General features: G+C 71.1%; 103 protein-coding genes and 2 pseudogenes (2 of these 105 cut by a window edge). 39 read left to right on the top strand and 66 right to left on the bottom strand.

Translation table 11 applies throughout. From position 1 onward, the window contains the following. Nucleotides 1-327 carry the 3' portion of a cytochrome c oxidase assembly protein gene (locus tag Q0840_RS07930; RefSeq protein ID WP_298458394.1) on the top strand. Its footprint begins 1,725 nt before the window's first position, so 327 of the gene's 2,052 nt are visible here — the last part of the coding sequence; the start codon falls outside the window, past its left edge; the stop codon is at nt 325-327. 71 nt (nt 328-398) lie between these two features. Here the strand turns inward: Q0840_RS07930 and Q0840_RS07925 are convergent, their stop codons facing one another. The 4 genes and pseudogenes from Q0840_RS07925 to merA form a co-directional block, all read right to left on the bottom strand. Then, nucleotides 399-650 carry a hypothetical protein gene (locus Q0840_RS07925; RefSeq protein WP_298458391.1) on the bottom strand — a complete coding sequence of 84 codons (252 nt, stop codon included), beginning with the start codon at nt 648-650 and terminating at the stop codon, nt 399-401. A 599-nt stretch (nt 651-1,249) separates the two neighbouring features. Further along, nucleotides 1,250-1,450: a hypothetical protein gene (locus Q0840_RS07920; RefSeq protein WP_298458388.1), complete on the bottom strand. Its 201-nt coding sequence runs from the start codon at nt 1,448-1,450 to the stop codon at nt 1,250-1,252. Between the two features lie 34 nt (nt 1,451-1,484). Beyond that, a pseudogene (locus Q0840_RS19065) lies at nt 1,485-1,805 on the bottom strand (hypothetical protein); the annotation flags it as partial. Between the two features lie 653 nt (nt 1,806-2,458). Next, nucleotides 2,459-3,826, bottom strand: a complete 1,368-nt coding sequence (merA, locus tag Q0840_RS07915; RefSeq protein WP_298458386.1) for a mercury(II) reductase — start codon at nt 3,824-3,826, stop codon at nt 2,459-2,461. Nucleotides 3,827-3,921: 95 nt separating this feature from the next. On the opposite strand from merA, the gene Q0840_RS07910 reads away from it, so the two are divergent. Then, nucleotides 3,922-4,347, top strand: coding sequence for a heavy metal-responsive transcriptional regulator (locus Q0840_RS07910; protein WP_298458384.1), 426 nt, complete (start codon nt 3,922-3,924; stop codon nt 4,345-4,347). A 511-nt stretch (nt 4,348-4,858) separates the two neighbouring features. Here the strand turns inward: Q0840_RS07910 and lnt are convergent. The 7 genes from lnt to Q0840_RS07875 all read right to left on the bottom strand — a co-directional run bounded on the left by lnt (nt 4,859) and on the right by Q0840_RS07875 (nt 11,242). Next, entirely contained in the window at nt 4,859-6,514 is a 1,656-nt protein-coding gene (lnt, locus tag Q0840_RS07905) for an apolipoprotein N-acyltransferase (protein ID WP_298458381.1), read from the bottom strand. Nucleotides 6,515-6,628: 114 nt separating this feature from the next. Then, nucleotides 6,629-7,633: a copper resistance D family protein gene (locus tag Q0840_RS07900; RefSeq protein ID WP_298458378.1), complete on the bottom strand. Its 1,005-nt coding sequence runs from the start codon at nt 7,631-7,633 to the stop codon at nt 6,629-6,631. Further along, on the bottom strand, nt 7,630-8,328 hold the full coding sequence (locus Q0840_RS07895) for a copper resistance CopC family protein (protein WP_298458377.1): 699 nt from the start codon (nt 8,326-8,328) through the stop codon (nt 7,630-7,632). The genes Q0840_RS07900 and Q0840_RS07895 overlap by 4 nt, the downstream gene beginning before the upstream one ends. 199 nt (nt 8,329-8,527) lie before the next feature. Further along, nucleotides 8,528-8,941 (bottom strand): hypothetical protein, encoded by a 414-nt coding sequence (locus tag Q0840_RS07890; RefSeq protein WP_298458375.1) that lies wholly within the window; start codon nt 8,939-8,941, stop codon nt 8,528-8,530. Nucleotides 8,942-9,074: 133 nt separating this feature from the next. Then, a complete protein-coding gene (locus tag Q0840_RS07885) occupies nt 9,075-9,284 on the bottom strand; it encodes a hypothetical protein (protein WP_298458370.1) in 210 nt (69 codons plus the stop codon). Nucleotides 9,285-9,462: 178 nt separating this feature from the next. Next, nucleotides 9,463-10,119 (bottom strand): DUF3105 domain-containing protein, encoded by a 657-nt coding sequence (locus Q0840_RS07880; RefSeq protein ID WP_298458367.1) that lies wholly within the window; start codon nt 10,117-10,119, stop codon nt 9,463-9,465. A 139-nt stretch (nt 10,120-10,258) separates the two neighbouring features. Continuing rightward, nucleotides 10,259-11,242, bottom strand: a complete 984-nt coding sequence (locus tag Q0840_RS07875) for a cytochrome c oxidase assembly protein (protein WP_298458365.1) — start codon at nt 11,240-11,242, stop codon at nt 10,259-10,261. 260 nt (nt 11,243-11,502) lie between these two features. Between Q0840_RS07875 and Q0840_RS07870 the strand changes: the two genes are divergently transcribed. From Q0840_RS07870 to Q0840_RS07845, 6 genes are all read left to right on the top strand, one after another. Further along, complete coding sequence (locus Q0840_RS07870) at nt 11,503-12,912, top strand: M23 family metallopeptidase (protein ID WP_298458362.1); 1,410 nt, start codon at nt 11,503-11,505, stop codon at nt 12,910-12,912. 55 nt (nt 12,913-12,967) lie between these two features. Beyond that, nucleotides 12,968-13,225 (top strand): hypothetical protein, encoded by a 258-nt coding sequence (locus Q0840_RS07865; protein ID WP_298458360.1) that lies wholly within the window; start codon nt 12,968-12,970, stop codon nt 13,223-13,225. 253 nt (nt 13,226-13,478) lie between these two features. Next, nucleotides 13,479-14,216, top strand: coding sequence for a ZIP family metal transporter (locus Q0840_RS07860; RefSeq protein WP_298458358.1), 738 nt, complete (start codon nt 13,479-13,481; stop codon nt 14,214-14,216). Between the two features lie 84 nt (nt 14,217-14,300). Continuing rightward, complete coding sequence (locus Q0840_RS07855; RefSeq protein ID WP_298458355.1) at nt 14,301-15,551, top strand: heparan-alpha-glucosaminide N-acetyltransferase domain-containing protein; 1,251 nt, start codon at nt 14,301-14,303, stop codon at nt 15,549-15,551. Between the two features lie 179 nt (nt 15,552-15,730). After that, entirely contained in the window at nt 15,731-16,225 is a 495-nt protein-coding gene (gene fliL, locus Q0840_RS07850) for a flagellar basal body-associated protein FliL (RefSeq protein ID WP_298458352.1), read from the top strand. Between the two features lie 185 nt (nt 16,226-16,410). Then, nucleotides 16,411-17,718 (top strand): alkaline phosphatase, encoded by a 1,308-nt coding sequence (locus Q0840_RS07845; RefSeq protein WP_298458349.1) that lies wholly within the window; start codon nt 16,411-16,413, stop codon nt 17,716-17,718. A 107-nt stretch (nt 17,719-17,825) separates the two neighbouring features. Here the strand turns inward: Q0840_RS07845 and Q0840_RS07840 are convergent. From Q0840_RS07840 to Q0840_RS07770, 15 genes and pseudogenes are all read right to left on the bottom strand, one after another. After that, nucleotides 17,826-18,157: pseudogene (locus Q0840_RS07840) on the bottom strand (YnfA family protein). Nucleotides 18,158-18,605: 448 nt separating this feature from the next. After that, the gene (locus Q0840_RS07835) at nt 18,606-19,523 is read right to left on the bottom strand and encodes a cation diffusion facilitator family transporter (protein WP_298458347.1); all 918 of its coding nucleotides are present in this window, start codon (nt 19,521-19,523) and stop codon (nt 18,606-18,608) included. Beyond that, a complete protein-coding gene (locus Q0840_RS07830; RefSeq protein ID WP_298458345.1) occupies nt 19,523-20,164 on the bottom strand; it encodes an isoprenylcysteine carboxylmethyltransferase family protein in 642 nt (213 codons plus the stop codon). Before Q0840_RS07830 ends, Q0840_RS07835 begins: the two co-directional genes overlap by 1 nt. Next, entirely contained in the window at nt 20,154-20,300 is a 147-nt protein-coding gene (locus Q0840_RS07825) for a hypothetical protein (RefSeq protein ID WP_298458342.1), read from the bottom strand. Before Q0840_RS07825 ends, Q0840_RS07830 begins: the two co-directional genes overlap by 11 nt. Beyond that, nucleotides 20,282-20,704 carry a helix-turn-helix transcriptional regulator gene (locus Q0840_RS07820; protein ID WP_298458340.1) on the bottom strand — a complete coding sequence of 141 codons (423 nt, stop codon included), beginning with the start codon at nt 20,702-20,704 and terminating at the stop codon, nt 20,282-20,284. Before Q0840_RS07820 ends, Q0840_RS07825 begins: the two co-directional genes overlap by 19 nt. Before the next feature lie 167 nt (nt 20,705-20,871). Further along, entirely contained in the window at nt 20,872-21,843 is a 972-nt protein-coding gene (ccsB, locus tag Q0840_RS07815) for a c-type cytochrome biogenesis protein CcsB (RefSeq protein ID WP_298458339.1), read from the bottom strand. A gap of 2 nt (nt 21,844-21,845) precedes the next feature. Next, the gene (locus Q0840_RS07810) at nt 21,846-23,351 is read right to left on the bottom strand and encodes a cytochrome c biogenesis protein ResB (RefSeq protein ID WP_298458337.1); all 1,506 of its coding nucleotides are present in this window, start codon (nt 23,349-23,351) and stop codon (nt 21,846-21,848) included. A gap of 215 nt (nt 23,352-23,566) precedes the next feature. Then, the gene (locus Q0840_RS07805; RefSeq protein WP_298458335.1) at nt 23,567-24,250 is read right to left on the bottom strand and encodes a DUF305 domain-containing protein; all 684 of its coding nucleotides are present in this window, start codon (nt 24,248-24,250) and stop codon (nt 23,567-23,569) included. Further along, nucleotides 24,250-24,885 (bottom strand): DUF3105 domain-containing protein, encoded by a 636-nt coding sequence (locus tag Q0840_RS07800; RefSeq protein WP_298458332.1) that lies wholly within the window; start codon nt 24,883-24,885, stop codon nt 24,250-24,252. Before Q0840_RS07800 ends, Q0840_RS07805 begins: the two co-directional genes overlap by 1 nt. 31 nt (nt 24,886-24,916) lie before the next feature. Continuing rightward, nucleotides 24,917-25,663: a cytochrome c biogenesis CcdA family protein gene (locus tag Q0840_RS07795; protein WP_298458330.1), complete on the bottom strand. Its 747-nt coding sequence runs from the start codon at nt 25,661-25,663 to the stop codon at nt 24,917-24,919. Beyond that, nucleotides 25,660-26,232 carry a TlpA disulfide reductase family protein gene (locus tag Q0840_RS07790; RefSeq protein ID WP_298458327.1) on the bottom strand — a complete coding sequence of 191 codons (573 nt, stop codon included), beginning with the start codon at nt 26,230-26,232 and terminating at the stop codon, nt 25,660-25,662. Before Q0840_RS07790 ends, Q0840_RS07795 begins: the two co-directional genes overlap by 4 nt. Before the next feature lie 100 nt (nt 26,233-26,332). Next, complete coding sequence (locus Q0840_RS07785; RefSeq protein ID WP_298458324.1) at nt 26,333-26,737, bottom strand: helix-turn-helix transcriptional regulator; 405 nt, start codon at nt 26,735-26,737, stop codon at nt 26,333-26,335. An 89-nt stretch (nt 26,738-26,826) separates the two neighbouring features. Beyond that, nucleotides 26,827-27,354 carry a signal peptidase II gene (locus Q0840_RS07780; protein WP_298458321.1) on the bottom strand — a complete coding sequence of 176 codons (528 nt, stop codon included), beginning with the start codon at nt 27,352-27,354 and terminating at the stop codon, nt 26,827-26,829. Between the two features lie 2 nt (nt 27,355-27,356). After that, nucleotides 27,357-29,324: a cation-translocating P-type ATPase gene (locus tag Q0840_RS07775; RefSeq protein ID WP_298458318.1), complete on the bottom strand. Its 1,968-nt coding sequence runs from the start codon at nt 29,322-29,324 to the stop codon at nt 27,357-27,359. Further along, nucleotides 29,321-29,719 carry a metalloregulator ArsR/SmtB family transcription factor gene (locus Q0840_RS07770; RefSeq protein WP_298458316.1) on the bottom strand — a complete coding sequence of 133 codons (399 nt, stop codon included), beginning with the start codon at nt 29,717-29,719 and terminating at the stop codon, nt 29,321-29,323. The genes Q0840_RS07775 and Q0840_RS07770 overlap by 4 nt, the downstream gene beginning before the upstream one ends. A gap of 25 nt (nt 29,720-29,744) precedes the next feature. Here Q0840_RS07770 and Q0840_RS07765 point away from each other — a divergent pair, with 25 nt between their 5' ends. Further along, nucleotides 29,745-30,413 carry a class I SAM-dependent methyltransferase gene (locus Q0840_RS07765; protein ID WP_298458313.1) on the top strand — a complete coding sequence of 223 codons (669 nt, stop codon included), beginning with the start codon at nt 29,745-29,747 and terminating at the stop codon, nt 30,411-30,413. 242 nt (nt 30,414-30,655) lie between these two features. Here the strand turns inward: Q0840_RS07765 and Q0840_RS07760 are convergent, their stop codons facing one another. Next, nucleotides 30,656-31,009 carry a hypothetical protein gene (locus tag Q0840_RS07760; RefSeq protein WP_298458311.1) on the bottom strand — a complete coding sequence of 118 codons (354 nt, stop codon included), beginning with the start codon at nt 31,007-31,009 and terminating at the stop codon, nt 30,656-30,658. 62 nt (nt 31,010-31,071) lie between these two features. On the opposite strand from Q0840_RS07760, the gene Q0840_RS07755 reads away from it, so the two are divergent. After that, on the top strand, nt 31,072-31,668 hold the full coding sequence (locus Q0840_RS07755; RefSeq protein ID WP_298458309.1) for a cadmium resistance transporter: 597 nt from the start codon (nt 31,072-31,074) through the stop codon (nt 31,666-31,668). A gap of 93 nt (nt 31,669-31,761) precedes the next feature. On the opposite strand, the gene Q0840_RS07750 is transcribed toward Q0840_RS07755, so the two are convergent. After that, on the bottom strand, nt 31,762-32,913 hold the full coding sequence (locus tag Q0840_RS07750; protein ID WP_298458306.1) for an ATP-binding protein: 1,152 nt from the start codon (nt 32,911-32,913) through the stop codon (nt 31,762-31,764). Continuing rightward, entirely contained in the window at nt 32,910-33,641 is a 732-nt protein-coding gene (locus Q0840_RS07745; protein ID WP_298458303.1) for a response regulator transcription factor, read from the bottom strand. The genes Q0840_RS07750 and Q0840_RS07745 overlap by 4 nt, the downstream gene beginning before the upstream one ends. A 397-nt stretch (nt 33,642-34,038) precedes the next feature. Between Q0840_RS07745 and Q0840_RS07740 the strand changes: the two genes are divergently transcribed. Next, nucleotides 34,039-34,668 (top strand): DUF305 domain-containing protein, encoded by a 630-nt coding sequence (locus tag Q0840_RS07740; RefSeq protein WP_298458300.1) that lies wholly within the window; start codon nt 34,039-34,041, stop codon nt 34,666-34,668. Nucleotides 34,669-35,033: 365 nt separating this feature from the next. Here Q0840_RS07740 and Q0840_RS07735 read toward each other — a convergent pair whose 3' ends face one another. Together Q0840_RS07735 and Q0840_RS07730 are read right to left on the bottom strand one after the other, a co-directional pair. Beyond that, a complete protein-coding gene (locus tag Q0840_RS07735; RefSeq protein ID WP_298458297.1) occupies nt 35,034-35,951 on the bottom strand; it encodes a F510_1955 family glycosylhydrolase in 918 nt (305 codons plus the stop codon). Nucleotides 35,952-36,004: 53 nt separating this feature from the next. Then, nucleotides 36,005-38,092: a heavy metal translocating P-type ATPase gene (locus Q0840_RS07730; RefSeq protein ID WP_298458295.1), complete on the bottom strand. Its 2,088-nt coding sequence runs from the start codon at nt 38,090-38,092 to the stop codon at nt 36,005-36,007. A 335-nt stretch (nt 38,093-38,427) separates the two neighbouring features. On the opposite strand from Q0840_RS07730, the gene Q0840_RS07725 reads away from it, so the two are divergent. Together Q0840_RS07725 and Q0840_RS07720 are read left to right on the top strand one after the other, a co-directional pair. Next, nucleotides 38,428-38,829: a four-helix bundle copper-binding protein gene (locus Q0840_RS07725; RefSeq protein WP_298458293.1), complete on the top strand. Its 402-nt coding sequence runs from the start codon at nt 38,428-38,430 to the stop codon at nt 38,827-38,829. 299 nt (nt 38,830-39,128) lie between these two features. Continuing rightward, nucleotides 39,129-39,341 (top strand): DUF2188 domain-containing protein, encoded by a 213-nt coding sequence (locus Q0840_RS07720; RefSeq protein ID WP_298458290.1) that lies wholly within the window; start codon nt 39,129-39,131, stop codon nt 39,339-39,341. 156 nt (nt 39,342-39,497) lie between these two features. On the opposite strand, the gene Q0840_RS07715 is transcribed toward Q0840_RS07720, so the two are convergent. After that, complete coding sequence (locus Q0840_RS07715) at nt 39,498-40,097, bottom strand: recombinase family protein (protein ID WP_298458288.1); 600 nt, start codon at nt 40,095-40,097, stop codon at nt 39,498-39,500. Nucleotides 40,098-40,819: 722 nt separating this feature from the next. Between Q0840_RS07715 and Q0840_RS07710 the strand changes: the two genes are divergently transcribed. From Q0840_RS07710 to Q0840_RS07665, 10 genes are all read left to right on the top strand, one after another. Beyond that, nucleotides 40,820-40,984, top strand: a complete 165-nt coding sequence (locus Q0840_RS07710; RefSeq protein WP_298458285.1) for a hypothetical protein — start codon at nt 40,820-40,822, stop codon at nt 40,982-40,984. Then, a complete protein-coding gene (locus Q0840_RS07705; RefSeq protein WP_298458282.1) occupies nt 40,981-43,527 on the top strand; it encodes an ATP-binding protein in 2,547 nt (848 codons plus the stop codon). Before Q0840_RS07710 ends, Q0840_RS07705 begins: the two co-directional genes overlap by 4 nt. Nucleotides 43,528-43,871: 344 nt before the next feature. Next, nucleotides 43,872-44,183 (top strand): DUF6112 family protein, encoded by a 312-nt coding sequence (locus Q0840_RS07700; protein WP_298458279.1) that lies wholly within the window; start codon nt 43,872-43,874, stop codon nt 44,181-44,183. A gap of 1 nt (nt 44,184) precedes the next feature. Further along, the gene (locus tag Q0840_RS07695; protein ID WP_298458276.1) at nt 44,185-45,303 is read left to right on the top strand and encodes a type IV secretion system protein; all 1,119 of its coding nucleotides are present in this window, start codon (nt 44,185-44,187) and stop codon (nt 45,301-45,303) included. Beyond that, entirely contained in the window at nt 45,300-46,751 is a 1,452-nt protein-coding gene (locus tag Q0840_RS07690; RefSeq protein WP_298458273.1) for an SCO6880 family protein, read from the top strand. The genes Q0840_RS07695 and Q0840_RS07690 overlap by 4 nt, the downstream gene beginning before the upstream one ends. Beyond that, complete coding sequence (locus Q0840_RS07685; RefSeq protein WP_298458270.1) at nt 46,748-48,022, top strand: ATP-binding protein; 1,275 nt, start codon at nt 46,748-46,750, stop codon at nt 48,020-48,022. Before Q0840_RS07690 ends, Q0840_RS07685 begins: the two co-directional genes overlap by 4 nt. Beyond that, on the top strand, nt 48,019-49,125 hold the full coding sequence (locus tag Q0840_RS07680) for a DnaB-like helicase N-terminal domain-containing protein (protein ID WP_298458267.1): 1,107 nt from the start codon (nt 48,019-48,021) through the stop codon (nt 49,123-49,125). Before Q0840_RS07685 ends, Q0840_RS07680 begins: the two co-directional genes overlap by 4 nt. A gap of 50 nt (nt 49,126-49,175) precedes the next feature. Further along, the gene (locus Q0840_RS07675; RefSeq protein WP_298458265.1) at nt 49,176-50,945 is read left to right on the top strand and encodes a type IV secretory system conjugative DNA transfer family protein; all 1,770 of its coding nucleotides are present in this window, start codon (nt 49,176-49,178) and stop codon (nt 50,943-50,945) included. Next, nucleotides 50,942-52,183 carry a transglycosylase SLT domain-containing protein gene (locus tag Q0840_RS07670; RefSeq protein ID WP_298458263.1) on the top strand — a complete coding sequence of 414 codons (1,242 nt, stop codon included), beginning with the start codon at nt 50,942-50,944 and terminating at the stop codon, nt 52,181-52,183. Before Q0840_RS07675 ends, Q0840_RS07670 begins: the two co-directional genes overlap by 4 nt. A gap of 7 nt (nt 52,184-52,190) precedes the next feature. Continuing rightward, nucleotides 52,191-53,171 (top strand): ArdC-like ssDNA-binding domain-containing protein, encoded by a 981-nt coding sequence (locus Q0840_RS07665; protein ID WP_298458261.1) that lies wholly within the window; start codon nt 52,191-52,193, stop codon nt 53,169-53,171. A 112-nt stretch (nt 53,172-53,283) separates the two neighbouring features. On the opposite strand, the gene Q0840_RS07660 is transcribed toward Q0840_RS07665, so the two are convergent. From Q0840_RS07660 to Q0840_RS07605, 12 genes are all read right to left on the bottom strand, one after another. Beyond that, the gene (locus Q0840_RS07660) at nt 53,284-53,676 is read right to left on the bottom strand and encodes a hypothetical protein (RefSeq protein ID WP_298458259.1); all 393 of its coding nucleotides are present in this window, start codon (nt 53,674-53,676) and stop codon (nt 53,284-53,286) included. Then, nucleotides 53,673-57,254 carry a MobF family relaxase gene (gene mobF, locus Q0840_RS07655; RefSeq protein WP_298458258.1) on the bottom strand — a complete coding sequence of 1,194 codons (3,582 nt, stop codon included), beginning with the start codon at nt 57,252-57,254 and terminating at the stop codon, nt 53,673-53,675. The genes Q0840_RS07660 and mobF overlap by 4 nt, the downstream gene beginning before the upstream one ends. Before the next feature lie 440 nt (nt 57,255-57,694). After that, entirely contained in the window at nt 57,695-58,009 is a 315-nt protein-coding gene (locus Q0840_RS07650) for an Lsr2 family protein (RefSeq protein ID WP_298458256.1), read from the bottom strand. Nucleotides 58,010-58,522: 513 nt separating this feature from the next. Continuing rightward, the gene (locus tag Q0840_RS07645) at nt 58,523-59,593 is read right to left on the bottom strand and encodes a DUF4432 family protein (RefSeq protein ID WP_298458254.1); all 1,071 of its coding nucleotides are present in this window, start codon (nt 59,591-59,593) and stop codon (nt 58,523-58,525) included. Further along, a complete protein-coding gene (locus tag Q0840_RS07640; protein ID WP_298458252.1) occupies nt 59,577-60,581 on the bottom strand; it encodes a carbohydrate kinase in 1,005 nt (334 codons plus the stop codon). The genes Q0840_RS07645 and Q0840_RS07640 overlap by 17 nt, the downstream gene beginning before the upstream one ends. Then, a complete protein-coding gene (locus tag Q0840_RS07635) occupies nt 60,578-61,816 on the bottom strand; it encodes an AGE family epimerase/isomerase (protein ID WP_298458250.1) in 1,239 nt (412 codons plus the stop codon). Before Q0840_RS07635 ends, Q0840_RS07640 begins: the two co-directional genes overlap by 4 nt. Beyond that, entirely contained in the window at nt 61,803-62,810 is a 1,008-nt protein-coding gene (locus Q0840_RS07630; protein WP_298458247.1) for an acetylxylan esterase, read from the bottom strand. Before Q0840_RS07630 ends, Q0840_RS07635 begins: the two co-directional genes overlap by 14 nt. Nucleotides 62,811-62,820: 10 nt before the next feature. Then, complete coding sequence (locus tag Q0840_RS07625; RefSeq protein WP_298458245.1) at nt 62,821-65,367, bottom strand: glycoside hydrolase family 2 protein; 2,547 nt, start codon at nt 65,365-65,367, stop codon at nt 62,821-62,823. A gap of 56 nt (nt 65,368-65,423) precedes the next feature. Next, complete coding sequence (locus tag Q0840_RS07620; protein WP_298458243.1) at nt 65,424-66,245, bottom strand: carbohydrate ABC transporter permease; 822 nt, start codon at nt 66,243-66,245, stop codon at nt 65,424-65,426. Further along, a complete protein-coding gene (locus Q0840_RS07615) occupies nt 66,242-67,144 on the bottom strand; it encodes a carbohydrate ABC transporter permease (protein ID WP_298458539.1) in 903 nt (300 codons plus the stop codon). The genes Q0840_RS07620 and Q0840_RS07615 overlap by 4 nt, the downstream gene beginning before the upstream one ends. A 151-nt stretch (nt 67,145-67,295) precedes the next feature. Next, nucleotides 67,296-68,588: an ABC transporter substrate-binding protein gene (locus Q0840_RS07610; protein ID WP_298458241.1), complete on the bottom strand. Its 1,293-nt coding sequence runs from the start codon at nt 68,586-68,588 to the stop codon at nt 67,296-67,298. Between the two features lie 123 nt (nt 68,589-68,711). Continuing rightward, complete coding sequence (locus Q0840_RS07605) at nt 68,712-69,788, bottom strand: LacI family DNA-binding transcriptional regulator (RefSeq protein WP_298458238.1); 1,077 nt, start codon at nt 69,786-69,788, stop codon at nt 68,712-68,714. Nucleotides 69,789-69,967: 179 nt separating this feature from the next. Between Q0840_RS07605 and Q0840_RS07600 the strand changes: the two genes are divergently transcribed. Beyond that, a complete protein-coding gene (locus tag Q0840_RS07600) occupies nt 69,968-70,903 on the top strand; it encodes a glycoside hydrolase family 113 (protein WP_298458236.1) in 936 nt (311 codons plus the stop codon). Nucleotides 70,904-70,996: 93 nt separating this feature from the next. Here the strand turns inward: Q0840_RS07600 and Q0840_RS07595 are convergent, their stop codons facing one another. Continuing rightward, nucleotides 70,997-72,775, bottom strand: coding sequence for an ABC transporter ATP-binding protein (locus Q0840_RS07595; RefSeq protein WP_298458233.1), 1,779 nt, complete (start codon nt 72,773-72,775; stop codon nt 70,997-70,999). A gap of 82 nt (nt 72,776-72,857) precedes the next feature. On the opposite strand from Q0840_RS07595, the gene Q0840_RS07590 reads away from it, so the two are divergent. The 3 genes from Q0840_RS07590 (at nt 72,858) to Q0840_RS07580 (ending at nt 77,182) form a co-directional block, all read left to right on the top strand. Continuing rightward, a complete protein-coding gene (locus tag Q0840_RS07590; RefSeq protein ID WP_298458231.1) occupies nt 72,858-74,861 on the top strand; it encodes a cellulase family glycosylhydrolase in 2,004 nt (667 codons plus the stop codon). A 152-nt stretch (nt 74,862-75,013) separates the two neighbouring features. Then, nucleotides 75,014-76,051: an aldo/keto reductase gene (locus tag Q0840_RS07585; RefSeq protein WP_298458228.1), complete on the top strand. Its 1,038-nt coding sequence runs from the start codon at nt 75,014-75,016 to the stop codon at nt 76,049-76,051. A gap of 174 nt (nt 76,052-76,225) precedes the next feature. Further along, nucleotides 76,226-77,182: a glycoside hydrolase family 88 protein gene (locus Q0840_RS07580; protein ID WP_298458226.1), complete on the top strand. Its 957-nt coding sequence runs from the start codon at nt 76,226-76,228 to the stop codon at nt 77,180-77,182. Between the two features lie 336 nt (nt 77,183-77,518). On the opposite strand, the gene Q0840_RS07575 is transcribed toward Q0840_RS07580, so the two are convergent. From Q0840_RS07575 to Q0840_RS19055, 4 genes are all read right to left on the bottom strand, one after another. Further along, entirely contained in the window at nt 77,519-77,857 is a 339-nt protein-coding gene (locus Q0840_RS07575; protein WP_298458223.1) for a DUF4913 domain-containing protein, read from the bottom strand. Nucleotides 77,858-77,989: 132 nt separating this feature from the next. Further along, a complete protein-coding gene (locus Q0840_RS07570) occupies nt 77,990-78,625 on the bottom strand; it encodes a TraG/TraD/VirD4 family protein (RefSeq protein ID WP_298458220.1) in 636 nt (211 codons plus the stop codon). Between the two features lie 1,058 nt (nt 78,626-79,683). Continuing rightward, nucleotides 79,684-79,863, bottom strand: a complete 180-nt coding sequence (locus Q0840_RS19060) for a hypothetical protein (protein WP_367183086.1) — start codon at nt 79,861-79,863, stop codon at nt 79,684-79,686. Nucleotides 79,864-79,878: 15 nt separating this feature from the next. Further along, on the bottom strand, nt 79,879-80,283 hold the full coding sequence (locus Q0840_RS19055) for a hypothetical protein (RefSeq protein ID WP_367183085.1): 405 nt from the start codon (nt 80,281-80,283) through the stop codon (nt 79,879-79,881). Nucleotides 80,284-80,747: 464 nt separating this feature from the next. Here Q0840_RS19055 and Q0840_RS07560 point away from each other — a divergent pair, with 464 nt between their 5' ends. The 4 genes from Q0840_RS07560 to Q0840_RS07545 all read left to right on the top strand — a co-directional run bounded on the left by Q0840_RS07560 (nt 80,748) and on the right by Q0840_RS07545 (nt 83,235). Further along, nucleotides 80,748-81,116, top strand: a complete 369-nt coding sequence (locus tag Q0840_RS07560) for a hypothetical protein (protein ID WP_298458218.1) — start codon at nt 80,748-80,750, stop codon at nt 81,114-81,116. 103 nt (nt 81,117-81,219) lie between these two features. Continuing rightward, nucleotides 81,220-81,648, top strand: a complete 429-nt coding sequence (locus Q0840_RS07555) for a hypothetical protein (protein ID WP_298458217.1) — start codon at nt 81,220-81,222, stop codon at nt 81,646-81,648. Then, nucleotides 81,641-82,990: a hypothetical protein gene (locus Q0840_RS07550; protein ID WP_298458214.1), complete on the top strand. Its 1,350-nt coding sequence runs from the start codon at nt 81,641-81,643 to the stop codon at nt 82,988-82,990. Before Q0840_RS07555 ends, Q0840_RS07550 begins: the two co-directional genes overlap by 8 nt. After that, the gene (locus Q0840_RS07545; RefSeq protein ID WP_298458212.1) at nt 82,987-83,235 is read left to right on the top strand and encodes a hypothetical protein; all 249 of its coding nucleotides are present in this window, start codon (nt 82,987-82,989) and stop codon (nt 83,233-83,235) included. The genes Q0840_RS07550 and Q0840_RS07545 overlap by 4 nt, the downstream gene beginning before the upstream one ends. A 436-nt stretch (nt 83,236-83,671) precedes the next feature. On the opposite strand, the gene Q0840_RS07540 is transcribed toward Q0840_RS07545, so the two are convergent. The 10 genes from Q0840_RS07540 to Q0840_RS07495 all read right to left on the bottom strand — a co-directional run bounded on the left by Q0840_RS07540 (nt 83,672) and on the right by Q0840_RS07495 (nt 97,522). After that, on the bottom strand, nt 83,672-84,085 hold the full coding sequence (locus tag Q0840_RS07540) for a DUF2249 domain-containing protein (protein ID WP_298458210.1): 414 nt from the start codon (nt 84,083-84,085) through the stop codon (nt 83,672-83,674). Between the two features lie 59 nt (nt 84,086-84,144). Continuing rightward, nucleotides 84,145-86,850, bottom strand: a complete 2,706-nt coding sequence (locus tag Q0840_RS07535) for a multicopper oxidase domain-containing protein (RefSeq protein ID WP_298458206.1) — start codon at nt 86,848-86,850, stop codon at nt 84,145-84,147. Then, nucleotides 86,847-87,974: a hypothetical protein gene (locus Q0840_RS07530; protein WP_298458203.1), complete on the bottom strand. Its 1,128-nt coding sequence runs from the start codon at nt 87,972-87,974 to the stop codon at nt 86,847-86,849. The genes Q0840_RS07535 and Q0840_RS07530 overlap by 4 nt, the downstream gene beginning before the upstream one ends. A gap of 58 nt (nt 87,975-88,032) precedes the next feature. Beyond that, nucleotides 88,033-89,349 carry a uroporphyrinogen-III C-methyltransferase gene (cobA, locus tag Q0840_RS07525; protein ID WP_298458201.1) on the bottom strand — a complete coding sequence of 439 codons (1,317 nt, stop codon included), beginning with the start codon at nt 89,347-89,349 and terminating at the stop codon, nt 88,033-88,035. Next, a complete protein-coding gene (nirD, locus tag Q0840_RS07520; RefSeq protein WP_298458198.1) occupies nt 89,346-89,681 on the bottom strand; it encodes a nitrite reductase small subunit NirD in 336 nt (111 codons plus the stop codon). Before nirD ends, cobA begins: the two co-directional genes overlap by 4 nt. Next, the gene (gene nirB, locus Q0840_RS07515) at nt 89,678-92,206 is read right to left on the bottom strand and encodes a nitrite reductase large subunit NirB (RefSeq protein ID WP_298458537.1); all 2,529 of its coding nucleotides are present in this window, start codon (nt 92,204-92,206) and stop codon (nt 89,678-89,680) included. The genes nirD and nirB overlap by 4 nt, the downstream gene beginning before the upstream one ends. A gap of 199 nt (nt 92,207-92,405) precedes the next feature. Then, complete coding sequence (locus tag Q0840_RS07510) at nt 92,406-93,560, bottom strand: cytochrome P450 (RefSeq protein WP_298458196.1); 1,155 nt, start codon at nt 93,558-93,560, stop codon at nt 92,406-92,408. 301 nt (nt 93,561-93,861) lie between these two features. Then, nucleotides 93,862-94,866 carry a GTP 3',8-cyclase MoaA gene (gene moaA, locus Q0840_RS07505; RefSeq protein ID WP_298458193.1) on the bottom strand — a complete coding sequence of 335 codons (1,005 nt, stop codon included), beginning with the start codon at nt 94,864-94,866 and terminating at the stop codon, nt 93,862-93,864. 436 nt (nt 94,867-95,302) lie between these two features. Beyond that, nucleotides 95,303-96,640 carry an NADP-specific glutamate dehydrogenase gene (gdhA, locus tag Q0840_RS07500; protein WP_298458190.1) on the bottom strand — a complete coding sequence of 446 codons (1,338 nt, stop codon included), beginning with the start codon at nt 96,638-96,640 and terminating at the stop codon, nt 95,303-95,305. Between the two features lie 390 nt (nt 96,641-97,030). Then, nucleotides 97,031-97,522 (bottom strand): hemerythrin domain-containing protein, encoded by a 492-nt coding sequence (locus tag Q0840_RS07495; protein WP_298458187.1) that lies wholly within the window; start codon nt 97,520-97,522, stop codon nt 97,031-97,033. Between the two features lie 188 nt (nt 97,523-97,710). On the opposite strand from Q0840_RS07495, the gene fdxA reads away from it, so the two are divergent. Continuing rightward, nucleotides 97,711-98,064, top strand: a complete 354-nt coding sequence (gene fdxA, locus Q0840_RS07490; RefSeq protein ID WP_298458184.1) for a ferredoxin — start codon at nt 97,711-97,713, stop codon at nt 98,062-98,064. A 50-nt stretch (nt 98,065-98,114) separates the two neighbouring features. Here fdxA and Q0840_RS07485 read toward each other — a convergent pair whose 3' ends face one another. Both Q0840_RS07485 and Q0840_RS07480 read right to left on the bottom strand, forming a co-directional pair. Continuing rightward, nucleotides 98,115-98,744 carry a metalloregulator ArsR/SmtB family transcription factor gene (locus tag Q0840_RS07485; protein WP_298458181.1) on the bottom strand — a complete coding sequence of 210 codons (630 nt, stop codon included), beginning with the start codon at nt 98,742-98,744 and terminating at the stop codon, nt 98,115-98,117. Between the two features lie 120 nt (nt 98,745-98,864). Next, nucleotides 98,865-99,284, bottom strand: coding sequence for a hypothetical protein (locus Q0840_RS07480; RefSeq protein WP_298458178.1), 420 nt, complete (start codon nt 99,282-99,284; stop codon nt 98,865-98,867). A gap of 421 nt (nt 99,285-99,705) precedes the next feature. Here Q0840_RS07480 and Q0840_RS07475 point away from each other — a divergent pair, with 421 nt between their 5' ends. The 7 genes from Q0840_RS07475 (at nt 99,706) to Q0840_RS07445 (ending at nt 107,687) form a co-directional block, all read left to right on the top strand. Then, nucleotides 99,706-100,332 carry a Crp/Fnr family transcriptional regulator gene (locus Q0840_RS07475; RefSeq protein WP_298458175.1) on the top strand — a complete coding sequence of 209 codons (627 nt, stop codon included), beginning with the start codon at nt 99,706-99,708 and terminating at the stop codon, nt 100,330-100,332. A gap of 176 nt (nt 100,333-100,508) precedes the next feature. Beyond that, nucleotides 100,509-100,751: a heavy-metal-associated domain-containing protein gene (locus Q0840_RS07470; protein ID WP_298458171.1), complete on the top strand. Its 243-nt coding sequence runs from the start codon at nt 100,509-100,511 to the stop codon at nt 100,749-100,751. Between the two features lie 232 nt (nt 100,752-100,983). Continuing rightward, nucleotides 100,984-102,924, top strand: coding sequence for a cation-translocating P-type ATPase (locus Q0840_RS07465; protein WP_298458168.1), 1,941 nt, complete (start codon nt 100,984-100,986; stop codon nt 102,922-102,924). 77 nt (nt 102,925-103,001) lie between these two features. Continuing rightward, nucleotides 103,002-103,439 (top strand): cupin domain-containing protein, encoded by a 438-nt coding sequence (locus tag Q0840_RS07460; protein WP_298458166.1) that lies wholly within the window; start codon nt 103,002-103,004, stop codon nt 103,437-103,439. Nucleotides 103,440-103,516: 77 nt separating this feature from the next. Beyond that, nucleotides 103,517-104,440: an NADP-dependent oxidoreductase gene (locus Q0840_RS07455; protein WP_298458164.1), complete on the top strand. Its 924-nt coding sequence runs from the start codon at nt 103,517-103,519 to the stop codon at nt 104,438-104,440. A 23-nt stretch (nt 104,441-104,463) separates the two neighbouring features. Next, complete coding sequence (locus tag Q0840_RS07450) at nt 104,464-104,793, top strand: cupin domain-containing protein (protein ID WP_298458534.1); 330 nt, start codon at nt 104,464-104,466, stop codon at nt 104,791-104,793. 143 nt (nt 104,794-104,936) lie between these two features. Continuing rightward, nucleotides 104,937-107,687: an HAD-IC family P-type ATPase gene (locus tag Q0840_RS07445; RefSeq protein ID WP_298458162.1), complete on the top strand. Its 2,751-nt coding sequence runs from the start codon at nt 104,937-104,939 to the stop codon at nt 107,685-107,687. Nucleotides 107,688-107,804: 117 nt separating this feature from the next. Here Q0840_RS07445 and narI read toward each other — a convergent pair whose 3' ends face one another. From narI to Q0840_RS07420, 5 genes are all read right to left on the bottom strand, one after another. Continuing rightward, the gene (narI, locus tag Q0840_RS07440; RefSeq protein WP_298458159.1) at nt 107,805-108,569 is read right to left on the bottom strand and encodes a respiratory nitrate reductase subunit gamma; all 765 of its coding nucleotides are present in this window, start codon (nt 108,567-108,569) and stop codon (nt 107,805-107,807) included. Further along, nucleotides 108,566-109,252, bottom strand: a complete 687-nt coding sequence (gene narJ / locus Q0840_RS07435) for a nitrate reductase molybdenum cofactor assembly chaperone (RefSeq protein WP_298458157.1) — start codon at nt 109,250-109,252, stop codon at nt 108,566-108,568. Before narJ ends, narI begins: the two co-directional genes overlap by 4 nt. Further along, a complete protein-coding gene (narH, locus tag Q0840_RS07430) occupies nt 109,249-111,120 on the bottom strand; it encodes a nitrate reductase subunit beta (RefSeq protein WP_298458155.1) in 1,872 nt (623 codons plus the stop codon). The genes narJ and narH overlap by 4 nt, the downstream gene beginning before the upstream one ends. A 1-nt stretch (nt 111,121) precedes the next feature. Further along, nucleotides 111,122-114,850 carry a nitrate reductase subunit alpha gene (locus Q0840_RS07425; RefSeq protein WP_298458532.1) on the bottom strand — a complete coding sequence of 1,243 codons (3,729 nt, stop codon included), beginning with the start codon at nt 114,848-114,850 and terminating at the stop codon, nt 111,122-111,124. 94 nt (nt 114,851-114,944) lie between these two features. Then, on the bottom strand, nt 114,945-115,343 hold the 3' portion of the coding sequence (locus tag Q0840_RS07420) for an MFS transporter (protein ID WP_298458153.1). It continues 753 nt past the right edge of the window; the window shows 399 of its 1,152 coding nt (coding positions 754-1,152); its start codon lies off the right edge, out of view; it ends in the stop codon at nt 114,945-114,947.

Genomic DNA, 115,343 nt, shown 5'->3' with positions numbered 1-115,343 from the left:
GCGTTCTTCGGCGTCACCCTGATGGGCGGCGAGGTGCTGCTCGTGCCCGACTGGTTCGGCAACCTCGGCCGCGACTGGGGGCCCACGGCGCTGGCCGACCAGCAGCGCGGCGGCGCCCTCGCTTGGGGGCTCGGGGAGGTCCCCACCATCGCGCTGGCGATCATCGTCGCCCTGTCCTGGGCGCGTGACGACGAGCGCACCGCCCGCCGCCGCGACCGCCAGGTCGACCGCGGCGGCGACGTCGAGATGGACGAGTACAACGCGATGCTCGCCCATTTGGCCCAGCGGTCGACACCCCCGCACGGGAAGCCCCCCAGCCATACCTGAGCCACGCCCGCCACCAGCGATGACCGTGGCGGTGGCGTGCCCGGCGCTGTGCCGCCTGACCTCAAGCTCCCCTAAGGGGTCAGGCGGTTTGGACTCGCAGGTGAGTCGCCAGATCCGGTGGCCGATTCTCTTCTCGCGGTCGGCTCTTCGGCTGCCTGGTCCGCAGCAGCGGTCGGCGTCGTCTGCGCGTGGGATGCGGCCTGGGCTTCGACGCGTGCCAGGGTCTTCTTGAGCAGCGCACGCATCGTCGCGGCGAAGACCACGGCGACGCCTACCGGTATCACCAGCGCCTGCGCCTCGGACAGCAGCCAGTCCAGATCCACGCCGACAGACTAGCCGGGCCCGGGCAGCGGCTTTCCATGTGAACCCGAACGTCCGTCGTCAGTAGCGCAGACGCGGTACGTGGCCTCCGTGCGTGCGCGCTTGCTGAGTGTCGGGGCGTTGGGGCCTGCGCGACGCCGTCGTCAGATGACGGCGGGTGGCAGCTCTGATCCGCGTTGCCACGGCTCCCAACGGCCCCCGCCGACCCCTGCGCTGCCAGGCAGTGGCCACGAGCAGCGCCAGGGCCACGGTCGTGGTCAACAGCGCCGCTGGTAACGGGGCCCAAACGGCGACCGCGGCACTGACGGCGGTGAGGGCGATGACGTGGAGCGTGTACCAGGTCAAGCTCATCGAGCTCAACGGCGGCCAGGGGACAGGACTGCCCACGTCCACCGGCCTGACAGCGCCCTGGTGGTCAGAAGGCAGGCACCGATCACCGCCAGGGCGGTCCCGTGGTGCCCAGCAGAGCAGGGTGTGTCCCCGAGTGGGGGGGCGGACACTGCCAGCCACCCACCACGATGTCGTGGGGATGTGCCGTACATGCCCGTCTGCACGACCGTGGCCAGGTCCTGGTCGGCGTGGACCGATGACGGCGGGACCGTCAGTCGCTGCCCCCACCGGCGTGCCCGAGCAGCAGCGCCGAGAGTAACTTGGCACTGGCGGCGAGCAGCGCGCCGACGATTAGCAGCCGCAGCCCGGTCCGGGTCTGCTGAAGTGGGAGCCGACCCAGCGCCATCCCGAGGAGGAGGTACCCGGTCCATCTCAGCACCGGGTAGTAGCCGGTGAAGAGCACACCGATCACCAGCTCGTTGGGGTGGGTTGTAGACCTGCACCATGTCGGCGGGCCATCCCAGAGTGGACGCAGTGCTTTTAGCCATCTCCTTGAACTCGGCGATGGGTTTCTGAGCACAACGTCGAAGGCGCTGGGCCCCGAAGGAGCCGACGAAGTGGCCGAAGGCAGCCGGCCTGAAAGGACCTCGATCGGCGGGTACAGCGTCGTCAGGCCCGTAGCCGTTGAACTCCGCGCTCACCCAGAGGTCGAGCGGCGCTCCACCGGTGCGAGACGCGAGCACTCGCAACTGGCGCAGCAAGGAGGAATTGGCGGTCTCACCGCTTGCGCCAGAGACGATGTCCTCAAGAAAGGTCACGACACCCATGCTCGCCGGGCGTGCCGACGAACTTGCGGTCGCTCCTCGATAGCCTCCTGCCTGGCCGTCCGCAGCGTGCCGCGCTCGGCGTCGACGGTGTCGTCATCGCCAGAGGCGTCGATCAGTGCGGCACTGGAGTGGTCCGCGCTTGCGAGACGCCACCACCGGCTGCATCGGGCCGCGGTGCCCGTAACACAACTCAGCCCCACACCTTCAGCCCATGGGTGACGCTGCGGGGGCGCTAACGAGGCGACAACGATGCAACAGCGCCCCTCGGGCTGCTCTCTCCGGTGCGACCGCCCGTTCCCTCCACCGGGTCTAGCGAGACCCGGTGCACAGATGTGCCGCGAAGTTCAAAGACCGACCCTGCGCACCGGCGGGAACGGCTAGCGACGGCGCGTCGCGTACAGGTGTACCCCAACGCAACGCTGTCGACCCGAGCAATCAGCACCGGCATGGCAACATGACTGGATGGACGGCGTTGCGGTGTGCGCGTGCTGTGGTCGCGAGAAGGCACGTAGGTCTCTCCACGCCGTGCGCGACGACGTCTACGTCTGTCGGCGCTGTGGGTTGTGGATAGCTCTGCGACTCCGGCGGGATGGTGCCGACTGAGTCCCCCGGATCTGGGTTATTAGGTGGTGTTCGCGTGAATCCGCTGGGCGCTACGCGCAGCAGCTGGTGGGCAGGTTGGAGCGGAACAGGCCGGCAGTGATGCGCAGAGCTTCGCTCATGGTGAGGTACGGCGCCCAGGTGTCGGCCAGGTCATCGACGGTGAGGCCGAACTTGATCGCGTACGTCGCTGCGAGCATCAGGTCGCCAGCGCCGTCCAGTGCGGCGTGGACCCCGAGGACTTCGCGGGTCTGGGCGTCGATGACGAGCTTGAGGACTCCGCGGGTGTCTTGGTTGACCAGCGCCCGGGGGATGTCCTGTGCGCCGAGGACGCGGCACTCGCAGGTGTGGCCGAGTTCGAGGGCGCGTTCCTCGGTGAGCCCGGCGCTGGCGATCTGCGGGGTGGTGAAGGTGACGCTGGGCAGGCCGCGGTAGTCCACGGTGGTCGGCTCGCCGAGGGCGCCGGCGGCGGCAACATGTCCGGTCTGCGCGGCCACGTAGACGTACTGCGCTGCCCCGGAGACATCGCCGGCGGCGAACACTCGGGGGTTGGTGGTGCGTTGGTTCTCGTCGATGACGATGAACCCGAGCGCATCGGTCCGGACACCTGCGGCGTCCAGGCCGAGGTCACCTGTGTCGGCGAAGCGGCCGGCCGCGACCAGGAGCCGCTGCCCCTCTACTCGAGTACCGGCTGTTGTCGTCACCACGACACCGTCTGCTGTACGGGTCACTGTGCTCGCGTGCTCCTCGACCACGGTGATGCCCTCGTCGTGGAACACGGTGCGGAGCACGTCGGCGACCTCAGGCTCGGCGTGTGGCGCGAAGCGCCCGACGAGCGTGACTTCCACGCCCAGGTGCGCCCACAGCTGTGCCTGCTCCAGGCCGACGTACCCGCCGCCGATCACGATCATGGATGCCGGCAGATCGTCCTGTTCCATCGCGGTGGTGGAGGTGAGGTAGTCCACGTCAGCCATGCCTGGAAGGTCAGGGACGTGCGGGGCGGCCCCGGTGGCCACGACGTACGCCGCTGCGCGTAGCTGCTGGTCGCCAACTTGCAGGGTGTGCGCGTCGAGGAATCGGGCGTGGCCGTAGGTGATGGGGAAGCCGTGGGCGTCGGCCACGTCGGCGTACTTGGCTTGGCGCAGGTAGTCGATGAGCTTTTGCTTCTGGGTGAGCAACTCCCCCATGGTGACACCACCGGAGCTTGTGGCCACGCCACGGAACGGGTTTGCCGCGGCGCGGTGGCGTTGGCCTGCGGCGGCCAGCAAGTTCTTGCTCGGCACGCACCCGATGTTCAGGCAGGTGCCCCCGAGCGAGCCGCGCTCGACGAGCAGGGCGCTGGCTCCGCGCGAGCGGGCCTCGATCCCGGCGGCCATCGCAGCGCCTCCGGTGCCGATCACGATCAGGTCGTACTCGTCCATGGTGCACTCCTTCGCTGCGCCGATGGCGCCATCTGGCCGGGCGGCCGACCGTAGACGTTCCACCGCAGGGGAACGTCAAGGCATACGGTTACAAGATGCGTATCGGGGAGCTGGCTGCAGCGGCGGGCGTGACGACCAAAGCCATCCGGTTCTACGAGACGACCGGCGTCCTTCCTGCGCCTGCGCGTCAAGCGTCGGGCTACCGGCAGTACGACCCTGACGCCATCGAGCGACTCGAGTTCGTCAGGGCCGCGCAGGCGGCCGGCCTGACGCTCGCGCAGATCGCCGACGTCATCTCCGTCCGCGACAGCAGCGGTCCACCCTGCCGGCACGTCGCCGGCCTTCTCGAGGACCACGCCGCCGACCTCGAGCGCCGCATCGCCGAATTGGTCGCACTCTTGGAGCAGGTGCGGTTGCTGCGCGAACGCGCCACCACCCTGGACCCTGCCGAATGTCCCCGGGCGTCCCAGGTCTGCCACATCATCCCGACTGCAGGTGGCAAGCGCGCCCTGCGCTCCTGACCTGATCCCACCCCCGGCAGGGTCGGGTAGTAACCACTTTTGGCAGGCGCGGGTGCGGCAGCAATGTGAGTGCGGGCCTGAGTCCGACGACGACGTCGGCCAGAGCGACCAGCTCGGGGATCACTCGCTGAGGCACCTGATCACTTCGGTCGATCCCAGGTTTGGCGAGTGAGGCCAGGACGAATGGCATCGCGTGCTCGTCGGGGTCGGTCCCGGCGGAGTCCTGCTGATTGGCGGCGGGGTGTTCCTGAACCGCAGCCATACCACGCTGCAGAACATCGGGTGGAAGAGCGCGATGATCCCGCACCACTCTCTGGCCATCACTCGCTCCGAGCGCCGAGATCGTCGACATGCGCGTCTGCGAGCTCGCCGAGATAAGCGAAGCTCAGCGGCGCGAGATCAACGAGACGCAGGCACGCCCCATCCCGACCTTCCAGGCGTCCGCAGACCGCCAGTGCGCAACCGGATGACATCGCGCGATCACGCGGGTTCTTGCCGCTGGGCCCTGTTTTCAGCGACCGTCGCGCAGGGACTTCGTAGCCCGGCGGGATCGAAGGGTCGTCACCAGCGTTCCAGCAAGCAGGAGACCAGCCAGGCAGTCGACCGCTACTGCGAGCCACCGACCGAGCTGGTCGCTGAGGGTCGTCGAGGTGCGCAACGGAACCTCGGCGACCAGCTGGTCTGCGGTGAACAAGGAGGTTCGTTCCACGACCGATCCGTCGGGGGCGATCACAGCGCTGACACCGACGGTGGAGATCTGTATGACGGCACGGCCGTGCTCGGCGGCGCGGAACCGCGACATGGCCAGCTGCTGGGTGGATTCCTGCGTCATGCCGAAGGAAGCGTTGTTCGTCGGGATGACGATCAGTTCGCCCCCGGCGAGCACCGACTGGCGGATCAGGTCGTCATAGGCGACTTCGAAGCAGATTCCGGTGGTGATCGGCACTGATCGCCCCAAGCGATCGATGGGCACCGCGATCGGTGACGGGTCCGCGCCCGCCACCATGTCAGTGGTTACGAGGTCTACCGCCGGGGTGAGACGCCGGAAGAAGCTGCGGTAGGGGATGTACTCCCCGAAGGGCACAGGGTGCTGCTTGGTGTAGCTGGCGGCGGCCCCGATCGAAGGTCGCCACAGCAGGTAATCGTTGTACCGGATCTCCCCGCGGAAGCGCTGGGTGCCCAGCAGGATGGGGGCGCCGGCGGCCCGTGCGGCGCCGTCGACGACGGCGCGTGCGCGGTCGTCGGTGCGTGGGTCGATGTCGGACGCACTCTCGGGCCACAGCACGAGGTCCAACCGGTCAGGGGCGGTGCGCTGCACCATCGCGCGTGTGCCGGCGGCGTGGTTCTGCAGCACGGCACGCGCCTGGGACGTGGCCTCGGCACCACGGACGGGAACGTTGCCTTGCACCGCACCCACACGCAGTACGCCGGACTGCGCCTCGGTCGCCAAGGGCAGGAGCCCTGGCGCGAGGACCAGTCCAGCTGCGAGAGCCATGCCGGCAAGGACCCCACGGGTCGGCCCGGTCTGACGCGAGTAGGCCAGGACCTTCGCCAGTACCGCAGCGACCAGCACCACGATGAAGCTCACGAGTGTGGACCCACCCACCGGAGCAAGGCCCAACATGGGTGCGTCGGTCTGGGAGAAGGCCAACGTGGCCCACGGGAAGCCCCCGAACGGCACCCGCCCACGCAAGTGCTCCACAGCGACCCACAGGACCGCCACTGCGACACAGTCGAGCCACGCCCGGCTACGCACCGCCGGTGTGCGGCGCACCCACACCACGCTCACACCGAAGGCCCCGACCATGCCGGCCTGCGCCGCGGACAGTGCAAGCCACCCGATGGGCTGGCCCACGGCTTCGTTCGCCCACCACAGGTGCGGCAGGAACAGACCCAGGCCGAAGACGAACGCGCGGACGAAACCCGCCCGTATGGAGTCAATCCGCAGGACCAGCAGCAGCAGGGCGACACCGAGATAGGCCATCACCCACCACGACTTGCCGGGGAACGCCGTCTCGGTGATCAGTCCCCCGGCGGCCGCCACGAGCAAGGCGACCCCTCGAGAACCGGCAGCCTGCTTACGGGCGCTGGCTGGCGTGCCCGCACGCGTGGGAGTCAGCCCTGACTCCGTGGTGACGGGATCCACGGTGCGTGACGGGGTGGGCATGGAGCTCCTGCCTGGCTTGGGCTGTCTGTGCGGCTGGATTCAGGAACGCATCACAGGCGGGCAGTGCCCGGGTTCCGGGTCAGTTTCGGCTGCCGCGTGGGCGTCGGTACCTCGCTACGGCAACGGGGTGCGGGACAGCGCAACGCCGAGCCCGATTGCGACGGCCATCACGGCGAGCTCGCCGGCCGCGAGGCGGCCGAACGCCCGACCTGACGCCTGGCCGGCGTCGAGTCGCGCGAGCGTGCGGCGCCGGTGCAGCCACCCGGCCGCTCCGAGGACGGCGAGCAGGGCCACCTTGGCGACCAGTAGCTGCCCGTACCGTGATGTGAGGTCCGGCCACCCCTCGGTGCGCGCGACGGCGCCAGCCACCCCGGAGACAGCGACCAGGACAAAGCACGCTGCGGCGACCGTGGAGAAGCGCCGGGCCGCGCCGGGGAATCGGGTCCCTAGCGTCCCGCGCAACAAGCCGAGCCCCGCCAGCCCCCCGACCCAGGCGGTGACGCCGATCATGTGCGCCAGCTGGGTGTTCACCGCGGTGCTGTGGTTGTCCGCTCCGGACGTGTGACCGGTCAGCGCGACCATCAGCAGGGCGCCGAACGCGAGCATCTGCAGGAGCACGGCGGCGGACAGCTGGGTCGCCAGGTGAGCGCCGGTAGCGACTACGGCGATGACAATCGTGCTGCCCAGCAACAGCCGGCCCAGCTCGAACTGCACCACGAACGCACCGAGCTGGGGCCCCAGACCGGGGTCCAGCAGGCTGACCCCGGACACTTCGCAGTACGTCAGCACGAGCATCACGACCCCCAGCACGGCCCACACCGTCCCGGTGATGGCCGCGATCCGCATCGCCTTGGCCTGCGGTGCACTGAACCGTTCCGGGTCTGGTGGGTCGCGCGGCAGCACGACGGTGGTCAGGACCAGCATGCCGATGGTGATGACCGCCGCGGCGTCGTGCAAAGCCCGCGTGGCGGGCAACCCCCAGCGAGTCAAGGCGCCGGGATCGGGTAGGCCCGCCGGTGCGGGCGCCAGGTCGCCGGCGACCGCGAGGACCGTCACCGCGACGACCGGTACCAGCACGACCGTGCCGGCAGCCGCCAGCGACGTGGTGCGCCGATTCACTGAGAGCGCATCCGGCGCGCCAGGATGGCTGCGACGGTGATCAGGACGACGGCCACGACCAGCGAAGCCAGGCCGACGGCCACACCCAGCCCGGACTCGGAGTCACCCTCCTGCGCCTCGGTGTCGTCGGCGTCGACCGGTGCCGCCGGCTGCAGTGTGGGTGCGGGGGCGGATGGTTCGGGCACGGCCGGTGCTGGGTCCGTCGGTGTCGGGGTCGTGGGCGTCGCCGGCTCGAGTTCGGGGGCGGGCGCGGTGACGGTGACGGTGAAGTCGATGGTGCCCGTGATCGGGTGCCCGTCGGCGGCCACCACCCGGTAGACCACCTGCCACGCTCCGGCACCCTGCGCGGTTGTGTCCAGCGTCGAGATGTCGGCGAGCACCTGGGCGCCGTCCACCGTGGCGGGCACCTCGACCGGATCTCCACCCGCCACCGCCACCGCCACGGTCGCGAACTGCGGTGCGACGGTGTCGTTGAACGTCAGGGTCACCGCAGCGGGCAGCTCGCTGACGGATGATCCTGCGGCGGGGTCGGAGCCGGTCAGCTCGGTGTGCGCAGCCGCCGGCTGAGGCACGAGCAGCGCGGTCCACACCCACAGGAGCGCAGCCAGCGTCGCAGCCCGGGCATGGGCCCGGGCAGCGCCTCGAGGCCTGGTGGTGGTGAGGGGCTGAGCGATGGTGCCACTGTGGGTGCTCATCGGATCACCTTCCTGTAGGTGGTTCGTGCCGGGGCGCCACGCCCGGAGGCCGTTCGATGTGGGGCGCCTAGCCGGCTGGCCGAGGTGTCAGAGGCCGCGGGCATGGGGACGTGGTGGACGCGGGCGCGCTGCGCGCGGCTCGGGCTGTGGTCCGCCCAGGGCGCGTTCGGTGGCCGGTGCTCGGGGGCGTGCTGTTGGTCTAGACGCGGATGACGCACAGAGCGTGCGGCGGCGTGGCGCCGCGGCGAACGGCGCAGGCTGTGAACCTCATCAGCGTGTGGGTGCCACGCGGTGCTGAGAGCACCGCGACCAGTGCCGGTGCGCGGCGCGCGGCGATGAGCGCCACGACATCGGTCAGCGCGACCATGCACGCACCCAGGGCTTGCAGCACGTCGGTGCCGGCGTGCGGGGCATCGCGGTCATCCGGCGTCGGGCCGGCTCCCCCGCCGAGGTCCGCGGCGTCGAGGGCCACGCTCAGCGTTGCTGTGGCCTCGACGGTGGCCTGGGCGCACGCCTGGGCCAGCGCGACGCACCCGAGGGCGACGAACAGGGCGCACAGGATCGACAGCAGACCGTGGCGCGGTCGCTGGCTGAACTCCGGGCCCAGACTCATCGCGGTCATCATGCATGGCGCCAGGCGCACGCCCCAACCTCGTGCACCCGGCGCGGCCGGTGGAGCCATGGACCGTCGGCCGCCCGCGTGGTCGGCCACGTCCACCTCGGAGGCCGCCAGCGCCTCTGGTGGTCTAGCGGTAGCCGTCCGCGGCGACCGGTGCCCGGGGGTGCACGAGCGCCCACGCGCCGGGGTCGACGTCCTGCGCGACGGACTGGGCCACCCGTACACCGACCCACAGGCCTTGGGCGATCATGATCAGCGCACCCAGGACCAGGCGCCCGGACACCTGCGGCGCAATCCACCGCCGCCGTCCACCGGTGGCGGCGCCCGGGCTCTTCATCGCTTCCGTTTCGCCAAGGGCACGCCATGGCGCCCGCCCATGGCCGGACGCTGGGTGGCCGTGCCGTGATGTCCGGTGTCGCGGCTTCGGTGGGGCGCCGTGGTCGTTGCTGGTGCTGCCTGCGGGGCGCCGGCACCCGCCCGGGTGCGTCCTGGGCCGAACCGGTCCACTGCCGCGCCTACGCCTGGCCCGCGCCGCCGGTGCACGGCGCACCCGGTTCGGGGGTCTGCTCGCCCTGGATGTACTTGACCAGGAACTGCTCCAGGCGGGGGTCGCTCGCGTCGTCCAACGCCAACTGCACGCCCCAGGCGCTGGCCACGACCGAGAAGCCGTCGAGGTGGTCGAACGGGCTCAGCAGCGTGTAGTTGTTGCTCTGAGCCAGCTCCGTCAGGGCCTGGACCTGATCAGCGGGCAGGTCCGCCTGGTAGGCGATCCATACCGCGCCGTGCTCCAGGGAGTGCACGGCTTGCTCGTTCACCACCGGTGAGGTGTAGGCGCCGCAGTTCATCCAGACCGAGGCGTGGTCGCCGCCAACGGGCGGGAACTGCTCGTAGACGACCGGTTCGGTCACGTGGTTCTGGGACAGCTCGGGGTACTCCTGGACCCCCTCGATGGGCCGGCTGGCGGCCTCCCGCAGCTGCGCCCGCTGCTGGGCCTGCTCCTGGTCCTCTGCCCTGACCACGGCGAACGTGGTGCCGATCAGCCCCAGGACGAACACCCCGAGCACGCCGATGATGATCGAGTCGCGCCGCCGTTGCTGGCGGCGCTGAGCCGTGCGCATCGCGGCAACCTTGTCGGCGCGGGCCTTGTTGTCCTGCTGTCTGCGGTCGTTCACAGCTCTCCTTCGGTGAGGCGGGTCTGCCAGTACAGGGCTGCCCGTGCGGGACTGCGCAGGGACCAGCACGACGGGCCGTGCGCCAGGGCTTCGCCGCGCGAGTGTGTTCTCGCGCATCTGCCCGGTGCGGGGTCGGGTCTCAGCGGGCGGGTCCTTGCCGGTGCAGCTGGGCGAGGTAGGCGTTGTAGGCGTCGAGCTCGGGGTTGCCGTCTCGGTCGATCCGGCGATCCGCGGCTGCGGCGTCGCGGGTGTCGACCCGGAACCACCGGGTCAGGATGAGCAGCAAGATGATCAGCGTGGGCAGTTCGCCGTAGGACCAGGCGAGCCCGCCGGCGGTGCCCTGGTCCTTCAACGGGTCCAGGCCCCAGGAGGCTGGTGGTGAGGCGAAGAACGGCACCAGCGGCGCGGGGGCCATCATCAGCACGACCCCGAAGAACGCGTGCAGCGGCATCTCCACGGCGACGTCGACCGCTTGGCCCATGTGGCTCTGGCGGGCGGGCAGCGGGTCGGTGGACAGGATCGGGACGGTGAATAAGATGCCCGCGACCAGGAACAGCACCTCCAGTCCCACGTGCCCGGTCCACGTGCGTAGGAGCGTGTCGGCGGCTCCGCTGAGGTACAGCCCGTAGAAGCAGCCCAGGAACAGCGGGATCATCAGGGCGGGGTGGATGAGCACGCGCCCGAGGGATGACCTCAGGCCCCAGCGGGCACCGGTCATCACCGTGCGCCCGAGCCGGTTGTGCGGCAGTGCGCGCAGCAGCAGGGTCCCGGGCTTGCCCAGGACGAGCAGCGGCGGCACCGCCATCATGAGCGTGAGCTGCTGGAACATGAACACCGAGAACATCCGCAGCCCGTAGCCCTCGACGCCGGCGCCCATCACCACGGCGATCACCACGCATCCACCCAGGAACGACGCGGTGGCGGCCAGTGACCACGAGCGCCCGGTCACCCACAGCTTGATGGCGCCGGACAGGTACAGCAGGCCCATCAGGACGGCGATGGCCGGTAGGAGCGGGATCGGCTGCAGGGTGGGGGCGAGGTAGTTCTCCAGGGACGGCGGCGCCGAGGGAACCCACACGGGCCCGCTGATCTGGTCACCGCCGGCCAGCGCGCCGATGAGCACTCTCGCTCACCACCTTTGCGATCCTGACGGGGCCCGCGCGCCCCGGTCTGGGCGACGATCGTAAGCGGTGAGCGTCGGTCGCCCGCGCCAGGTGCCGGCGACCAGTGTGCGGCGTGGCGGCCCGACGAAAGCCCCCCGGTGTGTACGTTGCTTGGGTTGCACGCCCAGACGGCGTCCTGGTACCCCCGCCCGTCGCCGCATGCGGCGCTGCGCGGTCCGGCCAGGGCTCGCCGTCGCGTTCCTCCGGAGAGCCCCCACTCATGACCCACCCTCGCCGCCAGGCCGCGGCCGTCGTCAGCGCTCTGCTGACCCTGACGATGATCGCTGGGCCGGTCTCGGCTGACGACTTCGACGAGCAACGACGCGCCGCCCAGGAACGGTCCGCGCAGACCGACCGGCAGATCGAAGCGCTGGAGGCGTCGATCGAAGGGTTGGACGCGCAGCTGGGCCAGGCGGTCCTGGACCTCCAGGCCACTCAATCGCGGCTACCGCTGGCCCGGGCCGAGCTAGCGGCCGCCAACCAGGCCCTGGACACCGCCCAACGCGAAGCCACCCTGATCGCAGCGCGCCTGCAAGACGCCCAGGACCAGGTCACCACGATCACCGAGACGATCGCCGGCGACCAGGCCCGCGGGAAGCAGGTGCGCGCCTCCATCGGGCAGATGGCCCGGCAGGCGTACAAGGGCGACCGGGCCACCACCGGGCTCGGTGTGGTGATGGGAGCGGACAGCACCGAGGACTTCGTCGACCAGTACGGCATGGTGTCCACCGCGATGCGCACCCAGAGCCAGGTCCTGGACGAGCTGCGCCAGCTCGAGGCGGCCAACCGCAACAACCGGGCCCGCCTGGACGCGGTGCGCGAACGCGTCACCGAGCTCAAGGCGGAAGCCGACCAGAAGGTCACCGAAGCGGACCAGGCACGCGCCGCGGCCCAGGACCGGCAGGCGGAGATCGAACAGCTCATCGCCGAGCAGGCCGCCCACCAGGCCACGATCGCAGGCATGAAGGAGACGGCCGAAGCCCAGCAGACCCAGCTCGAGGGCCAGCAGGCGGCGATCGAGTCCGAGCTGCAGGCCATCATCGCCGCCGAGCGGGCCGCCGCCCAGCAGGCCGCAGCGGCCGCTGCCGCCGCGAAGGCGGCCGAGGAAGCCGCCGCCGCACAACGCCGACAGCAGGCACCCGGTGGGCCCGCACCAGTCCCGGCACCGGCTCCCGCCGCACCCCAGGGTGCTGCCCAGGCCCCGTCAGGCTCGCTGTCGGGGGCGATGTTCAGCAACCCGACGTCGATCGACCCGATCTACGTGACCTCCGAGTACGGGATGCGGCTGCACCCGATCCTGGGCTACCGGCGTCTGCACGCCGGGATCGATCTGCGCACCTACTGCAACACCCCCCTGTACGCACCCCGCGACGCGACCGTGCGGTGGTCGCAGTGGCGGGGCGGGTTCGGCAACCAGGTGATGCTCGACTACGGGTACCTCAACGGGAACTCCGTCATGTCCAGCTCGAACCACCTGACACGGTCCGTGGTCAGCGACGGTCAGCGAGTCTCCCGGGGCCAGCTGATCGGGTACGCCGGCAACACCGGCCTATCCGGTGCCTGCCACCTGCACTTCGAGGTCTACCTCAACGGCGCCACGACCAACCCGCGCCCCCTGCTGGGTCTGTGACGCATCACGCACCGGCACGTCCCAGCCCATAGCCGTCCGCGGTTAGCCTGGAGGCATGGACAGGGAATGGCTGCTGGCTGCGGCGGCGGCACTTGCCGCACCCACGGGCGTCGCGGTGCTGTTCACGATCGCGATGCGCGCCGTGCTGCGAGCCGACAAGACCGAGCGCGCTGCCCTGGCCCAGATCGAACGTGAGGAGCGCGAGAAGGGCTGGGGCCGCGCAGCGGGTGCAACCGCCCCTGCGTCCCCGGCGCCAGAGTCAGCCACTGACGGGGCCGGGCGACCGGCCCCACCGCCGGTGGACTCTGACTGATCGGGCGGCGTCACCACCGACCGATTAACCACTCCGAGCGTGCCTGGCAACTCGTGCCCGATCGTCGCCGGCACATGGTGGCGTCGCGCTGCGCTCGACACCACCGCGCCGAGCTCGCCGCGCCTCGCACGCCTCCCATGAGAGCGTGCGGCACGCTTGGCGGACGGTTTCTCGACACCGTGCGGGCTAGCGGCCCGGGCATCGGCAGGCAGCGTTCACCCCTGGGCGCCGGCCACGAGGTTGACCAGGAGGGGTGATCTCAACGTTCTGGACGGTGTTGGGGCTGGCCGCCTTGCCGGCTGTGGGGAACTTCGTCGGCGGGGCGCTGGCCGAGGTGGTCCGGGTCTCCGAGCGCGCACTGAGCCTGGCCTTGCACCTGGCCGCGGGGATCGTGCTGGCTGTGGTCGGGTTGGAGCTGATGCCCGAGGCACTGGCGGGCGACCCGCCCTGGGTGCCGCTGGTCGCGTTCGTCGCCGGGGGTGCGCTGTTCATCGGCCTGGACCGGGTCATCGGGTACGTCCAGGGGCGCCTGGGCGGCGACGACCGGCAGGCGGGGGCACTGGCCATCTTCTCCGGGGTGTCGATCGACCTGTTCAGCGACGGCGTCATGATCGGCACCGCGACCGTGCTCAACCCGGCGCTGGGGCTGCTGCTGGCGCTGGGGCAGGTGCCTGCTGATATCCCGGAGGGCTTCGCCGCGATCGCGACCCTGCGACGGGCAGGGGTGCGCCGACGCACCCGGCTGCTGCTGGCCGCGGCGTTCGCGATACCGATCCTGCTCGGTGCGACGATCGGCTACTTCGCCCTGCGCCAGGCCCCCGAGCTGGCCACCCTGGCCGTGCTCGCCCTGACCGGTGGGGCGCTGACCACCGTGGTCATCGAGGAGATGGTCTCCGAGGCACACGAAGGCGACACCTCCAAGCTCGGTCCCATCTTCCTCACTGCCGGCTTCGCGATCTTCGCCGCCATCACCGTCTACTTCGGCGACTGACACATGCGGCATCGGCCGGCGACCACACCCGTGTCCCAGTGACGGTTGCCGGCAGGGCGGGCCGCAGGCGGTACGGTCCACCCCATGGTCGGAGCAGGCGCCGTCGCGGGCCGCGGCGCGTTGAACGACAGCACCGCGCGCGCCCCCGGTGGTCGGCTGCTGCGACCGGGGCGCCTGGTCGGGGTGGACGTGGCCCGCGGGATCGCACTGATCGCGATGATGTCCGTGCACATCGTCGCCTCCTTGGACGCCGGCGGCGACGTCAGCTGGGCGTACCGGCTGTTCGCAGGTCGCGCGTCGGGCCTCTTCGCGGTCCTTGCCGGGGTGTCGTTGGTGCTCTCCACGACCGGCCGCGGCCACGACCAGCCGCTGGCCCTGGGGGCACGTCGCGGTGTGCTGGCACGCGCTGGGTGGGTCGCCTTGATCGGCATGGTCGTGGGTGTGCTGCCATCGGGCGTCGCGGTGATCCTGGTCAACTACGCGGTCCTCTTCGCGGTCGGCGCGCTGTTCCTGGGCCTGCCCACCCGGGCCCTGCTGGTCCTCGGCGCGGGATGGTTGACGCTCGCCCCGGTGGTGGGGCACCTGGTCCGCTCGGCACTCCCCCCTGGTCCGGGACCCAGCCCGTCGCTGTTCTCGTTGGCTCACCCGGCCGAGCTCTTCAACGGCGTCCTGTTCAACGGCTACTACCCGGTGCTGCAGTGGACCGGGTACGTGCTGGTGGGAATGGCCCTGGGCCGGTTGCCCCTGCACCGCCCCAGGCTCGCTGTACGGCTGGTGGTCGCCGGTGTGCTGCTGGCGGTCGGAGCGAAGCTCATCTCAGCGGTGCTGCTGGGACCAGCCGGCGGCCTGGAGCGGCTAACCGTGCCCCCCACCTCGCCGATCGCCGGGCGCGACCTGCAGAGCGCGCTGGTGACCGGTCTGTACGGGACCACCCCCACCACGTCGTGGTGGTGGCTCGCGGTGTCCGCACCGCACTCCGGTACCCCGCTGGACCTGCTGCACACTACCGGGACGTCCTTGGCGGTCATCGGGGCGTGCGTGCTGGCCGCTGCGATGCTGGGCAGGTACAGGTTCCTGCTCCTGCCGGTGGCCGCCGCCGGGTCGATGCCTTTGACGTTGTACACGCTGCACGTGGTCGGCCTGGCCGTCGCCGCCGGGCTCGGCCTGCCATCCGCGGAGTCGTCGGCGACGCTGCTGTGGGTGAACGTGGGCCTTGCGGTGGCCCTGGCCACCGCGTGGCAGCTCACCGGTCGTCGAGGCCCGCTGGAGGACGTCGCCGCCCAGCTCAGCGCCGCGGCGCGCAGGTCCGCCGCCCCCGAACAACCCGGAGCCTGAGCGCTCCAGGCAAAGGCGCGTTGCGCTGAACGCTCGAGGGTGACCGCGCGCGGGTCGCGCTGGACGCCTGGCGATCGCAAATGGCGAAGGTTGGTCTCGCGAGAGCCGATGAGAAGCCCGAGGTCACCCGGCCACCTACGACCCGAGAGCCCGTGCCGATGTCAACAGAGCAGCGAGTCATGTCCAGCAAGCCGAAGATCGGATCCCGGGGCACTGCCCCGGCTGCGGCGCCGGCACCGGCGCCCGCACCGGCGCCGGTACCCCGGCGCAAGCGCCTGGTCGTCGTGCTGGTGGTGGTGTTGCTGGCCGGCGCGGGCGCCGGGTACTGGTTCGTCCTGGGGCCCGGTGCGGCCAGCGGACCGGCCACCGAAGAGGTCCAGGCGCAGCCCGTACCCGGCGTGGTCCAGACCGTCGAGCCGGTCAGCATCAACCTGGCCGACGGGCGGTACCTGCGCATCGGCCTGGGACTGCAGCTGCCCGCTGAGATCGAGGAAGAGATCGACCCGGCTCGGGCCCTGGACCGGACCATCTCCGTGTTCTCCGGCCGGTCGGTCGACGAGGTCACCAGCCCCGAGGGCCGAGCCTCGCTCAAGGTGGAGCTGACGCAGCAGCTGCACGAGGCCTACGAGGGAGAGGTGCTGGAGGTCTTCTTCACCGAGTACGTCACGCAGTGACGACCCCAAGACGCATCTGACGGGTCGAGGCCGCTGCCGGACAGGCACCTAGCGTGGTGGTGCGGGGCTTCACCGGGTCGGTGGTGGGTGTTGGCCTGGTCGTTGCTTGCCGCTCATATGGCGTCCCTAGCGTCGATTTGGCTGCCCGTCCGGGTGCAGCCCAGATGCACGTCCAGGGAGAGTCAATGTCTGACACACGAATGCGTGCTCCTCGCCGCTGGCCCGCAGTCGTCGCCGCCGGCGCGCTGACCGCGGCCGTCGTGGCCACGGGCGCGGGCGTCGCCGTCGCGGCCGACGAGGACCGCGACCGCGCCCGCTCCGGGCAGGGCCGGGCGAACAACGTCATCTTGTTCATCGGCGACGGGATGGGCGCCGCCCACCGCAACGCCGCCCGCCTGGCCGGAGTGGGCCTCGAGGGTGACCTGGTGATGGACAGCCTCGACTACGCCGGGCTCATCAAGACCGACGCCGCGGACCCGAACGGGTTCATCACCGACTCCGCTGCGTCGGCGACGTCGTACGCGACCGGCGTCAAGACCTACAACGGCGCGATCGGCGTCGACGTCAACAACAACCCGGTCCAGACGCTGATCGAGCGCGCCGAGTCCGCCGGCAAGGCCACCGGCCTGGTGACCACCGGCCAGGTGACCGACGCGTCCACCGCCGCGTTCGGCGCCCACGTGGAGAACCGGTCCGAGCAGACCGAGATCGCCCGGCAGTACATCGAGGAGACCGGGGTGGACGTCCTGCTCGGCGGCGGTGAGGACTTCTGGTACCCCGCCGGTGACCCCGGCACCTTCCCCGACGCTCCCGCAGAGGACCCCGCCGAGGGCAGCCGCAGCAACCAGGGCAACCTCGTTCAGCGCGCCACCGACGAGTTCGGGTACCAGTACGTGACTTCGCCCTACGAGCTCACCGCCGCCAACGGCGAGAAGCTGCTGGGCCTGTTCGCCAACCAGGAGATGTTCCAGCAGCGCCCCGAGGGTCAGGGCGACATCTACGACCCGGTCGTGTCCCTGGAGGAGATGACCCGCAAGGCCATCGAGACCCTGTCGCAGTCCCGGCGCGGGTTCGTCCTGATCGTCGAGGAAGAGGCCGTCGACGAGATGGCGCACAGCAACAACGCCCAGCGCACCATCGACACCGTCCTGGAACTGGACAAGGCCGTCGCCGTCGGCAAGCAGTTCGCCGAGCAGGACGGCCGCACCCTGGTCATCACCACCGCCGACCACGAGACCGGCGGCATGGCGATCGAGGACACCGGCAGCAACGACGAGAGCGGCGACGGCGTTTCGGCGGAGGATGGGCCGTTCCCCGTGGCGGGTTCCGCGTTCTCGTTCAACGTGGACTGGACCACGACCGGCCACACCAACGTCGACGTGCCCCTCACCGCGATGGGACCCGGCGCGGACCGGCTCGCCGGCGTCCACGAGAACACCTTCGTCCACCAGGTCATGCTCGAGTCGATGTTCCGCGCCCGACCCGGACGCTGAGCCACACCCGCACTTCAGTCTGGGCCCGGCGCAGGCCGCCGGGTAGCGTGCCAAGACGTTCGGCCCGGAGCTGCCCAGCTCCGGGCCGGACGCTTTGGTGGCAGCGGTTAGGTGGGTTGTGGTGCGTACATGATGACCGCGACCCGGCGAGGCAGATCAGCGCGCCGGTGACGTCGTAGCGGTCGGGCCGGAACCCGTCCATCACCATGCCCCACGCCAGGGACCCGGCGACGAACACGCCTCCGTAGGCGGCCAGGATCCGGCCGAAGTTCGCGTCGGGCTGCAAGGTGGCGACGAACCCGTAGACCCCCAGGGCGATCACACCGGCACCGATCCAGATCCAGCCGCGGTGCTCGCGCACGCCCTGCCACACCAGCCACGCCCCGCCGATCTCCGCCACAGCAGCCAGCACGAACAAGACCAGGGAACGCCTGGTCAATGGCGTCCTGTGCAACGGCTACTACCCGGTGCTGCAGTGGACTGGGTACGTGCTGGGTGGGGATGACCTTGGGCGGTCTCTGCACCGTTCCAGAGTCGTACTGCGGCTGGTAGTCGTCGGTGTGCTCGTGGCTGTTGCAGCGAAGTGCTCGTGCCCGACTTCCAGTCGAGACGAAATCGGTGGCTGGCTCTAGATTGGTGCTGCGGAACCCCGCTCTGCGGCCGGGTACCCGTATCAGGTGGCTTGGGCCGCCGGTCCTCGGGTGAACGGGAGCCGGCGGCCCTCGCTGCGCTCGGTGGCGGACGCCCTGCGGGCTGCTCCCTGCTGGAGCGTCTGGCTTGGCGCAGTCGCCATCGCAGACGGTCACGGCCCCGTCACGATGGTGCGCGCGGTCACCCCAGCCGCCGGTCCGCCGCCGCGGCGCGGCGCGGACGACCCCGATGTGTGCTCAGTCGTGCCGTGCGGGCTCGTGCTGGGCGTGGCTGGCCGGCTCGAGCTGGAAGGTGCAGTGCTCGGTGTCGAAGTGACCACCAAGGCACTCGGCCAGGGCGTCCAGGACCTGCCCGGAGCGGCCCTGGTCGAGGCAGTCCTGGTCGACCACGACGTGCGCCGACAGGGCCGGGACGCCGCTGGTGATGGTCCAGGCGTGCAGGTCGTGCACGTCCACCACCCCGTCGACGCCCTTGATGTGCGACCGGACGTCGTCGAGGTCGATGCCCTTGGGTGTCGCCTCGAGGAGGACGTCGACCACCTCGCGCAGCAGCGACCACGCCCGGGGCAGGATGAACACGCCGATGAGGATCGAGGCGATGACGTCGGCGCGGGTGTACCCGGTGGTCACGATGACCACGCCGGCGACGATGACCGCAACCGACCCGATCAGGTCACCGAGGACCTCCAGGTACGCCCCGCGCAGGTTCAGGCTCACGGACTGGCCGCCGCGCAGGATCAGCAGGCTGACCAGGTTGGCGACGGCCCCCGCGGCCGCGGCCGCGAGCATGACGCCGGTGGCGACCTCGGGTGGATCGGCCCACCTCTGGACGGCCTCGGTGATGACCCACACCGCGAGCCCCCCGAGTAGCAGGGCGTTGGCCAGGGCGGCGAGGATCTCGGCGCGCTGCAGCCCGTAGGTGCGGGCCTTGGTCGCCGGGCGACCCGCCAAGGCCGCGGCGGTCAGTGCGATCGCGACACCGGTCGCGTCGGTGAGCATGTGCCCGGCATCAGCGAGCAGCGCCAGCGACCCGGACACCAGACCGCCGATGACCTGGACACCCACCACCGACAGCGTGATGGCGAGCACGACAACCAGGCGCCGGCGGTGCCGGCCGGTCGCGGTGCCGTGGGCATGGTCGTGTCCGGCGCCCATCAGCGCATCCCTTCTCGCGCCACGGCGTGCGTCCGGCCGACGGCCGGGACGAATCGGCCTACCCGAGCGGTGTACGCGCTGTAGGCCTGGCCGTGGGTGGCTGACAGGTATGGCTCTTCCACGACGCGGACCTGCAGCTGGACGGCGGTCACCAGGCACACCAGTGCGGCGACGGTCAGCGGGGTGGGGACCATCACGGTGAGCCCGGCCACGGCGGCGCACATCGCCGTGAAGATTGGGTTGCGCACGACGCCGAACAGCCCGGTCGTGACCAGGGCGGTGCGTTCGCTCGCGTCGACACCGATCCGCCACGAAGTGCCCATGCCGCCCTGCGCGGCCAGCGTCACCGCGAACCCGGCCACGCTCACCGCCAGCCCGGTCCACCGCAGCGCACCCGGGACGCCCGGCCCGGACGGCACCACGGCGATCGACGCGAGCATCAGGCCCACGGCTGCAGAGAGGAGGGCGGCGACGAACAGCACCCCGCCCCACCAGCCGCCCGACCACGCCGGCCCCGAGATGCCGCTGAACCCGCTGGCACCGGTGCGGCGCCAGTGCACCCACGTGCGCACCCCGAACGTGGTCACGACCCCGGCAGCGAAGAGCACCAGCGCGACATCAGCCGCCCGATCAGCGCTCATCGTCCACCTCCTCATCCTCGTCGTCGTCCTGGTCCTCGACGAGCTCGCCCTCCCAGGCCTCCTTGCCCTGCGCCAGCCTCAGCCCGCGCCGGGTCAGGCCGTCAACCTGCGTGTCGGTCAGCGTGCCCGCGCCCACCGATCCGCCACCGTCGCGGGTGCGGCCACCGCGCCGGTGGCCGCGTCGACGCCGTACACCGGGCACAGCGCCACCGCGTCACCGGTCAGGCCCAGCAGCCCCTCGGCGGCCGCGAGTACCTCGAGCGTTGCCTCGGGGTGGGTCAGGGAGAACACCGACGCCCGACCCTGCGGGCGGGACTCGACCAGACCGCAGTCGCGCAGGCACGCCAGGTGCTTGGACACGGTCGACTGCGCCAGCCCCAGGTGACCGGTCAGGTCCACCACCCGGTGCTCCCCCAGCGTCAGGTGCCGCAGGATCGCCAACCGGGACGGATCGCTGAACCCGTGGAACAAGCACGCCGCCACCGACAAGGCAGCCGCTTCATCCATCGGTGCATAGCCAGCGGTCTTTGTCATCGCCATGCGGCGATGCTAGGCCTCTCGCGGAGGCGGTGGCAAGCCGCACTCGCTCCCGTGCGTAGCCCGTCGACTGCACCGGTCGGTGACGATGGCCGTCGAGGTCCATCGGCCGCGGCGGCGCTGATGGAAGAAGCATCGATCGTGCTTCGCTACCGCGGGTGGCGGGCACCTCAGACGCCGGCGTAGGAGTGCAGGCCGTTGATGAACAGGTTGACGCCGACGAAGTTGAACAGGAACGCCGCGTAGCCGGCCAGGGCGAGCCAGCCGGCTTTGGTGCCGCGCCACCCGGCGGTGGACTGGGCATGCAGGTAGGCGGCGTAGAGCACCCAGGTGATGAACGCCCAGGTCTCCTTGGGGTCCCATCCCCAGTACCGGCCCCAGGAATCCTCGGCCCAGATCGCGCCGGCCAGGACGGCGAAGGTCCAGACCGGGAAGGCGAAGAGGTGAGCTGTGTGGGCGATGTCCTCAAGGGTCCTGGCCGCCGGGAGACGTCCGGCGTAGCCCGCAACCGCGACACCGGCGTCGCGTGCGTCCGCTCGTCGGCGCAGGAGGTACAGGGCAGTGGCAGCAGCGCCGACGGTGAACACGCCGCCGGCGATGATCGCTGCTGCGACGTGGATGACGAGCCAGTAGGAGTTCAGTGCGGGGACGAGGTCTCCGGCGGGGGTGTACAGGACGGTCACGGCGAGCCCGAGGCTCAGGGTGACCAGCGCGAGGATCCACACGCCGAGGTCACGCACGGGCTGGCGCCGCAGGAACACCAGGTAGGCGGCTGTGGCTGCCAGGGTGGCGGCGGTGGTGAACTCGTACATGTTGCCCCACGGCGCCCGGCTCGCGGCCAGGCCCCGGGCCAGGACGCCGGCCAGGTGCAGCACGAACGCGAGCGTGGTCAGGGCGGCGGCGATCCGCTCCGGCCGGCGGGCTGCTGGAGCGGGCCGGCTGACGGCGGCGGGGTTGGGCGGGGGGGCGGGGGACGCCGAGGGCCCGCCCACGGCGACCGCCTCGACCAGGCGCGATCGTTGTGCCGGGGACTGCGAGCGTCTGGCCGCCTGGTAGGCGTAGGTGAGCATCGCCAGGGCATAGACGGCGATGGCGCTGTAGATCAGCCGGTCGCTGAGCTCGGCCAGCAGAGGGGTCGGCACGGTCAGTCCTCTCGGTCGTGCGGGGAAGGGTCGGTGCCGGCCGGTTCGGTGCCCGGCAGGGCGGCGAGCACGGACGAGAGCTCGTCCGGTACTGGTCCGCGGCGGGTCAGTGCGTAGGTGGCGGCCTCGAGCGTGAAGGCGCCGCCTGTGGGGGTGTCGGTGACGCGGATCCAGATCCGGCGCCGGCGCACGGCCAGCGACACCGTCAGGCCGAGCAGTAGAGCGACGGCTGCCGCTAGGGCGGTCTCCTTGCCCGGGTCCTGGGCGATCTGGAAGTTCGCGAACCGGGAGACCGACTCGAACGTCAGCGTGCCCTGCCCGTCGGGCAGGGTCATGGACTCCCCCGGTGCCAGGGCTCGCGCGAACGGCTCGTCCCCGGTCATCACCTGGGTCAGGTCGCTCTTGTCCAGGCGGAACACCGACTGGGGTGCGCCGTCGGCTAGGCCGAGGTCGCCGGTGTAGGCGGTGAGCAGCAGCTGCGGGTCGAGCAGGTCCGGGTACAGCGAACGGGGCCCGACCTGGGGGTCGATGGAGGCGGTGGGCAGGAAGAACCCCTCGAAGCCAAGCTGGGTGGGTTGGGCGTCCGGGATCTTGATCACCCCTTCGGAGGACAGGTTCCCGTCGACGGGCGCGAACACCACAGGTCCGGTGAACACGGTCTGTCCGCGGCCGTCACGGACGCTGACCACGGGGGCGTACCCGTTGCCGGTGAGGAACACCTTGGTCCCCTCGACCCGCAGGGGGTGGTTCACCTTGACCGTGACGGCCTCGGAGGCGCCGCCGGGTGTGCGCAGCACGGTGACGTCGGCCTGGAAGTCGCGCGCGCTGCCGCGTTGGGGGCCGGACGTCTCGAACTCGGCGGTGAAGTCGTCCAGCGTGAGGGAGAACGGGGTCAAGGCTTCGGCGTCGGTCAAAGGCCCGGGGGTGAACTCGTCGTACTGCAGGCGGGTGTTGGTGAACGAGGCGCCCTCCACGACGATCACCCGCCCCTCGAAGCCGAACAACGACCCGATCGCCACCCCGAAGAGCAGCACCAGCAAGGACAGGTGGAACACGAGGTTGCCGACCTCGCGCAGGTACCCCTTCTCCGCCCGTACGGAGTGCTCGTCGACCACGACGCGGAATCTTCTGGCGCGCAGGTGCACGGCTGCCGCCTGCAAGACCTGGGCCCGTTCCACGGTCACCGTGGCGCGACGGTGGTCGTCCAGGCGCGCCAGGTTGGTCGGTGCCCGCGGAGGTTCCGCGCGGGCGGACTCCCACAGCCGGGCCGCGCGCGGCAGGACGCAGCCGGTCATGGAGACCATGAGCAGCAGGTAGATCGCGGCGAACCAGGGCGAGGAGTACACCTCGAAGAATCCCAGGCGGTCCAACCACGGCCCGAGAGTCGGGTTGTCCCGGTTGAACCGCGTGACGGCGCCGGGGTCGAACGCCACACCGCGCTGCGGCAGCAAGGAACCCGGGACGGCGGCCAGCGCCAGTGCCAGCAGGAGCAGCACCGCGGTGCGCATGGACGTCAGCGTGCGCCACGCCCACCGGGCCCACGCCGTCGCTCCGCCACCGGTCGGTCGCCGCGGTACCGCCATGACTCCGGCTCGGGCCGCGAGCACGTCGTCCTCGTCCGGGGCGGCTTGCACCTGGCTCGTGACGGTCCCCGCCCGACCCGGCGTCTGCCCGGGCGCACCAACCCTGCCGGCGGCGGTGCCGGTCTCCTTCGAGGGAGGACTCAACGCTCGGCCAGCATCTGCTCGAGGACCGCGAGCTCAGCGGTCTGGGAGTCGACGATCGCCTGCGCCAGGCGGCGCACGTCCTGGTCCTGCACCCGGTCCAGAGCGCCCTGGGCCATGGTGACGCCCCCCTGGTGGTGGGCCACCATGAGTCGCAGATACAACGTCTCCGCGTCGACACCGACGGCCTGGTCCAGTTGCTGCAGGTCCTGGTCGGTCGCCATCCCCGGCATCACCGCGCCGGAGTCGGGCCCCACCGTCGAATCCGTCGAGTCCGTCCCGTGGTCCATGGAGCCCATGTCGGTGTCGGAGTCGGTGCCGCTCATCCACTGCATCGGCGCCGCCAGGCTGGCCTGAGGCAGGTCCCACTGCTCGAGCCAGCCGTACATCTGCCCGGCCTGCTGCTGCTGGGTCAGCATGATGTCCAGCGCCAGGGACCGGACCTCGGGGTCATCGGTGGCGTCGCGGACCATGGTGGACATCTGCACCGCCTGGGTGTGGTGGGCCTGCATGTCCCGGGCGAACCCCGCCTCGGCGGAGCCCTCCGCCGGCCGAGAGACGGCATCACCCTCACCGCTCAGGGCGGCACCGGCCACCATGCCGACGACCCCCACTACCGCGGCCAGCAGAATCACCAGCGCCGCGGTGGCGATCGCGCGCCGCGCAGTCGCGTTCTCGGTCATCAGGGGCTCACCCCACCGGTGCACGGCGCGCCCGGCTCAGGCGTCTGCTCACCTTGCTGGTACTTGACCAGGAACTGCTCCAGGCGCGGGTCATCCGCAGTCTCGAGCGGAAGCTGAAGGCCCCACGCGCTGGCCACGATTGGCTGCTCGGGCAGGCCGTCGAAGGGGCTGAGCAGGACGTAGGCGTTGCCGCCGGCCAGGTCGGTCAGCCGCTGCACCTGCTCGGTCGGCACGTCAGGGCTGTAGGTGATCCACACGGCACCGTGCTCCAGGGAGTGCACCCCGAGCTCGCTGGGGATCGGCTCGGTGTACGTGCCGCAGTTGGCCCATGCACCTGCGTGGTCGCCACCGACCGGTGGGGTCTGCTCGTACTGGACCGGTTGCTGGACGTGGGTCGCCGAGAGGTCGGTGAACGTCTGCACGCCGGAGATGTCCCCGGCCGCAGCCTCGGCGACATCGGACTGACGCCGCTGCTCACCGACGATGACGATCGCGGTCACGGCGATCAGCACCGCGGCGACCAGTGCGCTGACGCCGGTGATGAGACCCGTGCGGCGGCGTTCGGCGCGTCGCTGCTGCTCGCGGATCTCGGTCAGCCGGGCCCCGCGCTCAGAGGCGTCCATTCGTGTGCTCATCAGCTGGTGATGCCTTCCAGGTGCGTGGTGGTCACAGGACCGTGGTGTAACCGGAGATGGTGGACTGCATGGCGCGCATGAGGTGGTCCCACACCCCGGTGGCCAGCAGCAGGCCGGTGGCGATGAGCATCACCGCACCGGCGCGTTTGATCGCCGCCGTGTGCCGTCGCGCCCACGCGGTGGCGGTCAGGGCCCGGCGCATGCCCAGGCCGACCGCGATGAACGGCAGACCGAGCCCGGCGGCGTAGACCGCGGCCAGCGTCGCCCCGCGCCCGGCGCTGGCCTCGGTGAACGCCAGGGTCTGGACCGTGGCGAGGGTCGGGCCCAGGCACGGGGTCCAGCCCAGCCCGAAGGTGACGCCCATCAACGGGGCGCCTACCAGACCAGACTTAGGGCGCAGCCGCGGCAGCAGCTGGCGCTGGGACCCGGGGAGCCAGCCGGCGAAGACCAGACCCATGATTACGACCACGACCCCCAGGACGCGGGTGAGCACCACCTGGGAGGACTGCAACGTGGCTCCGAGGCCGCCGAAGAGGGCGCCGTAGGCGACGAAGACCGCAGCGAACCCCAGGATGAACAACGCGGTGCCGACCACGACCGGGCGTCGCCGCGTCCCCGCTTCCTGATCGAGCAACGGGCCGCCGGCGACGTAGGACACGTACCCGGGCACCACGGGGAGCACGCACGGGGACACGAAGGAGATCAGCCCGGCCAGGGCCGCGACCGCCGCGGCCGCGAGCATCGGGCCGGCCGCGACGAGGTCCTGCAGCGCGCTCACGACGGCGGCCCCTGGGGCTGCTCGCCCAGGACCGTGTCCAGCAGCGCGGTCAGGGTCGACTCCTGGACCGCTCCCAGGACGCGCGCCGCCGGGCGCCCGTCGCGGTCCAGGATCAAGGTCACCGGGACCCCGGCAGCCGGCAGGTGCTCAGCCAGGCTCAGCAGGGCCTGGCCGTCGCTGTCGTCGATGCTGGGGTAGGTGATCCCGTAGCTCTCCTCGAACGCGATCGCCGCAGCGGGGTTGTCGCGCACGTTGACCCCGAGGAACCGCACTGCCTGGTCCGCGTAGGCGGCCGACGTGGCCGCCAGGATCGGCGCCTCCTCACGGCACGGCGCGCACCACGAACCCCACACGTTGATCACCACGACGTCGCCGCGCCAGGCCGCGATGTCGATCGCCTCACCGGTCAGCCCGGTCCCGGACAGGACCACCGGTTCGGCCCGGTCCTGCGCCGCGTACTCGACCACTGCCCTGCTGCCCGTCGACGGCGAGCTCTGCTCCACCGCCGCGCCCTGGCCCGCCGACAGGAACCCGGCGAGCTGGACCGCCACCAGGGCGCCGGTGACCACGATCAGGACCAGGACGATGACCCGCGGTCGGGTCAGCAGTGGGCGCGACCGTGTCGGCGCGGCGGTTCCCTGCGCCGAAGGTCCGCCGGCTGGGGTTGGCTCATCCACGATCGGGCGCCGCCATCAGCTCCGACTGGTCCGCTGGCGGTGAGAGCTGACCCGGTGCGGTGACGCCCAGCACCTCCAGCAGCGCCTCGCCGTGCGCCGTGAGCCGGCACATCACCAGCTTGCCCTGCCTGCGGGAGGTCACCAGCCCGGCTCGGCGCAGGACACGCAGGTGGTGGGAGACCAGGTTCGGCGCGGCGCCGACGACCCACGCCAGATCGCACACGCACAGTTCGGTCCCCAGGGCCAGGGCCGATGCGGTGTGAAGGCGCACCGGGTCCGCCAGTGCCTTGGCGGTCTGCGCCATCGCCTGAGAACGGTGCAGCTGCGGCAGTGCTGCGCGGACCGCCTCGGCGTGCGGCACGTCCAGGCACAGCAGGTCACACGCTTCGTCCGTCATGTGAACATCGTAACGAGCGTTGATATGAGCAAGGGCCACCTGTCATGGCGGTGGCCCTTGCTCAGCGTGGATCCGCTGCGCTGCTTCATTCACCCGGTCTCTCGGGTGCTCGTGCGGTCCTCGTTGGGTCGAGGTGTCGGGTGGCGCAGCGTGGTCAGCACCAGCAGGGCGGCGCCGGTGACGATGGCGGTGTCGGCGAGGTTGAAGGTCGGGAACCATCCGGTGTGCAGGTAGTCGGTCACGACACCGTCCCTGGCCCGGTCCACGACGTTCGCGATCGCACCACCCAGCACCAGGGCCAGGGCGGCCAGCTGCCCTCGCGAGGGGGCGGCGGCGGTCCGCCAGGCGGCCACGCCGACCGCAGCAGTGACGAGCACGGTCACGGTGAGCACGAGCCATGTCGGTGCGCCGGCCCCGACGGAGAAGGCCACCCCGGGGTTGTACGCCAGCCGCAGGTCGACCGGGCCCACGGGGATGACCCGGTCCTGCAGCTCGCTCACTGCCCAGGCCTTCGCGCTGAGGTCGACGGCGGCGACCAGCACGGCACCCAGACCCGCTGCTACGCGCCGCCGCGCGGGGCTCGTCACCCTGGTCTTGGCCGTGGTCTGGCCGGGCACGGTCATCGGGTGGCCAGCGCTGGGCGCTCGAAGGCGGCAGCGGTTTCCGTGGTGGTGTCTGGCGGCAGGGGGCGAGTGCGGCCGGCGCGGACACCGTTGGCGATCACGAAGACCTCGGCGACCTCGTGGACCAGGACCACGGCAGCCAGCCCGAGGACCCCGGTCAGCGCCAGGGGCATCAGCACGACGATGATCGCCAGGGACAGGCCCACGTTCTGCAGCATGATGGCCCGGGCCCTGCGGGCGTGGGCGAACGCCTGGGGCAGGTGCCGCAGGTCCTCACCCATGAGCGCGACGTCGGCGGTCTCGATCGCGACGTCGGTGCCCATCGCGCCCATCGCGATGCCCAGGTCCGCGGTGGCCAGGGCGGGGGCGTCGTTGACGCCGTCGCCGACCATGGCCGTGCGGCGCTGGGTCCGCAGCTGGGCGACCAGTGCGGCCTTGTCCTCCGGGCGCAGGTCGGCGTGCACCTCCTCGATCCCGACCTCCCGGGCCAGGGCGTTGGCCGTCAGCGTGTTGTCACCGGTGAGCATGGCCACGTGGTACCCGTCGCGGCGCAGCTGGGCCACGACCTGCGCGGCCTCAGGGCGCAGCTCGTCGCGCACCGCGACCGCCCCGAGCAGCTGGCCGTCTTCTTCGATCAGGACGGCGGTGGCACCGGCCTGCTGCATCCGCTCCACCTCGCCGGCCAGCGCCCCGGACTGGACCCAGCCGGGTCGCCCGAGTCGGACCGGCCGACCGTCGAACGTGCCGGTGAGCCCGGCGCCGGGCACGGCCTCCACGTCGGTCGCTGGGGTGACCGCCGGCACCGCGGCCAGGATCGCGCGCGCCAGGGGGTGCTCGCTGCGGGCCTCGAGCGCGGCCGCGACCTCCAGGACACGGTCCTCGGTCCGGCCTGGGGCAGCGACGACGGCCACGACGGCGGGAGCGTTGCGGGTCAGGGTGCCCGTCTTGTCCAGGGCGACGCCGCGGATCGCGCCGAGGGTCTCCACCGCGGCACCGCCCTTGATCAGCACCCCCTGCTTGGACGCAGCCCCGACGGCGGCGACCACGGACACCGGCACGGAGATCGCCAGGGCGCACGGCGAGGCTGCGACCAGGACCACCAGTGCCCGCTCGATCCACGTGCCGGGGTCTCCCAGGAGGCTGCCGGCGATGGCGATCAGGGCGGCGGCGATCATCACCCCGGGCACCAGCGGCTTGGCGATGCGGTCCGCCAGCCGCTGAGCCTGGCCCTTGCGGGACTGCTCGGCCTCGACGATCCGCACGATCCGCGCCAGGGAGTTGTCCTCCGCCGCCGTGGTGACCTCGACCTCGAGTACACCGGAGCCGTTGATCGACCCCGCGTACACGGCCTGACCTGGTCCGGCCTCCACGGGCACGGACTCGCCGGTGATCGCCGAGACGTCCAGCGCCGTCCGGCCGGTACGGATGACACCGTCGGTGGCGACGCGCTCGCCCGGCTTGACCAGCATCAGGTCCCCCACCCGCAGGTCGCCGGGGGGCACGGTGCTCTCTGAGCCGTCGCGCAGCACCGTGGCCTGAGCCGGGACGAGGCTGAGCAGCGCCCGAAGGCCGCGGCGGGTGCGGGCCAGGGAGTACTCCTCCAGGCCCTCGCTGATGGAGAACAAGAACGCCAGCGCGGCCGCCTCGGCGACCTCACCCAGCAGCACCGCACCGATCGCGGCGATGGTCATCAGCGTCCCGACGCCGATCTTGCCCTTCACCAGCCGCCGCAACGTGCTGGGCACGAACGTCCACGCGCCGACCAGCAGGGCGACCCAGTTCAGGACCAACGCGACCGTGGGCTGTTCCATGGACCCGGCGACCAGGCCTGCGAGGAGCAGGCCGCCGGCGGCGGCGGCGAAGCGGAGCTCGCTGACCTCCCACAGCCGCTGGGCCTCGTGCTCCTCGGAGTCCTTGCCGGCGGGGGTGGTCTGGTCGTCGCCGCAGCCGCAGGCGTCGCTCATCGTGCAGTCTCCTTCGAGAGGACTAGATCGTGGGTGTCGGCTGCCGGGTCGGCATAGGTCGGGCACAGCGCCACCGCGTTCCCGGTCGCCGCCAGCAGGCCTTCTGCTGCCGCGAGCAGGTCCATCAGCTCGGGGCGGGTCAGGTGGTACACCGAGGCCCGGCCCTGCGCGCGGTAGTCGACCAAACCGCAGTCACGCAGGCACGCCAGGTGCGTCGAGACGGTCGACTGACTCAGGCCCAGCTCCGTGCTTAGGTCCACCACCCTGGCCTCGCCCACTGCCAGGCGGCGCACCAACGCCAAGCGGGTCGGGTCGCCCAGCCCACGGAACAGCGCCCCTGCAGGGGCAAGCTCGGCCCGGCTGATCTGATCATGACTTGCGGCGATCATCGGCATAGACCGATGCTAGCGTTCCGTTCGGATGGACGACAACTTCGGCACGACCGAGGACACGCGGGAGGCAGCTGTGCTGATGAACCGGATCGAGACGGCGCTCGTCGACAGCCCGCCGCGTGCGTGGCTGCAGCGTTCGTACGAGCTGCCGCTGCTGGAGCGGCTGGGCGCGCGGATCCCCGGTCGGCGCGTGGTGGAGATCGGATGCGGGCGCGGCGTCGGCGCGGAGCTGCTGCTTGAACGGTGGGGCGCCGCCCATGTCACAGCGATCGACCTGGACCCGGCGATGGTCGAGCGGGCTCGGCGGCGCCTGGCCCGGTTCGGGTCGCGGGTCGAGGTGCGGGTCGGTGACGCCTGCGAGCTGCCGCTCGATGACGCAGCGGCGGATGCGGTTGTGGACTTCGCGGTCATCCATCACGTCCCGGTCTGGCGCGACGCGGTGACCGAAGCGGTGCGGGTGCTACGTCCCGGCGGGCAGCTCGTGTTCGAGGAGGTCACCCGCCACGCGTTGCAGCGCTGGTCCTACCGCACGTTCCTCGAGCACCCCGAGGTCGACCGGTTCAGCTCGGACGAGTTCGTCGAGGCCTTGCTCGAGGAGGGGCTGACGATGCCGGTCCCTGCCGTGACCCGGTTCTTCGGTGACTTCGTCCTCGGCGTCGCCGTCAAACCGGCGACCGCGAACCAAGGACCGCTGTGAGCGGCCACGCAATCCTCAGCCTGGCCATGTTCGCCGTGTGGGGCTTACTCGCCGGGGTCGGTCGCATGGCCGTCGCGCGCCGGGCACACCGGTGACAGCGGGTTCCGCTTCGCGGCCCCCCGCGAGGGACCCCGCCATGCTGGCCACTCGCATCAGCGGTGCCGGTTCGGTCGCGGTCGGTGTGTGTCGCCGGACCGGTCGCAGAGCTCCTCGGGCTCAACCATGTCACCCCCCAGCTGAGCTCACCGGCCCTGCGCACCGCGCCAGTCGTAAAGGCGGCAGCAGGCGTCGTGTGCAGCTACGCGGCGCAGCTCGCCATGGGCACCGCCTGGCGCATCGGGTGTCGACCCGACCGACCACACCGACCTGTCCACCGCCGGGCCCTTCGCGTTCGTGCGCGACCCCATCTTCACCGGGCTCGCCTTCACCACCCCCAACCCCGTCACCTTGGCCGGCCCGGCCGTGTCGACACAGGAATCCGCATGCAGGTCCGCGCCGTCGAGGAAGTCCACCTGCTCGCCGCGCACGGGCAGGCCGATGCCAACGACGCCGCCCGCGTGGGGCGGTTCCTCCCAGAGTCGGACGCCTGCCTCCACGCCGCCGCGAGTAGCCCGCTGTCCCCGCCTGCATCACCACCCCCTACCCGAAAGGCCCTTCCATGGACCTGGCAGTTGCCGCCCTGCAAGCCGTCGGACTGTTCTTCGTCACCAACATCGACGACATCATCGTCCTGTCGCTGTTCTTCGCCCGTGGCGCCGGCGCTCCAGGCACCACCGCCAAGATCACCGCCGGGCAGTACATCGGTTTCGGCGCCATCCTCGTCGCCTCCGTCCTCGTCGCACTCGGAGCCAACGCGTTCCTGCCCGAAGGCGCCATCCCCTACTTCGGGCTCATCCCCCTGCTCCTCGGCCTCTACGCCGCCTGGCAGGCATGGCGAAACCGCGACGACGACGATGACGACGACCCCGGCAAGGCCGTCGCCGTCTGGACCGTCGCAGCCGTCACCTTCGCCAACGGCGGAGACAACATCGGCGTCTACGTCCCCGTCTTCCTCACCGTCGGCCCCGCCGCGATCGCCGCCTACGCCGTCGTGTTCCTCGCCCTGGTCGCCGTACTCGTCCTCGTCGCCCGGTACGTCGCCACCCGACGACCCATCGCCGAGGCCCTCGAGCGCTGGGAGCACGTCCTGTTCCCCCTGGTCCTGATCGCCCTGGGCATCGTCATCCTCGTCGAGGGCGGCGCCTTCGGGCTCTAGCACTGTCGGTGGGGAGCCGATCTCTCGGGACCACGACTCATTTACGGAATCGACCTTGACGGAGGGTTGCGAGCACGAGCTTGGTAAGTCTGCTCACGGAGAGCTATCGCGGACGAGTGCCGCGTGGGCCGCTGAACTAGTGGGGAGCGTGGCGACGAAGGTCGCGCCGGCTGCGGTGCTGGTGGCTGTGATGGTGCCGCCGTGCGCTTCGGTGAGGGCTTTGCAGATCGCCAGGCCGATCCCGGATCCGCCGCTGGCGCGGTCGCGTGCGGTGTCGGCGCGGTAGAACCGCTCGAACACGTGCGGCAGGTGCTCGGGGGCGATGCCCTCGCCGGTGTCGGCGACGGATAGGGCGACGTGGTGGGGGGCGTCGGCGGGCGCGGCGCGCAGGGTGATGGTGCCGCCGGGCGGTGTGTGCCGCAGGGCGTTGGCGACCAGGTTGTCCAGGACCTGGGCGATGCGGTGGCGGTCGACGGCCACCGGCGCGGCGGTGGTGTCGGGGCCGAGGGTCAGGTGGACGCCCGCCGCGGTGGCGCGGTCGCGCCATGCCGCCGCGGTCAGCTCGAGCAAGTCGCGTGCGGGGACGGGCTCGACGTCGAGCACCAGGTCGCCGGCTTCGGCGCGGGTCACGGCGGCCAGGTCCTGGGCTAGCCGGGTCAGCCGTGCGGCCTGGTCGCCCAGCACCGTGACGGTCGCCTCGTCCAGCGGCTGGACCCCGTCCTGGACCGCCTCGAGGTAGCCGGCGATGGTGGCCACGGGCGTGCGGACCTCGTGGGCGACGTCCGCCAGCAGGCGGGCCCGTAGCCGGTCGGCGTCCTGCAGGCGGGCGGCCATGGTGTTGAACGAGGCGGCCAGGTCGTCGAACTCCGCGCCGAGGCCGGCGGCGGGGACGCGGGACTCGTACTGGCCCGCGCCCAGGCGCGCGGCGGCCGTGGAGACGGTGGCCAGGGACCGGCCGATGCGCCGAGCGAGGACGACGCTGACGCCTGCGGAGGCGATCGCCGCGGCACCCAGGGCCAGGGCCAGGGAGACGGCGCTGGCGTCGCGGAACGCCCGTTCGGCGTGCAGGACCGCCTGGTCGTTGTCCTGCAGGCCGGCGCGGACCATGTGCTCGTGGAACAGGCCCGGCCCGACCGCGGAGGCGACCAGCCAGGCGGTGAGGGCTGCCACGGCCAGGACCACGACTAGTGCGGCGAGCAGCCGCGCGGCCAGCCCCCACCGGGTGCCCCGGGCAGCGGGGGTCATGTGCCGGTGCCGATCCGGTAGCCGACCCCACGGACGGTGCGCACGAACCGCTGCCGCTCGGGGCTGTCGCCGAGCTTTTGGCGCACGTGCAGGACGTGGACGTCGACCAGGTGCTCGTCCCCGACCCAGTTCGGTCCCCACACCGTCTCGATCAGGGCCCGGCGGCTGAAGACCCGCCCGGGTCCGGATGCCAGGGCCGCCAGGACGTCGAACTCGGTGCGGGTCAACGGCACCGGCACCCCGTCGAGGTGGACCTCGCGGGCGTCCAGGTCCAGGCGCAGCGGCCCGACGTCGACACTCGGCCGAGCAGTCGGGGTGGAGGGTGGCTGGGCGGGCCGGCGGGGTCGGCGCAGCAGGACCCCGACCCGGGCCATGAGCTCGCGGGGACTGAACGGCTTGGTCATGTAGTCGTCGGCACCGACCGACAGGCCGATGAGGGTATCGACCTCTTCGGCGCGGGCGGTCAGCATGATGACGTAGCAGTCGGAGAAGGTCCGCAGCTGACGACAGACCTCCACCCCGTCCAGACCCGGCAGGCCCAGGTCCAGGACGACCACGTCGGGATCGACCGCACGCAGCACCCCGACCGCCTGGGCGCCGTCGTGGGTGACGTGGATTTCGAACCCGTCCCGCTCGAGGTACCCGGCCACCAGCCGCGCCAGTGCCTGCTCGTCATCGACGACGACCGCACGCCGGGACGCCGCTGCTGGGGACGAAGGGATGCTCACTGCCTCATTGTCGGCGTGCCGGCCACCGGGCCCGCGATCTTCATCGAACCTTGATCGGCCGGTGACGGGCCCTTCAGCGACCGGCATCGATGATGGGGCGCGTTCGCGGCGGCGCCCCGCACCGGCCGCGCGGCCAGTGCGCTGGCCCACCATGACTGCCCGCGCTCGACGCGAATCAACCGCATGACACCACGAAGGAGAGACCCGATGGGCTGCTGCCAGGACACGACCACGGCCACCATCACGACCGCCCCCACTGCGCAGGACCCGCGCGAGACGGCCCAGGCCGCCACCGGTGGTGGGTGCTGCGGTGGCGACGCCACCGAGAACGACCCGTGCTGCACCCCGGGCGCGACCGCCTGAACCACCTGCACACCTGTTCTGGGAAGGAACTTCCGTGAGGACCACGACCCAGCGGCGTTTGGCTGCTACGGCGACCGCCCTGGCGTTGGCGGCGGGGCTGACCGCCTGCTCCGACGCCGCCGAGCCAACCGCTGAACCGCCGGCCCCAGCGGCGACCTCCACCGCCCCGCAGGTCGAGGAGGAGGCCAGTGAGCACAACGACGCGGACACCGAGTACGCGCAGATGATGATCGTCCACCACCAGGGCGCCATCGAAATGGCTGACCTCGCGGTCGACAAGGCCGACAGCGAGGACGTGCGGGCACTGGCCGAGCGGATCTCCGCCGCGCAGGGCCCGGAGATCGACGAGATGACCTCATGGCTCCAGGCGTGGGGCGAGGAAGGCCCCCAGGACGCCGATATGGGTGGGATGGATCACGGCGCCATGGACATGGGCGGCATGGACATGGGCTCCGCCATGACCGAGCTGGAAGGGCTCTCCGGCGCGGAGTTCGACCGCGCCTTCCTGGAGATGATGACCGAGCACCACCGCGGTGCGATCGAGATGTCCGAGGCGCACCTGGTCGACGGCGCTAACGCCGAGGCCCGGGAGCTGGCCCGCGAGATCATCGACGACCAGACGCGTGAGATCACCGAGATGGAGAACCTCCTGCGCGACCTGTGAGGCCAACCACCTGACGCCGAGCCCGGCGACCACGCGGGCTCGGCGTCGTCGCGTGCCGCCGGCTTGACGCACCCTCGCACAGGGTCCAGCGCCGCCGCGTCATGCTGGCCATCCGTAAGGCCAGCATCGTGCCGCACCGGCGAAGGAAGCCCTAGATGCCCGTGCAGGTCGACGACTCACCCCTGCTGCTGAACCTGGCGGGGCCCGCGAAGGCCGGCATCCCCCGTCACCGGCGACGCCGACTTCGGGCAGGCCGTCGCCGCGGCGGCCGACCGTCGGCGGACCCTGGCCACGATGGTCGCCAACGACGGATGGTCCTGGTGACCTCCTCAGACACGGTGCGCCATCGTGGGGGTGTCAGCCGGTCATTCGGTCGTCAGGGCCCCGAACGTGGCCCCGCCGTCACTGGACTCCAGCACCTGGTCGGCGGTGACCACCACCACCCGCACGGTGTCGTCGGGGCCGCGCGCCGCGCCGACGGCGGCGACCGGCTCACCCAGTGCACCGACCTGCGTCCAGGTCTGCCCGGCGTCGTCGCTGCGGGCCACGTCACCGTCCGGGGTAACCCCCACGGCCACCGTGTCGTCGGCGAACGCCACGTACTGCAGCAGCGGGGCCTGCGGCTGCTGCCAGGTCGCCCCGCCGTCGTCGGACCGGTACACCCCGGCCTGGCTGGTGGCCACCAGCACGCGGCCGTCGGGTGTTGCGGCCAGGGCGAAGGGTTCGACCGGTGCGTCGAGTTCGGTCCAGGTCTGCCCGTCGGTGGTGCTGCGCAGCGCGGAACCGTCGTAGCCGACCACCGCGGCGGTCGAGGCGGTCAGGGCATGGAAGTCGGACTGCCCGCCGCGCGACAGCGGCTGCCAGGTCTGCCCAGCGTCGGTGGATTCGGCCAGCCCCAACGGCGCCGGCAGGTCCACGCCCGGGCTGGGGTGTCCGGAGGAGTAGAAGTGGTCCGGTCCGGCGACGGTGAAGCCCATCAGGTCGATCGCCGGCCCGACCCGCTCGGGGCCGTCGGGCCCGTACCGGAACAGCCCGTCGTGGCTGGCCAGGTACACCAGCCCGTCGGCCGGGTTGACCGCTACGCCATGGACATGGCTGCTGGGCAGGCCGTCCCCAGAGCCCGGGCCGGCATCGGCGGGGCCGGGTTCGGCCGACACCGGCGGTGCGGGTGTCGAGGCGGTGTCGGCTTGGGGGGTCGCGGCGCAGCCGGTCAGGACGGTGGCGACCAGCCCGAGGCCGGTCAGGGCCCGGGCGGGTGCCGTGGCGCGGTGGTGCAGCCGCATCAGTTCAGGGTGCCTTTCGGTGGGACGTCGGTGCAGGCTTGGTCGCGGGCCGCTCAAGGCTGGGTCACGCGGGCGGGGTCCAGGTCCAGGCGCCGCAGGAGCTGGGCGTTGGCGGCGACCACGATCGTCGAGGCGGACATCAGGATCGCCCCGACGGCCGGTGACAGGACGAACCCGGCGAAGGCGAGCACGCCCGCTGCCAGGGGCACCGCGATGAGGTTGTAGCCGGTCGCCCAGACCAGGTTCTGCCACATTTTGCGGTACGACGCCCGGGACAGCGCGATCACCGACACGACCCCGCGGGGGTCGTCCGAGGCCAGGACGACCCCCGCGGACTCCACGGCGACGTCCGTGCCGGCCCCGATCGCGATCCCGACGTCGGCCCGGGCGAGCGCAGGGGCGTCGTTGACGCCGTCGCCGACCATCGCGACCTTGTGCCCGCGGGCCTGGAGCTCGCTGACCTTGGCGTCCTTGTCGGTGGGCAGGACCTGGGCGAAGACCTCGTCGATGCCGAGCTCGGCGGCGACCGCGTCGGCGACCTGCTGGGCGTCGCCGGTGATCATCGCCACCCGCACCCCACGGGCGTGCAGGGCCGCGACCGTGTCGCGGGACTCGGGCCGGATGGCGTCCTCGACCGCGACCGCGCCGATGACCTGACCGTCACGCACGACGTGCAGCACCGACGCCCCCCGGTCCACCCACGACCCGGTGGCGGCCTGCACGTCCGCCGGAGCCGTCCACTGCCGCTCGGCGAGCAGCGCCGGCCCGCCGACGACGACCTCGTGGCCGTCAACTGTGGCCCGCACCCCGCGCCCGGGCAGGGCGCGGAAGTCCCGGACGGTCGCCGACACCTGACCGGCGGAGCGCACGATGGCCCGGGCGACGGGGTGCTCGCTGTCGGTCTCGGCGGCCGCGGCCAGTGCGAGCATCGCGGCCTGGTCCACCCCGGCGGTGGCCACGGCGCCGGTGACCGCGTGCGCGCCCTTCGTCAGGGTGCCGGTCTTGTCGAACAGGACCGTGTCGACGGTGCGCATCCGCTCCAGGGCGAGCCGGTTCTTGACCAGCACACCGGCCCGGGCGGCGCGCTCGGTCGAGATCGAGATCACCAGCGGGATGGCCAGACCCAGCGCGTGGGGGCAGGCGATGACCAGCACCGTCACGGTCCGCGTCACGGCGTCGCCGGTGTCCCCGAACACCATCCACGCTGCGAAGGTCAGCACGCCGGCGGCCAGGGCGAAGTAGAACAAGAACGCCGCGGCCCGGTCCGCCAGCGCCTGCGCGCGTGAGCTCGACGCCTGGGCGTCGGCGACCAGCCGCTGGATGCCGGCCAGGGCCGTGTCCTGCCCGACCGCGGTCACCCGCACCCGCAGCGTGCTGTCGGTCGAGACGGTGCCGCCCACGACCGTGTCGCCCGCCGCTCGGCGTACCGCCCGGGACTCACCAGTGATCATCGACTCGTCCAGGTGCGCCTCGCCGTCGACGATCTGCCCGTCGACGGGCACTCTGCCCCCGGGGCGGACCAGCACGACGTCGTCGGTTACTAGCTCTGACACGGCGACCTCGAGCGTCCCGGTCCCGGTGACCTTCTCGGCCCGGTCCGGCAGCAGCGCCGCCAGCGCGTCCAGCGCACCCGACGCCGCACCCAGGGCCCGCATCTCCAGCCAGTGCCCCAGCAGCATGATCACGACCAGCAGCGCCAGCTCCCACCAGAAGTCCAGCTCCATCGCCGCACCCAGCGTGGTGGCCCACGACGCGACGAACGCGACCGTGATCGCCAGCGCGATCAGCAGCATCATCCCGGGCCGGCGACTGCGGGCCTCCACCAGGGCGCCGGTCAGGAACGGCCAGCCGCCGTAGAAGAACACGACCGTGCCCAGCACCGGGGAGATCCACCCCGACCCGGCGAACGCCGGCGGCGTGTAGCCGAGCAGCTCGGCGAACATGTGGTTGAACACCACCACCGGCACCGCCAGCACCAGACTGACCCAGAACCGGTCCCGGAACTGGCCCACGTGGTGCCCGTGACCGGCGTTGCCGTGCTGGGCGTGCGCCTGCTCAGCCCCGTGCTGCCCACCGCCGTGCCCGCCACCGCCGTGGCCCCCGTGCCCCCCGTGGTCGCCGCCACCGTGATCAGCCGCCACCGTGGCCGCGTGCTCGGCATGGTCGCCCGCCGGGCCGACGTGCCCGTCATGGTGGCCGGCGCCGCTGCGGCCGGGCTGCGTGGTGTGACCGGTGTGCTCGTCCGCGCTCGTCGTGACCTCCCATTGGATACCCCTGTGGGGTATGCGCAGGAACCGGTTGGACCGGGCTGGTGTTCCCCAGTGTGTCCGCCGGGGTGGGGCTTCATCGAAACTTCATCGCCGCCCCCGGGGCCCCACCATGCGACCGGCCGCGTGGGTCCCTAGCGTCGATGGGGTCCAGGTGCGCGGGCTCACGTTGGCCACGCGCCGTCACCCGAGACCCACCGGAGGGCACGATGAAGACCGCCGCGATGCTGCAGACCTACCCCGCCGAGATCAACCTCGACCGCGAGCTCCTCGCCCGGGTCATCGACACCCTGGTCACCTGCTCCCAGGCCTGTACCGCCTGTGCGGACGCGTGTCTGAGCGAGGAGATGGTCGCCGACCTGCGCAAGTGCATCCGCAGCAACCTCGACTGCGCCGACAGCTGCGCCACCACGGCCGCCATCCTGTCCCGCCACACCGGCTACGACGCCAACGTCACCCGCGCCCACCTGCAGGCATGCATCGCCGCGTGCCGCGCCTGCGGCGACGAGTGCGAGAGCCACGCCGGCATGCACGAGCACTGCCGGGTCTGCGCCGAGGCGTGCCGGGCGTGCGAGGCGGCCTGCACCGAGCTGCTCAACGCCATCGCCTGACCCCACCCCGGACGCGGTCAGGCGCACCGGCGCCGTCGCGCCTGACCGCGCAGGCGACGCCACCACCACGGCCACGCGCGGTCGGCAGCCGCCCACAAGCGACCTCTGCCCCCCCGCCGAGCAGCGGCACGCTCAATTGTTCGGAAACAACCGGTCTTGCACGGCCTCGAGCAACTGCGCGCCGATGCAGGGCTGCCCGGCATGTCAGTGCCCTCTGCCACGCTGACTCTGATAGGTCGAGGCATCCAAGCCTCGCCGACAGCACCAGGGAGTTGAGAGTGATGGCACCTAATAGGAACGTGGTCCCGAATCCCGAGGGCGGCTGGGACGTGACAGGCGGCGGCAAGCGCGCCTCAGCGCACACCGACACGCAGGCGCAGGCGATCGCGCGTGCGAAGGAGATCGTCGGTAACCAGGGCGGCGGCGAGGTGAGCATCAGCGGTCGCGATGGGAAGATCCGGGCCAAGGACACCGTCGAACCGGGCAACGATCCGCGCAACATCCCAGGCTGACGGACGCACACTCGGCAGTAGGCGGGCTAGCCCCGTTTCCGGCTGGCCCAACGGGTCAGCCTGCGACTCCGCGAGCACCGCGACGTCGGCTCTGACGAGTCGGGCCGCGCGAGATCGACGAGCACGTCGGCAGGAGACAGAAGCTGCGGCGGCGGGTCAGTGGCTGGCCGTCGGCACCGCAGCGGCTGCGTCCAGGGCGCGGTACAGGTTCGAGCGGTGGATACCGAGGCGCCGCGCGACCTCGGCTTTCGGCACGCCGGCGCCGACGAGCTCGCGGGCCTGCGCGACGTCGGCGGCGCTCAGCCGGCGAGGCCTGCCCTGGTAGACCCCGCGTGCCTTGGCGGCGCGGATGCCCTCGGTCTGACGCTCCTTGGCAATGGCCCGCTCGAGCTGGGCGAACGAGCCCATGATGTTCAGCTGGAACTCCGCGAACGGATCCGCCGCGCCGGGCCGGAACGTGACGCCCTCGGCCAAAAACTCCACGACGACATCCTTGGCGACCAGTTCCGCCACGATCCCGTTGAGGTCGACGACCGACCGCGCGAGGCGGTCCATCGAGGACACCACGACGGTGTCACCGTCGCGGGCGTAGTCGAGCAGCTCGGCCAACGCGGTGCGCGCTCCGCGGCCGGCGCCGGACTGCTTCTCCTGGAACAGCCGATCGACCTCCCCCAGCGCCGCACGCTGGCGGTCGAGGTTCTGATCGGTGCTCGACACCCGCGCGTACCCGAGCCTCTTCCCAATGTGTCGCGCCATCCCTAGACCCTTGCACACAAACGTCGCAAAACGCCGCTAGCCGACTTGGCGCGACGGTCGAATCACGCTGCGGCGCCGCCGCGGCAAGGTGTCGCGTTCGGGTGTACCCATATGCAACCCCGCGATCCTAGGTGCGCCGATTGTCGATGCTCCCGGGTGCCTGGTGCACGCGCGGTCGCGCGGCCGCACATCCACCTGGCATGGACGCAACACCGCACCCCTGTGGAGGGCGAGCACCATGGAGCGGTTCTGTGTCGAGCACGACGTCATGGCGATCTTCGACGTCGACTGCTTCCGATGCCCTGTCGGCAACGAGCCGATCGGGCGGATGGTGCGGCGCTGACGGGTCACGTGCGCCAGCGCGTGCGTGCCGCTCGGCGGCTAATCCGTCGCGCGACTTCGCGACAAGGCCGGTTGTCGTCAGCCACTTCAGGCAGGTGGGGACGACGGGCAGCCACACGGTCGCCGAGCGGGCTCGTGTGGCGGGCGAGCTCCGCCGGGCGGGCGCCCGGAGGTCGTGTCCGTACCGGGCTCCTAGTACGGATTTTCGGCTCGACCAGTGGGACCGAGCCTGGATCGACAACCAACTGCCGGCCCGACCCTTGGCTTGTCCCACTACCGAGGAACTGGACTTGCTGTTCACGTCTCCCTAGCGAGCCGTCGGCAGTGTTCGGACGCTCCCTCCCCTACTGAAGGCGGCCAGGCGAGTACCGTTCGCCGGGATGTCGAACCTCATCCCCAACCTCGCCGACCTACTGATGGCGTTGCCTGCCTCGGAGGCCGGGGTGGATGCCTCTGAACTCGCGACCGCGGCGGGTTCAGCGACCTCGTGGGCTGACGTGGATCGGGTTCTGGACGAGATCACGCGTGCCTGGGCGACGCCGTGACCGCGCCCGAAACCGTCGCCACAGGGGCGCCGGTCCTTGTATGGCTTGAGATCCGCGGCTTCCGAGCCTTTGGCACCGCGCCACAGCGGCTCGACCTCGACGCTCCGCTTAGCGTTCTCCACGGCAGCAATAGCCAGGGCAAGAGCAGCCTTGCTGAGGCGCTGGAGTTCCTCCTCACTGGCCGCAGCAGCCGACGCGATCTGCTCGGCGGCGCCAAGGCGGAGTACCACGAGACTCTCCGAAACGTGCACCTGCCGGCTGCAGACGCAGATGTCTGGGTCGCAGCAGGCATGCGCGGCGCCGACGGGCAGGTACACGAGGTCCGCCGTGAGCTGGTGTGCGACTTCGCGCAGGGGACGGAGTGCGACTCGCGGCTGCTGGTCGACGGCGTCGTGAAGGACGACCTGGGGGCGTTCGGACTGGCTCCCGCTGCTGGGTCCAATCTCGGCGCGCCGGTCCTCTTGCAGCACACCCTGCGCCACGTACTGTCGACCGAGCCCAAGCAGCGCGTGGCGTACTTTAAGTCACTGCTCTCGCTGACCGACCTTGATGAGCTGCGAGAGCGCGTCGCTCAGGTGCGGCGACGACTGCGCAATCAGCCGCCGACGAACGGGGGCAGCATGTTGACGGCGCTGCGCGCCACCCCGTTCCAAGACGTATTCGTCGCGCTCGGCTTCGCGCGTTCGACCCTCACTGAGGAGCAGGTGACCGGACTAGTCCAGGGGGCACTGCTCACCGCCGGGGAGCAGGCCCTGGGTAAGAAGCCGAAGGACCTCACCGACCTGAACGATGGCCTCGACTCGATGCTCGAGCGGCAGCGTGAGGCCGCGTTTCCGCTGGGAGCGTTCGCAGCCAGCTCGGTGCCTGAGGATGTCGCTCCGGTCGATATCAGCGAGTACGCAGCGGCCCTCGGGCGAGCAGATCGCAAGCTCGCCGAGCTCGCGCCGATCTTCAACGCGGTACTGGCCGCTCCGACGATCCAGCACGCGGCCGGGCCGGTGGACTGCCCTGTCTGCGCGACCCCCCAGGCGCTCACCCCCGAGCGACTCGAAGTGCTCCGTGATGCGCTTCGCCACGGTCAAGGTCTCGAGGCCGCCGCCTTTGCCACGCTCGCGGCACTGCGTGCAGCGATCGCGGACGCCGGGAGGTGCTCTCAGCAGGCTCAGGCTGCGGTCCCCGCCGCCGCACATTGGAGCGGCGAGCAGGTCCAGACCGCGAAGGAGCAGTTGGCGACACTTGAGTTGGACGAGGCCCTACTGATCACCGCTTGCTCAGCCGCCCGGGATGTGAAGGCTGCGGCGGCGGCCGTCCGCTCCACCGCGTCCGCACTCCAGGAGACCTTGAGCGCTGACATGGGAGCCATCACCACGAGGGTGGACGTCAACAGCACCGCCAGCAGCGCCGCCGCAGTGGACCTAGCCCTCTCCATGGCGGACCTCCGCAGCGCCCAACACGTAAGCGACGAGGCAGCGGCTGCCCTTCATGCGGCCGTCAGGCCGGTAGTCGCGGCACGGACCGCTGGCGCCGGGCTTGCCGAGCTGCTGCGGGCGGTGCAGCACGCCGGCGACATCGCCGTGGAGCTTCGCAGTGCAGCCGCCCGGGCTGCCGCCGACAGCCGATTGTCGGCGGCGGAGGGCGCGTTGGCCACCGCCGCGGTCGACATTCTTGACTCACGCTTTCAGCAAATGAGCGACAGCATCACACGCTGGTGGTCAACGATCCGCCCCGAGGAACTCGTTGCGTTCGCCGGAGTGCAGCGCCGCGCCAGCGGGACCACGTTTGTGAGCCTGATGGCGGCGCTGCGCACTGACCCGGCCGCTACGCCAGTCGAGCGTCACGCGCTAGGCGTCTTCAGCGACTCACAGCTCAATGCCCTCGGACTGTCAACATTCCTCGCCCGGACAGAGTTGCTCCGCACACCGCTGGTCGTCTTGGACGACCCCATCCCCGGCAGCGACGCCGACCACCGCTTCACCTTCGCTCAGAACACCGTGGGCGCACTGCTCGCCGCCGGCGCCCAGGTCATCTTGACGACCTACGACCACCACCTCGCGCAACTAACTGCAGCACAGCACTCGGGACAGGCCCACCGCACCTTCGAGTTGACGCTGACCGACCACGTTGCCGGTACCGAGGCGACGCAGACCTCAGACGTGTTCGATCAATTGATGCTCGACGCCGAGGACGGGGTCAACTCGCCGGGCGCGAAGGGGCGCCGCCAGGCTTCTCTGAGCTACCGGGCTGCCGCCGAGCGCCTGGCGAAACAGATCATCGCTACGGGTCGCACGGCGCAGGGCACGCCGACGGCCCTCGGGGACGTCGAACGAGAAGCGAAGGTCCTCGGCGACCTGGTCCCCCTGGTCAGGGGCTTCGCTCTCGACAGCACCGAGAAGGGGAACTGGACTACCTTCCCCAAGGTCCTCAACCCCGGCAACCATGACGACGAAGCACCGTCGACTGCCACGCTGCGGGTGGTGCGGGGCAACCTCAAGAAGATCGCCAGGGCACACAAGGCGCATTGGTCCGGCGGCCTGGTCCGCTGAGTCGCCAGTAGGGGACGCCGCCTCCAGCGTGCCGCCATCATCGGATCCGACTGGCGGGGTTGAAGACCTGGATGGCGGCGTCGCCTTACCCAGTGCGCCAAGTAGCGTCGCGAGCGGACCGCCACCTACCTCCGGCGGTCACAGTCGATGCTTCCCAGTGCCCGCGTAGCTGGGCGGACGAACCGGAGCTGAGGCGGCGGAGCGCCCGGCTCGCCTACCGAGGTGAGGTTTCGGGTCGAGTCCCACGCAGGTACCACCATGTTGTAGGTCGACGTTCCTACCTGCTCATGAGGCGCTCCGCCGTCGGGGGCGGGCGCCCGGTCGAGCGGGTCGGGGTATGGGACATGTGGCTCTCGATGGTGGCGGCACGGGTTGTGCCGATGGCCGATCCAGGGATTAGTCCGAATGAGGACGGCTTGCCGGGGCTGCCGGTGGTGCGCAGCATCGTCGGTGCGCTGCTGACCTGGGGCCTGGTGGCGTGTGTGGCCGGGCTGGTGATCTCGGTGATCATCTGGGCGGTGGCGCACCAGCAGGGCAACTACTCCAACGCCTCGAGCGGAAAGACCGGAGTGTTGGTCGCGGCCGGCGGTGCCCTGCTCATCGGTGGGGCGAACGCGATCGTGACGTTCTTCTCGGGCTTGGGCTCGGCGATCTGAGATGTCCGTAGCTGCCCTGGACCCATGCGTCGGGCCGATTACGTTCCTGTGCGACCTGGCGAGCAACGCCGCTGGCTCGGCCGCTGCGGGCGCGTCGGACTATGTGCTCGGCGGTCTGGGTGCGGCGTTCGTCGACGCGGCCGCCCAGATCGGTACCGGCGCCCTCACGGCGCTCGACTCGCTGACCCCGATCGATCTGTCGGTGTCGTGGTTGCGGGACAACGTCGCGGTGATCGCCACGATCACCTTGCCGGTGCTGGTCGCATTCTTCGCCCTGCAGGTGCTGACCTCGGTGCTTCGGCGCGAGCCCGGCGGCCTGACGCGGGCTGTGGTCGGCGTGGGCAAGGCGGTCCTCGGTGCCGCGCTGGCCCTGGGGGTGACGCAGGTGGCGCTGACTGCGGTCGACGAGCTGTGCGAGTACGTGGCGGCGTCCGCTGGGACGACTGTCGCGGCGGCGGCGGGACGGTTCTTCGACTTCTCCGCGCCCGTACTGGTGGCCTCACCGGGCCTGGCGATCGTGTTCGGGCTGGCAATGATGGTCGGCTTCCTCCTGCTGTGGGGAGTGCTGCTGTTCCGCAAGGCCGCCCTGATCCTCATCGCGGTCTTGGCGCCGATCGCGTTCGCCGGGTCGGCGTGGGACCAGACGCGGGTATGGACGCGCCGCTGGATCGAGATCGCCGCCGCGCTCGTGTTCAGCAAGTTGGTCATCGTCGTGGTGTTCGTGGTGGGCGCGTCGGCGTTCTCGGGCGTCGGCCCCGACAGCACGGCGACGACCGGGACTGAGCCGGTCGGTGTGGCAGGCCTGTCGGACCTGCTTGTCGGGTTGCTGCTGCTGTCGATCGCGGTGTTCGCGCCGTGGCTGACGTGGCGGTTCGTGCACTGGTCGGGCATGGAGGCCGCCGCGGTGATGAACTCCGCGGTCGCAGCCGGTCCGATCACGCGCGGGGCCCGCAACGCCGGTACCCAGACGCGGGGCCTGGCCCAGCATGCGGCCACCACGATGCTGCTCGGGCACGTCGGCGCCGCGGGAACGGCGGCCAAGATGGCTCGTGGTCGGGCGGCGGCCACACCCGTTCGCCCAGCCCCGACACCGCCCCCCACCACCGGCGGTCGGCCGTGAGCGCCAACGAGGTCCCGACCGTCCGCTTCGGCCCGCTGGAGCACCGCGGCGTGCTGCTCGGTCTCGGACTTGGTCAGCTGCTCGTGCTGGCACTCGCACTGGTGATTGCCCTCGTGGAGATCTACTCCGCCGGTGTCCCCGGGCTGGTTGCCGGGGCGCCGGCCTGGGTGCCGCTCGCGGCACTCGCGACGGTGACCGTGCGTGGCCGTCCCCTGCTGACCTGGCTGCCCCTGGTCGGCTCGTGGCAGGTGCGCTCGCGCACCGGCGCGACCACCCTCGTCGCTGCTCCGGTCTTGCTGGCCCCGACGGAGCTCACTCTGCCGGGGATCGCCGGCGCGGTGTCGGTGACCGCGGCGCCGACCCTGGGTGCCGCGCTGGTGCTCGACCGACGGGCGGGCACGGTCACCGCGGTCGCCCGCGTGCACGGTGCGGGCTTCGTCCTGGACGACGCCGCCGCGCAGGAGCACAAGGTCGGCGGCTGGGGGCGGGTGCTGTCAGCGGCCTGCCAGGCGCCGCACGTGGTGCGCATGCAGGTGCTGGCCCGCACGGTGGCGGGTGGATCGGCGGCCGCGCGATCGTGGTGGCAGCGCAACGCCGCGACGTCTGCGTCGTTCGCGGGTCGGGTCGTAGCCGAGCTTCTCGACGACGTCACGGCCACCGCCCGGCGACCGGAGGCCTTCGTCGCCGTCGCGTTGCGCATCCCCCGCGGCAGCGCCCGGCGGCTGACCGCAGCCGCCGTCCAGAGCTTGGAACAGGACCTCACCGCCATCAGCGACGGCCTGCGTAGTGCCGAGCTGACGGTCGACCGTTGGGTCGACGTCGGCGATCTCGGTGCGGTGCTGCGCACCACCTACGACCCGGTCGGTGCGCGCGACGCCATCGCCCCCGCGCCCCCGTCCCGCGGCGACGACGCGCGGCCGGCCGGGTCCACCCTCCTGGGAGCGATGGGGGCGCGGGAGCACTGGTCGCACCTGCGCACCGACTCCGGTACCCACGCGACGTACTGGGTGGCGCAGTGGCCGCGCAGCGAGGTGCACCCCGCGTTCCTGCAGCCCCTGCTCGTCTCGACCACGGCGACCCGGACGGTGAGCGTCATCGCCGAGCCGGTTCCCACCGCGCAGGCGCTGCGGGAGATCCGTCGGGCGAAGGTCGAGCACGCGGCCGACGCGACCCGGCGCGTACGGATCGGCCAGGTCGAGGACGAGGCCACCCGCGCCGAGGTCGCGGAGCTGGCTCGCCGTGAGGCCGAGCTCGTCGCCGGCCACGGGGACCTGCGCTTCACCGGGCTCATCACGGTCACCGCTGCCACGCTCGACGAGCTGGAGGTGGCGTGCACCGCCACCGAGGGCGCCGCCGCGCAGGCTTTGTGCGAGGTGCGCCGCTTGGTCGGGCAGCAGGCCGTCGCACACGCGGCCGCCGCGCTGCCACTGGCGCGGGGCGTGCTGTGAGCCGGCGGACCATGCCGGGCGGCCCGCCGTTGCAGCTACCGCCGCACCGGGCGTCGTCGGCCACCCTCGCCGGCGCGTACCCGTTCCTGCTCGCCCCGTCGTGCTCGACCGGGGTGCTGGTCGGGACCGACGCGCTGACCGGGGAGCCGTTCTGCTTCGACCCCTGGGACCTGTACGCCACCGGGGTCCTGACGAACCCGAACGTGCTGCTGGCCGGGGTGATCGGGCAGGGTAAGTCCGCCCTGGCGAAGACCCTCGCGCTGCGGTCGGTGGCCGCGGGGCGCCGCGTGTACGTCCCCGGCGACCCGAAAGGCGAGTGGGGACCGGTCGCCGATGCGGTGGGCGGCGTCGTCGTGCGCCTGGGCCCGGGTCTGCCGACCCGGCTCAACCCGCTCGACGTTCCCGCCGCCGACCGTGCCGTCGCGCACGCTCACCGACTGCGCCTGCTCGCCGCGCTGGCCGCGACGGCGCTGCGCCGGGACCTTGCCGCCGTCGAGCACACCGTCCTGGACACCGCGGTCACCGCGGCGACCGGTCGCACCGGGTCGCCGACACTTGCGGACATCGTGACGGCCCTGGACTCACCACGCCCGGACGCGCTCGAGGGTCGCGACCTGGCTCATGGGCTGCGGCGCCTGATCCGGGGCGATCTCGCGGGCATGTTCGACGGCCCCTCGACGTACCGGTTGGACGCGGACGCGGCGATGGTCGTGCTGGACCTGTCGGCCCTGGGCAGCGACGACCAGGCGCTGGAGCTGGCGATGACCTGCGCGGCCGGGTGGCTCGACGCCGCCCTGACCACGACCCCCGGCCACGGCAGCTCGGTGCGGCGGTGGGTCATCTACGACGAGGCGTGGCGGCTGCTGCGCTCGGTACCGCTGATCCGCCGGCTGCAATCGCAGTGGAAGCTCTCACGCGCCTACGGCATCGCCAACCTCATGGTCCTGCACCGCCTGTCCGACCTGGACGCGGTCGGCGCCACCGGGTCCGAGGCCCGCTCCCTGGCCGAAGGGCTCCTGGCCGACTGCTCCACCCGCATCGTGTACCGGCAGGAAGCCGACCAGCTCACCGCTACCGCGACCTCACTCGGCCTGACCCGCCCCGAACGAGACCTGCTCGCGGCGCTGCCCCGTGGGATCGGCCTGTGGAGAATGCCCGGCCGCTCCCACGTCGTGCGCCACCACCTGCACGCCGACGAGCTCGCCGTCGTCGACACCGACGCCGCCATGCGCGGCACCAGCCCACAACGGCCCCCGGAGGTGGCCCGATGATCAACCGCGACGACGCCGTGCGGCTGGCCGAACAGGCCACCCTCGGCTCCCTGCTCTACCGGCCCCAGGCGACCGCCGATGTCGGGACTTGGCTGCGCCCGGGCGACTTCGCCGACCTGTGGCACGCCCACGTCTACCGGGTCATCCACGAGCACCACCTCGCCGGCAAACCCCTGACCGCCCAGGACCTGGGCGCTCAGATGGTCGGTGACCTCGGTCCACGCCGGGCCGACATCGTCCGCATCCACGACCTCCTCGCCGCCGCCCCCACCAGCCCCGAACCGGCCGTGTACGCGCGCATGGTCCTCGACGCCGGGCTGCGGCGAGAGGTCGCCGGCCTCGGCGTGCTGATGCGCGCCGGAGCGCTGCAGTCGGCGCTCAGCGGCGGACCGGCGCCGGTGGTCAACTGCTCGGGGCTCGTCGACGCCGGCCTGGACTCCTGCGCGACGAGATGGGCCCGCGCCACCGGGGAGCCGGCCGGGTACCCGGAGCCGCCCGCGCGGCTGCGAGCAGCCCTGTCCAGCCGCGACCTGCGCCTGTCGGCCGACAAGTACCTGCGCCTGCACCCGCGCCGCGACCAGGTTGCCGAGCACGCCCACGAGGCCGCCCTGGTCGGTGCACTGATCGCCCACCCTGCCGCCATCGGCTCGGTCGCCGCGTGGCTGCCGCCCGGGTACGTCGTGACCCCGATCTGGCGGACGGTGTACGCAGCGACCGTCGAGCTGTCCGAGCTCGGCCAACCGGTCGACCTGGTCACCGTCACGGCAGCCACCCGCCGCCTAGGACACCACCTGCCGTGCCCGTCGCTGCCTAACCTGCGTGAGGCGGTCGACAGCGGGCGCCTGATCCATCCCCGCCGCGCCGCGGGCGACGTCGCCGCCGACCAGGTCCAGCGCATCGCGGACAACGGCGCCGGCCAGCTCCTCGCCGGCGCCGATAACCCCGGACTGCGCATCGGTGACCTTGTCGACACCGGGCACATCGTCACCGGCGCGCTGCGCCGCATCGCCCACGAGCTGCCCCATGCCCTGGCCCGTCCTGGCCGGCCGGCGCTGACGGTGGTCCCCGAGCTGGAGCCCGCACCCCAGGCAGTCGGCCAGTGAGGCCGGCACCGCGCCGTCCCGCCCGCTACGGGGCCGGGCCGGGGCAGTCGATGGCGCCGGACCTGACGAACTGGCTGCTGGCCGCGGGGTCCGCGGTGCTCGGCTTCGGGGCGCTGCTGTGGTGCGGTGCCGTCATCGCTTGCCTGGTCACGCGGCGGGGTGTGCCCGACGGCGGCCCGATCGCCGCGCTCGGTGCTCTCGGGTCGATGAGCGACCCCGCCGCAGCGTGGCCGACACCGCACCAGCTGCCCGGTCCGGTGCTCTATTGGTCGGCGACCGTCCTCGTCCTGGCCGTCGTGGCAGGCGGCGGTGTGCTGGCCTGGCGACTACGAGGCCGGTGGTCCGGCCGGGCAGGTGCTGAGGCGGCGCAGTTCAGGAACCTGCCGGGTCTGGCGACCCCCGGTGAGGCCCAGAGCGCCGCCGGCCGGAAGGCCCTGGTGCGGCGTGGTCCCGTCGTGCGACCAGCCTTAACCCGACCCGGCGCCCACGACCTCGGGTACCGGCTGGGCCGGGCCCGCGGGCGTGAGCTGTGGTGCTCGGTCGAGGATTCGGCCCTGCTCGTCGGGCCTCCCCGCATGGGCAAGGGCCTGCACGTGGTCATCCCCTGGATCCTCGACGCCCCCGGGCCGGTCGTGGCGACCTCCACCCGACCGGACACCCTCGCGGTGACGATGGACGCCCGAGCCCGGCGAGGCCCGGTGGCGATCTTCGACCCCCAACGCCTCGCGGGTCTGCCCGGCGGGCTGCGCTGGTCCCCCGTCCGTGGCTGCCAGACACCCCGGACCGCTCTGGTGCGGGCCAGAGGCCTGGCGGCCGGGGCGGGGTTCGGGCGGACCGTGTCCGACTCGGACTTCTGGGCCGGGCAGACCGAGACCGCCCTACGCTGCCTGCTCCACGCGGCCGCCCTGGACGGGCGACGCGCCGTCGACCTGTACCGGTGGTCCCTCAACCCCGCCCTGGCCGAGGACGCCGTGACCATCCTCAACCGCCACACCGGCGCCGCCACCGGGTGGGCCGACGCCCTCGAGGCCGCCGTCCACGCCGACCCCCGCACCCGCGACTCCGTCTGGCTCGGCGTGCGCCAGTCCCTGGCAGCCCTGGCCGACCCCGACGTCCTGACCGCCGTCGACCCCGCCCCCGGCGAGGAGTTCGACCCCACCGCGTTCCTGCGCGACTGCGGCACCCTGTACCTGCTGGCGTCGGCCGTGTCCTCCGGGTCGTGCGCCCCGCTGGTCGCGGCGTTCGTCGAGGACATCACCGAGACCGCGAGGGGGTTGGCCGCCCGCTCCCCCGGCGCCCGCCTGGACCCGCCCCTGCTCCTGGCGCTGGACGAGATCGCCAACCTCACCCCGCTGCCGTCCCTGCCCCAGCTCATGGCCGAAGGCGGCGGCTCGGGCATCACCACCCTGGCGGTCCTGCAGTCCCTGGCCCAGGCCCGCAACCGGTGGGGCGAGCACGCCGCCGACGCCATCTGGGACGCCGCCACCGTCAAGCTCGTCCTCGGGGGCCTGGCCAAGTACCGCGACCTCGACGACGTCGCCCGCCTCCTCGGCGAGATCGACGAGCTCACCGAAACCCGGTCCCGCGGCCGCGCCGGCGAACGGTCGACGTCCACCTCGGTGCGGATGGTGCCCGTCATGGCGCCGTCGGTGCTGCGCACCCTGCCGTTCGGCACCGGCGTGCTGCTCCTACGCCAGTCCCGGCCGGTCGTCATCGACCTGTGCGGCTGGCCCGCCCGCCCGGACGCCGACGCACTGCGCGACGGCCAACACAACGTCGAGGCCGCCACCGCGGCCGCCGCCGGAGGTGCCCTGCCATGATGCGGTCCCTCGTCACAGCCAGCGGCCTCGGTGTACTGGCCATCCCGCTGATCGCCATCATCGCCGCGCTGGGCGTCGGCGGATCGGCCCTCGCCTGCATCGAGACCTCAGCAGGCGGCTCCCTGGCCGGGGACGCACCGGTCCCGGTCCAGGCCCGGGCGTGGGTGCGCGAGGCCAAGGCGGCGTGCCCGGACCTGCCGGAGCCGTGGATCGCCGCCGTCATGGCACAGGAGTCCGGGTTCCACCCCGACGCCTACGCCGACGACTCCAACGGCGGGACCTGGGGCTTGCTGCAGATGAACGCCAGCGTGTGGGCCGGCGCCTACGGGCACCCCTGGTCAGCCGACCTGGACCACAACGGCGTCTGGGACATCAAGGAGGGCACGATCCACGCGAGCACTGGCGGGAAGTACCTGTGCGCCCGGCTCGCCGGGGTCCGCGAGATCCGCGCCGACCACCCGACCTGGGCCTCGTCGGCGCTGCCGGTCCTGGACGCGCTGATCATCGCCCACAACGCCGGCGAGTCCCGGCTGCGCACCTACCCGGCCATCCCGGCGACGACCGAACGGTTCATCGGCAACGTCCACGAGCGGGTTGCCGCGTGGAGCACCGCCACGGAAGCCGGAACCGGATCCGACCTGCCCGAGCAGCTGCCTGAGCAGGTGGATGCCTCCACGGGGCGGCCGTCCGACCCCATGGCTACGTCCGGCGTCGGGTGCATGCCCAAACTGGGCGGGACGGGCGACGTCGTCGTCCCGCCGGGGACTCCGCACGACGTCGCGACCGCGGTCCAGACCGCACTGTCGTACGTCGGTGTCCCCAGCGGGTGGCACCAGCTGTGCGACCGCCTGGCCTGCCGCGCCTACGGATACGCCAGCTCCGGATACACCACAGCCAAAGCTCACTGGAACACCATGGTGGCCGCTGGCCGCGCCCGCCCCGGCGACACCTGCCCACCGCTGGGGTCGTTCGTGTTCTGGAACACCGGCCGCCCGGCTGGGCACGTCTCGGTGGTGGTCCAAGCCGACGCCGGCTGCGACCCAGAAAGGATCAAGGTCACCGCCAACGAGGTGTTCGACTCCGCCACCGGCAACTACGGCGGGGTCTACCTCATTTCGTTCGCCCAGCTCAACGCCGGCTACCTCGACGGCCGCGGCTACCTCGGCTGGTCTGACCCCGTCTGCCAAGGCGCGAAGTTGCCAGCCGGCACCGCGCACCCCGCGCCGTCGGGACGGTGAGGGGGCCATGCGGACCCGACGAGAGGGACCGTCCGCGCAGGACAAGCTCGAGGCATTGCACGACCGACTGATCGAGGCCGTCGCCGACCTCGCCGGCTCCGAGGCGTGGATGCGCATGCTGCAGGCCGCGGCACGCTTCCACGACTACTCCCCGTCGAACATCCTGCTCATCGCCACCCAGCGTCCGGACGCGACCCGGGTCGCCGGCATCCGCACCTGGAACAGCCTGGGCCGGCACGTCAACCGCGGTGAGCACGGCATCGCGATCCTCGCGCCGTGCATCTACAAGAACGACGACAACGCCGCTGCACCCGTGTCGCCCGCGGGCCGTCCCGCCGACACGCCGCCTTCCCGGGACGTGCCCGCCGACGAAGTGCGGCGCGTCCTGCGAGGGTTCAAGGTCGTACACGTCTTCGACGTCACGCAGACCGACGGCGAACCTCTGCCCGACGTCACCCCCCGACTCCTGGACGGCGACGCCCCGCAGCACCTCGCCGCGCACCTGGCCGCACTCACCACGGACGCCGGGTTCAGGCTCGAGCGTGGACCCTGCCGGCCCGCCAACGGCTACACCGACTTCACCGCACGGGTCGTGCGCGTCGACGACTCGCTCAGCTCCGCCCAGAGCGCGAAGACGCTCGCCCATGAGCTCGGCCACATCCGCGCCAATCACGAGCACCGCTTCACCCAGTACGCCACCAGCCGGACATGCCGAGGGCAGGCCGAGGTCGAGGCCGAGTCCATCGCCTACCTCGTCACCGCCCAGGCCGGGCTCAACGCCGCCGACTACTCGGTGCCCTACCTCGCCGGATGGTCCGGCGGCGACATCGACCTCTTGCGCGAGGCGATGACCACCGTCATCACGACCGCTCGCGCCATGACACCAGGCGACACCGCGAGCGCACCGCTGCCGCCGAAGCTCCATCACATTCGCGAGCCGCAGCCGCACCCGGCCACCGCCGCTGGAGGTCTCTCGCCGTCGGTCTGATCGGACCCGGACGGGCCCTGCTCATCCCCGCTGTGGGTCGTGGTGCACCCTGACGGCAGGGGGCCGGATCCGCGGCGTCGCCGCAACGCCTCGCCGTCGTGCCGGTGTTGCCTCAGCCGCGGTGTTCGCCCGGCCGGCACCCTGACCGGGCCGCCCAGTCGGCGAGCCGGCGGCGTGCTGCTTCGAACCGTTCGTGCCAGGCCAGCGGTGCGTCCGCGTGCGCCGTCGTGGCGAAGGCGCCTTCCCAGGCGAGGTGGAGAGCGGCGAGCTCCTCGACGAGCTCCCAGTGCTGGGCCCAGCACTGCGGGACACTGCGGCGGTCGAGGCTGTAGTGACCGACGAGCCAGGTGACCCAGGTGTCGAGGTCTTCCAGGTACAACCGCTGGTTGTCCGGGGTGTGCGCTGCCCAGCAGATCGGCACCGAAGGGCCGAAGGGCTGCGGGAGCTCGGCCTGCGGGTAGAACCCGTCCCCTGCCGGCTCAGCCGGTGTGCGTCGTCGGCTCACAGGGACCGGCTTTGGACCGCATCGGGAACAGACACGGCGACTGGAAATTCCGCGGCGGATCGCTGCTGACCCGGGATGACGGTGGGTCCGTTGGTGAAGTCCTCGTGTGCGACGGTCGCGGCGACCTGGCGACGCCAGGACTGACGTCCTGCGTCGTCGTCGGGCATCGGTCCCAGAGCGGTGACCCATCCGGGCTGGGACGTCATGACGTGGTCGGTGAGGGCCTCGACGCGGGCGGCGATGAGCTCGTCGACCTGACGCAGCGTGTCCCGGGCTCCGGGTGACAGGTGCGCGACGTCGGGGTGGGTCGTGATGGTGGTGGGGTCGTCGACCTGGGTGGCCAGCCAGGTCGCGACGCGGCGGTGCAGCACGGCGGCCAGGTCGCGGACTGCCTCGTCGGGCCCGCTGATGGGTCGGGACGAGAGGACGTCGGCCAGGACGTCGTCCATCGGTTGTCCGATGGCGGCGCCGCGTTCGAGGGCGGTGAACAGCGGCCCGCACGCCGGCGAGGTGATGATCTGCGTGAGGTCGTCGTCGGTCAGGCTCGCTCGGGCCAGGGCTGCGGTCCAGCGGGGCGCGCAGGCATCGGCGAGCAGGGTCTGGCGGATGGGTTCAAGGCGCTTGAGCGACCCGGCCGCGTTCTGGCGGGCGGCGACGGTCTGGGTGGCGGACAGCTCCGCACCGGACGTGGCCAGGATCGTGGCGAGCACGGCGTGCCCGTCGGGGGTGGCGTGGGTGTCGGGCAGGTAGTCGCAGTCGGGATCGACGTCATCGACGGCGACGTAGGCGTGGTTGTCGTGACGGCCGCGGGTCATCGCGACGTACAGGTTTTCCCGCGTCATTCCGGGGGCCGCGAGGACGTGCGCGCGGTCGACGGTGATGCCCTGAGCGCGGTGGGTGGTGGTCGCGTACCCGAGGTCGACGTTCTCGATGACGTAGTCGGCAGGCAGGACGACCGCGTGGCCGGTGTCCGTGCCGGTCCTAGTGAGCCTCGTGACAGTCAGGGAGCCGTCGGTGCCGGTGGCGGTGACGGTCCACAGGTCGCCGTTGCGCACGTACCCGCCACCGACCCGCAGGCGGCGGCTGTTCGCGCGGGTCACCACCCGGTCACCGACACCGATGACGGTTCCCTCACCGGTCGTGATGCCGCCCCCGCTGACGAGGCCGTCGGTGACCCGGTCGTTGTGGGCGCGAGTGTTGAGGACCCCCACGGTGTGGGTGTCCGGCGCGACGAGGATCGACGGGGTGCCGTTCTCGGTGTCGGCCTGCCAGGCGCTGTAGGCGGCCTCGCACATCGCCTCCGCGGCCCCGGCGGTAATCCGCTCGTGGTCGGCGTAGACGTCGAGCACGGCGGTGTTGCCGTCGCGCAGGGCGCGGGTGGCGCGGGCCTCCCACCGGTGGGTGAATCGCCACAGCGACGTCAGGACGGCGAGGCGGGAGCGATCGGCGAGGAGGTTGAACGCGCCGCCTGCGTCGACGGCGGACAGCTGCGCGTGGTCGCCGACGAGCAGCAGCTTCGCCCCGGCGGTGGCGGCCTGGGCGGTCAGGTCGTCCAGGGTCGCTGTGCCTGCCAGGGAGGCCTCGTCGACGATGACGAGCTGGCCAGGGCGCATCACCCAGCGCCGCTGCTCGCCGGTCAGGTCGGCGATGGCCGTGTCGACGGTCCGCAGCCGGCGCAGGTCACCGGTGTGCTGGGCGGCGTCGCGTTCGCCGGTGAGGTGCTCGAGGTACGTGGTGCGGAGCAAGGCGCCGGGGCCGGTCGACTCGTGCAGCCACTTGGCGGTGTTCTCGCACACGATGCTCAACGCCTCGGCAAGCTCGGCGGCCGCCGTCGACGACGGAGCCAACCCGATCACCGAGCCCCGCCCGTGCGCGGCTTCCCACACCTGCTTCAGGCCAGCCAGGGTCGTGGTCTTCCCCGTTCCGGCCGGTCCGACCAGCACCTCGACTCGCCGACCGGAGCCCGCGATGGTCCGGATGGCGTCAACCTGATCCGTAGCGAGGGTGAAGGTGCGGCCGTCCGCGCGGCGCATCGACGCGGCGAGATCCACGGCTGCGGCGCGGGCTGTGTCGGCGCTGGGAGCGGCGACGTCATCGGTGGCGTCGAGCAACCGCTGCTCCGCAGCCAGGACGTTCTCATGGGTGTAGCGGGCCTCCCCAGGGCGGGCGAACACCGACGACCCGTCGGGGCGTTGATACTCCCCCGGCACGGTGAACAGCTCGGGCGGTTCGAGACTGACGCACCGCACCAGAACCGCCTCGCACACCCGGTCCAGCAACGCCTGCCGGTCGGCGGGGCTGGCCGTGCGCAACCCGCGCGTGGACCTGGCTGCCTCGGCCAGCACGTTCCACCGGGTCCACGTCGACCGGCGCTGCATCACCTGGGCGGTGGTGTGCTCGGCCAGGTGGTCGATCACGGTCTCTGAGATCTGCTCGCCCGTCACCGCGACGATGTGTGAGTCGCGGAGCACCGCGGCCGTCAGTTCCTGAGGGCTCTTGCCCGTGCGGTCGAACGCGCGTCGCCGCCACCCCGCGATCAGGTCACCCAGAGGCTGGACATGCTTGCCCGGGCGGGTCGCGCGCGTGACCTGCTGACGCAGTCGAGAGATCTCGATCCGGTTCGGGCCCCTGCCGTGTGTCGCGTAGAACTGCGCCACCGTGGCCGTCATCGCCTCGTCGATCTGCGTCGTGCGGGTGGAGAACTCCGCCATCAACCCGTCATCAACCCCGTCCACCTCGAAGCCCGGGGAGCGACGCGGGCCGCGGTGGCGCCAGGACCACGACACCGGCAGGCGGCGCGCGAGCTCGTCGGCCAGCAGGTCGTCATAGACCTCCGAGACGCTCACCACGGCGTGGTGCAGGGCGCGGGAGTCGACCGACAGCCAGCGTCCATCGGGCGCCTGGACCTTGTTGGCCACCACGACGTGGGTGTGCAGGTTCGGGTCCCCGGCGCGCGAGTCCCAGTGGTCGAACGCCGCCGCGAGCATCCCCCGAGTCCGGCGCTGCTGGCACCCCGCCGTCCCGGTCCGGGTGAACAGCGCCGTGCGCTCGAAGAACACCAGCGCCTGTTCCACCGCCGCGTGGTGCGCGGTGATGACGGCCTGCTGCGTGGTCGGATCTGCCAGCGCCCACATCGTCGACACCGACTTCGGTGGCGTGAATGTCATGTCGAAGCCAGCGACGGCTGCCGGGCGCGGCTTGGCCAGCTCGACCCGCGTGATGGCGTCGATCGCGGCAGCGCGCTCGTCCCCCGACATCGCCTCAGGCAACGCAGCGACCTGGGCAGCAATGCGCTCTCGCGCCGGGGTGAACGACGGGTACGCGCGGCCGAGCGGAACACCGGTGACCGGATCCCTCCCAGCACCGAACAGCTGCGCCATGGCGTCCTCGTTGACGACGGCCCCGGCCGGCAAGCCAACGCCGGCCAACCCCGAGCCCCACCACCGTCCCGGCGGATTACCCGACGCGGCGTAGTACCCAGTCAGCGACGTCGCTCCCGACCGGTCGCAGTCGCCGGTTGCCGTGTGCCTGAGGAGGTACTGGTAGCCCGCACCGGCCGACAGCCGGTGCAGCGTCATCACCACGGCCCGCCCCCGAGAACGGCTGGGCAACCCGTGGCACGACGCCCCCGACGCTCGGCTCGAACCGACTTCATACACACAGGTAGGCAGCGCCGCTCGCAACCCGCGCCCCACTCCGAACGGCATCACGGCAGCAGCTCCGAACGCCCAGCACGAGCTCCACCGGGCCTCGCCCACCCACGCGCTGACCCGAGAGCTGGCGGCGGGCGCCGGGGTCACGGGAGGTGCGGACAGTCGCTCTGCCGTCGAGCGTGCAAACGCGCGACCCGCCTACCGGAGTCGGCCCCGGCCCATTCTCGCGGTCACCTGAGCCCGCACCACACATCACGGCGCCACCCGACACCACTTCGTCCCGGGCCAGCATGGCCATCCGCCGTTGGCGACCTTCGGACTCACGCCGAAGGCACCCATCCTTCACGGCCGGTTGCCGCGCGCGATCATCGGCTGGCGTAAGCCTCCCGAACCGCCTTGGGAATCCGGCCACGGTCGGGCACCGTGAGCCCGTTCGCGCGGGCCCAGTCGCGGACAGCACGCGAGTCGTCGGCCGACCCGGATGCCGACCGGTTCGAGGCCTTGCTGCCCACCCGGCGGCTAGAGTCGATGAACGGTTGCAACGCCCTGATGAGAGCATCACGGCTAGCTGCGCCAAGATCGATCTCGTACTGCGTGCCATTGAAAGCGAAGGTGTACGTCTTAGCGGCCTCACTGCCATCGAGGTCATCAGTCACAATCACGCGCTTCTCCTGAGCCATGGTCCCATCGTCCCGCATTCCGAGCTTGGAAGCGAGCAGAGGGCGGTCACCCACCGGCGCCGCAGCAACGGCCAACTCCCGTTCCGATGCGCGGTCGCCGCGCGGCCAAAGCGCGCGTCCTCACGCCGGCAACCATCACCGCGCGGGTTGAGCAGGCGCCTCGATTAGAACCTGCTTTCGACACTTCGTCCTCATGACTAGCGCCACGTGCTGACATGCACCGCATGCCTCCACCGCAGCCGTTCGAGCAGTCCCGTGCTCACTGTGTGCGCCTTGTCGGTAATCGCGTGGCAGGGAGTGGACCACGTGCTCGCTGGGCCTTGAGGTGTCCCCAGCCTGGGCGTCCGGCCATGTCCAGTCTCGCTCGATCCTGGCTCACTTTGGCGGGATTCGAACACGAGTACATTCCGGTTGCGACCGGACGTGGTCAGCCCTTCAGCGAGTCGGGGAAAAAGGCCCGATGGCATCCCGGCACGGAAATAGAGCCGCTGTTGCCACGTCGCGACCGATCAGTCAGCGCAGCCGCCAAGCCCTCCGCTGGTTGTTGGGGTGTGCCGATCCCGCCGTTGGGCGCTTGGCCGATGGAGCGAGCGTGGGGACGACAGCAACACGGACCACGGTGTTCCACGCGTGTCCGGGTTGGAGAACGGGCGCGCCAGCGTGTGGCAGCTCGCGCTCGGATCCGAACAGCGGGGCATTGGTGGGCTCGACTCCCAGGACCCAGCCGCCCCGAGCGGGATTGTTCCAGGTGCACAGCCGCGGCAGCGTGTCGGTGCGCCACTCGACCGCCACATCGGCCCCGAGCCCCGTCTCGGTGAGCGTGGCCCGTGCCCAGCCGTCGTGGCTCCGGATGCCGGGGTGCTCTGCCACGACGGCGTCGAGGCCGTCCCTCGGGTGCGGCAGGCTGAGGGCGTCTTGTCCTGGTGGACACGGATCACGCAGTACCGCCGTGCCGGCGTCCACACTCATTCGCGCCCCGGGTCGCAGCATGGGGGCTCCGAGGTTCACGTGGTAGAGCAGCGGAACCGCAGCTGGGCTATTGCCCTCGTTGCGCACGGTGTCCCGCACCTCGACGCAGGGCCGCGCGGTTCCGGTTACGATCTCCCGCTCGATCACGATCCAGGACCCACTCGACGAGTGGGTGATCCGGCCACGAACGTGAACGTCGATCCCTTCCGGGGCCCGCTGTCGCCACCAGCGCACGTCCTCAGCGCGCGTCAGGTGATGGGTGCCGTGCTGCCCGGAAGCACCGCGAGGCGCACCGATGTTGTCGGGCCCGCACGTTGCCAGAAGTCCGCCCAGGAAACGCTCATTCCAACCGTGGCCAGGGCCAGGATCCGCCGATTGAGGCGATCGCCACGCCAGCGGCACACTCCCCGACCACGCTGCACCGAGGTCCAGCCCGCGGTCCGGCAGGACGTCCAGGCTGAGCCCCCCCGCGAGCCGGAGGATCAGGACCCTGTCACCACCGGGACGCACGACATCGTCCACGCTCGCGAGAGCATCCTGGTGCGTGATTCTGCCGTCCTCGAGAAGCGACGCCCAGTCCATCTCGCCCGCCTCCTCATCACCCGGCATGGACATCGCCGTCGCCCCCGTCGCCGGGACGCCGTGCGGGCGCCGACGCACTCAGCCCTGAACTCGCGGCGTGATCGAGCTCGAGGCGAGTCGGCGGCATCGCGCCCGCCCGGGAGACTGTGATGGCGGCCGCGCGAGACGCGCGGCTTACGACGTGGCGCAAAGTACCGAGGGAGATGTCGCGCAACCTGTCTTGGTTCGCGGTGCCCAGTAGATCCTGTTCGTGCAATCCGTCAAGGAGTGCGGCCATGAATGAGTCGCCGGCGCCTACCGTGTCGACGACGTCTACGTGCGTCGAAGAGATGGTGACGTCACCGGCACGACTTAGAGCGGTCGACCCCGCGGCCCCCTGCGTTAAGACGACCACGGAAGGTCCGCGAGCGAGCCAGCTCGCGGCGGTGTTGAGTGGCTCCACGTCGGGGTATAGCCAGCGCAGATCTTCGTCGCTCGCCTTGATGACGTCGGTGTGGACCAGGAGGTCCTCGAGCCGGTGCCGTACGGCGGCCCGTTCCGTGAGTAGCGCCGGTCTGACATTGGGATCGAAACTCACTGTGGCGACGCGGCGGAGCGACTTGATCATGTCCGCGACCGCAGCAGCGCCGGGCTCCATCGCGGCGCCGATCGACCCGGTGTGCACATGCAGGGGCGTCACCGGTAGGGCAGCCGGGCCGAGGTCCCACTCGATGTCGAATGTGTAGGTGGCCGCACCGGTCTCGTCGAGGTGCGCCATCGCGGTGGCCGTCGAGCGGGCCGACCCCGCGGTCACGACCCGTACGCCGGCACCCTCCAGATGCGTGCGGATCAGTGAGCCGTACGCGTCGTCACCGAGAGCGGTCACCAGCGTCACCTCCCGGCCGAGCCGGCAGAGCCCGAACGCGACGTTCGCCGGGCTTCCCCCGGGGTGGACGTCGACGGCTCCCGCCACCGACGTCACGATGTCGGCCACGCTCTCGCCGACCACAAGGAACGGCGCGGAGCGGTTCACTTCGCTCACCGGGCGCCCGCCATGCCAGCGGCCGTTGCGGTGGCGAACGACGGCGTCGTCGGCAACTCGGGCAGGAGCGCGGCCTGGTAGACGTGGTAGACGTCGGGCTTACCCGGCCACGTCTCCCCCGCCGGGGCGTTGCCCGGGTCGAGTTCGTGATGCCACGAGCCCTCCTCGTGGTCGACGAGGTACCGGTCGGCGTACGCCCACCACCGGGCGGCGTCCTCGGCGTAGCGCGCGTCACCGGTGACTCGGTGCAGGACGGTGGCAGTGCTGACCGCCTCGGCCAGCACCCAGTGCATCCGCGCCCGCACAACCGGAGCGCCGTCCCAGTCAGTGGTGTAGACGAACCCGTCCGCCCCATCGACGGCCCAACCGTCGGTTGCGGCGCGGTCGAACAGTGCGACGGCGGCCTCGACCAAGCCGCCGGGCGAGTCGGCGCCCAGGGTTGCGTCCACCGCGACCAGCAGCCGCGCCCACTCCAGGCCGTGCCCGACAGTGGCACCGTACGGGCGGAACGGGTCGGCCGGCTTGTCCCTGTGGTGCTCGAGCATCGGCGCCCAGTCGGCGGTGAAGTGTTCCGGGATCCGCCAGTCGTTGCCGCGCGCCCAGCCGGCGACCGTGGCCGCGATGCGGCCCGCCCGGTGATGCCACGTCGTGTCACCGGTGACGTCACCCGCGGCCAGGTACGCCTCGACCGTGTGCATGTTCGCGTTCACGCCGCGGTACGGGTCTAGCCGGGTCCAGGCGCTGTCCCACTGCTCGACGACGAGACCCTCCTTATCGTCCCAGAAGTAGCGGTCCTGGACCGAGAGTGCCTCGGTGAGCAGCTCCTGGGCACCGACGATCCCTGCGACGCGGGCCGACGTGGCGGCGAGCACGACGAAGGCATGCCCGTATGCCTGCTTCGCGTCGTCGACGGAGCCCTCGGGACCCACGGCGGCGTACCAGCCGCCGTGCTCGGTGTCGCGCAGTGCCTCACGCAGAGAGGCGACGCCGTGTGCGGCGAGCCTGGTCATCGCGGCGCGGTCCGGCCCTCCCGGGGCCGGCGTCTCGTCGGCGAGCACACCGAGGCTCAGCACGTGCGTCATTCGGCACGTAATCCACAGCTCGACCGGCTTGTTCGGGTCCAGGGTCCCTTCCGCGTCGAGGTAGCCGAAGCCAAGGTCGTGACGGGACCCGGCGGCGAAGCGCAGCAGGTCGGCGCGCTGAGCGGCGAGGTAATCACGGTCACCGGGTGTCATGGTTGCTTCTCCAGGGGTCGAGCACGGTGGCCAGCCAGGCGAGCTGGCGCACTTGGTGGTGCCCTTGCCCGCCCTCGTGGCCGTTGAAGGGGTAGATCTCGATCTGGGCGGGCCCGCCGTAGGCGTGGAACGCGGCGAACACCGTCGAGGGTGGGCAGACCGGGTCCATCAGTGCCACGGAGAACAGCGCCGGTGCGGTGGCCCGGGCTCCCAGGTGCACCCCGTCCACGTAGGCCAGCGTGCGAAACACGTCGTCGACCGCGCCGCGGTGCACCGACAGGTATCGGGCCACCTCGCCGTAGGGGTCGGCGTCGCTGACCTCGACTCCGCGGCGGATGTGGCACAGGAACGGGACGTCCGGCAGGACAGCGGCGAGCCCGTCCACCAGCCCGGCGACCCCGATTGCCAACCCTCCACCTTGACTGCCACCTGCCACGACGACGCGATCAGGGTCGATGCCGTGGATGGTCCGCACCGCGTCGACGGCTCGCACGGCATCGGTGAGCAGGCGGCGGAAGTAGAACGTGTCGAAGTCACGTACACCGCGGGTCATAAAACCGGGATGCGCCGGGTCGCCCGCCGCGGCACCGGCGGATGCGTCGGCGGTGTGCCCCCCGCTCCCCCAGGCCGACCCCTGACCGCGGGTGTCCATGAACAGGTAGGCGTATCCGGCGGCAGCCCAGAACAGGCGCTCGTGCGGCAGCCCTCGCCCACCGCCGTAGCCGTTGTATTCCACGACGACGGGCAGGGGGCCCTGCGCCCCGGCCGGCCGCTGGAGCCAGGCCCGGACGGGGTCACCGCCGAATCCTGCGAACGTCACGTCGAAGACGTCGACGACCGTCAGCCCGGATTTGACCGGCTCGACCCTCACGTCCACGTCGTGGCGTCGCGCTTGGGTGAGGGTGGCGGCCCAGCGGTCGGCGAGGTCGGCCGGGGGTGTGAGTGCGGGGCGGTACGCCTGCAAGTCCTCCAGTGACATGTCCACCAGTGGCACGGCAGGCGGCCTAGGCAGTCGCGGGCACGGTGACGGCGAGGGGGCCCGACGCCCCCAGCAACGCGGCCCATTCCTGTGCGTCGAGCTCGCCCGCCCGAGCAGCGGTCACGGTGAACGTGGCTGTCTCTCCCGGTAGCAGCGTGAGGAGCTGGTCGTCGACTACAGCGTCCGGCAGGCGGGCGTCGGTCTCCGCGAGCAGCACCAGGTCACGCACGAGGCCCTCCGCGCGCACCTCGACCGTCACCGCACCGGCGTCCCTTGAACCGAACGTGAGCTCGACGGCGGCTTCGGCGTTGCCGAGCTCGATGTCGGTGCCAAGCCACCGGGCACCACGCCGGTCGCCCGCGTCCACGAGCACAACGTCGCCGCCCGCCGCCATACCCTCGGGGGGGCCCACCTCGAGGTGACCGAGCGCGGGTACGCGCACCGACGAGGTTCGCGCGTCTAGGACTGCCCCCGCCGTCGTCGCGACGGTAACGGTCACTGCGACGTCCCAGTCCTCGCGGGTGTCGTTGACCAGCGTCAGCGCGTGGGGCGACGACGGCGCTGTGGGGAGCACGGCGCGCGCGGACAGCACCTCACGCATCGCGTACCACGACAGCTTCCGGGCACCAGCGACGTCGAGGACGGACCACGACAGCGCGGGCCAGCAGTCGTCGAGCTGCCACCAGACGGCACCAGAGCAGCTGTCGTGCAGACTGCGGAAGCGACCGATGGACGCCCGGACGGCGCGGGCCTGGACGAGCTGCGTGGCGAGGTACCAGCCGCGCCCGTCGGTCGGCGCGTCCGGCAGATGGTTCTGGACACCGCGGCCCAAGCTTTGCATCCCTTCGAAGGCCTTCTGCAGCCGGGGAAGCCGGGGGTCGTCGGCGCCCGTGGGCTCGCCGCCGAGTGCGCGGGTCAGCACCGGCCACCCGGCGGGGGCTTGCCAGCCGAACTCCGCCGCGAACCGAGTGGTCTTGGAGTCGAACGCGGTCAGGTCGAGCTGGTTCCAGGTGTCCCAGTGGTGGGTGGTCCCGACTGTCGGATCGTTCGGGTGCTCCTCGCCAGGGGAGAACGGCGAGCCCGGGACGTACGGGCGGGAGCCGTCGAGGGCCGCCAGGGCGGTAGGCAGGATGTCGTGGTAATAGGCGGCGCCCCACGGGCGGCCGTCGAGCGACTCCTTCCACCCCCAGTCCTCGTACCCCCACAGGTTCTCGTTGCAGCCGCACCAGAGCACCAGCGAGGTGCGGTGCCCGAGGCGGGCGACGGCGTCGGCGATCTCCCCGCGGACCTGCTCGACGGTTCGGGGGTCCTCCGGGTAGGCGGCGCAGGCGAACGGGAAGTCCTGCCAGACCATGACCCCGAGCTCGTCGCACAGGTCGTAGAAGTCGTCGGACTCGAACACCCCGCCGCCCCACACGCGCAGCAGGTTCGCGCCCGCAGCGATCGCTTCCGTGATGAGGTGGCGCAGCTGGGGGCGGCCGACCGTCTCGGGCAGAACGTGCGGCGGAATCCAGTTGAACCCGCGCGTCCACACTCGGGTGCCGTTGACGATCAGCTCGAAGGAGCTGCCGGTGGCGTCGGGCTCCTGGCGGACCACGATGTCGCGGAAGCCGAGCCGGCGCGTGGTGCTGTCCAGGACCGCGCCTGATGCGTCGAGAAGCTGAAGGGTGACGTCGTACAGGGGCTGCTCGCCGAGACCGACGGGGTGCCACGCTGCCGCTGTGGGCACCGAAACCTCGGCGTCGGCTACCCCGTCGGTGAGCGCGAGCACGGTGAGCGGCGCATTGGTCTCCCCATCGCGGTCGCCCGCGACTGCCCGGATGTGCACCGCGATGTCGGACGCGTCACCGGACGCCGCGACGGCGACCCGAAGGAGGGCGCCGTCGGCCCATCCGCCCGACATTCGGACGTCTTCGAGCCGGGCGCCGGACCATGCCCGTAGCAGGACCGGCTTCCACAGCCCTGCGGTAAGCGTGACGGGTCCCCAGTCCCAGCCGAAGGAGCACGCCATCTTGCGCACCTGGTTGTAGGGCAGCTCGTACATGTCCGCCCGTGGCAGGGGGTTGAGTTCTTGGGCGGCCTGGGCGATGGGCAGTGCTGGGTCGACCTCGACGCGGAGGTCCCAATGTCCCGCAGGCGCGGGCGTCTCGCTCGTGCCGGCGAGTGTGTCGCTGAGGTCGACGACGTGGCGACGGAACATGTCTGCCACCTCCAGGCGTACGCGCCCGTCGACCAGGACGCGTCCGACCGTGTCGATGCCTTCCATCACGAGCTCGGCCCGGTCCACGCCGGCCGGCCGCGGGACGGTCGCTCGGTACTCCCATGCCGTCGCCCCCACCCAGGCGACGTCTTCCTCGGTGGCGTTGACGGTCACATCTCCGGCGAGCCCCGCGTCGACCAGGACGGCCAGCGCGGTCATCGTCCCGGGGACGGGCAGACCGCCGGCCAGTGCTGCACGGGCGTCGGCCGGCACGGCGTCCAGCGACCCGCGGGCGTGCAGGGTCCACCCCGTGACGGTGGTGGACGTGGGCGCGGCGCCGCTCTGAATCTTGGTGGAGACGGTGGTGTGCATGGGCAGGTCCCTGTCCTGTCGGTGGCCGGACGCGCCGGCGCTCGTCGTACGAGAAGTCACTTGGTCGCTCCGGAGGTGAACCCGTTGTAGATGTAGCGTTGCAGGGCTATGAAGATCACCAGGGTCGGGACGACCACGATGATCACTCCGGCTGCGATGACTTCCCACTGTGCGCCGAACGGCCCGGTGAAGCGGAACAGCGCGGTAGAAATCACCGGCAGATCACGGCTGGGCATGTACAGGAACGGAATGAAGAACTCGTTGTAGGCCGCGAACCCCTTGATGATCACGACCGTCGCGATCGCGGGCTTCAGCAGTGGAAAGATGATTTTGCGAAAGATTGTCAGGTGACTCGCACCCTCGAGCTTCGCTGCTTCGTCCAGCTCTTTCGGGATCGACTGCATGAACTGCAAGAAGATGTAGATCGAGACGATGTCGGTGCCCATGAACAGCAAGATGGCCGCCCCTCTGCTGTTGAACAGCCCCAGGCTGTTGATGACCTGGAACGTCGCGACCTGAGTCGTTACCCCAGGTACTAGCACGGCCAGCAGGAAGAGCCCGACGACGAGCTTCTTGCCGCGGAACTCGAACCGGTCGATCGCGTAGGCGGTCATCGCGCCGATGATGACGGTGCCGGTGATCGATACCGCCAGGATGAGCATCGTGTTGGCGAACCCCAACGCCATGCGTCCGGCGGTGAAGGCTGTCACATAGTTGTCGAGATGAAGGGACTGCGGCAGGTCGAACGGCCCGGTCGTCTGGTACTCGCGCGCGGTTTTGAACGAGGTGAGGACGATGACTACCAGTGGCAGCAGCGTCACCAGGCTTGCGATGACCAGCGAGGCGTACTTGAAGGTGCTGGAGGCGGTGTGCTTCATGTCAGGTTCACCTTCTCGTCCGGGACGACGCGCCTCTGGATGGCAGTCACGACCAGCACGATGAGCAGCAGCACGACAGCCATCGCCGAGGCGAGGCCGACCTTGCGGTTCTCGAAGGCCATGTCGACGGTCTGGATGACGAAGGTCTCCGAGCCGTTGGCGCCGCCGGTCATGATGTAGGGGATTTCGAAGACCGCCAGGCTGCCCGAGATGGCCAGGATGAAGGACAGCCCGACGATGGGCCGGATCGACGGCAAGATGATGTACCGGAACTGGTCCCACCGATTGGCGCCGTCGAGCTCGGCGGCCTCGTAGAGGTTCGGGTTGATGGACTGGATGGCGCCGAGGAAGAGGACGAAGTTCAGGCCCGTGTACCGCCACACCGATGTGCTGGCCAGGGAGAAGTTGATGACGTCCGGGTCGCCGAGCCACTGACGCTGCAATTGCTCCAGGCCCAGCGCCGACAGCGTGGCGTCGAGCGTCCCGCCCGGTTGGAAGAGGTACAGGAACGTGAAGCCAATCGCTACCCCGTTGATGAGGTAGGGAAAGAACAAGATCCCCTTGAAAAGGCTTTGGAAGCGAGTGCTGAAGCTGAGCACGGCGGCGAAGTACAGCGCCAGCGCCATCTGGAGGAAGGATGCGGCGAAGTAGTACAAGCTGACGAAGAAGACCCGGAACAGCTCCGGACGGGTGAAGATGTCGGTGTAGTTCTGGAGTCCGACGCTGTCGCGGGTCTTGCTAATGCCGTTCCAGTCAGTCAGGGAGTACAGGAACATGTTGACGACCGGCACGTAGGTGAGGCCGACGAGGAGCAGCAGCGGAACTGCGAGGAACATCCACGGGGTCAGAGTGCGAGCTGTGAGCCCTCGCCTCTTTTGCGGAGCCACGGCGCGCAGCATGGGGCCGCCGGGTTGCGCCGTCCGCGACGGCGTCGTGATGCCGGACATAGGTGTCTCCTGCTAGGTGTGAGGCGCGCCACGGGGGCCCGGCCGCGGCCGGGGGACGCCGCCGCCCCGCCGCGAGAGCGCTGCGCGGCGGGGCGGCGGGAGGTCAGGACAGCGATGCGCGGGCCTCGGCCCAGCGGGTGTTGAGGTCCTCGAAGATCTCTTCCTTGGTCTCGCCGGAGGCGCCGCGTGCTGCATCGACGATGCGCTGGCGGTAGTCCGGGGAGAACAGGCCGATCTCGGCCTCGCGGTCGATGTCGTTGACCAGGCTCTCCTCACCCTCCGCGGCGGGCGCCAGCTCGATGTACTCGACGCCGGTTTCCTCGAGCTCGGCCAGGGTCTCCGGTGTGGGTCCATCGACCAGGGGGGACAAGCCGCCCTGGTCAGTGGCGTAGTTCGACTCCTGAGCGAACCAGTCGATCCAGGCGCGTGCGGCCGCCTTGTTGTCGGAGTTGACGTTGATGCCGTTCTTGTAGTCGCCACCCGCGGTGGAGTGGAACGTCCCGTCGACCTGCACGGGGAACGGCATGTATCCGATGTCGTCCGGGTTGTCCGCGGCCTCCTGCAGCTGGGTGATGGCCCACGAGCCCAGGACCATGGTGCCGATCTTCCCCGTCGCGAGATCCGTCTTGGACTGCTCCCAGTTGGTCGTGGTCGGGTCCGGCTCGGTGAGGCCAGCCTCCACGACGTCCCACAGTAGGGAGTCCATGATGTAGTGCTCTTCGCCCTCAGCCCAGGGGGTGTCGGTCTTGGCCAGCTCGTTCACGGCCTCCGGGTCGGCGGAGACTGACCCGCGGTTGCCTTCCCACTGCGTCAGCGGCCAGCCGTCGGCGTAGTTGGTGTACAGCGGGATTGCGTCGGTGTTGTCCTGAATCGCCTGGAGTGCGGCGACGAACTCCTCGGGCGAGGTGGGGAAGTCGGTCAGGCCGGCCTCGGCCCAGACGGCCTTGTTGTAGGCGATGCCCTGGGCGTTGCCGGTGATGGCGATGCCGTACGACTGCCCGTCGAACGCCTGCTCGGTGCGCACGAACCGGTAGGTCTCCGCCAGCTCGTCGACCGAGCCCAGCGGCTCGAAGAAGTCGGGCAGCTCGCCGGCGCTCACGCTGTTGGGGATGAGCAGCACGTCGCCGTAGTCGTCGGTGCTCATCCGGGTGGTGACCTCACCCTCGTAGTCGGTCACCGCCTCGAAGCTGACGTCGACGTCGGGGTACTCCTCCTCGAACGCCGCCTTGTAGTCCTGGAAGACGGTGTCCACGATGTCGGTGCGGTTCGTCAGCACGGTGATTTCACCGGCGATCTCCCCGGAGCCTGCCTCAGGGTCCGAGCCGCCCCCGCCCCCGCTGCTGCAGGCGGCCAGGAGGGACGTGGCTCCCAATAGCGCCACGATGCGCTTCTTCATGGTTTCTTCTCTCTCCGTCTCGACGCCCGCAGCGTCGCTGCGGCGGATCGCGAGTGCGACAGGAGGAACTTAAGCGCTTAAGAAACCGAGCGTCAACCCCTACCGCCGGTCGAGACTGGATCGTTACGTGAGCGGCGCGCCCGGGTTGGCTGGCGCGAGACTTCCTCGGTCGATGAGGTGAGGCACCGAGCTGCGCATCGATCCCGCACGCTCGCCAGCGATCGCGGCGAGCAGGAGGCGTGCGGCCGACGCGCCGTACGCGGCCACGTCCCGGCTCATGGCACTGAGCGGCGGACTGGTGAGCCGGCACAGCGGAGAGTCGTCCCACGCCAGGATCGACACGTCCTCGGGCACCCGCAGACCCATCTCGCGTGCAACGTGCACGGCGGCGACTGCCATCAAGTCGTTGTCGAAGACCAGGGCGGTCGGTGCGGCGGGGTCAGCCAGCAGGGTTGCCGCTGCAGCGGTCCCAGCTTCCAGCGAGTAGTCCGTGTACAGCTGGACGACCTCGATGCCCAGCTCCCGGCCACTGTCACGGAACGCGGCCGAGCGGACCCCGGTGTGGACCAGGTGCTCCGGCCCTGACACGTGAGCGATCCGGCGATGGCCCAGCGCCGCCAGGTGGCGAGCCGCCTCCCAGACGGCCGAGGCGTCGTCGCTCCACACCGACGGCAGAGAGCCGGCGTACTTGGGGTCGCCAACGACCACGGCCGGCAGACCGAGCTCGGTCAGCCGAGCGACGCGAGGATCATTAACCCGCAGGTCCACGACGAAGACCCCGTCGACCCGCCGACCCGACCACCAGCGCTGGTAGGTGTCCAGCTCCTTGTCGGCGAACGGAGCGACCTGCAGCAGCAGAGCGAAGTCCTTCTCGGCAAGCACCTCCTCGATGCCTGCGATGAACGACATGAAGAACGGCTCGACGCCCAAGACCGAGGCGGCCCGCGTGACCACCATCCCGACCGTCGCCACACCGACTCCGGTCAGTGCCCGGGCGGCGTTGTTGGGAGTCCAGCCGACCTGTCGAGCCACCTCGATCACCCGAGCCCGTGTCTCCTCCGACACTCCGGGTCGACCGTTGAGCGCGTACGACACGGCGCCGGCGGAGACGCCGGCGCGCTCAGCGATGTCGGCGATGGTCGGGCGCCGGGGGGCTCGTGGGCGGCGCGAGACGGCCTCCTCCGAGTATTGAGCTGTCACGACATGCTTCCCCTCGAACCAGACGGTCCGGGAACCCCGGCCCAGCGCAGGATACCGGCAGGGGTAGCGTGTCCCCCGCAAGTGACACCGCAGTCGCTCCCGTAGGAAAGGCATAGCTGATGGCAAACTTAAGCGCTTCACCACGTGTTCCGGACGGCTGGGACGCTCCCGTGTGCGGGATGACCTGGGGATGGGTCGGCCGGCGCGGGTCCTGGACGACCCCGGAGGCGGAGACGTCGCTGCGGGAGATGGCCGCGCTCGACGTGAACTGGGTGACCATCGCCTGGGCGGCGCTGCAGGACACGGCGCAGTCCACCGTCATCGACTGGCGCAACAGCACGGTCACCGACGACGAGATCCGTCACGCCGTGGCGCGGTCTCGGGAGCTTGGCCTCAAGGTGTGCCTCAAGCCGGTCGTGAACTGCGCGGACGGCACCTGGCGCGCTCATATCGGCTTCTTCGATCAGGACGTGCCTGGCGAGCCCACCTGGGCGCAGTGGTTCGCCTCGTACACCGAGTACGTCGTGCACCACGCCTCGCTGGCCGAGGAGCTCGGTGCGGACCTGTTCTGCATCGGCTGCGAGATGGTCCGCGCGGACGCGCAGGAGACCCACTGGCGTGAGCTCATCGCTCAGGTTCGCGCGGTCTACTCCGGCCCCATCACCTACAACGCCGACAAGTACCAGGAGGATCGCCTGACATGGTGGGACGCCGTCGATGTGATCAGCGCGTCCGGGTACTACCCCACCGGTGAGTGGGAAGCCCAGCTCGACCGCATCGAGACAGTGGTCGCCGCGCACGGCAAGCCGTTCCTCTTCATCGAGGCAGGCTGCCCGAGCCGGGAGGGCTCGCCGGCTCGGCCCAACGACTGGTCTCTTGAGGGCCCTCCGAGTGAAGCTGCTCAGGCGAGTTACCTCGACGAGATGATGGCGGCCGGTGCCCGCCGCCCGTGGGTCGGCGGCTACATGCTGTGGGACTGGCCGCCAGCGTTGTACCCGGCCCAGGATGCGGCGTCCAACGACGACTACTGCATGTACGCGAAGGCCGGGGCGGACGTGGTGCGCACGCACTACCGCGCCGCGCGCGGCCTCGACGCGGTCAGCACGGACGCCTGACACGTGACGGCCCGCACCTGGTCAGGTGCGGGCCGTCACGAGTCGTGTCGCCGTCCCCGTCCGGGGCGGCCGTCCTACCTCCAGTGGGAGCGGTCAGCTCTGTGCTGGCACTGCGCCGGTTCCGAGCCGTTCGAGCATGGCGTACGCCCCGCCTGCGGCAACGAGCTGCGCGTGTGAGCCCACCTCGACCAGAGCGCCCGAATCTAGAACCGCGATGCGGTCGGCTCCACGGATCGTCGAGAGCCGGTGGGCGACGACGAGCGTGGTGCGACCGTGCATGAGCCGGGCCAGCGCCTCTTGGACCAGCCGCTCGGACTCGGCGTCCAGAGCTGACGTGGCCTCGTCGAGCACAAGGACCCGAGGGTCGCGCACGAGGGCGCGCGCGATCGCGATCCGTTGCCGCTGACCGCCAGACAGGCGTCCGCCGCGCTCGCCGATGATGGCGTCGAGCCCACCCATCTCCTCGACGAACGACAGCGCGTTCGCGTCCCGGAGTGCAGACCGCAGCGCGGAGTCACTGACGTCGGGCCGCCCGTAGGTCACGTTGTCCCGGACGGACCCCTCGAACAGCAGCGACTCCTGAGGCACGACAGCGATGTGGCGCCTATAGCTGCGCAGGTCGAGTTCTGCCATGTCCTGCCCGTCGACCAGAACCCGCCCCGACTGCGGTCTCATGAACCCGATGACCATGTTGAGGATGGTCGACTTGCCCGATCCGGAGGCTCCGACCAGAGCCAAGGTCTCCCCCGCAGCCACCTCGAGGTTGAACCGGTGCACCGCGGGGGCACCGGGTGCTTCGGGGTAGGCGTACGTCACCTCGTCGAAGGTCAGGCGACCCTCGACGCCCATGAGGGCCGCCTTGCCCTCGTTGCGCTCAAGATCGGGCTCGGTGAGCACCTCGCCCATCGACCGCACCGACTCCAGGCCCTTGGTGACGATCGGTGCGAGGCTCATCAGTGCGGTGACCGCCCCGGTGAGCGCCACGAAGTAGCTCGACAGCATGACGACGTCACCCGCGGACACCCCGAAACGTCCGGTCCATGCCACCCAGGCAGCACCGACCAGGCATCCGACGGAGAGCAGCTGGAGGGTGATCCAGGCGAGCGCCCCGAACCGGCCGTTGACGATGTCCAGGCGGATCCCGGCGGCGCGCACCCCGGTGAGCGTGAACCCGATCCGGTCCAGCTCGCGGTCCTCGAGGGCGTGGGCGCGAGTGATCGGGACGAGGTGAGTCATCTCGCTGACCCGGGCTGACATCCGTTCGATCTCGGTTCGAAAGGTCGCGTTGCGCGACGTCATGCGCCGCCTCATCGTGACCACGAGCAGGGCGGACGCCGGCACGGCCAAGAAGAACACCGGCAAGAACTGCGGCACCCGGAGGGCTGTCAACACGATGGCACCCACCAGGGTCGTCACCGCAGCCATCCCCATGTCGAACGTCTGGCGAGTCGTCTCCACCACGTTCTCCACGTCCCTGACGATCTTGGCCTGCAGCACGCCTGCGCTCATCCGCCGGTGATAGCCGATCGACAGCTCCTGCAGGCGCCGGCACAGGGCCATCCGTAGGTTGGTCTCGACGGTGCGCACGGCGTAGCTCAGCTGCCGGTAGTACAGCACCGAGACCGGCAGGTTCTGCACGATGAACACCGCCATCAGCCCCGCTGCGAGCCACAGCTCGGACAGCGGGCGGTGCTCGACGACGATGTCGATGACGTCAGCGGTGAGCACGGGCATCACCCATACCGGGGAGTGCTTGAGCGCGAACGCCACGGCGGCCACCGTCAGCCGGCCGCGGTGCGGCCGGTAGAGGCGCAGGAAGGTCCGGGCTGGACGGCTGCCGTCGTAGCCCTCGTCAAGCAGTGTTTCGGTCACACGACCCAAGGCTAGCGCCAAATCCCTTAAGCGCGTAAGTTGTCCGCGTCACACACCCCGCATCCCCACCTGAAGGACGACGATGTCCCCCAGATCACGCCTGACTGTCACCGCCCTGGCGCTCGCCACGGCGCTGACCACCCTTGTCCCGTCGGGGGCCGCCGCAGCCGCGCCCGACCTGCTCCTCTCGCAGGGACATGCCGCCAGCTCCGCCCGCGACCGGGCTCCGGCGGCGGAGCAGTTCGTGGAGCGAAGTGGCGGCCGCTTGACGCTCGACCGGCGCACGTTCCGCTTCGCCGGCACGAACCAGTACTACCTGATGTACGCCGACCCGGTGATGACCGACGCCGTGCTGGAGAAGGCAGCCGCGAACGACTTCGACGTGCTGCGCGCGTGGGCGTTCTTCGACATCGGTCAGAGCGACGGCACCGGCACGATCGCTGACGGTGACAAAGGCGTCTACTTCCACTATTGGGACCCGGCGACAGGCGCGCCTGCGTACAACGACGGCCCCAGCGGGCTGGAGAAGCTCGACTACATGGTCGCCAAGGCCAAGGAGGAGGGTGTGCGCCTGGTCCTGCCGCTGACGAACAACTGGGCCAACTTCGGCGGGATGGACCAGTACAACCAGTGGGCTGGGTCGCAGTTCCACAGCGACTTCTACACCGACCCGCAGATCCGCACGTGGTACAAGGACTGGGTCAGCCACCTGCTCAACCGGGTCAACACCGTCACCGGCGTCGCCTACAAGGACGAGCCCGCGATCATGGCTTGGGAACTCGCGAACGAGCCGCGCTGCGGCGGGTCGGGGTTGTTCCCCCGCGACCCCGGGTGCACCTCGGACACCCTGACTGCCTGGGTGGCGGAGATGTCGACCCACATCAAGAGCATCGACCAGAACCACCTCGTCGGCACCGGTGATGAGGGGTTCTTGTGCGATCAGCCCGCCAGCGACGACTTCACCCGCAACTGCGCCGACGGCGTGGACTCCGCCCGATTTGCCGCGCTGGACACGATCGACTACCTGTCGTATCACCTGTACCCCGACCACTGGGGACGGGATGCGGCCTGGGGCACGCAGTGGATCGAGCTGCACAACAAGGTCGCCCGCAACATCCGCAAGCCTGCCGTCCTGGGTGAGTTCGGCTGGCACGACGAGGCGACACGCAACGTCGTGTACCGGGAGTGGACGCAAGCGTTCGAGCGCACCGGCGGCACGGGCGCGCTGTACTGGCTGCTGTCCGACGTTCAGGCCGACGGCACCCTCTATCCCGACTACGACGGGTTCACGGTCTACTGCCCGAGCCCGGTGTGCACGCTGCTCAGCAACTTCGCCGAGACGATGCGCACCCGCGAGCACCGCTTCGCGCCGGTGGCCGATGACGACGCGGTCGTGACCGACTTCGGCATGGCGACGTCGGTCGACCTCGTGGCCAACGACGTCGCGTACCAGGCCGACGTCCGACCCGCGACGCTCGACCTGAACCCCGCTACCGGTGGACGCCAGACCACGTTCGACACCTCCGCAGGAAGCTTCGTCGTGGACGGTGCGGGTGTGCTCACATTCACCCCTGCCGACGGCTTCGCCGGCCGAGCGGTCGCTGCCTACACGATCGAGGACGTCCGCCGTCGCACGTCTGAGGTGGCCACCGTCACCGTCACCGTCAAGCCGTCCCCGCAGGCGGCCCAGGTGCTGTTCGACTTCTCTGACGACGCGCAGGGGTGGGCGGGGGCTGGCGCCGCCACCGCGGTCGCCGGACAGCTCGCGGTCGACAGCACGAACGGCTGGTTCGGCGCGACCCTCACCGCACCGGTGGACATGTCCGCGCGCACCCAGCTGCGCCTGGACCTGGTGTCGACCACCGGGGTCGGCCCGATCCTGGCGCTGCAGGTGGGCGACGCCTTCACATGGTGCCAGGCGGCCCCGCTGTCCTACGGCAGTGACCCGCGCACCGGTGACGATGCGGTCACGTTCGATCTGACCACGCTCGACGAAGCCTGCACCGCCGGCCTCGCTGACGTGCGCGCGGTCAACGTCTTCTTCAACGCCGGCCAGCACGTGGTGGACAACATCGCTGTGCGCTGACCCAGCACCGCCGGGCAACGCCCGCAGCCATGCCAGTCGGTCGGTCGGCATGGCTGCGGGCGTTGCCATGCCGGCGCACGGCACCGCGTGCGTCCGGCGCGATGGCGGCTCCCGCCCCCGTGCCACGTGACCACCAGCTGAGAGGTTCGACCATGACGACGCCGTACCGCGCCGCCGACGATCGCTACACACATCTGCCGTATCGCCGGGCTGGCAAGAGCGGACTTGACCTGCCCGCCCTGTCGCTCGGCCTGTGGCACAACTTCGGCGACGGCAAACCGCTCGAGACCCAGCGTGCCGTAGTGCTGCGAGCCTTCGACCTCGGGGTCACACACTTCGACCTGGCGAACAACTACGGCCCACCGCCCGGCTCCGCCGAGGAGAACTTCGGTCACCTCCTGGCGCAGGACCTCGCGCCGTACCGCAGCGAGCTGGTCATCAGTTCGAAGGCCGGCTACGGGATGTGGCCGGGACCCTACGGCGACGGAGGGTCCCGCAAGTACCTCCTCAGCTCGCTCGACCAGTCGCTAAGACGGATGGGTCTGGACTACGTCGACATCTTCTACTCACACCGGCCGGACCCGTCCGTACCGCTCGAGGAGACGATGGGAGCGCTGCACACCGCAGTAGTCAGCGGGCGCGCCCTATACGTGGGCATCTCGAACTACAGCCCGGCGCAGACCCGCGAAGCAACTCGCATGCTGGAAAGCCTGGGCACGCCGCTGCTTATTCACCAGCCGTCGTACTCCATGTTCAACCGACACATCGAGCTGGCCCAGCCCAACCCCGCTGGCAGCGAGGAGAGCCTGCTCGACGTGGTCGCCGAGCTCAAAGTCGGCACCATTGTGTTCTCCCCGCTTGCCCAGGGACTGCTCACCGATCGGTACTTGACGGGCGATGTGCCCACAGGCTCGCGTGCGGCAGCGAACAGCTCCCTCGCACGCGAGCGCATCGACGCGGCCTACCTCACACGAGCACGCGCCCTGAACAACATCGCCGCAGCCCGCAATCAGTCCCTCGCCCAGCTCGCCCTTGCGTGGGTGCTACGGGACACGCGCGTGACGTCAGCGATCATCGGTGCAAGCAGCGTCGCCCAGCTCGAGGACAGTCTCGCCGCGCTTTCGACCCCACCGCTGTCACCGGACGAGCTCGCCGCCATCGAGATCCACGCGGTGGACGGCACGGCCTGACCGGAAGCCCTATACCCCCGACGCCGGAGCAGTTGGCCGACGCCCCGCCGCAAGTGCAGGAGGGCGGCCAGCAGGTGGGCACCACCCCATCACTCGTCACGAGCGAAGTGAAAGGTCTTGACCGTGAAACGACCGGTAACGACGGCTCCTACACCCGAACGTGGGCCTATCGCCTTGAGCGAGCTAGACGAGGACCAGCGTCGCGCCCTCACCGCCCTGCTCGCGATGCAGCGGCAGTCATGGGAGCAAGGAGTAGCCAGCCACGCCATGCTGGACCTCGGGCTGCACGAGGTGGCGGAGGTGATGGCGCACGACGCAGTCGTGCGTCAAACGCTCCTCGGACAGCTCGCCGAGATCGAAGGCGGCGGAATCGTCAACTCTGGAGCGGCAGGCGAGGTGGTCCTCTGGGCGTCGCGGCGCACGGCGGACGCGACGCTGGCGAAAGCGTTCGAACGCCAGGTGCGCTGGATCACCACGGAGGCGCCCCGCGCCGACGACGGCACCATCTTCCACATCACAGGGACGCGCGAGGTTTGGGTCGATTCGGTCTACATGGTGGTACCGCTTCTCGTCCTGGCCGGCAAGGTCGATGAGGCGCTTCGTCAGCTGATAGGCCACGCGGAGCGTCTCCAGGATGCCGGCTCTGGCCTTTACGCACATATGTGGGACGAAGACAGCGGGCGCTTGACCCGGGCGGCGCACTGGGGAACCGGCAACGGCTGGGTCGTAGCCGGGCTCGCCCGAGCGCTTCACCTGCTGGGCGACGGCAACGCGGACTTCGCTGCCTACGCCCAGCGACACGCACGCTCCGTGATCGACGCGTGCCTCGAACATCGTCGCCCCGACGGCCTCTTCCACGATGTCGTGGACGACTCATCGACGTTCATCGAAGCCAATGTGGCGCAGATGCTCGCCTACGCGACCCTGACAGGAGCTGCAGATGGTTGGCTACCGCCGCAGTACGCCGACATCGGACTGTCGCTCCTCGCGACCGCGCGATCCCAGATCGGCCCCGCGGGCTTCGTGGAAGGCGTGTGCGGCGCTCCGCGGTTTGACCGACAAGGCCGCTCGGCCGAGGCGCAGTCGTTCTTCCTCCTCGCAACCGCCGCTGCCCGGCGCGTTACCGCGTGAGCCATGGATCGAGCCGCACAGCTCCGCTGGGGGTGATTCAGCCCGCCGCAGCTGCGGCGTAGCGTCGCCGATGGCGACGGCGACGAAGCCGATCGGGAGAGAGGGGACGTTGCTGCTCGCTCTTGGCTACGGCCGAGCCGTCGTCTCGCTCGTCGGGTGCCGTCTGCTGCGTACACCTGGGGGCACACCGTGGAGTCGAGCACTGTGCCGTTCGCTCGGCAGGCGTCAGCGGCATGGCTGACCCTCCCCCGGCCGCGTGCGCAGCCGGGGGGCGCTAAGGCTGGCTGTCAACAGCCGCGCGTCGAACGGGTGACGCTTACGGCGGCGGAGAGCCGGTTACCCGCGGCTGGCCCACTGACGCTCGTCGGGGAACAGCCCCGGCGGGGGGTCGGCGTGCGGCAGGGGCTCGCCGCGGTCGGTCCTGAGCTCGGGGGCATCGACGAAAGGCCCGTCCTTGTCGAACAGCGCCGTCATCTGCGGGTCGGCGTGCTGCAGCCACCAGTTGCTCATCGCCGGGCCCGGCTCCTGGCGGGCGTGCTCCCGCGCCCGCCACAGGGCATCGAGGCGCATCAGCGCCTCGTCGTAGTTCCACCAGTCCGCCGCCCAGCGACGGTTGCGCGGGTCGAGGGTCCGCTTGTAGGCGTGACGCCAGTAGTCGGCCACGAACTGCACCACCGACCCTGTAGACCAGGGACGGTGGTGCAGCCCCGCCCGCGGGTACGGCTGCCGGCGTCGCGTCGACCTCGTCGCCGTATGCCTCGTCGACGTCGTAGCCGTCGCCGAAGTCGACCTCGCCGCGGTCGGACGTCACAGCGGTACCGCCGTGGTGTCGGCGTCGGGCTGGGCGGCGACCGCGGCCGACCGCTGCGCGTCGGCCAGGGTGGAGCCGGCCTGGGGGTCGTGGGATGCGATCGAGGCCTTGACCGCCTCGGCGTTCGGGCCGGTCATCCACGGCTGGGTGCGCACGAGCGTTGGGCGGGAACCCGATGCCAGCACCACGGCGCGGCCCTTGGGCATCGAGGCGAGGTCGGCGACCTCCAAGATCCGCTCGCGGTGCAGCTGCCGGGAGAAGGTGCGGTGGTCCTTGCCGGTCGACACCGACGAGGTGCGGCGGTCGTAGTCCCCGATCATCCGCGACAAGTCCTCGAGGAAACCGGTCTCGCTGACACCGCCGCCGTAGACCTTGACGTTGGACGCGGACCACAGCTTCTTCATCCCGGACTCGCCCCACACGTCGACGCCCTGGGACCAGGACTGCAGGAACGTCATCAGCACGATGCCGCGCGAGCCGTAGTGGGAGTACAGGTCGGGCAGGTCCCGCCAGCGGCACACGTTGGCGGCCTCGTCGAGCACCCCGAGCAGCGGCGTCGCCAGGCGCGCGCCCGGGGACTGCACGGCGAGGTCCTCGGCGGCCTCGGTGACCGCGACGGTCAGCGCGGTCACCAGCGGCCCGGCGCTGTCGGCTCCCTCGCGGGACAGGCTGTAGAGCGTGCCGCTGGAGCGGACGAAGGCGTGCGGGTCGAAGTGAGGGCGGGTGTCGATCGCCGCCCTGCGGGGTGACCCAGCGGGCGATGGAGCGGTTGGTGAGGAACGCGGCCATCGTCTCGGCGGACCCGAACACACCGGCGCGCTGCTCGTCGGGTGCGTTGACCTCGCCGGCGACCCGGTCGGAGAGCAGGTCGTACCCGTGCCGGTCGAGGATGCGGACCGCGGCGTCGTCGGTGGGCCGGGTCAGCCAGCGGTAGACGTCGGTGATCGGGCGCGAGTCGAGGGCCGCGGCGAGCAGCAGCGCGCCCAGCAGGCGCTCACCCTTGGAGTCGAAGAACGCATCGGTGCGTGCGCCGGCGGACCGGGTCGACGCGGCGAAGTGCGACGCCAGGCGCCCGGCCTTGACCTCGTCGGTGACGTAGGACAGCGGGTTCCACCACCAGGTCGGCTCCTGCGCGGCGATGCCCTGCGGGTCGAACGTCCACACCTGCCCGACCGCGGCGCGCGGGTCGCGGGTCGCGTGGAAGGCGTCGGGCTTGTTCGACGTCGTCTTGACCGCCCCCGGGAGCGGCCAGGATCGCCGGCTCGCGACGAGGCGCAACAGCATTGGCCGAGCGTAGGACGGCCGCGAGGGAGCATGCTCGTAGCCGATGAGCAGGCCGATGTCGTCGATCGGGACTCACTGTCCGTGTCTCGCATCCGCTCAACGGGGCCGATGTAGCGCCTGCCGCTCGCTGGTTTTCACGGTCCGCGTCGTCACGTGGCCGTTCCGGCTCCTTGCCCCGCGCCACTGGACGCACGCTGATAGCGCGACCAGGCACGCTGCGCCGGACGGCTCATCCGCTGCAGCGCGCGAAGCTTGAGGTGCGCGCTCATGATTCATGGCACCAATTGCCTGGACTCGACGCGGCGCCCGCGGGAGTCGACCTCGGAGGTGCGACTGCAGCGGTCCGGCTCACCGGTGATGCTCAGTCGCCGCTCTGAGGGAGCGACGCCTCGATGAGGGCGACGATCTAGGGGGCCAGCGGCTCCACGCCGGAGCGGAAGCGGTGCACGTCACCGGCCGGGGTCAGGAGGAACTTCCCGAAGTTCCACCGCACGTCGCCGGCCTCTCCGGCGGCGTCGGGCACCTGAGTCAGGGCGGCGAACAGCGGATGCCGCGCTGGGCCGTTGACAGCGACCTTGTCGAACATCGGGAGGGTGACCCCCTACGTCATCGAGCAGAACGTCTCGATCTCCTCGCGGCTGCCCGGCTCCTGCTCGAAGTCGTCGCTCGGGAAGCCGAGAACCGCGAAGCCGCGCGACCCGTACGTCCGCTGCAAGTCCTCGAGCTGGGCGTACTGCGGCGTCAGGCCGCACCGGGACGCGGCGTTGACGACCAGCGTCACGCGATCGCTGTAGTCCGACAGGGCGACTCGGTCGCCACGGATGGTCGTCAGCGGGGACTGCTGCAGGACCGGTTGACAGAGTGTCAACGAGCCCTGCAGCAGTCCCGCGTGGTGTCGGGGAGGCTGCTGCCGCAACAACGCCCGGAGCACGACAACAAGTCGGGCGGGCACACGGCACCGGGTGCCCGTACGGCGTTGCGCAGGACTCGCCCGGCACGCGGACATGCCGCCGAAGGTGCTCGTCGATGCCGTCTGCAGGCATCACCAGTAAGGGGCCGGGGCGAGCCGCTCATGTCCGATACGGGGGCGCGCCGGCAGCAGCGCCTCCGTGCCGCGCCAGCATGGAGCCGAGGTGCGACAAGGGCGGTTTCCATCAGTGCCAGAGGTGTCCCGGATCCTCTTGCCCATCCCGGCCTCATCGCCGACTCACGCGTGACCCGCGACGCCGACACGGACCACCTCCGCCGTCGGTCGGTGTTGCTGGGCGTTCTGCCCACCTGCTGATGGGTCGTCGTCGTCCACAGAGCCAGGTTCGGCGTGGCTCGTTGACGCCCATCGACGACGACCGTGGACCACGAGCCGCGGCGACCGCCGTGACGCTCGGCCGGTGAGGTGGAGGGGACGCGATGAGGACGACGGCGACAACGGTGGAGGTCCTACGGGCCTGGGCGGCCGGCTCATACCCGGACATGGCGGCGGTCGAGCTGCTGTCGCGGGCGTTCGGCGGACGCTTCGCCGCCGACGGTTACCCGTGGATTGTCCACGACGGCACGGACCGGGTCTGGTTGGGCGGGGCGGCGCTGCGGCAGGCGTCAGCCCTGTCTGCTGGGGAGCGGCGGGTCCTCAGTTTGGTCGCTGCGCTGGTCGATGCCCTGCCGGTCGACATCGTCGGCGTTGTCACCGGACTGGACCGAGAGCGCCTGGACCTGGTCTTGGCCGCGTTGGCTTACACCGGCGGCAGCCACATGGACACCGCCATCGACCTCGGCTCGGACCGCACCGTGCAGCTGTCCCGCTCAGGCCAGCTGCACCCGTGGCCGGACATACCTCGCCGGTGATGACGGCGTGCCACGTTGCAGCGACCGGCGCCTACCTGCTGATGCACACCATCACTGACGACACCCCGGCAGTGGATCGACCTGACCTGGAAGGTGAGCGGCGATGACCGTGACGTGGACTGCGCCGGCCAATGTGCTGACCGACCGCGCCGATCCGGGATGGGAGGGCATCTGGACGCTGACCCACGCCGCGGGTCGCGCCGCCCTGAACCTCGCCGACGCGCTACCGCTGATTGACGCCCTGGACGTCATCTACGCGGCCGCCGACCTGCGCGACGCGCAGGACCACCTCGAGCGGGCCGACCAGGGACTGCCCGCCCGGTGCGCGGCAGTCGATCTCGGCCCACTGGCCCCCGCCGACGGCACTCCACAAGCACGACTGATCATCGACCAGCTCACCACCGCGGCCCTCGCCCGGGTCGAGCGGATGACCGACACGGACATGTCGATCGACAAAGTCCTGACCCTCGGCGACGCCGCGTCCGCACTACGCCGCGCCAGGGACCGGGGCACTGGGCGCCGGCATGACTGACGTCACCTATCGGCGGCTGCTCGTCCAGACCGCCGCGCTGGTCGAAGAAGGATCCCGGTCGACGAACGTACGGCTGGACGACCGAGCCAGCGCGCTGTCCATGGTGACCGACAGGCACGCCGTCCTGTCCGCCCTCGAAGCTCACATCTGGGCACTCCTCACCCCGGGGCGAGCCGCCGGGATGCGATCCGCCCTGCACCCCGACCCCGTCGAAGCCGCCGCGCTCCACCTCGCTGAGGCAATCACGGCCACCATCGGCGCCGACCGTCCGCACCCTTCCCTGCTCGACGGCCCGCACAGCGCCTGGGGCCGGTCCGCCAAGACCCTGCGCGCAGCCACCGATCTCATCGCCGTCCATCACGACGCTGCCGGTTCCCCACGCACGCCGGTCGCCCACCTCCTGGAGTCCAACGCCGTGCGCGACGCCGGCCTCTCCCACGTCGCCGCCCTCGCACTCACCACCGCGTCGGTCGAGGACGCTCTGGCGCTACGCGTGGGTCAGACCGGTGTGCCGTGGCCAACCGTGCGCGCATGGCTTCCCGGCATGCAGGACGTCGCCCTTGCCGCGAGGGGCCTCGCCCAAGCGGCTGGGCCCGCAGATCCGTACGCGCTGCCACACCTCGGCCTTGTCGCTACCCGCGTGCGTACCGGCGACGTGCTGGTCGAGCTCACCGACCGCCTCCTACGGGTACGGCACCGCGCCTGGGAGCAGATGAACTCACCGGAGCGCTCCATCGCCACCCTGCGCGACCTCGCCACGATCGGCGTCGCCGTACACGCCCACGCCGCCGTCTTCCACGCCGGCCCTGACGGGCCTGCCGCACCGCTGATCGCCCGCGGGAAAAGCTGGCAGGAACTCAGCGCCAAGCTGGCAGGCATGGTCAGCCCTGTCCCACGCGACGACGTCGTCCACGACGACTTGACCGGTTTGGCCCGCCTCCTTCCCGCCGTCGCCCCGTTAGGCGAAGCCGGCCGCTCCCTCCAATCCGACAGCGACGCCCGGCGCACCGGCGCAGCGTTCGGGGGCGCCGTCGTACTGATGACCGAGGTCGCGGAGTACAACGCGCGCACCTTTGCCGCCATCAACCGCACAAGCACCGTCTACGTCCCCGCGCGCACCCTGACCGGTGACGAGATCACTGACCACCCCGCGCTCGTGCAAGCACGCCTGGACGGCAGGCTCGCTCCCGCATCGGCGCGTCAGCTCGACGAGGTCGGAAAGCTGTACCAGAGCGTCCGCAGTCACCCGAGCCCGAAGCCGACTCAGGGGCCGGTGCTCGGGCATGCCGCGGCGGACCGGATGGTCGGCGTCGAGCCCATCGGTCTTCAGGTGGACGCATGAGCCTCATCGACGAATCTGTGCGCGACATCAACCTGCCCGGCTGGGCCGAGCAGTCGATCTGGGGCTACAACCCACTCCTTGAGTGCTACTGGGCTGCCCTATGGCGCGACGAAGACCGCACAGACGCTCCCCTGATCGAGTTCAGCGTCTACCACCTCATCCCCACCATGGCCTTGCTGACCCGGCTCCTCGACGACGCACTCGACTTACCCGAGGCTGAAGTCGCCCGCGCGCTGACGACCTAAGCGGCCATCGGCACTACTCGCCCAGTTCGGGTGATCAACCCGGGGTGCTAGGGCGCGTCTCGCTAGTTGGCGGGAGTGTGACGACGAAGGTCGCGCTGGCACCGACGCCTGAACCGCCCTGGGTCTGATGGAGGTCGACGTCACGGTCAGCGGGCCACCCCTGACGGCGCACAGGTCCGCGTCTCGCGAACGAAGGCGGGCTCAAGGGGTTGAACCGCCCCGGGTTCAGTGGAAGCTCGTCTGCGACAGCGATTCAGTCATCCCCAGCCGCTCGCCGCCTCGGGCGTGGGTCGACCCCGCCGCGATGCACGGGGCGCCTTGCGCAGGAGCGGTGTCGCGCTCCACTCAGCCCCCGGCAGCGTAGCGGCCCCCCGGACATCAGCACGCGACCGCCGACGGCGTCCGGAGGTCCACGCCGCTGTCGGTGCGTCCGCCGTCAGCAGCAGGTGACCCGCGAGACCTGCACGCGCCACAGGTCCGGTCCGGACTGCAGGTAGGTCCAGCCCAGCTCGCCGACCTCCTGCGCCAGCAGACGCTCGCGGAGCGGCACCGGGTCGTGGTCGACGGCGAGCACGAAGGCCTCACCGGGGACGAGTGCGGCCACGGCCGCGAACACGGTCTCGTGGCGCTGCTCGCGGCTCATCGGGCGCAGGTCCAGGTCGACGAGGGCGAGGCCCCCCGAGGACGCGCGTGCTCCGGTGCCGATCACCACGACGTCCGGGCCACCGGCAGCGCCACCGCACCCGCAGCCGCCGCACCCGCACCCGCCGTCGGACGTGACCTGCACCGCGGCGCCGTCGGTCTGACGGCCGGCCTGGAACTGGGACTCGGACGGGGTCTGGATGGTCATGGCGATTCCTCTCGTTGGCGACGCAGGTGCGTCCGTGCGGCGGTGTGGTGTCGAGGCAGTCATGGGGAGGCGTCTCGGACCTCGACGAGACCGTGGGCGCCCCGCTCGGCGTCGACCATGAGATGGCTGACGAACGGGTAGGTGCCGGCCTCGGAGAAGGTGAGCTCGGCGAACCCGCCCTGTGCCGGGAGGAGGCCGAGCACCTGCGCGCCGCCCGTCCCGGTGCCGGCGGCTTCCGCACCACGGGCAGCAGTCGGGCCACCGAGCTGGTAGGCGCCCTCGAGGTAGACGGTGTCGAACTGCCCACCGACCACGTGGAATGCGCTGGGCCGGTTCGGGCCGGCGTCGAGCACCCACAACCGGACCCGCTCCCCGACCCGGGCGGTCAGCGGTGCGTGGTCGTACTGGCCGGGGTAGCCGTTGAACGCGACGGCGTCGGGCCGTTCGGCGGAGATCGCGTCCGCGTCGGCGATGCCGCCCTGCGGACCGAGGTACAGCTCGGACTGCACGAGCAGGTACTCCCGGTCCACCGCGGGCAGGTCGGGCGGGTCGATGACGACGGCACCGAACATCCCGTTCGCGATGTGCAGGGAGAGCGGCGCGGTGGAGCAGTGGTACATCCAGATGCCGGACCGGGTGGCGGTGAAGGTGTACGTGAGGGACTCACCGGGCTCGATGGTGCGCATCGGCTCGTCCGGGGCGAGTGCGCCCGCGTGGAAGTCGATGGAGTGCCCGATCGAGCCGTCGTTGACGAGCGTGATCTCGAACGTGTCGCCGACGGCCCCGCGCAGCGTCGGCCCCGGGGCGGTCCCGCCGTAGGTCCACAGCGTCTGCCGGACGCCGGGCGCGACCTCGCGCTGGACCTCCTGCACCGCGAGCGTCACCCGGTGGGTCGTTCCCGGCGACGCGGGCGCGAGCACGGGGTCGTACGGAGCCGATCCGGGCCCCGGCTCCCCACGCAGGTCGAGGTCTTCGCGCGCGGACGGGGCAGGTCGGGCCAGCGACCCCTCATCCGCGTGCGCCTGCCCGTGATGTGCGTCGTCGATCTCGTCGGCCGCCGGATCGCCGGCGGTGTCGGGCCGCTCGCCTCCCGCGCCGCCGTCGACGACGACCCGCAGCACCATGCCCATCTGCCGGTGTCCGGCCACCGAGCACCAGCCGTCCAGCGACCGGCCCACGGTCCCCACGTCCACGCGGGTGGTCGCGCCGGCGGCGAGGCGGCCGCTGCTCACGCCGGAGTCGAGCACCAGGTCGTGCACGGCGTCGTCGGTGTTGGTGACCACCAGGACGAGCCGGTCCCCGGCGTCGACGCGGACGGCGTCCGGGGTGAACCGCATGTCACCGGCCTCGACGGCGACCTCGACCACGCGACCCGTGGGGGCGACACCGTTGTCGGCGGAGCTGCCCCAGCCGGCGGCCGCCGGGTCGGCCGCCACCCCGACAGCGACGACGAGCGCGAGCGTCGCCGCCCCGACGACGCCGGGGCCGAGCCTGCGCCGTCGCGGGGGCACGAGCAGCTCGGCGGCGGCCACGGCCACCGGACCGGTGGGCGCGCCGGGCTGCGCGGCACGCCGCGCCGCCCGGCGGGACGCCACGGCCGCGCGCACGAGGAGCACCGGAGTGGCCGCGAGCGCGGCGAGGACGACCACCGAGACGCCCACGCGGACGAGGCTCGGCGCAGGAAGCACGAAGAGCAGCAACCCGCCGTTGGTCAGGACGACCCGGGCGGTCGCCCCGCGATCGACCAGCGCGATCGCTGTCCGGACCGCCGCCGGACCGCCTCCGAGCACCATCGGGCCCAGATGGCACAGTGCTCCGAGCAGCACCTGGGCGGCGAACCCGACCGCGAGCGGCGCGAGGACCGGGCCGAAGGACGCCTGCGCCGCCGGCCAGTCGACGGCCGATCCGATCCCCCATGCCCACGTGAGCACGGCACCGAGCAACCAGAGCATCGCGAACCCGACCGACCACGGCGCGAACGCGGCCGGTGGGCGGTGCCGGGCCTGCACGACGAGCGGTCGGACCGCCCACGCGATCCCGGCGGCGTACAGGAAGAGGCCCGTCGCGGTCACCGGACGCGCACCCGTCGCCGCGCCGATCAGCGCGGCGACCAGCGCACCACCCAGGAGGGCGAGTGCGTGCCGGGCGGCGCGCTGGGCGGCGGCGTCGACCTGGACCCGGAGCATCGTGGGCCACAGCGTGGCCAGGGTGCCGACGACCGTCAGGCCGACCCAGCCGAGCAGCATGACGACCACGTGCGCGACGTAGGCGCGGGCCGCTGCATCGCCGGCCAGATCCGGACGAGCCAGGACCGCGCCGAGAGCGGCGCCGACCGGCAGCGTCGCGGTGGCGGCGACGAAGTACCACGTCGTCCACCCGAGGCCGGTCGCGATCGGCTGCCGGTTCTGAGCGAGCAGCACCCCCAGATGCACTGCCGCGACGCCCGCGACAGCGGTGGCACCGGCAACGACGACCGGCCACATCCCGGTGACCAGCCCGGCGATCACGCCGACCGCGCCGATCGTGTGCCCCGCGAGCCGTACCGCCTGCCCTCGGTGCCCACCGGGCAGCGGCCGGCGCCGCAGTGCCTCGGCGAAGTGCGCGCTCCAGATCAGGATGGCCGTGCTGACCGCGCCCAGCAGCAGTGCGTGGACCATGAGCCACTGCGCCTGCGGCACCGCGCGGTGCGCCCCCGCGAGGACGGCCGCGACCAGGAGCCAACCGACCACGAGGCTGTTGGCGCGTACGTGCCAACGGGACCTCATGCGCCCCTCCCAGCCGACGCGCGGTCGGCCGTGCGCCGGTCCGGCGACCCGGAGGGTGCAGTTGACCGGGGGCCGCGTGCCGCGGATGTGGCGACCATGGCGACGAAGGTCAACAGCGCGACGATGTTGAGCGTCCCCCCGGTCTGCAGAGCCCATGACTGGCCGTACGCATCACCGACCAGCACCCGCAGCGCGAGCGATGCATGCAGCAGCCCGACCGCGAGCCCGAAGTGGGGTCGGTACGGCAGCGGCCGCCCGAGCACCGCGGGCAGGATCACCGGCGCGTGGGCCATGACCATCGAGAGCGTGAACCCGAGGAAGACGGCGTGGACGACGGCGTCGTAGGTGCCGCCCTCCGTGACCGGTCCCGCCAGCAGCCAGATCGCCCCCGCGACGGCGAGCCAGGCGTACCCGGCCAGCAGGCACCAGGCGATGTATCGCGGCAGGCCTGTGCTGCGGACGGTGCGTCGGGCGACGTCGTGCACTCCGAGCCAGCCGACGACGGCGAGCAGCGCCGCACCCAGGAGCGGCACCGCGGCATCGGGCCACAGGGACGTTCCCACGACGGCGGCGAACAGCACCACGCACGACGCGAAGGCGCGCGGCTCGGCACCGGGCGGCAGTGCGACGCGGGCGAGCTCGACGCGCTCGCCGACGATCGTCAGGATGAGGAACCCGGTGAACCAGGGCAGCACGGTAGCCACGGGTGCGCCGCCGAGCCACAGGACCGCCGAGCCGGCGGCAGCCACTGCGCCGAGCGCCTGGGTCGCGAGCGCGATGGACCCCGCGCGCCGCCACAGGGCGGCATACACCGCGAGCTGGACCGCGGTCCCGGCGACCATCAAGACCTGACCGACGGCGAGCGGCAGAGCGGGGACCAGGAGAGCGAGCCCGCCCACCCCGAGAGCCGCGGGTGCGGCGTACCCCCACAGGCGGCGGAGGGCCACTGCACGCTCCAGCGCGACCACCGTGGCGACGAAGCCGAGGACGAGCAGTGGCCCGTGCACCTGCGGGAGCCGCTCGGTGGTGACCGGCGCCGGCAGCCCGAGCAGGAGCAGTGCGGCGTCCAGACCCGCGAGGAGCGCCAGCCCTCCGGGGACCAGGAGGAGTCCACGCCGTTTCACGCCGCCACGCTACGAAGGTCTCGCGGCCGGAATCCCGGACCTTGGTCCTTGGGCTGCCTCAGCGGCGCACCGGTGACGTGACCCTTCCCACGTCGGGCCGGGAGCGGCGGGGTGGGACCGGCACGGCGCTGCCCGGGTGTCCGGGCTCGAGAAAGCCCTCCCGCGCGACGGCACCGATCACCACGACCGCCGGCGACCCGACGCCCGCGGTGGCGCAGCGCTCGGCGAGCTCTCCGAGCGGCGCGCGCACCACGCGCTGCCCGGGCAGCGTCGCCTGCGCGACGACGGCGGCGGGCTGCGCAGGGTCTGCCCCGTCGGCGACGGCCTGCGCGGTCAGCCGAGCCAAGCCGGCCATGCCCATGAGGATCACGACCGTCACGTCCGGCTCGCTCATCGCGGTGACGTCCAGCTGGCTGAGCGTGCCGTGGCCGTTGACGACGTGCACCCGTGCGCTCGTGCCCCGGTGCGTGACCGGGATGCCGGCGGCCTCCGCGGCGGCGACCGCGGAGGTGATCCCCGGGACGACCTGGACGTCGACGCCGGCCGCGCGGCACGCCATGACCTCCTCGCCGCCGCGCCCGAACAGGAACGGGTCGCCGCCCTTGAGCCGGACGACCCGCCGCCCCTCGCGTGCGTGGGCGACCAGCAGGTGGTTGATGCCGTCCTGCGACACCTGGTGCACGCCCGGGCTCTTGCCGACGTAGACGATCTCGACGCCGTCGGCGAGCTCGTCCAGCACGGCGGTCGGTCCGAGCCGGTCGGTGACCACGACGTCGGCCTGGGCGAGCAGCACGCGTGCCCGCACGGTCATGAGCTCGGGGTCGCCGGTGCCGCCCCCCACGAGGGCGACCGTTCCCGGCCGCAGCGTGGACGGACCGGCCGCCTCGCCGCCGGTCATCGGTCGGCGCGCGGCGAGGTCGTGCCGACCGCCGCGCAGGTCCGCCGCGATCCGGTCACGCAGCGCCACCGCACGGCGCGGGTCGGGTTCGTCGTCGGACACCACCCCGACGACGACGCCACCCACGCGCGCGATCGCGGGGGTGCGGGCGGAACCGGTGGCGGCGTCCGCCGCGACGACGCAGAAGGTCCGCTCGGTCTGCGCCCATGCGGCGACCTGGGCGTCGACCACGGGGTCGTCCGTGCAGGTGTGGACGAGCCAGGCGCCGTGGACGTCGTCGGCCACGACCTCGCGCGGGACGTGCGTGAGGCGTCCGGACGCCGCGAGGGTGCCGACCTCCGCCCCTGCCTCGGGTGCGACGACGGTCACCGCGGCCCCGGCCTCGAGCAGCGCGTGGCAGCGCCGGCCGGCGACCGGCCCGCCGCCCACCACGAGCACCGCGCGGCCGGCGAGGTCGACCCCGACCAGGGTCGTCACGGCGTGAGCACCCAGACGTCGTCGCCGTCCCGCTCGACCGGGTAGACGGTCAGCGCGATCGGCTCCTTGCCGGCCGGGTCCAGGCACTCCCCCGTGGTCAGGTCCCACACCTGCTTGTACATCGGGGACGCCAGCGCGGGCGTCTCGCCGACGCTGCCCACGATGCCGCGCGACAGCACGTTCGCGCCCGAGTACGGGTCGCGCTGCTGCACCGCGACCACGCGGTCGTCGGCGAGGCGGAAGACGGCCACCTGCTCGCCACCGACCAGCGCCGGGACACCGCGCTCGGGGTCGAGGTCGGCCAGGCGGCACACGTACGTGCGGGGGCTCACGACCGGACGTCCAGGGTGCGGGCGAACACAGGATTGGGGTGGCTCGGCTCCCCGGGCCGCGCGGGGCGGGCCTGGCCGCGCTCGGCGGTGTAGGCGAGGTCCGGGTCGTGCTCACCCGGGGCGTTGACGAAGGAGACGAACCGGCGCAGCTTCTGCGGGTCCTCCAGGGTCGTACGCCACTCGTCGGCGTAGCTGTCGACGTGCCGGGCGATCTCCGCGTCCAGCTCCGCGGCCAGGCCGAGGGAGTCCTCGAGGAGCACGCGGCGCAGCTCGGCCATGCCGCCGGTGTACTCCGCGACCCACGGCGCGGTGCGCTGCAGCCGGTCGGCGCTGCGGATGTAGTACGCCAGGAACCGGTCGATGACCTGCACCAGCGCGTCGTCGTCGAGGTCCTCGGCGAGCAGCTCGGCGTGCCTGGGCGTGAAGCCGCCGTTGCCGCCGACGTAGACGTTCCAGCCCCGCTCGGTCGCGATGACGCCGACGTCCTTGCCGCGAGCCTCGGCACACTCCCGGGCGCAGCCCGACACGCCGACCTTGAACTTGTGCGGCGAGCGCAGACCCCGGTACCGCATCTCCAGGCGAACGGCCATGCCGACCGAGTCCTGCACCCCGAACCGGCACCACGCCTGACCGACGCACGACTTGACCGCGCGCAGCGACTTGCCGTACGCCTGCCCGGACTCGAACCCGGCGTCCACCAGCCGCTGCCAGATCAGCGGCAGCTGGTCGATCCGGGCGCCGAACATGGCGATCCGCTGCGCGCCGGTGATGCGCGTGTAGAGGCCGAAGTCGCGCGCGACCTCGCCGAGCACGACGAGCTTCTCCGGGGTGATCTCCCCGCCGGGGATGCGCGGGATGACGGAGTACGTTCCGTCCTTCTGCAGGTTTGCCAGCGCGCGGTCGTTCGTGTCCTGCAGCGACGCCTGGTCGCCGGCGAGCACGTGCCCGACGCCGAGCTGGGACAGGATCCCGGCGACGACGGGCTTGCAGATGGCGCAGCCTCGGCCCCGACCGTGCTCGGTGACGATCTCGGTGAAGGTTCGCAGCCCCTGCGCCCTGACGAGCGCGTACAGCTCGGCACGAGGCATGGCGAAGTGCTCGCACATCGCGGTGGAGACCGTGACGCCGGTGCGCTCCAGCGTGGTGTTGACGATCTTCGTCAGCAGCGGCACGCAGGACCCGCACACCGTGCCGGCCTTGGTGCATGCCTTGACGTCCCCGACGCTCGTGCAGCCGTGCTCGGTGACTGCCGCCCGGACGGTGCCGGCCGAGACGTTCGCGCAGGAGCAGACCACGACGTCGTCGGGCAGGTCGGCGCTCGGGGCGGCGCCCCCGCCCTCGGGGACGAGGAAGGCGGACGGGTCCGCGCCCAGCGGCCGGCCGAGGAGCGGGCGCAGCGAGGAGTACAGGCTGATGTCGCCGACGAACACCCCGCCGAGCAGCGTGCTGGCGTCGTCGGACACGACGAGCTTGCGGTACGTGCGGGCGACCGGGTCGGCGAACGTGACCTCGAGCGCCCCCGGGCTCAAGCCGAAGACGTCGCCGAAGCTCGCGGCGTCCACCCCGACGCCCTTGAGCTTCGTGCCCTCGGGAGCCGCCGTGTACGTCTCGGTCCCGCCGAGCAGCTGGTCGACGACGACGTCCGCCATCGCGTTGCCCGGTGCCACGAGACCGGAGCACTCGCCGTTGACCGACGCGCACTCCCCGATCGCCCAGACCGCGCGGTCCGAGGTCCGGCAGGTGGGACCGACGACGACGCCGCCGCGCTCGCCGATCGCCAGTCCGGATTCGCGCGCGAGCCGGTCACGGGGGCGGATCCCGGTGGAGAAGATGACGACGTCTGCGGGCATCGCCGTGTCGTCCGACAGCTCCAGGGTCCCCACCGCACCGTCCGGGGCGGCGCCGAGCCGGGTCGCGGCGGTCGAGGTGCGCACGTCGATGCCCATGCCGGTGATGAGGACCCGCAGCGCCTCACCGCCACCGTCGTCGAGCTGGACGCTCATCAGCCGGTCGGCGAACTCGACGACCGCCGGGGCCACGCCGAGGGTCTGCAGGGCGGCGGCGGCCTCGAGGCCGAGCACACCGCCGCCGACGACGGCGCCCCGCAGGGGGCGGCCGAGGACTTCGGTGCGCTCGGCGACCCAGTCCCGCAACCCGACCACGTCCGCCGCGGTGCGGTAGGAGAACACGCCGCGCAGGCCGGTGCCCTCGGTGCGGGGCGTCCACGCCCAGGACCCGGTCGCCAGGACGAGGGTGTCGTACTCGGCCACCAGCCCCGAGCGGGTCGTCACGGTTCGGGCGCTGCGGTCGATCGTCTCCGCAGCGTCACCGGTGACCAACCGCACCCGGGGGTCCCTCCACGGGCCACCCTGCAGCGCGAGCTGGTCGATGCGCCTGCCGGCGAAGAACTCCGACAGGTGGACCCGGTCGTACGGCTCGTCCGGCTCGTCCCCGATGACGGTCATCGACCACGACTCGTGCTGCGAGCGCCGGCACATACCCTCGGCGAACCGGTGCGCGACCATCCCCGCACCGACCACAACCACGCGCCCCGGATCCTGTCCTGCTGCCACGTGCTGCTCCCCTGCCGTCGCGATGCCGACATCGAGTCTGCGGGCGGACCTCCGGCACGCGGTAGGCCCTTGGGCCTAGCCGGCCGCTCGATCCGTGCCCGCACCTGCACCTGCACCTGCACGCACCGCACCCGCCCCACTCCCGAGGGCGTCAACGAAGCTGCAGCGGTGCGGTCGCAAGGCCGCCGGCCGGCGGCAGCGCACGTCGCCGCGGACGACTGCTATCGGGCTCGATCGCCGTGGTGGCGTGCAGGACGGCCCGAGTCAATTCGCGTAGTTCGAGGGTGGCCAGTGGGCGGCCGGGGCACACGTGCTTGCCTATGCCCCACACGAGGTTGTACGGGGCATTGTGGTCCGGCTCGAACGCGTGCGGATCGGCGAACATCCGAGGGTCCCGGTTCGCTGACGTCCAGTTCAGGTGGACCCGGTCTCCGGCTGCGAGCCGCCGGCCGCCGACCGTGACCGGTTGTGTGGTGATGCGGCGGTTGGTGACAAACGGGTCGTCGATCCGGAGGATCTCGTCCAGGACGTGGTTCAGCTCGCGGTCGGGGACTCCCGAGCGCAGCCGGGTCTGCAGGGCTGGGTGGTCTGCCAGGTAGGTGAGCACCACCCCGGTGCACAGGGCGATCGATCCCAGGTCCCCGCCGGTCCAGTTGCGCAGGATCGAGACGATCTCCTCGTCAGTCAACGGCCGCCCGTCGACCCGTTCTTGCAGCAGCTGGGTGGTGACGTCTCCGGGAGCGCCTTCGCCGGCACGACGCCGCGCATCGACCAACGACCGGACGATGGCGTCGAACCGCCAGGCCACCTCGGTGGTTCGTCCACGATCACGCGAGCGAGTGGCCGCTTGGTTGTCCTGAACCCACCTGAGCAGCTCGTCCTCGAGTTCGATGGGCCAGCCCAGCCACGCGCTCTGCGCACGCACGGCGAAGCGCGAGCCGAGATCGACCGCGTCGACTGATCCGGGGACGTCCAACCGCGCGACCAGCTCACCCGCCACGAGCCGGACCACGGGCACGAGGGCCTCGATCCGGTCCGGGGTGAAGTAGCGGTCCACGACGGCGCGGAACGACGTGTGCGTCGGGCCGTCCATGCCGTTGGGCACCTGCTGGTGTTGCGAGACCGCGTTCGAGAACAGCCGATCGTCGAGCGCGGCGGCCGTGACGTCTGCATGAGTGAACAGAGTCCAGCCCCCATCCGGGCTGCGCGCGACGGGGCAGTGGGAGCGCATCTCGTCATAGGCCGCGCGGGCATCACGTCGAGCGGCCGGACCACGAGGGTTCCAGTCCGACGTCAGGGGGTCCACTTCTTGCTGGTGTGGTGCTCCTGCGGGCCCGGCACTGGAGTGGGCGTCCGTCGCTATGGGATCTGTCACGGGTCCATCCTGGTGCGGATGGGTTCGCCCGGAGAACTCATACGGGCCCGGTCCTGGTCAGCAGCAGCAGGTTCGGGCCCGTGCATCGCCGGGCTCATCTCACGGGTCACGCGTAGCCGCAGTGCTGCGGGGACGCCTGGCCGGGGTCACATCACGGTCAGGTGCGCCGGACATAGGTGACCGTAGGCGCCGCTTGACGACCTCTTGCCGCCCTGACGTTCGTCCGCGCCCCTCAGCCGCCGATGGCGCTCATCGGCCGGTCCGGCTGCAGGAACGTGGGATCGTCGATGTCGTGCCCGGCCTTCTTGCCGGCCAGGCATGCGCGGAACGCCGCGGCGAGCGCGGCGTCGTCGGCCCCCTGGCGCAGCAGGGTGCGCAGGTCCGTCTCGGTCTGGGAGAACAGGCACGAGCGCAGCTGGCCGTCGGCGGTGAGCCGGACCCGGTCGCACGCACCGCAGAACGGGGCGGTGACCGACGCGATGACACCCACCGTCGCGGGGCCGCCGTCGACGTACCAGAGCTCGGCCGGCGCCGAGCCGCGACCGGGCACCTCGGTCAGCGTGAAGGCCGTCCGCAGCGACGCGAGCACCTCGGCCTGCGTGACCATGGTCGTGCGCTCCCAGGTGTGCCCGGCGTCCAGCGGCATCTGCTCGATGAAGCGCATCTCGTAGCCGCCGTCGACGGCGTACCGGACCAGGTCGACCAGCTCGTCGTCGTTGACGCCGCGCATCGCGACCGCGTTGAGCTTGATCGGCGTGAAGCCGGCCGCCCTCGCCGCGGCGATCCCGGCGAGTGTGTCCACGAGCCGGTCCCGGCGGGTGAGGTTCTTGAACCGCTCCCGGTCGAGGGTGTCGATGCTGATGTTGACCCGGGCCAGCCCGGCGTCGCGCAGCGGCGCCGCGAGGGCGGGCAGGCGCAGGGCGTTCGTGGTGAGCGAGATCTCGGGTGGGCCGCCAGGCCCCTCGAGGGCGGCCATCCGGCGCACGACGTCGACGACGTCGGCGCGCAGCAGCGGCTCGCCGCCGGTGAGGCGGATCTCGGTGACGCCCAGACCGACCGCCACGCCGGCGATCCGGACGAGCTCGTCGGTGCTCAGCATGGTCGTGGCCGCAAGCCACGGCACGCCTTCCGCGGGCATGCAGTAGGTGCAGCGCAGCGAGCACCGGTCCGTCAGCGAGATGCGCAGGTCCCGGTGCACCCGCCCGAAGCGGTCGACGAGGCTCACACTCCCACCCATACGTGCCCCCCATCCCGCAGGACTTCGCGCTTCCACACCGCAGCACCGCCTCGGTCGTCCCGTTCACACACTCGTTCGCGCGAAACCCGTCACGTCGGTGCGGGCCGCCCGGACCAGCGCCACGCTACGCCTCCGTGCGAAGCGCCTAAGGAACATCGGGTATTCGCCTCACGCGGAAAAGGCGGCGGACGAACTTCGACGTCCACCACGCCATCGGCTGCGCGCTCGTCCGGGGCCGCGCTCGGTCATGAACGAGATTCTGTCGATGGGACAGGTCGGCGCACCCCTCCCGGGCGATCCAGGTGCCGGTCAAGGCACCGCGTGAGCCGACGACGCCGTCGGGCCGCTGCGGACCGGCCGTGAGCAGTGGGCACTCGAGGCGAGGATGGCGCGGGTCGCGTATGCCAGCGTCCTGAGGCCGCTCCCGACCCGCTGCTCAGACCACGCCGAACGCAAGCATGGCGTCGGCCACGCGCTGGAAGCCGGCGATGTTGGCGCCCAGTACGTAGTTGTCGGGTTCCCCATACTCCTCGGCGGTCTCCGCGCAGCTGTCGTGGATACGTCGCATGATCGCGGTGAGTCGCTCCTCCGTCTGGAGGAACGTCCACGAGTCGCGGGAAGCGTTCTGCTGCATCTCCAGCGCCGATGTCGCCACCCCACCGGCGTTGGCCGCCTTCCCCGGCGCGAACAGCACGTCAGCCTCTTGGAGCAGTGCGACCGCTTCAGGGGTCGTGGGCATGTTCGCGCCCTCGGCTACGGCGCGGACACCGTGCCGCAGCAGCGAGCGGGCATCGTCCAGGGTCAGCTCGTTCTGTGTCGCGCATGGCAGCGCGACGTCCATCGGGACGTCCCACACGGTGCCGTCTCGGACGAATCGCGCGGAGGGGCGCTCCGTGACGTAGTCGGTGACGCGTCCGCGGCGCACCTCCTTGACGTCCTTCAGCAGGTCCAGGTCCACGCCGGCTTCGTCGACGACGTACCCGGAGGAGTCCGAGAACGTCACGACCGTCGCCCCGAGCGAGGCTGCGAGCTCTGCGGCGTACAGGGCGACGTTGCCGCTGCCGGAGACCCCGACACGGAGTCCGTGCAGCTCCACTCCCCGCGTCATGAGCATCTGTTGCGTGAACAGCACGGTTCCGTACCCGGTCGCTTCCTTACGCACCAGCGACCCGCCCCACGTCAGGCCCTTGCCGGTGAGGACCCCGGACTCGTAGCGGTTGGTGATCCGCTTGTACTGCCCGAACAGGTATCCGATCTCGCGCGAGCCCACACCGATGTCACCGGCAGGGACGTCGGTGTGTTCACCGAGGTGCCGGTAGAGCTCTGTCATGAAGGACTGGCAGAAGCGCATCACCTCACCGTCGGATCGCCCTCGCGGGTCGAAGTCCGCACCGCCCTTCCCGCCACCGATGGGCATGCCGGTCAACGCGTTCTTGAAGATCTGCTCGAAGCCGAGGAACTTCACGATGCCGAGGTAGACCGACGGGTGGAAGCGCAGCCCGCCCTTGTAGGGCCCGAGCGCGGAGTTGTACTCGACTCGGAAGCCCCGGTTGATCTGGACCCGGCCGGCGTCGTCGACCCACGGCACCCGAAAAATGATTTGCCGCTCCGGCTCGCACAGCCGCTCCAGAACGGACGCGTCCGCGTACTGGGGATGCTTGCGCAGGACCGGGCCGAGGGAGTCGAACACCTCCCGGACCGCCTGGTGGAACTCCCCCTCACCGGGGTTGCGCTGCAGGACCTGCTCGAACACGGACTTGAGGGCACTGTCCACCGGTCGCTCCTCCTGGAAGCTCTGACGTGCACACGACAGCGGAACCTGCGCGTCGGCGCCAAGGACGGTGTCCGCGATCTGCTTCGGAACTGGGCTCAACAGCTGCCACGCTGATGCAGGTTGTCGATGCGTTCGCGCTGGTTCTCCACCGTTCAGATGAACGCCGATATGTGCCTTATGACAGATCGACCGTCTGTCACTGTCCTGTCTCGCCGACCTGGGGATCGACACTCGCTCTGTCGATCACCGAATGGCGGCCCTGCTGGGCGCCGCCACTTCCGAGCCGCGGGCGGGTGGCCAAGGCCGTCGGTGCGCTGAATCGCGTCGGTCCTGCATCGGCGGCGGGAACTAACGATGACCACGCGGCTACGTCGTGATCCGGGTCATGTCTCAGTGCTGGTCGGAGCCCTGCATCTCCGGCCGCCCGGCGATGAGAGTTGAAACGTCCACCCCGGCCGCGGTCAGCGTGGGAACGAGGACACCCTCCTCCTTCTCGATCCGCAGGACGAACAGCACCGTCAGGGCGCGGGCCGACAGGGCCGCGTCCAAGCCCGTGGTCGCCTGGTCGATGTGGTCCACCAGGCGGACCAGCGAGTAGTGGTCCAGCTCCAGTGCGTCGACCAGCGCGTGGGCGCCAGCTCCGCGTGCGGCGTTGTACAGCACCATCTCCTCGGTCTGCAGGTGGTGCAGAACTTCCCCGCGCAAGAACGCCACGAGCTCGCGGCGCAGCGGCTCGTAGTCCTCGCCCCCGGCGACCGCGTTCACCAGCGCGGCCTCGCGTCGAGAGAGCTCCGACCACAGCTCGGCGTGGTGGGCGTGCGTCGGTGCCGCGACCGGCAGCGCGCTCTGGGTGTCGGTTGAGCCGTTCGTCGTCTGGTTCATACGACTATTGACCGTCACAGTTGTGAAAAACACAAGGGCCCGTCGACCTCGCAGGACGAACTGGCTCGCGACCCGCGATCCCTGAGGCGGAGGCGTGGCGCGCGTCACACTGCCTCATGTTTGTCTGAGTGATACTCGGGTTAACCTGGCGATGTGCGCCGGTCTCCCCATGACGAAGGCAGGACTCCATGACCTACGTGATCGCTGCTCCGTGCATCGACGTGCTCGACAAGGCCTGCGTCGAGGAGTGCCCGGTGGACTGCATCTACCAGGGCGCTCGCTCCCTGTACATCCAGCCAGACGAGTGTGTGGACTGTGGGGCGTGTGAACCGGTCTGCCCGGTCGAGGCGATCTTCTACGAGGATGACCTGCCGAGTGAGTTCGCTCCGTTCCTGGTGGACAACGCCCGCTTCTTCGACGCACCCCTGCCCGGGGTCGGTACCGCGCTCGGCTCCCCGGGTGGCGCGGCGAAGACCGGCGAGGCCGGCGCAGACACCGAGCTGGTGGCTTCGCATCCCACTCAAGGCCCGCCGACGCCGTGACCACGTCTGCTCCCGCGCCCGGCGAGCACCGAACCGGAGGACGCCGGCGACTATGCGCGGGACGACCGGACACTGCGGGAGGTCAGGTGCGCCGCGCACCCAACCGGGCTGGCGAGGGACACTAGGCGTTCCACGTCGACCGGGGCCTGCAGGCGTTCCAAGACACCGCGCATCAGCCCCAGGTGCACCGAGCAGACGACGTCCTGGTGAGTCTGGGCGACTTCGAGGTACGGGCAGTGGCGCTGCCAGACGATGGTGTGCCCGTCATGGTCGTCGGTCGAGATCTTGGGCGCGAACCCGTCCTCGTCGAGAGTGCGGGCTAGCTCCTTGACCGCTGCGGTCGTGTCCGTCGGCGCGGTGCGGCCCGGGGTGCGGGACAGGCCCCAGGAGCGGCCCGCCTCCACTGCGGCGGCAGCCGGGTCGGTACTCGTGCGCGCCACCACCTGGGCCAGCACCTCGGCGAGCCGGGCGAAGTCGCGATGCGACCGGTGGGCGTCCGGAACAGGGGTGGCCAGGTAGGTCAGCGGAGGGCGTCCCGGCTCACCGCTGCGTCGGACCTGCCGGGTGATGAGGCCGTCGTCCGCGAGCCGCTCCAGGTGAAAACGGACCGTATTGGGATGCAGGCCGGTGTGCTCGGCGACGTGCTTCACTCCCCCGCCCGACTCCGCGGCGCGGAGCACGTCCAGGACGCGGCGGCGGGATTCGACGCGGACGTTCTCCGCACTTGCGGCACTCGGAGGCCTACTCACGCCGCCACGCTCCCATCGGGGTAGTGCATCTCTGTGCCCACAGTGAGGCCCTCAGCGGCGACGGGTGGTCAGCTCCTCGATGACGAGCCCGAGACCGCTGCCGAGCATGAAGATGTCACGAGCGATGCCCATCCCTGCAGGTGCGGGGCGGATCCCGCCCTCGCGGGTCATGCCCGGGGTCTTGAGGTAGACGCCCATCAACGCCGCCGAGAACCCGCTGACCCCGGCCGCTCCGACCCACGTAGGCACGCGCGGAACCAGCAGCGTCAAGCCGAGCACGATCTCGAAGGTGGACATGGCCTTGCCGAAGCGGACCGGATCGACGGTCTTCAGCACCGGGAAGGCGTTGGCCGCCTGGTCCCGGATGCCCGTCGCCCCCTCGACGTCCAACGAGCGCTTCGAGATCCCGGTGTTCAAGATGAAGGCCCCGCAGGCGAGGCGGGGCGGGATGTGGTGAAGCTTGACTGCCATGGCGGTCCTCCCGGTATGGAGGTCCAGGTCGGCACGCGACCAAGACGCTCAAGGCGAGTTTACCTGATCACTGTTCGGACAAATGTGCTTAGGTCGTCCGAGTACATCGGCCGAGGCTTCCTCCCGAGGTCAAGCCGTGCCTGCCCGTCGTCCAAGAGGCCGACCGACCCGGTGCGTCCCGTTTCGCACCCGTGACTGGAGGACGTCAGTGAGCACCGCGTCTCACCCCACCGGAGCCCCGCGAACGCCCGCACCGGTTCATCCGGCGGCCATCGTGCCGCCGGGTCGGCGCCGGGTCCCGCTGCGCTCGGCCAGCGCTCAGCCTCACCAGTGCCCGCTACCGGTGCGGATGAAGGTCCTGGGTCGGGTTCCGCTCTTCGCCGGCTTGTCCCATGACGAGCTCGTCGGTGTCGAGCGCCGCATGGTCTCCCTGTCCTGGGCCGAGGACGACCTGCTGTACCTGGCCGGAGAGCGGGCCGAGCACCTGTACGTCCTGGCAGCCGGGCGGGCGAAGGCGTCCAGGGTGACCGTGAACGGTCAGGAGGTGGTCGTCGACCTCCTCGCCCCCGGCGACCTCTTCGGCGGGATGCGCGACCTGGGGCAGCCCACCTACCTCGAGACGGTCCGCGCCTTGACCACCACGTGCGCGCTGCGCATCGACACCCGCGCGTTCAGAGGCATCCTGAGCGAGTACCCCGAGGTCGCGTTGCGCGTCATCGACGACACCACGGCGCTTCTTGCCCAGGCCCGCACTGACGTGACTGCTCAGTCCACCGAGACCGTGGCGCAGCGCGTCGCGAGCGGCCTGTTGCGCCTGGCGGACAAGTTCGGCCAGGACGGCATCTCCGGCGCGACCCTGCTCCAGCTGCCGCTGTCCCGCACCGACCTGGCCGCGATGACCGGATCGACACCGGAGTCCGTCTCGCGGGTGATGAGCCAGCTCCGCAGGGATGGCGTCATCGACTCCGGACGCCGGTGGACCGCAATCCTCGACCGGGACCGACTCGCCGCGACGGCATCCGACGGCAGCGGACGGCCGACTCCCTGAACGGTCGGCGAGGTCGGCGTCCACCTAGGGCACCCGCGCCGGCCGGTCGTCCTGTGCTCCGGGCGCCCGTCCTGCCGTTGATTGATGCACGTCATCGCCGGGTCACCGGTCCGCTCCTAACGTGGTGGTCAGCACCCCACCAGGGGTGATCCCCACGAACAGAGAGAAGGACCACGATGAGCACCACCGCTCCCGTCACCACCACCCACACGGTCCTGCGCGCCGAGGGCTTCTCCTGCCCGTCCTGCGTGTCCAAGATCGAGAAGCAGGTCGGGCGTCTCGCCGGCGTCAGTGCCGTGAAGGTCCACTTCGCGTCCGCTCGCATCGAGGTCGACCACGACGCGACCGAGGTCAGCGTCGACGACCTGGTCGCCGCCGTCGCCAAGGCGGGCTTCGTCGCCAGGCCGGCGTCCTTCTAGCCCTCGGACTCGCATTCCCGCGCCTCACCGCCGAGCAGCTCCCACCTCGGCGGTGGCGCTTCGTCGTACCAGGACCCGACCGGCCCGGGCCTGCCCCGTGGCCACTCGTGGCGACCCGCGAGGTCCATGTGCCGTTAATTGACGCCCGTCATCGTCGCCGAGGTCAGCCCTCCGTAGCGTCGTGGTCAGGACCCCATCACGGGATCCACTGCTCGAGACGAGGACAACTGCGATGAACGCGCTGCACCAGTGGTGGAACGGGCGGTGGGCGATCCCGACGACGTCCGGGGCTCTGATCCTGACGTCCTTCTTCGTAGCTCGCGTGCTGGGCTCCGATCCGGTCAGTGACGTCTTCATGGTGGCCGCCGCGGTGATCGCCGGTACTCCGATCGTGATCAAGGCGGCCCGAGCCCTGCTGGCCCGAGTCGTGGGCATCGACCTGCTGGTCTCGATCGCCACGATCGGCGCGGTCATCATCGGCCAGTACTGGGAAGCCGCCGCGGTGACGTTCCTGTTCGCGATCGGCCACGCGCTGGAGTCCGCAACGCTGAACAGGACCCGCTCGGCACTGGCCGAGCTCGTCGCCGTCGCCCCCGACGTGGCCGTCGTGATGCGCGACGGCGAGCAGGTCGAGGTGGCCGCCGCCTCGGTGGCCATGGGTGAGACCGTGCTGGTCAAGAACGGCGCCAAGGTCCCCGTCGACGGTCAGGTCATCGCCGGGACCGGCGCCCTGGACGAGGCGTCCATCACCGGGGAGTCCATCCCCGTGGAGAAGTCCACGGGCGACCACGTCTTCGCCGGCACCGTCTCCCGAGGGGGGTTCCTGCAGGTCCAGGCCACCGGTATCGGCGCCGACACGACCCTGGCCCGCATCATCCACCGCGTCGAGGACGCGCAGGACGCCAAGGCGAAGACAGCGCAGTTCATCGACAGGTTCTCGACCTGGTACACCCCGGCGATCATGGTCCTGGCGCTGGTCGTCGGCCTGATCACCGGTGACATAGTGCTGGCGCTGACCCTGCTGGTCATCGGCTGCCCCGGCGCGCTGGTGATCTCCATCCCCGTCTCCATCGTCGCGGGCATCGGCCGGGCCGCCAAGGACGGCATCCTCATCAAGGGCGGCGAGTTCCTCGAGCGCTCGGCCAAGATCACCGCGGTCGCGGTCGACAAGACCGGCACCCTGACCAGGGGCCGCCCCCACCTGACCGACGTCGTCGTCCTGGACCCGGCCATGACCCGGACCGACGTGCTCGCGTGGGCCGCGGCCGCCGAGGCCGGCTCCGAGCACCCGCTCGCCCGCCCCATCCTGGCCGCCGCCGCCGCCGAAGGGCTGCGCACCCCGCACCTGCCCGAGGTGACCGAGCCGGTGCCCGGCAAGGGCATCACCGCCACCACCGCCGGCCGCCGCGTCCTGATCGGGAACCAGGCACTGCTCGAGCAGTACGGCATCGCCGACACCGTCGGCGCGGCAGCCGTGGTGCGTGAGCTCGCCGCCGCCGGGCGCACGGCGATGATCGTGGCCGTCGACGACGCGGTGGCCGGTGTGGTCGCCGTCGCCGACGAGGTCCGCGCCGACGCCGCCGAGATGGTCCGCCGCCTACACACCTCCGGGGTGACGAAGGTGGTCATGCTCACCGGCGACGCCCCCTTGGTGGCCGACGCCGTCGGGCGCACCACCGGGGTCGACGAGGTCCGCGCGGGCCTGCTGCCCGAGGACAAGCTCGAAGCGGTCGCCGACCTGCAGCGCGCGGGCTACGTGGTGGCGATGGTCGGCGACGGCGTCAACGACGCCCCCGCCCTGGCCACGGCCGACATCGGCGTCGCGATGGGCGCAGCCGGCTCGGCGGTGGCCATCGAGACCGCTGACATCGCCCTGATGGGCGACAACCTGCTCAAGCTCCCCGAAGCGATCGGCCTGGCCCGGCGCACCGTGAACAACATGCGCCAGAACATCACCATCGCCCTGCTCACCGTCACCCTCCTGCTCGCCGGGGTACTGCTGGGCGGAGTGACGATGTCCATCGGGATGCTCGTCCACGAGGTCTCGGTCCTGGTCGTCATCGCCAACGCGATGCGCCTGCTGCGCCGCACGGAGCACACCGGTGCACCTGCCACCACGCCCTCGGCACCGGCCCCCACCACACCGGCACCAGCGCACGCCGGTCGGTCCTGAGACCGGACGGCCCACCGCGTCCCCAGCGACGCCCCCGCACCGCACCCACGAGTCGCCACGACAGCAGGAGGAACACCATGAGCACCACCGACCACTTCACCGCCGACGGGAACGTCGCGCACTTCACGCTCGCCGACATCGCCCAGCAGAACCCCGACTTCCGCCGCGTGCTGTGGACCGGCGAGCACGCCCAGGTCGTCGTCATGACCATCCCCGCCGGCGGGGAGATCGGCGACGAGGTCCACCAGAGCACAGACCAGATCCTCACCTTCGTCAGCGGCACCGGCGAAGCGGACCTCAACGGCCACACCCACCCCATCGAGGCCGGGGACCAGTGCGCCGTCCCGGCAGGGACCCGGCACAACTTCCGCAATACCGGCGACCGACCGCTCGTGCTCTACACCGTCTACGCCCCGCCCGAGCACGCCACCGGCGGGACCTACGCCACCAAGGCCGACGCCGACGCCGCCGAAGCAGCAGGCCAGGACGAGCCCCCCACCCCCGACCACACCTGACACACCCACGGGCGTCCAAACGCCGCCGGCGGGCTCACGCGTCTAGGTCCGATCGCGAGAAGAAGGAGGCACTCCCCATGTCCAAGGTGTACGTCTTCACCGAGTTCGGCGGCCCCGAGGCCCAGGAGCTCATCGACCGCCCCGAGCCCCACCCGGGCGCCGGCGAGCTCGCCGTGCAGGTCCGCGCCGCGGGGGTCAACCCCGCCGACTGGAAGACCCGCGCCGATCGCCACGGCACCGACCAGCCGCTACCGGCCCCCATGGGCCACGAGCTCTCCGGTGTGGTCACCGCGATCGGCGCCGACGTCCACGACTTCACGGTGGGCCAGGAGATCCTCGGCCTGGCCGCCCCCGGCCACGGCGCCTTCGCCGAGCACACGATCGTGCGCGCCACCGACGCGGTGGCCAAACCCGAGGAGATCTCCTTCGCCGACGCCGCCACCATCCCCGTCGCAGCAGCCGCCGCCTACGACGCCACCCACCAGATCGAGCTCGAACCCGGGCAGAAGCTGCTGGTCATCGGCGCCGGTGGCGGCGTGGGCCTCATGGTCGCCCAGATCGGGCGCGTCCACGAGTTCACCGTCATCGGCATCGCCAGCGAGTCCAAGCGGAAAGTCGTCGAGTCCACCGGCGCCACCTTCGTCCCCTCGGGCGACGGCGTCGCCGACCGGGCCCGCCAGGCCGCCCCGGACGGGGTCGACCTCATCCTCGACCTCGTCGGCGGCGAGGCGCTCCGCGAGGTCGCCGACCTCGTCGCCGACCCCACGAGGATCATCTCCGCCGCGGACCCCGCCACTGCCACCGAGCTCGGCGGTACAGGCCTCGTACGCACCCCCCAGGCGATGGCCAAGATCACCGGCGTCATCGAGTACGACCTCGTCGACCCCCACATCTCCGCCCTCTACCCACTGGAGCGGGCCGGCGAAGCCATCGCTACCGTGGAGGACGGCCACGCCACCGGCAAGATCGTCCTGGAGATGCTCCACGCACCCGCCTCGTGACCACCGGACAGGACACCCCACACATGCTGAAACTGTCGCTGACAGCCCTTGCCCGCCAGCAGATCAAGCTCGCGACCACCGCCCCGAGCGGACGCAGCAGCTCCACCGTCTACGGCGGCCACGAGCACCACCTGCGCCAGACCCTCATCGCGTTGATCGCCGGCCAGTCGCTCAACGAGCACGAGAACCCGGGCGAGGCCACGGTTCACGTCCTGCACGGAAGGGTGCGGCTGGTGGCCGCAGACGCATCCTGGGAGGGTTCGACCGGAGATCTTCTGATCGTCCCGGACTCCCGCCACAGCCTTGAAGCGATGGAAGACGCAGCCGTGCTCCTGACCGTCGTCAAGGCATGACAACTACCGACGGCCCAGGTAGCTCGTGCCAGGGCCGGCACCAGGAAGTTCCCGTGCTCGCCTCCGCACCAGCGACAACGCCAGCACTCGGTGGCGAGCGATGAACTGCCCCCGCATCAGGCAGCCTGGAAAGTAGCCACCCTGTGTCGACCACTGCACCTGACTCCTCCCCCACGCAGACGCTGCCCACGCCGTGGTCGCTCCGGGGTGAGGAGGTGCTGCGGGCCGTCGTCGGCTCGCCGGAGGGGTTGACGGGGCGCGACGCCGAGGCGCGGCTGGCGCGAGACGGCCGCAACGAGCTGCCCGCGCCACCTCAGCCGTCGGTGCTCAAGCGGCTCCTGAGCCAGTACGCCGACGTGCTGATCTACATCCTCATCGCGGCCGCGGTGCTCAAGGCGATCACCCGCGACTGGGTGGACTTCACCGTCATCGTCGTGGTGATCGTCGCGACCGGGTTGATCGGGTTCATCCAGGAGGGCCGGGCCGCGTCCGCCCTGGCCGGGCTGCGCCGGATGCAGTCGTCGAACGCGCAGATCCGGCGCGACGGGGACTGGGTGGTGGTCGACGCCGTGACCCTGGTGGTCGGAGACGTCGTCCGGGTGCGTAGCGGCGATCGGGTGCCGGCCGATGTGCGGGTGCTCACCTCGGCCGAGCTGCAGGTCGACGAGTCGGCGCTGACCGGTGAGTCGGTGCCGGCGGAAAAGTCCGCCGACGTCGTCGACGCCGACGCGGGTGTGGGTGACCGGGCGTCGATGCTGTTCTCCGGGACGATCGTGACCGCCGGGACCGGCGAGGCGGTGGTCGTCGCGACGGGGCGGGACACGGAGATCGGCCGCATCTCCGCGCTCGTCACCGAGCAGGAAGCGATCGACACGCCACTGGCGCGGCAGCTGGCGCATCTGGGAACGCAGCTGTCGGTCCTCATCGGCGTGCTGGCCGTCGTCATGCTGCTCGTCGGCCGCTTCGTCCACGGCCTCGGCGTCGACGAGCTGATCTCCGCGGCCATCGGGTTCGCGGTCGCTGCGGTACCGGAGGGGTTGCCCGCGCTGGTGACGATCACGCTCGCGCTCGGCGTGCAGCAGATGGCCCGGCGCAACGCGATCACCCGCAAGATGGAGGCCGTGGAGACGCTCGGCTCCACCACGACGATCTGCTCAGACAAGACCGGCACGCTGACCCAGAACGAGATGACCGCTCGCACCGTGGTCACGGTTGCGGGCTCGTACACCGTCGAGGGCGCCGGGTACGACCCCGTCGGCCGGGTCGTCACCGCCGACGGCGCGACCGCTCGGTTGGATGCGCACCCCGACCTCGCTGCGTTCGTCCGCGCCGCCGCGCTGTGCAACGACGCCCAGGTCGAGCAGACCGACGACGGGTGGCGCGTCGTCGGCCAGCCGACCGAGGGCGCCCTGGTGGTGCTGGCCGCGAAGGCCGGCGCGGCGAGCGGTGGCGGCACCCGCGTCGGTGCGGTGCCGTTCGAGTCCGCCCACAAGTTCGCCGCGACCCTGGACGACCTGCCGGACGGGACCGGGCCGGGCGGCGCGACGCGTGTCGTGCACGTGGTCGGTGCCCCAGGCCGGCTGCTGGACCGAGCGGCCACCGAGCAGGGCGCGGACGGCGGGCTCGTGCCGCTGGACCGTGTTGCCTGGGAGGCGCGCATCGATGCGCTGTCCGGCCAGGGGCTGCGCGTCCTGGCCGCGGCCGTCCGCCCGGCCGACGGGGCCGACGACATCACGCTGGGCGACCTCGACCGAGGCCTGACGTTCCTCGGGGTCGTCGGCATCGTCGACCCACCGAGGCCGGAGGCCACCGCCGCGATCACCGAGGCACACGCCGCCGGCATCCGGGTCAAGATGATCACCGGCGACCACCCCGGCACGGCGACCGCGATCGCCCGTGAGCTCGGCCTGGTTCCCTCGCAGGGCGAGGTCCGCGCGCTGACCGGCTCCCAGCTGCAGGCCATGGACGACGACGCGCTGCGTGAGGTGGTGCGCGACGTCGACGTCTACGCCCGCACCTCGCCGGAGCACAAGCTGCGGATCGTGCGCGCCCTGCAGTGGCACGGCGAGGTCGTGGCCATGACTGGCGACGGCGTCAACGATGCACCGTCCATCACCCGGGCGGACGTCGGCATCGCCATGGGCATCAAGGGTACCGAGGCCACCAAGGAGGCAGCCGACGTCGTCCTGGCCGACGACAACTTCGCAACTATCGAACGCGCCGTCGAGGAAGGCCGGCGGATCTACGACAACATCCGCAAGGCGGTGGTGTTCCTGCTGCCCACCAACGGCGCCCAGTCGCTGGTCATCCTCACCGCCGTCCTGACCGGGATGACGCTGCCCCTGACGCCCGTGCAGATCCTGTGGATCAACCTCATCACCGCGCTCACCCTCTCCCTCACCCTCGCGGGGGAGCCCGCCGAGCCCGGCATCATGCAGCGCAGACCTCGGTCCTCCACCGAGCAGGTGCTGTCCGGCCGCGCCATCGCGGTGATCCTCATCGCCTCGCTCGTCATCGGCGGTGCCACCCTCCTCGTCTTCCTCCTCGAACGGGACCGCACCGGCGACGACGCCGTCGCGCAGACCTCCGCAGTGATGATGCTGGCCCTCGGCCAGCTCGCCTACCTGCTCAACTGCCGCCTGCTCAACGGGTCCGCCTTCACCGTGCGCGTCCTCACCGGCAACCGCAGCCTGTGGATCTCCGCCGGCGCCCTGATCGCCCTGCAACTCGTCTTCACCTACGCACCGTTCATGAATCGGTGGTTCGACTCTGCCCCCATCGGCCTGCACAGCTGGACACTCACCGCGGCCCTCGCCGTGGTCATCTTCCTTGTCATGGAGGCGGCGAAAGCTGCAGTCCGACGCGTCGGTGACCGCAGGCACGCACCGGCTTAGTCCTCGTTGCCGGCATCACCTCAGCGTGTCCCGCAGGCGCTGCTCGAAGCCGCCATCGCGCACTGAGACCCGTACCGGAGTGGTCTGCGACCGCCTGCTCCCCCACCGGGGTGCCACCTACAGTCGCGTGGACGTCTCGCGCCTGCGCTCTACTCGCTCCCACCCGCGTCGGCCCGCACGTGACCCGAGCCGGTCCGACCGCGACCGGTAGACGACGTACGGCCGCCACATGTAGCCGACAGGTGCGCTGAACACGTGCACCAGGCGGGTGAACGGCCACAGGGCGAACAGCAGCATGGCGGTCATGCCGTGCAGCTGGAACCCGATCGGTGCCTCGGCCATCAGCTCGGGGTGCAGGTCGAGCAGGAAGATCCCGCGGAACCACACGGACACGCCGTCGCGGTAGTCGTAGTGGCCGCCCAGGTTGAGCACCGAGCCGGCGATCGTGTTCCACAGGCCCAGGAAGATGACCACGGCGAGGAACAGGTACATGACCTTGTCCATCCGGGTGGTCGCCCGGAACACCGGGCCGACCGTGCGGCGGCGGTAGATCAGCAGGACCAGCCCCAGCACGGTGCACACCCCGGCCACAGCGCCGATGCTGACCGCAAGGAAGTGGTAGATCTCCTCGCTCATGCCCACGGCCTCGGTCCAGGACTTGGGGATGCCCAAGCCCATGACGTGGCCGAGGAACACGGCGAGGATACCGAAGTGGAACATCGGGCTCGCCCAACGGAGCAGGCGGCTCTCGTACAGCTGGGAGGACCGGGTGGTCCAGCCAAATTTGTCGTACCGGTAGCGCCATACGTGGCCGAGGACGAAGAACGCCAGGCACACGTACGGGATCACGACCCACAAGATGATGTCGGCGGTGGGGGTCATCGGCGGGCTCCTGTGTCGGGCATGTACGACGGGGGGGCGAACGGCTCGAGGCCGACCTCCTCGCCCGGGGGGCCCTCGGCCGCGAGGCGGGCCACGGCCTCTCGGTCCGGTCCGGCCAGCGGCGGCAGCGTGGCGCTGACTGCGATCAGCGCCCCGGCGTAGGGCGAGCCGAGGTCGAGCAGCGCGAGCCGGAGCAGCTCCAGGCCGGCGCGGTGCTCCAGGAGCAGGCGCAGACCGGCCTCCTGCGCAGCGGTGTCTCCGGTCGACGCGAACTCGAGCACGACCGCGAGGTGGTCGGGCAGCTCATCCGCGGCGAGGTCGAAACCCGCGTTGCGGAACGCCTGCTTGAACTGCACCAGGGCGAGCCCACGCTTACGGGTGTCGCCGTAGGCGTAGTACGTGAGGTACAGCGACCGCCGACGGGCAAGGTCGAACGTCGTGACGTACTGCGCCTCGAGCTCAGTCAGGGGCCGCGAGCCCAGATGGTCGAGCAGCCCCTCGAGGGGGACTGACAGGTGCTCGCTGCCCCGCTCGAGCCCAGCCAGCGCAGCCCGGAGCGAGGGCAGCATGTCGATCAGCTCGACCGTCGGGTACTCGATCGTCAACGCCGCGACGCGGTGCACGACGGCCTGGTCCCGGCTCGCCACCCGCTTGGCCGCGGCGGTGCGCGCCGCCCGGTTCACAGCCGCGGCCCCGTCCCGGATGCGCCTGTGTCGCCGGGCTCACCCGGACCGCCGGGCCCTTGAGTGCCGGGGCCGTCACCACCCAGCCAGTCGCCACCTGGTGGGATCGGGTCGGTGCCCGACCCGGCCGGGCCCGGCACGCTTCCGCCGGCCGGTCGTGGCTGCACCAGCCCTGCGTCCCCGACGCTGTCCGGTTCACGCAGGTTCGCCCCGTCGGGACCGGGCCGCGGGGGGAACATGCCCGCGGGCGCGCTCTTGCCGTCCCAGTTGAGGAGGTTGACCCGCGCCTTGCGCGACGCCGGGTCCGCCACGGTGTCGGTGGTCTGCCGTTGCTTGAGCATGTGGAAGTTCTCCACGGCGATCGGGTCGTTCACCCCCGAGCCCTCGCCGAACGGGCCCGACCCGCCCATGCCCGGGCCGCCGTCGTAGTCGAGGCTGCACTCGGTCGCGAGCTCCTCCAAGCCGTGCGCCTGCTCGACGTGGGACGGCGGGATGACGTACCGCTCGTCGTACTTGGCCAGAGCGAGGAGGCGGTACATCTCGTACATCGTCCCTTCCTCCATGCCGACCGCGGCTGGGATCGAGGGGTTCGGCGCCCGCCCCATGTTGATGTCACGCATGTAGGACCGCATCGCCGCGAGCCGCTTGAGCACCGCGGTCACGGGCTCCGGGTCGCCCGCGGTGAAGAGCTCCGCGAGGTACTCGACCGGGATCCGCAGGGTGTCGATGGCCGCGAACAGGTTGCCGGAGTCCTCGGAGTCCTCCCCTGTCTCTCCCACGACGTCGACCACCGGCGACAGCGGCGGGATGTACCAAACCATCGGCAGCGTCCGGTACTCGGGGTGCAGGGGCAGCGCCACCTCGTAGGTGTTGATCAGCGCCCAGATCGGCGAACGCTGCGCTGCCTGGACCCAGTCCCGCGAGATGCCTGCGCGCTCCGCCTCGCGCTGCACCTCGGGATCGTTCGGGTCGAGGAACACGCGGCGCTGGGAGGCGAGCAGCTCGCGCTCGTCGGTGACGGACGCCGCCTCCAGCACCCGGTCGGCGTCGTACAGGATCAGACCGATGTAGCGCAGCCGCCCGACGCACGTCTCGGAGCAGACGGTCGGCAGACCGACCTCGATGCGGGGGTAGCAGAACGTGCACTTCTCAGCCTTGCCGGTCTTGTGGTTGAAGTAGACCTTCTTGTACGGGCACCCCGTGACGCACTTGCGCCACCCCCGGCACGCGTCCTGGTCGACCAGGACGATGCCGTCCTCGGACCGCTTGTAGATGGCCCCCGACGGGCACGACGCCGCGCACGAGGGGTTGAGGCAGTGCTCGCAGATGCGCGGCAGGTAGAACATGAAGGTCTGCTCGAACTCGAGCTTGACCTTGTCGGAGATCTTCGCCAGCACCGGGTCCGCCATGGTCAGCTCCGGCGCCCCGCCCAGGTCGTCGTCCCAGTTGGCGCTCCAGGTGACGTTCATGTCCTGCCCGCTGATCAGGGACTTGGGCCGGGCGACCGGGGTGTGCTCGCCCAGCGGCGCGTTGGTGAGGTTCTCGTAGTCGTAGGTCCACGGCTCGTAGTACTCGTCCAGGGAGGGCATCTTGGGGCTTGAGAAGATGGTCAGCAGGTTCTTCAGCCGGCCGCCGGCCTTGAGCTGGAGCCGGCCGCGCTTGTTCAGCGTCCAGCCGCCCTCCCACTTGTCCTGGTCCTCGTAGGTGCGCGGGTACCCCTGCCCGGGGCGGGTCTCGACGTTGTTGAACCAGACGTACTCGGTGCCGGTGCGGTTGGTCCACGCCTGCTTGCAGGTCACCGAGCACGTGTGGCACCCGATGCACTTGTCGAGGTTCATGACCATCGCCATCTGAGCCATCACGCGCATGTCAGTACTCCACCTTCTGGCTACGCCGACGGATGACGGTGACCTCGTCGCGCTGGTTGCCCGTGGGGCCGAGGTAGTTGAACGCGTAGGACAGCTGGGCGTACCCGCCGATGAGGTGGCTCGGCTTGATCAGGAGCCGGGTCAGCGAGTTGTGAATCCCGCCTCGTTTGCCGGTCACCTCCGTCTTGGGGACGTCGATGAGCCGATCCTGGGCGTGGTACATGTACACCGTCCCCTCGGGCATCCGATGCGAGACGATCGCGCGGGCGACCACGATGCCGTTGCGGTTGACCGCCTCGATCCAGTCGTTGTCGCGAATCCCGACCTTGTCGGCGTCCAGGTTGCTCATCCAGACGCTCGGGCCACCGCGGGACAGCGACAGCATGAAGAGGTTGTCCTGGTACTCGGAGTGGATCGACCACTTGTTGTGCGGGGTCAGGTACCGCACCGTCACCCCGAGCGTCCCGGTCCCGTCGACCTCGGCGGTGTCCCCGATCACCGTCTCGCCGAACAGCGCCTGCATGTTCAGCGGCGGTCGGAACACCGGCAGGCCCTCGCCCAGCTCGATCATCCAGTCGTGGTCGAGGTAGAAGCTCTGGCGTCCGGTGAGGGTGTGCCATGGCTTGAGCCGTTCGACGTTGATGGTGAACGGCGAGTACCGCCGCCCGCCGTGCTCGGTCCCGGACCACTCCGGCGACGTGATGACGGTCGTCGGCGCCGCCTGGGTGTCGGCGAACGTGACCTGCTTGCCCTCGTGCTCCGCGGCCAGGTCGGCCATGAGCGTGCCGGTGCGCTTCTCCAGGGTGTGGAAGCCCTGGACGGCGAGGCGTCCGTTGGTCGTCCCGGACAGCGCCAGGATCGCCTCGCACACGTGCACGTCGCGGCTCAGCAGGGGGCGCCCGTCGGCCACCGACCCCGGCTTGCCGGGGCCGACCCGGGCCGTGCCGTTCTTGCGGGCCAGGTAGTCCACCTCCGTGCCGACGTCGAACGTGACGCCCTTGGTCGTCAGGCCCAGGCTGTCGGCGAGGGGGCCGAGGGTCGCGAGCTTCGCTGCGACCGCGCCGTAGTCGCGTTCGACGACGACGAGCTTGGGCATGGTGCGGCCGGGCACGGGTTCGCACTCCCCGGTCTTCCAGTCCTGCACGCGGCCGTGCGGGTTGGCCATCTCGTCCGGGGTGTCGTGCGTGAGCGGGACCGCCATGACGTCCTTGCGCACCCCGAGGTGGGTGATCGCGAGGCGGCTGAACGCCTGGGCGATGGTGTGGAAGATGTCGAAGTCGGTGCGGGTCTGCCACGGCGGCGCGATCGCCGGGCTGAACGAGTTCACGAACGGGTGCATGTCCGTGGTGTTGAGGTCGTGCTTCTCGTACCAGGTGGCCGCCGGCAGCACGACGTCGGAGTAGATCGTCGTGCTCGTCATCCGGAAGTCCATCGACAGCAGCATGTCGAGCTTGCCGCTGGGCGCCTGGTCGCGCCAGACCACGTCCCGGGGTCGGGCCCCCGGCGGCGCCTCGCTCGCCCGCAGGTTGGAGTCGGTCCCGAGCAGGTGGTGCAGGAAGTACTCGTTGCCCTTGCCGGACGACCCGAGCAGGTTCGCCCGCCACACCGTCAGCACCCGGGGGAAGTTCTCCGGGTCATCGGGGTCCTCGGCGGCGAACCGCAGGCGCCCCTCCTTCAGCTCGCGCGGCACGTACTCCCCGACGGGCAGACCCGCGGCGTCGGCGTCGTCGGCGACCTGCAAGGGGCTGCGGTCCCACGTCGGGTAGGACGGCATCCATCCCATCCGCGCGGACTGGGCGATGACGTCGGCGGTGGTCTTGCCCGCCAGGTCGCCCGTACCGGGGGTAGCAGCGGACAGGGTGTCCGCGCCGAAGGAGTCGTAGCGGAACTGGTTGGTGTGCAGATACCAGTACGCAGTCTGGATCATCGTGCGCGGCGGCCGGGCCCAGTCGCTGGCGGTCGCGTACATCTGCTGCCCGGTGACCGGCCGAACCTTCTCCTGCCCGACGTAGTGTGCCCACCCACCTCCGTTGACGCCCTGGCACCCGGTCAGGGTGGTCAGCGTGAGGAACGCCCGGTAGATCGTGTCGGAGTGGAACCAGTGGTTGGTGCCCGCCCCCATGAGGATCATCGACCTGCCGCGGGACTCCTCGGCGTTCGCCGCGAACTCGCGTCCGATCCGCTCCGCCTTCGCGGCCGGCACGCCGGTGAACTGCTCCTGCCAGGCAGGGGTGCACGGGCTCGAGGCGTCGTCGTACCCGGTGGGCCACTGGCCCGGCAGGCCCTCTCGGCCGACCCCGTACTGGGCGAGGAGGAGGTCGAGCACCGTGGTGACCAGGTGCTCGCCGACGCGTCGCACGGGCACGCCACGCCGGATGGTGGACGCGGTGCCGTCCAAGGTGTCGAAGCGGGGCAGCTCGATCTCGACAGACTCCCCGTGACCGGCTTCGCCGACGACTGCGCCGCCAGCACTGAGCATCGGCTCGACGTCGCCGAGCTCCAGGTTCCAGTGCCCGGCGCCGGCGTCGCCGTAGTGGTGCCCGAGCGACCCGCCCGGCACGACCGGCATCCCGGTGCGGGCGTCCATCAGCACCGTCTTGAACGCGGCGTTCTCGCTCGTCGCCTCCGCGCCCGGCAGGTCCTTGGCGGTGAGGAACTTGCCTGGCACTCGGACGCCGTCGTGCTCCTCGAGCCGGACCAGGAACGGCAGGTCGGTGAACTTCGAGACGTAGTCGGTGAAGTACGGCACCTGCCGGTCGACGAAGAACTCCTTGAGCGTGACGTGGCCCATCGCCATCGCCAGCGCGCCATCGGTGCCGGGCTGCACCGCGAGCCACTCGTCGGCGAACTTGACGTTGTCGGCGTAGTCCGGGGAGACGGCGATCACCTTCTGGCCGCGGTAGCGCGCCTCGATCATCCAGTGCGCGTCCGGGGTCCGGGTCACCGGCACGTTCGAGCCCCACATGATGAGGTAACCGGCGTCCCACCAGTCCCCCGACTCCGGGACGTCGGTCTGGTCCCCGAACACCTGCGGCGAGGCGACCGGCAGGTCGGCGTACCAGTCGTAGAAGGACAGCATCGGAGCCCCGATGAGCGAGTGGTACCGGGCGCCGGCACCGTGGGACACCATCGACATCGCGGGGATCGGCGAGAAGCCGGCGATCCGGTCCGGCCCGTAGCGGCGGATGGTGTGCACCTGGGCGGCGGCGACCATCTCGGTCGCCTCCTCCCACGAGGTCCGCACGAGGCCGCCCTTGCCGCGGGCCGCCTTGTAGCGGCGGGACTTCTCGGGGTCGTCGACGATGCTGGCCCATGCCTCGACGGGGTCACCGAGCCGGGCCCGGGCTTCGCGGTACATGTCCAGGAGCAGGCCGCGGGCGTACGGGTACCGGACTCGGGTGGGCGAGTACGTGTACCAGCTGAACGCGGCGCCGCGCGGGCACCCGCGGGGCTCGTACTCCGGACTGTCCGGGCCGACGGACGGGTAGTCGGTCTGCTGCGACTCCCAGGTGATGATCCCGTCCTTGACGTACACCTTCCACGAGCAGGAGCCCGTGCAGTTCACGCCATGGGTGGAACGGACGACCTTGTCGTGGCTCCACCGGTCCCGGTAGAAGGAGTCCGCGTCGCGGCCGCCGATCTGGTGCAGCGTGCGCAGGTCGTCGGAGACCTTCGCCTTGGTGAGGAAGCGGCGCGTCTTCAGCAACGCCTCGGTGACGTCCCCGTCCATGCGGGGTCCGGATCGGGGGGCGTCTTCCTGGAGGGTCACGGTGCTGGGTCCTCTCGGCATTCGACGGACGTACATGCTGGCGAGATAGCAGGAGTCATGCGGTCCGGGCCGAGCGGCGGACTGGCCCTCGCGTGAGCGCCGCGGCGCCTAGGCAGACGACGCCGAGCAGCGCGAGACCGAGGCTGTAGTCGCCGCTGACGTCGAAGACCGCGCCCATCACGAGCGGCGGGACGAACCCCCCCAGACCGCCTGCGGCACCGACCAGACCCGTCACTGCACCGACCTTCTCTGGCGGAGCGAGGCGCGCGACAAGCGCAAACGTCGCACCGGAGGATGCGCCCAGCAGGGCGGCCAGACCGAGGAACGCGACGGTCCCTGCGGGCAGCAACTCGAGCTCGAGCGCCGCTAGGCCGGCGAGGAGCGCCGCTCCGACGAAAGACGCGACGAGGACGCCGATCGGGTCCCACCGGTCGGACAACCACCCCCCGACCGG

The sequence above is a fragment of the uncultured Cellulomonas sp. genome (assembly GCF_947494015.1).
Classification (GTDB): domain Bacteria; phylum Actinomycetota; class Actinomycetes; order Actinomycetales; family Cellulomonadaceae; genus Pengzhenrongella.
The sequence above is the reverse complement of the archived record's forward strand: the minus strand, read 5'-3'. Positions and strand labels throughout refer to the sequence as shown.

What these genes read in the sequence shown, in the direction of transcription:
- Q0840_RS07680 (WP_298458267.1), top strand. Translation starts at nt 48,019, where the DNA reads ATGATCAACCGCGACGACGCCGTGCGGCTGGCCGAACAGGCCACCCTC.
- Q0840_RS07495 (WP_298458187.1), bottom strand. Translation starts at nt 97,522, where the DNA reads ATGAACCAGACGACGAACGGCTCAACCGACACCCAGAGCGCGCTGCCG.
- nirB (WP_298458537.1), bottom strand. Translation starts at nt 92,206, where the DNA reads ATGGTCGCGCACCGGTTCGCCGAGGGTATGTGCCGGCGCTCGCAGCAC.
- Q0840_RS07865 (WP_298458360.1), top strand. Translation starts at nt 12,968, where the DNA reads ATGGACAGGGAATGGCTGCTGGCTGCGGCGGCGGCACTTGCCGCACCC.
- Q0840_RS07665 (WP_298458261.1), top strand. Translation starts at nt 52,191, where the DNA reads ATGCGGACCCGACGAGAGGGACCGTCCGCGCAGGACAAGCTCGAGGCA.
- Q0840_RS07590 (WP_298458231.1), top strand. Translation starts at nt 72,858, where the DNA reads ATGTCCCCCAGATCACGCCTGACTGTCACCGCCCTGGCGCTCGCCACG.
- Q0840_RS07465 (WP_298458168.1), top strand. Translation starts at nt 100,984, where the DNA reads ATGAACGCGCTGCACCAGTGGTGGAACGGGCGGTGGGCGATCCCGACG.
- Q0840_RS07620 (WP_298458243.1), bottom strand. Translation starts at nt 66,245, where the DNA reads ATGAAGCACACCGCCTCCAGCACCTTCAAGTACGCCTCGCTGGTCATC.
- Q0840_RS07645 (WP_298458254.1), bottom strand. Translation starts at nt 59,593, where the DNA reads ATGTCCATGCCGGGTGATGAGGAGGCGGGCGAGATGGACTGGGCGTCG.
- Q0840_RS07810 (WP_298458337.1), bottom strand. Translation starts at nt 23,351, where the DNA reads ATGCGCACCGCGGTGCTGCTCCTGCTGGCACTGGCGCTGGCCGCCGTC.
- Q0840_RS07890 (WP_298458375.1), bottom strand. Translation starts at nt 8,941, where the DNA reads ATGAGTCTGGGCCCGGAGTTCAGCCAGCGACCGCGCCACGGTCTGCTG.
- Q0840_RS07460 (WP_298458166.1), top strand. Translation starts at nt 103,002, where the DNA reads ATGAGCACCACCGACCACTTCACCGCCGACGGGAACGTCGCGCACTTC.
- Q0840_RS07820 (WP_298458340.1), bottom strand. Translation starts at nt 20,704, where the DNA reads ATGGCGATGACAAAGACCGCTGGCTATGCACCGATGGATGAAGCGGCT.
- Q0840_RS07805 (WP_298458335.1), bottom strand. Translation starts at nt 24,250, where the DNA reads ATGACCGAGAACGCGACTGCGCGGCGCGCGATCGCCACCGCGGCGCTG.
- Q0840_RS19055 (WP_367183085.1), bottom strand. Translation starts at nt 80,283, where the DNA reads ATGTCCGCGTGCCGGGCGAGTCCTGCGCAACGCCGTACGGGCACCCGG.
- Q0840_RS07475 (WP_298458175.1), top strand. Translation starts at nt 99,706, where the DNA reads ATGGTCTCCCTGTCCTGGGCCGAGGACGACCTGCTGTACCTGGCCGGA.
- Q0840_RS07775 (WP_298458318.1), bottom strand. Translation starts at nt 29,324, where the DNA reads ATGAGCGACGCCTGCGGCTGCGGCGACGACCAGACCACCCCCGCCGGC.
- Q0840_RS07765 (WP_298458313.1), top strand. Translation starts at nt 29,745, where the DNA reads ATGGACGACAACTTCGGCACGACCGAGGACACGCGGGAGGCAGCTGTG.
- Q0840_RS07550 (WP_298458214.1), top strand. Translation starts at nt 81,641, where the DNA reads ATGACTGACGTCACCTATCGGCGGCTGCTCGTCCAGACCGCCGCGCTG.
- Q0840_RS07625 (WP_298458245.1), bottom strand. Translation starts at nt 65,367, where the DNA reads ATGCACACCACCGTCTCCACCAAGATTCAGAGCGGCGCCGCGCCCACG.
- Q0840_RS07755 (WP_298458309.1), top strand. Translation starts at nt 31,072, where the DNA reads ATGGACCTGGCAGTTGCCGCCCTGCAAGCCGTCGGACTGTTCTTCGTC.
- Q0840_RS07895 (WP_298458377.1), bottom strand. Translation starts at nt 8,328, where the DNA reads ATGAGCACCCACAGTGGCACCATCGCTCAGCCCCTCACCACCACCAGG.
- Q0840_RS07455 (WP_298458164.1), top strand. Translation starts at nt 103,517, where the DNA reads ATGTCCAAGGTGTACGTCTTCACCGAGTTCGGCGGCCCCGAGGCCCAG.
- Q0840_RS07650 (WP_298458256.1), bottom strand. Translation starts at nt 58,009, where the DNA reads ATGGCTCAGGAGAAGCGCGTGATTGTGACTGATGACCTCGATGGCAGT.
- Q0840_RS07535 (WP_298458206.1), bottom strand. Translation starts at nt 86,850, where the DNA reads ATGAGGTCCCGTTGGCACGTACGCGCCAACAGCCTCGTGGTCGGTTGG.
- Q0840_RS07670 (WP_298458263.1), top strand. Translation starts at nt 50,942, where the DNA reads ATGATGCGGTCCCTCGTCACAGCCAGCGGCCTCGGTGTACTGGCCATC.
- narI (WP_298458159.1), bottom strand. Translation starts at nt 108,569, where the DNA reads ATGACCCCCACCGCCGACATCATCTTGTGGGTCGTGATCCCGTACGTG.
- Q0840_RS07885 (WP_298458370.1), bottom strand. Translation starts at nt 9,284, where the DNA reads ATGAAGAGCCCGGGCGCCGCCACCGGTGGACGGCGGCGGTGGATTGCG.
- Q0840_RS07870 (WP_298458362.1), top strand. Translation starts at nt 11,503, where the DNA reads ATGACCCACCCTCGCCGCCAGGCCGCGGCCGTCGTCAGCGCTCTGCTG.
- Q0840_RS07425 (WP_298458532.1), bottom strand. Translation starts at nt 114,850, where the DNA reads ATGGACGGGGACGTCACCGAGGCGTTGCTGAAGACGCGCCGCTTCCTC.
- Q0840_RS07560 (WP_298458218.1), top strand. Translation starts at nt 80,748, where the DNA reads ATGGCGGCGGTCGAGCTGCTGTCGCGGGCGTTCGGCGGACGCTTCGCC.
- Q0840_RS07800 (WP_298458332.1), bottom strand. Translation starts at nt 24,885, where the DNA reads ATGAGCACACGAATGGACGCCTCTGAGCGCGGGGCCCGGCTGACCGAG.
- Q0840_RS07910 (WP_298458384.1), top strand. Translation starts at nt 3,922, where the DNA reads ATGCGTATCGGGGAGCTGGCTGCAGCGGCGGGCGTGACGACCAAAGCC.
- Q0840_RS07770 (WP_298458316.1), bottom strand. Translation starts at nt 29,719, where the DNA reads ATGCCGATGATCGCCGCAAGTCATGATCAGATCAGCCGGGCCGAGCTT.
- Q0840_RS07675 (WP_298458265.1), top strand. Translation starts at nt 49,176, where the DNA reads ATGGCGCCGGACCTGACGAACTGGCTGCTGGCCGCGGGGTCCGCGGTG.
- Q0840_RS07785 (WP_298458324.1), bottom strand. Translation starts at nt 26,737, where the DNA reads ATGACGGACGAAGCGTGTGACCTGCTGTGCCTGGACGTGCCGCACGCC.
- Q0840_RS07450 (WP_298458534.1), top strand. Translation starts at nt 104,464, where the DNA reads ATGCTGAAACTGTCGCTGACAGCCCTTGCCCGCCAGCAGATCAAGCTC.
- Q0840_RS07600 (WP_298458236.1), top strand. Translation starts at nt 69,968, where the DNA reads ATGACCTGGGGATGGGTCGGCCGGCGCGGGTCCTGGACGACCCCGGAG.
- Q0840_RS07545 (WP_298458212.1), top strand. Translation starts at nt 82,987, where the DNA reads ATGAGCCTCATCGACGAATCTGTGCGCGACATCAACCTGCCCGGCTGG.
- Q0840_RS07470 (WP_298458171.1), top strand. Translation starts at nt 100,509, where the DNA reads ATGAGCACCACCGCTCCCGTCACCACCACCCACACGGTCCTGCGCGCC.
- Q0840_RS07700 (WP_298458279.1), top strand. Translation starts at nt 43,872, where the DNA reads ATGTGGCTCTCGATGGTGGCGGCACGGGTTGTGCCGATGGCCGATCCA.
- narH (WP_298458155.1), bottom strand. Translation starts at nt 111,120, where the DNA reads ATGCGCGTGATGGCTCAGATGGCGATGGTCATGAACCTCGACAAGTGC.
- Q0840_RS07540 (WP_298458210.1), bottom strand. Translation starts at nt 84,085, where the DNA reads ATGACCATCCAGACCCCGTCCGAGTCCCAGTTCCAGGCCGGCCGTCAG.
- lnt (WP_298458381.1), bottom strand. Translation starts at nt 6,514, where the DNA reads ATGCCCACCCCGTCACGCACCGTGGATCCCGTCACCACGGAGTCAGGG.
- Q0840_RS07695 (WP_298458276.1), top strand. Translation starts at nt 44,185, where the DNA reads ATGTCCGTAGCTGCCCTGGACCCATGCGTCGGGCCGATTACGTTCCTG.
- Q0840_RS07635 (WP_298458250.1), bottom strand. Translation starts at nt 61,816, where the DNA reads ATGACACCCGGTGACCGTGATTACCTCGCCGCTCAGCGCGCCGACCTG.
- Q0840_RS07855 (WP_298458355.1), top strand. Translation starts at nt 14,301, where the DNA reads ATGGTCGGAGCAGGCGCCGTCGCGGGCCGCGGCGCGTTGAACGACAGC.
- mobF (WP_298458258.1), bottom strand. Translation starts at nt 57,254, where the DNA reads ATGACGCTGCACCGGCTGTCGGCCGGTGCGGGCTACCAGTACCTCCTC.
- Q0840_RS07835 (WP_298458347.1), bottom strand. Translation starts at nt 19,523, where the DNA reads ATGGGCGCCGGACACGACCATGCCCACGGCACCGCGACCGGCCGGCAC.
- Q0840_RS07615 (WP_298458539.1), bottom strand. Translation starts at nt 67,144, where the DNA reads ATGCTGCGCGCCGTGGCTCCGCAAAAGAGGCGAGGGCTCACAGCTCGC.
- Q0840_RS07555 (WP_298458217.1), top strand. Translation starts at nt 81,220, where the DNA reads ATGACCGTGACGTGGACTGCGCCGGCCAATGTGCTGACCGACCGCGCC.
- fliL (WP_298458352.1), top strand. Translation starts at nt 15,731, where the DNA reads ATGTCCAGCAAGCCGAAGATCGGATCCCGGGGCACTGCCCCGGCTGCG.
- Q0840_RS07750 (WP_298458306.1), bottom strand. Translation starts at nt 32,913, where the DNA reads ATGACCCCCGCTGCCCGGGGCACCCGGTGGGGGCTGGCCGCGCGGCTG.
- Q0840_RS07845 (WP_298458349.1), top strand. Translation starts at nt 16,411, where the DNA reads ATGTCTGACACACGAATGCGTGCTCCTCGCCGCTGGCCCGCAGTCGTC.
- Q0840_RS07830 (WP_298458345.1), bottom strand. Translation starts at nt 20,164, where the DNA reads ATGAGCGCTGATCGGGCGGCTGATGTCGCGCTGGTGCTCTTCGCTGCC.
- Q0840_RS07610 (WP_298458241.1), bottom strand. Translation starts at nt 68,588, where the DNA reads ATGAAGAAGCGCATCGTGGCGCTATTGGGAGCCACGTCCCTCCTGGCC.
- Q0840_RS07585 (WP_298458228.1), top strand. Translation starts at nt 75,014, where the DNA reads ATGACGACGCCGTACCGCGCCGCCGACGATCGCTACACACATCTGCCG.
- Q0840_RS07710 (WP_298458285.1), top strand. Translation starts at nt 40,820, where the DNA reads ATGTCGAACCTCATCCCCAACCTCGCCGACCTACTGATGGCGTTGCCT.
- moaA (WP_298458193.1), bottom strand. Translation starts at nt 94,866, where the DNA reads ATGGGTGGGAGTGTGAGCCTCGTCGACCGCTTCGGGCGGGTGCACCGG.
- Q0840_RS19060 (WP_367183086.1), bottom strand. Translation starts at nt 79,863, where the DNA reads ATGTTCGACAAGGTCGCTGTCAACGGCCCAGCGCGGCATCCGCTGTTC.
- merA (WP_298458386.1), bottom strand. Translation starts at nt 3,826, where the DNA reads ATGGACGAGTACGACCTGATCGTGATCGGCACCGGAGGCGCTGCGATG.
- Q0840_RS07735 (WP_298458297.1), bottom strand. Translation starts at nt 35,951, where the DNA reads ATGCGGCTGCACCACCGCGCCACGGCACCCGCCCGGGCCCTGACCGGC.
- Q0840_RS07715 (WP_298458288.1), bottom strand. Translation starts at nt 40,097, where the DNA reads ATGGCGCGACACATTGGGAAGAGGCTCGGGTACGCGCGGGTGTCGAGC.
- Q0840_RS07725 (WP_298458293.1), top strand. Translation starts at nt 38,428, where the DNA reads ATGAAGACCGCCGCGATGCTGCAGACCTACCCCGCCGAGATCAACCTC.
- fdxA (WP_298458184.1), top strand. Translation starts at nt 97,711, where the DNA reads ATGACCTACGTGATCGCTGCTCCGTGCATCGACGTGCTCGACAAGGCC.
- Q0840_RS07480 (WP_298458178.1), bottom strand. Translation starts at nt 99,284, where the DNA reads ATGGCAGTCAAGCTTCACCACATCCCGCCCCGCCTCGCCTGCGGGGCC.